Source organism: Shewanella sp. SM73 (genome assembly GCF_025653795.1).
GTDB classification, from domain to species: Bacteria; Pseudomonadota; Gammaproteobacteria; order Enterobacterales; family Shewanellaceae; genus Shewanella; species Shewanella oncorhynchi.
The window spans coordinates 1-115,343 of the sequence record NZ_JAKKRY010000001.1 but is presented as its reverse complement, the minus strand read 5'-3'; the positions used below and the strand labels follow the sequence as shown (position 1 = coordinate 115,343).

At 43.0% G+C, this 115,343-nt stretch carries 101 protein-coding genes, 3 tRNA genes, 1 other RNA gene and 1 pseudogene (1 of these 106 running past the window's edge); 44 read left to right on the top strand and 62 right to left on the bottom strand.

Annotated elements, in window-relative coordinates:
• Both L5M51_RS00530 and L5M51_RS00525 read left to right on the top strand, forming a co-directional pair.
• Nucleotides 1–1,063, top strand: the 3' portion of a protein-coding gene (locus L5M51_RS00530; RefSeq protein ID WP_263171108.1) for a DUF748 domain-containing protein. Its footprint begins 2,333 nt before the window's first position; the window shows 1,063 of its 3,396 coding nt (coding positions 2,334–3,396); its start codon lies beyond the left edge, outside the window; it ends in the stop codon at nucleotides 1,061–1,063.
• 302 nt (nucleotides 1,064–1,365) lie between these two features.
• Nucleotides 1,366–1,722 carry a glutathione S-transferase N-terminal domain-containing protein gene (locus tag L5M51_RS00525; RefSeq protein WP_263171105.1) on the top strand — a complete coding sequence of 119 codons (357 nt, stop codon included), beginning with the start codon at nucleotides 1,366–1,368 and terminating at the stop codon, nucleotides 1,720–1,722.
• 161 nt (nucleotides 1,723–1,883) lie between these two features.
• On the opposite strand, the gene L5M51_RS00520 is transcribed toward L5M51_RS00525, so the two are convergent.
• Complete coding sequence (locus tag L5M51_RS00520) at nucleotides 1,884–2,573, bottom strand: energy-coupling factor ABC transporter permease (RefSeq protein ID WP_219234561.1); 690 nt, start codon at nucleotides 2,571–2,573, stop codon at nucleotides 1,884–1,886.
• Between the two features lie 132 nt (nucleotides 2,574–2,705).
• Here L5M51_RS00520 and L5M51_RS00515 point away from each other — a divergent pair, with 132 nt between their 5' ends.
• Complete coding sequence (locus L5M51_RS00515; RefSeq protein ID WP_028760398.1) at nucleotides 2,706–3,167, top strand: hypothetical protein; 462 nt, start codon at nucleotides 2,706–2,708, stop codon at nucleotides 3,165–3,167.
• A 137-nt stretch (nucleotides 3,168–3,304) separates the two neighbouring features.
• Here the strand turns inward: L5M51_RS00515 and L5M51_RS00510 are convergent, their stop codons facing one another.
• The 4 genes from L5M51_RS00510 to L5M51_RS00495 are packed head-to-tail and all read right to left on the bottom strand — an operon-like array spanning nucleotide 3,305 to nucleotide 8,650.
• Nucleotides 3,305–3,484 (bottom strand): Trm112 family protein, encoded by a 180-nt coding sequence (locus L5M51_RS00510; RefSeq protein ID WP_006081200.1) that lies wholly within the window; start codon nucleotides 3,482–3,484, stop codon nucleotides 3,305–3,307.
• A 10-nt stretch (nucleotides 3,485–3,494) separates the two neighbouring features.
• Entirely contained in the window at nucleotides 3,495–4,490 is a 996-nt protein-coding gene (lpxK, locus tag L5M51_RS00505; protein ID WP_263171100.1) for a tetraacyldisaccharide 4'-kinase, read from the bottom strand.
• A complete protein-coding gene (gene msbA, locus L5M51_RS00500; protein WP_105252892.1) occupies nucleotides 4,491–6,299 on the bottom strand; it encodes a lipid A export permease/ATP-binding protein MsbA in 1,809 nt (602 codons plus the stop codon).
• Between the two features lie 32 nt (nucleotides 6,300–6,331).
• Entirely contained in the window at nucleotides 6,332–8,650 is a 2,319-nt protein-coding gene (locus tag L5M51_RS00495) for a DNA internalization-related competence protein ComEC/Rec2 (RefSeq protein WP_263171098.1), read from the bottom strand.
• A 32-nt stretch (nucleotides 8,651–8,682) separates the two neighbouring features.
• Between L5M51_RS00495 and L5M51_RS00490 the strand changes: the two genes are divergently transcribed.
• From L5M51_RS00490 to L5M51_RS00470, 5 genes are all read left to right on the top strand, one after another.
• Nucleotides 8,683–9,192 carry a DUF2062 domain-containing protein gene (locus L5M51_RS00490; RefSeq protein ID WP_028760402.1) on the top strand — a complete coding sequence of 170 codons (510 nt, stop codon included), beginning with the start codon at nucleotides 8,683–8,685 and terminating at the stop codon, nucleotides 9,190–9,192.
• Between the two features lie 258 nt (nucleotides 9,193–9,450).
• Complete coding sequence (locus L5M51_RS00485) at nucleotides 9,451–9,855, top strand: phosphate-starvation-inducible protein PsiE (RefSeq protein ID WP_028760403.1); 405 nt, start codon at nucleotides 9,451–9,453, stop codon at nucleotides 9,853–9,855.
• A 158-nt stretch (nucleotides 9,856–10,013) separates the two neighbouring features.
• Complete coding sequence (locus tag L5M51_RS00480) at nucleotides 10,014–10,316, top strand: PilZ domain-containing protein (RefSeq protein ID WP_105252894.1); 303 nt, start codon at nucleotides 10,014–10,016, stop codon at nucleotides 10,314–10,316.
• Between the two features lie 76 nt (nucleotides 10,317–10,392).
• On the top strand, nucleotides 10,393–11,061 hold the full coding sequence (locus L5M51_RS00475; RefSeq protein WP_028760405.1) for an AAA family ATPase: 669 nt from the start codon (nucleotides 10,393–10,395) through the stop codon (nucleotides 11,059–11,061).
• Nucleotides 11,048–11,392, top strand: a complete 345-nt coding sequence (locus L5M51_RS00470; protein WP_263171095.1) for a replication protein RepA — start codon at nucleotides 11,048–11,050, stop codon at nucleotides 11,390–11,392. The genes L5M51_RS00475 and L5M51_RS00470 overlap by 14 nt, the downstream gene beginning before the upstream one ends.
• A gap of 356 nt (nucleotides 11,393–11,748) precedes the next feature.
• Here the strand turns inward: L5M51_RS00470 and L5M51_RS00465 are convergent, their stop codons facing one another.
• Nucleotides 11,749–11,991, bottom strand: coding sequence for a YecH family metal-binding protein (locus L5M51_RS00465; RefSeq protein WP_028760407.1), 243 nt, complete (start codon nucleotides 11,989–11,991; stop codon nucleotides 11,749–11,751).
• Between the two features lie 128 nt (nucleotides 11,992–12,119).
• On the opposite strand from L5M51_RS00465, the gene L5M51_RS00460 reads away from it, so the two are divergent.
• The 5 genes from L5M51_RS00460 (at nucleotide 12,120) to L5M51_RS00440 (ending at nucleotide 17,375) form a co-directional block, all read left to right on the top strand.
• Complete coding sequence (locus L5M51_RS00460; protein WP_028760408.1) at nucleotides 12,120–13,817, top strand: sensor histidine kinase; 1,698 nt, start codon at nucleotides 12,120–12,122, stop codon at nucleotides 13,815–13,817.
• Nucleotides 13,814–14,524 (top strand): two-component system response regulator BtsR, encoded by a 711-nt coding sequence (gene btsR / locus L5M51_RS00455; protein WP_263171093.1) that lies wholly within the window; start codon nucleotides 13,814–13,816, stop codon nucleotides 14,522–14,524. The genes L5M51_RS00460 and btsR overlap by 4 nt, the downstream gene beginning before the upstream one ends.
• Nucleotides 14,525–14,723: 199 nt before the next feature.
• A complete protein-coding gene (locus L5M51_RS00450; protein WP_219252149.1) occupies nucleotides 14,724–16,184 on the top strand; it encodes a carbon starvation protein A in 1,461 nt (486 codons plus the stop codon).
• A gap of 182 nt (nucleotides 16,185–16,366) precedes the next feature.
• Entirely contained in the window at nucleotides 16,367–16,750 is a 384-nt protein-coding gene (locus L5M51_RS00445) for a VF530 family DNA-binding protein (protein ID WP_049821727.1), read from the top strand.
• A 169-nt stretch (nucleotides 16,751–16,919) separates the two neighbouring features.
• The gene (locus tag L5M51_RS00440) at nucleotides 16,920–17,375 is read left to right on the top strand and encodes a FlxA-like family protein (protein WP_263171092.1); all 456 of its coding nucleotides are present in this window, start codon (nucleotides 16,920–16,922) and stop codon (nucleotides 17,373–17,375) included.
• Nucleotides 17,376–17,427: 52 nt separating this feature from the next.
• Here L5M51_RS00440 and L5M51_RS00435 read toward each other — a convergent pair whose 3' ends face one another.
• The 7 genes from L5M51_RS00435 to L5M51_RS00405 all read right to left on the bottom strand — a co-directional run bounded on the left by L5M51_RS00435 (nucleotide 17,428) and on the right by L5M51_RS00405 (nucleotide 24,053).
• Complete coding sequence (locus L5M51_RS00435) at nucleotides 17,428–18,375, bottom strand: hypothetical protein (RefSeq protein ID WP_263171090.1); 948 nt, start codon at nucleotides 18,373–18,375, stop codon at nucleotides 17,428–17,430.
• Nucleotides 18,376–18,432: 57 nt separating this feature from the next.
• Entirely contained in the window at nucleotides 18,433–19,047 is a 615-nt protein-coding gene (gene ribA, locus L5M51_RS00430) for a GTP cyclohydrolase II (RefSeq protein ID WP_263171089.1), read from the bottom strand.
• Nucleotides 19,048–19,320: 273 nt separating this feature from the next.
• Nucleotides 19,321–19,677 (bottom strand): YibL family ribosome-associated protein, encoded by a 357-nt coding sequence (locus L5M51_RS00425; RefSeq protein ID WP_028760414.1) that lies wholly within the window; start codon nucleotides 19,675–19,677, stop codon nucleotides 19,321–19,323.
• A 114-nt stretch (nucleotides 19,678–19,791) separates the two neighbouring features.
• Nucleotides 19,792–20,253: an anaerobic ribonucleoside-triphosphate reductase-activating protein gene (gene nrdG, locus L5M51_RS00420; protein ID WP_263144485.1), complete on the bottom strand. Its 462-nt coding sequence runs from the start codon at nucleotides 20,251–20,253 to the stop codon at nucleotides 19,792–19,794.
• 123 nt (nucleotides 20,254–20,376) lie between these two features.
• Nucleotides 20,377–22,494 (bottom strand): anaerobic ribonucleoside-triphosphate reductase, encoded by a 2,118-nt coding sequence (nrdD, locus tag L5M51_RS00415; protein ID WP_212599904.1) that lies wholly within the window; start codon nucleotides 22,492–22,494, stop codon nucleotides 20,377–20,379.
• A gap of 261 nt (nucleotides 22,495–22,755) precedes the next feature.
• Nucleotides 22,756–23,445 (bottom strand): hypothetical protein, encoded by a 690-nt coding sequence (locus L5M51_RS00410; protein ID WP_173245565.1) that lies wholly within the window; start codon nucleotides 23,443–23,445, stop codon nucleotides 22,756–22,758.
• Nucleotides 23,446–23,564: 119 nt separating this feature from the next.
• Nucleotides 23,565–24,053: a MarR family winged helix-turn-helix transcriptional regulator gene (locus tag L5M51_RS00405; protein WP_212599903.1), complete on the bottom strand. Its 489-nt coding sequence runs from the start codon at nucleotides 24,051–24,053 to the stop codon at nucleotides 23,565–23,567.
• Between the two features lie 146 nt (nucleotides 24,054–24,199).
• On the opposite strand from L5M51_RS00405, the gene L5M51_RS00400 reads away from it, so the two are divergent.
• Entirely contained in the window at nucleotides 24,200–25,210 is a 1,011-nt protein-coding gene (locus L5M51_RS00400; RefSeq protein ID WP_263171087.1) for an NADP-dependent oxidoreductase, read from the top strand.
• A 134-nt stretch (nucleotides 25,211–25,344) separates the two neighbouring features.
• Here L5M51_RS00400 and rssA read toward each other — a convergent pair whose 3' ends face one another.
• On the bottom strand, nucleotides 25,345–26,292 hold the full coding sequence (gene rssA / locus L5M51_RS00395) for a patatin-like phospholipase RssA (RefSeq protein WP_028760420.1): 948 nt from the start codon (nucleotides 26,290–26,292) through the stop codon (nucleotides 25,345–25,347).
• Between the two features lie 250 nt (nucleotides 26,293–26,542).
• On the opposite strand from rssA, the gene L5M51_RS00390 reads away from it, so the two are divergent.
• From L5M51_RS00390 to L5M51_RS00375, 4 genes are all read left to right on the top strand, one after another.
• A complete protein-coding gene (locus L5M51_RS00390; protein WP_263171085.1) occupies nucleotides 26,543–27,898 on the top strand; it encodes a DEAD/DEAH box helicase in 1,356 nt (451 codons plus the stop codon).
• A 203-nt stretch (nucleotides 27,899–28,101) separates the two neighbouring features.
• The gene (locus tag L5M51_RS00385; RefSeq protein ID WP_028760422.1) at nucleotides 28,102–28,539 is read left to right on the top strand and encodes a DUF3010 family protein; all 438 of its coding nucleotides are present in this window, start codon (nucleotides 28,102–28,104) and stop codon (nucleotides 28,537–28,539) included.
• Nucleotides 28,540–28,587: 48 nt separating this feature from the next.
• Nucleotides 28,588–29,112, top strand: a complete 525-nt coding sequence (locus L5M51_RS00380) for a M48 family metallopeptidase (RefSeq protein ID WP_105252910.1) — start codon at nucleotides 28,588–28,590, stop codon at nucleotides 29,110–29,112.
• Between the two features lie 90 nt (nucleotides 29,113–29,202).
• The gene (locus L5M51_RS00375; protein WP_113938826.1) at nucleotides 29,203–29,658 is read left to right on the top strand and encodes a hypothetical protein; all 456 of its coding nucleotides are present in this window, start codon (nucleotides 29,203–29,205) and stop codon (nucleotides 29,656–29,658) included.
• A gap of 372 nt (nucleotides 29,659–30,030) precedes the next feature.
• Here L5M51_RS00375 and L5M51_RS00370 read toward each other — a convergent pair whose 3' ends face one another.
• The 4 genes from L5M51_RS00370 to L5M51_RS00355 form a co-directional block, all read right to left on the bottom strand.
• On the bottom strand, nucleotides 30,031–31,332 hold the full coding sequence (locus tag L5M51_RS00370) for a peptidoglycan DD-metalloendopeptidase family protein (protein ID WP_113938827.1): 1,302 nt from the start codon (nucleotides 31,330–31,332) through the stop codon (nucleotides 30,031–30,033).
• Nucleotides 31,333–31,596: 264 nt separating this feature from the next.
• Entirely contained in the window at nucleotides 31,597–34,653 is a 3,057-nt protein-coding gene (locus L5M51_RS00365; protein WP_263171081.1) for an AAA family ATPase, read from the bottom strand.
• Nucleotides 34,650–35,795 (bottom strand): exonuclease SbcCD subunit D, encoded by a 1,146-nt coding sequence (locus tag L5M51_RS00360; protein ID WP_263171078.1) that lies wholly within the window; start codon nucleotides 35,793–35,795, stop codon nucleotides 34,650–34,652. The genes L5M51_RS00365 and L5M51_RS00360 overlap by 4 nt, the downstream gene beginning before the upstream one ends.
• Nucleotides 35,796–36,178: 383 nt before the next feature.
• Entirely contained in the window at nucleotides 36,179–36,952 is a 774-nt protein-coding gene (locus tag L5M51_RS00355) for a TSUP family transporter (RefSeq protein ID WP_028760428.1), read from the bottom strand.
• Between the two features lie 156 nt (nucleotides 36,953–37,108).
• Between L5M51_RS00355 and L5M51_RS00350 the strand changes: the two genes are divergently transcribed.
• Complete coding sequence (locus L5M51_RS00350) at nucleotides 37,109–37,996, top strand: LysR family transcriptional regulator (RefSeq protein ID WP_263138193.1); 888 nt, start codon at nucleotides 37,109–37,111, stop codon at nucleotides 37,994–37,996.
• A gap of 153 nt (nucleotides 37,997–38,149) precedes the next feature.
• On the opposite strand, the gene L5M51_RS00345 is transcribed toward L5M51_RS00350, so the two are convergent.
• The 5 genes from L5M51_RS00345 to L5M51_RS00325 form a co-directional block, all read right to left on the bottom strand.
• Complete coding sequence (locus L5M51_RS00345; RefSeq protein ID WP_105252914.1) at nucleotides 38,150–38,545, bottom strand: ribonuclease E inhibitor RraB; 396 nt, start codon at nucleotides 38,543–38,545, stop codon at nucleotides 38,150–38,152.
• Between the two features lie 22 nt (nucleotides 38,546–38,567).
• Nucleotides 38,568–38,798, bottom strand: a complete 231-nt coding sequence (locus tag L5M51_RS00340; RefSeq protein WP_028760431.1) for an RNA-binding S4 domain-containing protein — start codon at nucleotides 38,796–38,798, stop codon at nucleotides 38,568–38,570.
• A 74-nt stretch (nucleotides 38,799–38,872) separates the two neighbouring features.
• Nucleotides 38,873–39,409, bottom strand: coding sequence for a GNAT family N-acetyltransferase (locus L5M51_RS00335; RefSeq protein WP_028760432.1), 537 nt, complete (start codon nucleotides 39,407–39,409; stop codon nucleotides 38,873–38,875).
• Between the two features lie 83 nt (nucleotides 39,410–39,492).
• Nucleotides 39,493–39,771 (bottom strand): peptidylprolyl isomerase, encoded by a 279-nt coding sequence (locus tag L5M51_RS00330; RefSeq protein ID WP_028760433.1) that lies wholly within the window; start codon nucleotides 39,769–39,771, stop codon nucleotides 39,493–39,495.
• 171 nt (nucleotides 39,772–39,942) lie between these two features.
• Complete coding sequence (locus L5M51_RS00325) at nucleotides 39,943–41,772, bottom strand: DUF885 domain-containing protein (RefSeq protein WP_263171075.1); 1,830 nt, start codon at nucleotides 41,770–41,772, stop codon at nucleotides 39,943–39,945.
• A 79-nt stretch (nucleotides 41,773–41,851) separates the two neighbouring features.
• Between L5M51_RS00325 and L5M51_RS00320 the strand changes: the two genes are divergently transcribed.
• Nucleotides 41,852–42,361, top strand: a complete 510-nt coding sequence (locus L5M51_RS00320) for a diguanylate cyclase domain-containing protein (RefSeq protein ID WP_028760435.1) — start codon at nucleotides 41,852–41,854, stop codon at nucleotides 42,359–42,361.
• A 70-nt stretch (nucleotides 42,362–42,431) separates the two neighbouring features.
• Here L5M51_RS00320 and L5M51_RS00315 read toward each other — a convergent pair whose 3' ends face one another.
• The 10 genes from L5M51_RS00315 to L5M51_RS00270 form a co-directional block, all read right to left on the bottom strand.
• Nucleotides 42,432–43,679 (bottom strand): tetratricopeptide repeat protein, encoded by a 1,248-nt coding sequence (locus L5M51_RS00315; RefSeq protein WP_212599897.1) that lies wholly within the window; start codon nucleotides 43,677–43,679, stop codon nucleotides 42,432–42,434.
• Nucleotides 43,679–44,302, bottom strand: a complete 624-nt coding sequence (locus tag L5M51_RS00310) for an energy transducer TonB (protein WP_131524316.1) — start codon at nucleotides 44,300–44,302, stop codon at nucleotides 43,679–43,681. Before L5M51_RS00310 ends, L5M51_RS00315 begins: the two co-directional genes overlap by 1 nt.
• Nucleotide 44,303: 1 nt before the next feature.
• Nucleotides 44,304–44,708, bottom strand: coding sequence for an ExbD/TolR family protein (locus tag L5M51_RS00305; RefSeq protein ID WP_037428129.1), 405 nt, complete (start codon nucleotides 44,706–44,708; stop codon nucleotides 44,304–44,306).
• Nucleotides 44,709–44,721: 13 nt separating this feature from the next.
• Entirely contained in the window at nucleotides 44,722–45,249 is a 528-nt protein-coding gene (locus L5M51_RS00300; protein ID WP_113938836.1) for a MotA/TolQ/ExbB proton channel family protein, read from the bottom strand.
• A complete protein-coding gene (locus tag L5M51_RS00295; RefSeq protein ID WP_263171072.1) occupies nucleotides 45,249–46,604 on the bottom strand; it encodes a MotA/TolQ/ExbB proton channel family protein in 1,356 nt (451 codons plus the stop codon). The genes L5M51_RS00300 and L5M51_RS00295 overlap by 1 nt, the downstream gene beginning before the upstream one ends.
• Entirely contained in the window at nucleotides 46,604–47,386 is a 783-nt protein-coding gene (locus L5M51_RS00290) for a DUF3450 domain-containing protein (RefSeq protein WP_113938838.1), read from the bottom strand. The genes L5M51_RS00295 and L5M51_RS00290 overlap by 1 nt, the downstream gene beginning before the upstream one ends.
• 1,146 nt (nucleotides 47,387–48,532) lie before the next feature.
• Nucleotides 48,533–51,511, bottom strand: a complete 2,979-nt coding sequence (locus L5M51_RS00285) for a TonB-dependent receptor domain-containing protein (RefSeq protein ID WP_173245588.1) — start codon at nucleotides 51,509–51,511, stop codon at nucleotides 48,533–48,535.
• 821 nt (nucleotides 51,512–52,332) lie between these two features.
• The gene (locus L5M51_RS00280; RefSeq protein WP_028760444.1) at nucleotides 52,333–54,969 is read right to left on the bottom strand and encodes a TonB-dependent receptor; all 2,637 of its coding nucleotides are present in this window, start codon (nucleotides 54,967–54,969) and stop codon (nucleotides 52,333–52,335) included.
• Nucleotides 54,970–55,239: 270 nt separating this feature from the next.
• Nucleotides 55,240–56,451, bottom strand: coding sequence for a porin (locus L5M51_RS00275; RefSeq protein WP_263144452.1), 1,212 nt, complete (start codon nucleotides 56,449–56,451; stop codon nucleotides 55,240–55,242).
• A gap of 222 nt (nucleotides 56,452–56,673) precedes the next feature.
• Entirely contained in the window at nucleotides 56,674–59,103 is a 2,430-nt protein-coding gene (locus L5M51_RS00270) for a DNA polymerase II (protein WP_263171070.1), read from the bottom strand.
• Between the two features lie 137 nt (nucleotides 59,104–59,240).
• Here L5M51_RS00270 and dinG point away from each other — a divergent pair, with 137 nt between their 5' ends.
• From dinG to L5M51_RS00240, 6 genes are read left to right on the top strand one after another with little or no spacing between them, the layout of a single operon-like run.
• Nucleotides 59,241–61,313 carry an ATP-dependent DNA helicase DinG gene (gene dinG, locus L5M51_RS00265; protein ID WP_173496512.1) on the top strand — a complete coding sequence of 691 codons (2,073 nt, stop codon included), beginning with the start codon at nucleotides 59,241–59,243 and terminating at the stop codon, nucleotides 61,311–61,313.
• A 9-nt stretch (nucleotides 61,314–61,322) separates the two neighbouring features.
• Nucleotides 61,323–62,096: a sulfite exporter TauE/SafE family protein gene (locus L5M51_RS00260; RefSeq protein WP_263171069.1), complete on the top strand. Its 774-nt coding sequence runs from the start codon at nucleotides 61,323–61,325 to the stop codon at nucleotides 62,094–62,096.
• The gene (locus tag L5M51_RS00255) at nucleotides 62,087–62,755 is read left to right on the top strand and encodes a primosomal replication protein (RefSeq protein ID WP_217363083.1); all 669 of its coding nucleotides are present in this window, start codon (nucleotides 62,087–62,089) and stop codon (nucleotides 62,753–62,755) included. Before L5M51_RS00260 ends, L5M51_RS00255 begins: the two co-directional genes overlap by 10 nt.
• Before the next feature lie 9 nt (nucleotides 62,756–62,764).
• Nucleotides 62,765–63,454: a DUF2057 domain-containing protein gene (locus tag L5M51_RS00250; RefSeq protein ID WP_028760450.1), complete on the top strand. Its 690-nt coding sequence runs from the start codon at nucleotides 62,765–62,767 to the stop codon at nucleotides 63,452–63,454.
• 29 nt (nucleotides 63,455–63,483) lie between these two features.
• The gene (locus L5M51_RS00245) at nucleotides 63,484–64,392 is read left to right on the top strand and encodes a histone deacetylase (protein WP_263144443.1); all 909 of its coding nucleotides are present in this window, start codon (nucleotides 63,484–63,486) and stop codon (nucleotides 64,390–64,392) included.
• Between the two features lie 33 nt (nucleotides 64,393–64,425).
• Nucleotides 64,426–64,716, top strand: a complete 291-nt coding sequence (locus L5M51_RS00240) for a late competence development ComFB family protein (protein WP_028760452.1) — start codon at nucleotides 64,426–64,428, stop codon at nucleotides 64,714–64,716.
• 218 nt (nucleotides 64,717–64,934) lie between these two features.
• Here L5M51_RS00240 and ffs read toward each other — a convergent pair.
• The 8 genes from ffs to pspA all read right to left on the bottom strand — a co-directional run bounded on the left by ffs (nucleotide 64,935) and on the right by pspA (nucleotide 71,508).
• Nucleotides 64,935–65,032: signal recognition particle sRNA small type (ffs, locus tag L5M51_RS00235), an RNA gene on the bottom strand.
• A 259-nt stretch (nucleotides 65,033–65,291) separates the two neighbouring features.
• Entirely contained in the window at nucleotides 65,292–65,654 is a 363-nt protein-coding gene (locus L5M51_RS00230; protein WP_105252925.1) for a ComEA family DNA-binding protein, read from the bottom strand.
• Between the two features lie 226 nt (nucleotides 65,655–65,880).
• A complete protein-coding gene (gene megL, locus L5M51_RS00225) occupies nucleotides 65,881–67,074 on the bottom strand; it encodes a methionine gamma-lyase (protein WP_263171066.1) in 1,194 nt (397 codons plus the stop codon).
• A 341-nt stretch (nucleotides 67,075–67,415) separates the two neighbouring features.
• Complete coding sequence (locus tag L5M51_RS00220) at nucleotides 67,416–68,624, bottom strand: YcjF family protein (RefSeq protein ID WP_263171064.1); 1,209 nt, start codon at nucleotides 68,622–68,624, stop codon at nucleotides 67,416–67,418.
• Nucleotides 68,621–70,081, bottom strand: coding sequence for a YcjX family protein (locus tag L5M51_RS00215; protein ID WP_263171062.1), 1,461 nt, complete (start codon nucleotides 70,079–70,081; stop codon nucleotides 68,621–68,623). Before L5M51_RS00215 ends, L5M51_RS00220 begins: the two co-directional genes overlap by 4 nt.
• 113 nt (nucleotides 70,082–70,194) lie before the next feature.
• Nucleotides 70,195–70,581, bottom strand: coding sequence for an envelope stress response membrane protein PspC (pspC, locus tag L5M51_RS00210; RefSeq protein WP_263171057.1), 387 nt, complete (start codon nucleotides 70,579–70,581; stop codon nucleotides 70,195–70,197).
• Nucleotides 70,568–70,807 (bottom strand): envelope stress response membrane protein PspB, encoded by a 240-nt coding sequence (gene pspB / locus L5M51_RS00205; RefSeq protein ID WP_006081138.1) that lies wholly within the window; start codon nucleotides 70,805–70,807, stop codon nucleotides 70,568–70,570. Before pspB ends, pspC begins: the two co-directional genes overlap by 14 nt.
• Before the next feature lie 17 nt (nucleotides 70,808–70,824).
• On the bottom strand, nucleotides 70,825–71,508 hold the full coding sequence (pspA, locus tag L5M51_RS00200) for a phage shock protein PspA (RefSeq protein WP_006081137.1): 684 nt from the start codon (nucleotides 71,506–71,508) through the stop codon (nucleotides 70,825–70,827).
• Nucleotides 71,509–71,685: 177 nt separating this feature from the next.
• Here pspA and pspF point away from each other — a divergent pair, with 177 nt between their 5' ends.
• From pspF to L5M51_RS00160, 8 genes are all read left to right on the top strand, one after another.
• Nucleotides 71,686–72,777, top strand: a complete 1,092-nt coding sequence (pspF, locus tag L5M51_RS00195; RefSeq protein WP_263138183.1) for a phage shock protein operon transcriptional activator — start codon at nucleotides 71,686–71,688, stop codon at nucleotides 72,775–72,777.
• 69 nt (nucleotides 72,778–72,846) lie between these two features.
• Nucleotides 72,847–74,472, top strand: coding sequence for an ABC transporter substrate-binding protein SapA (gene sapA, locus L5M51_RS00190; protein WP_263171054.1), 1,626 nt, complete (start codon nucleotides 72,847–72,849; stop codon nucleotides 74,470–74,472).
• A complete protein-coding gene (locus tag L5M51_RS00185; protein WP_263171053.1) occupies nucleotides 74,472–75,503 on the top strand; it encodes an ABC transporter permease in 1,032 nt (343 codons plus the stop codon). The genes sapA and L5M51_RS00185 overlap by 1 nt, the downstream gene beginning before the upstream one ends.
• Entirely contained in the window at nucleotides 75,490–76,380 is an 891-nt protein-coding gene (locus tag L5M51_RS00180) for an ABC transporter permease subunit (RefSeq protein ID WP_263171052.1), read from the top strand. The genes L5M51_RS00185 and L5M51_RS00180 overlap by 14 nt, the downstream gene beginning before the upstream one ends.
• A 3-nt stretch (nucleotides 76,381–76,383) precedes the next feature.
• On the top strand, nucleotides 76,384–77,391 hold the full coding sequence (locus tag L5M51_RS00175) for an oligopeptide/dipeptide ABC transporter ATP-binding protein (RefSeq protein ID WP_028760462.1): 1,008 nt from the start codon (nucleotides 76,384–76,386) through the stop codon (nucleotides 77,389–77,391).
• Complete coding sequence (locus L5M51_RS00170; protein WP_105252932.1) at nucleotides 77,372–78,157, top strand: ATP-binding cassette domain-containing protein; 786 nt, start codon at nucleotides 77,372–77,374, stop codon at nucleotides 78,155–78,157. Before L5M51_RS00175 ends, L5M51_RS00170 begins: the two co-directional genes overlap by 20 nt.
• A gap of 105 nt (nucleotides 78,158–78,262) precedes the next feature.
• Entirely contained in the window at nucleotides 78,263–79,465 is a 1,203-nt protein-coding gene (fabV, locus tag L5M51_RS00165; protein WP_263171051.1) for an enoyl-ACP reductase FabV, read from the top strand.
• A 138-nt stretch (nucleotides 79,466–79,603) separates the two neighbouring features.
• Nucleotides 79,604–79,816, top strand: a complete 213-nt coding sequence (locus L5M51_RS00160; RefSeq protein WP_006085368.1) for a molybdopterin-binding protein — start codon at nucleotides 79,604–79,606, stop codon at nucleotides 79,814–79,816.
• A 186-nt stretch (nucleotides 79,817–80,002) separates the two neighbouring features.
• On the opposite strand, the gene L5M51_RS00155 is transcribed toward L5M51_RS00160, so the two are convergent.
• The 9 genes from L5M51_RS00155 to L5M51_RS00115 all read right to left on the bottom strand — a co-directional run bounded on the left by L5M51_RS00155 (nucleotide 80,003) and on the right by L5M51_RS00115 (nucleotide 89,100).
• The gene (locus L5M51_RS00155; protein WP_028760465.1) at nucleotides 80,003–81,868 is read right to left on the bottom strand and encodes a SurA N-terminal domain-containing protein; all 1,866 of its coding nucleotides are present in this window, start codon (nucleotides 81,866–81,868) and stop codon (nucleotides 80,003–80,005) included.
• A 225-nt stretch (nucleotides 81,869–82,093) separates the two neighbouring features.
• Complete coding sequence (gene hupB, locus L5M51_RS00150) at nucleotides 82,094–82,366, bottom strand: nucleoid-associated protein HU-beta (RefSeq protein ID WP_006081127.1); 273 nt, start codon at nucleotides 82,364–82,366, stop codon at nucleotides 82,094–82,096.
• Between the two features lie 259 nt (nucleotides 82,367–82,625).
• Nucleotides 82,626–84,983, bottom strand: a complete 2,358-nt coding sequence (gene lon / locus L5M51_RS00145; RefSeq protein ID WP_105252934.1) for an endopeptidase La — start codon at nucleotides 84,981–84,983, stop codon at nucleotides 82,626–82,628.
• Nucleotides 84,984–85,115: 132 nt separating this feature from the next.
• Complete coding sequence (clpX, locus tag L5M51_RS00140; RefSeq protein WP_028760467.1) at nucleotides 85,116–86,396, bottom strand: ATP-dependent protease ATP-binding subunit ClpX; 1,281 nt, start codon at nucleotides 86,394–86,396, stop codon at nucleotides 85,116–85,118.
• An 84-nt stretch (nucleotides 86,397–86,480) separates the two neighbouring features.
• Entirely contained in the window at nucleotides 86,481–87,089 is a 609-nt protein-coding gene (gene clpP / locus L5M51_RS00135; protein WP_063883148.1) for an ATP-dependent Clp endopeptidase proteolytic subunit ClpP, read from the bottom strand.
• Between the two features lie 89 nt (nucleotides 87,090–87,178).
• On the bottom strand, nucleotides 87,179–88,483 hold the full coding sequence (gene tig, locus L5M51_RS00130) for a trigger factor (protein ID WP_263144414.1): 1,305 nt from the start codon (nucleotides 88,481–88,483) through the stop codon (nucleotides 87,179–87,181).
• 261 nt (nucleotides 88,484–88,744) lie between these two features.
• Nucleotides 88,745–88,820, bottom strand: a tRNA-His gene (locus tag L5M51_RS00125).
• A 9-nt stretch (nucleotides 88,821–88,829) separates the two neighbouring features.
• A tRNA-Arg gene (locus L5M51_RS00120) sits at nucleotides 88,830–88,906 on the bottom strand.
• A gap of 117 nt (nucleotides 88,907–89,023) precedes the next feature.
• Nucleotides 89,024–89,100 (bottom strand) — tRNA-Pro (locus L5M51_RS00115).
• Nucleotides 89,101–89,464: 364 nt separating this feature from the next.
• On the opposite strand from L5M51_RS00115, the gene folD reads away from it, so the two are divergent.
• On the top strand, nucleotides 89,465–90,319 hold the full coding sequence (gene folD, locus L5M51_RS00110; RefSeq protein WP_198572194.1) for a bifunctional methylenetetrahydrofolate dehydrogenase/methenyltetrahydrofolate cyclohydrolase FolD: 855 nt from the start codon (nucleotides 89,465–89,467) through the stop codon (nucleotides 90,317–90,319).
• Nucleotides 90,320–90,516: 197 nt separating this feature from the next.
• Here the strand turns inward: folD and cysS are convergent, their stop codons facing one another.
• Nucleotides 90,517–91,896, bottom strand: coding sequence for a cysteine--tRNA ligase (cysS, locus tag L5M51_RS00105; protein WP_105252936.1), 1,380 nt, complete (start codon nucleotides 91,894–91,896; stop codon nucleotides 90,517–90,519).
• Between the two features lie 140 nt (nucleotides 91,897–92,036).
• Here cysS and L5M51_RS00100 point away from each other — a divergent pair, with 140 nt between their 5' ends.
• Both L5M51_RS00100 and L5M51_RS00095 read left to right on the top strand, forming a co-directional pair.
• Nucleotides 92,037–92,531: a peptidylprolyl isomerase gene (locus L5M51_RS00100; protein ID WP_198572192.1), complete on the top strand. Its 495-nt coding sequence runs from the start codon at nucleotides 92,037–92,039 to the stop codon at nucleotides 92,529–92,531.
• 8 nt (nucleotides 92,532–92,539) lie between these two features.
• Nucleotides 92,540–93,265, top strand: coding sequence for a UDP-2,3-diacylglucosamine diphosphatase (locus tag L5M51_RS00095; RefSeq protein WP_263138179.1), 726 nt, complete (start codon nucleotides 92,540–92,542; stop codon nucleotides 93,263–93,265).
• Nucleotides 93,266–93,432: 167 nt separating this feature from the next.
• Here the strand turns inward: L5M51_RS00095 and miaE (L5M51_RS00090) are convergent.
• From miaE (L5M51_RS00090) to L5M51_RS00080, 3 genes and pseudogenes are all read right to left on the bottom strand, one after another.
• Nucleotides 93,433–94,083, bottom strand: a pseudogene (gene miaE, locus L5M51_RS00090) (tRNA isopentenyl-2-thiomethyl-A-37 hydroxylase MiaE); the annotation flags it as partial.
• Between the two features lie 63 nt (nucleotides 94,084–94,146).
• Nucleotides 94,147–94,908, bottom strand: a complete 762-nt coding sequence (miaE, locus tag L5M51_RS00085; protein WP_107402168.1) for a tRNA isopentenyl-2-thiomethyl-A-37 hydroxylase MiaE — start codon at nucleotides 94,906–94,908, stop codon at nucleotides 94,147–94,149.
• Between the two features lie 110 nt (nucleotides 94,909–95,018).
• On the bottom strand, nucleotides 95,019–96,002 hold the full coding sequence (locus L5M51_RS00080; protein WP_263171049.1) for a hypothetical protein: 984 nt from the start codon (nucleotides 96,000–96,002) through the stop codon (nucleotides 95,019–95,021).
• 907 nt (nucleotides 96,003–96,909) lie between these two features.
• On the opposite strand from L5M51_RS00080, the gene L5M51_RS00075 reads away from it, so the two are divergent.
• The 4 genes from L5M51_RS00075 to L5M51_RS00060 all read left to right on the top strand — a co-directional run bounded on the left by L5M51_RS00075 (nucleotide 96,910) and on the right by L5M51_RS00060 (nucleotide 99,448).
• A complete protein-coding gene (locus tag L5M51_RS00075; RefSeq protein ID WP_263171048.1) occupies nucleotides 96,910–98,622 on the top strand; it encodes a hypothetical protein in 1,713 nt (570 codons plus the stop codon).
• A gap of 65 nt (nucleotides 98,623–98,687) precedes the next feature.
• Nucleotides 98,688–98,855, top strand: coding sequence for a hypothetical protein (locus tag L5M51_RS00070; RefSeq protein ID WP_263171046.1), 168 nt, complete (start codon nucleotides 98,688–98,690; stop codon nucleotides 98,853–98,855).
• On the top strand, nucleotides 98,845–99,135 hold the full coding sequence (locus L5M51_RS00065; RefSeq protein ID WP_263171044.1) for a hypothetical protein: 291 nt from the start codon (nucleotides 98,845–98,847) through the stop codon (nucleotides 99,133–99,135). Before L5M51_RS00070 ends, L5M51_RS00065 begins: the two co-directional genes overlap by 11 nt.
• A complete protein-coding gene (locus L5M51_RS00060; protein ID WP_263171043.1) occupies nucleotides 99,116–99,448 on the top strand; it encodes a hypothetical protein in 333 nt (110 codons plus the stop codon). The genes L5M51_RS00065 and L5M51_RS00060 overlap by 20 nt, the downstream gene beginning before the upstream one ends.
• Nucleotides 99,449–99,658: 210 nt before the next feature.
• Here the strand turns inward: L5M51_RS00060 and L5M51_RS00055 are convergent, their stop codons facing one another.
• The 3 genes from L5M51_RS00055 to L5M51_RS00045 all read right to left on the bottom strand — a co-directional run bounded on the left by L5M51_RS00055 (nucleotide 99,659) and on the right by L5M51_RS00045 (nucleotide 103,714).
• A complete protein-coding gene (locus L5M51_RS00055; RefSeq protein WP_263171039.1) occupies nucleotides 99,659–100,408 on the bottom strand; it encodes a hypothetical protein in 750 nt (249 codons plus the stop codon).
• A gap of 81 nt (nucleotides 100,409–100,489) precedes the next feature.
• Nucleotides 100,490–101,587 carry a hypothetical protein gene (locus L5M51_RS00050; RefSeq protein ID WP_263171038.1) on the bottom strand — a complete coding sequence of 366 codons (1,098 nt, stop codon included), beginning with the start codon at nucleotides 101,585–101,587 and terminating at the stop codon, nucleotides 100,490–100,492.
• A 258-nt stretch (nucleotides 101,588–101,845) separates the two neighbouring features.
• Nucleotides 101,846–103,714, bottom strand: coding sequence for a zincin-like metallopeptidase domain-containing protein (locus tag L5M51_RS00045; RefSeq protein WP_263171035.1), 1,869 nt, complete (start codon nucleotides 103,712–103,714; stop codon nucleotides 101,846–101,848).
• Between the two features lie 658 nt (nucleotides 103,715–104,372).
• Here L5M51_RS00045 and L5M51_RS00040 point away from each other — a divergent pair.
• Nucleotides 104,373–105,302 (top strand): hypothetical protein, encoded by a 930-nt coding sequence (locus L5M51_RS00040; RefSeq protein WP_263171033.1) that lies wholly within the window; start codon nucleotides 104,373–104,375, stop codon nucleotides 105,300–105,302.
• Between the two features lie 443 nt (nucleotides 105,303–105,745).
• Complete coding sequence (locus L5M51_RS00035; protein ID WP_263171030.1) at nucleotides 105,746–106,147, top strand: hypothetical protein; 402 nt, start codon at nucleotides 105,746–105,748, stop codon at nucleotides 106,145–106,147.
• 169 nt (nucleotides 106,148–106,316) lie between these two features.
• On the opposite strand, the gene L5M51_RS00030 is transcribed toward L5M51_RS00035, so the two are convergent.
• The 5 genes from L5M51_RS00030 to L5M51_RS00010 are packed head-to-tail and all read right to left on the bottom strand — an operon-like array spanning nucleotide 106,317 to nucleotide 114,918.
• Nucleotides 106,317–107,315: a hypothetical protein gene (locus L5M51_RS00030; protein ID WP_263171027.1), complete on the bottom strand. Its 999-nt coding sequence runs from the start codon at nucleotides 107,313–107,315 to the stop codon at nucleotides 106,317–106,319.
• A gap of 3 nt (nucleotides 107,316–107,318) precedes the next feature.
• Complete coding sequence (locus L5M51_RS00025) at nucleotides 107,319–110,573, bottom strand: type I restriction endonuclease subunit R (protein ID WP_263171026.1); 3,255 nt, start codon at nucleotides 110,571–110,573, stop codon at nucleotides 107,319–107,321.
• 3 nt (nucleotides 110,574–110,576) lie between these two features.
• Nucleotides 110,577–111,527, bottom strand: a complete 951-nt coding sequence (locus L5M51_RS00020) for an FRG domain-containing protein (RefSeq protein WP_263171023.1) — start codon at nucleotides 111,525–111,527, stop codon at nucleotides 110,577–110,579.
• 8 nt (nucleotides 111,528–111,535) lie between these two features.
• On the bottom strand, nucleotides 111,536–112,879 hold the full coding sequence (locus tag L5M51_RS00015) for a restriction endonuclease subunit S (protein WP_263171022.1): 1,344 nt from the start codon (nucleotides 112,877–112,879) through the stop codon (nucleotides 111,536–111,538).
• Entirely contained in the window at nucleotides 112,879–114,918 is a 2,040-nt protein-coding gene (locus L5M51_RS00010; RefSeq protein WP_263171019.1) for a class I SAM-dependent DNA methyltransferase, read from the bottom strand. The genes L5M51_RS00015 and L5M51_RS00010 overlap by 1 nt, the downstream gene beginning before the upstream one ends.
• Nucleotides 114,919–115,170: 252 nt before the next feature.
• Between L5M51_RS00010 and L5M51_RS00005 the strand changes: the two genes are divergently transcribed.
• A partial coding sequence (locus tag L5M51_RS00005; protein ID WP_263171552.1) for a transposase occupies nucleotides 115,171–115,343 on the top strand: 173 nt, incomplete at its 3' end.

Below are 115,343 nucleotides of genomic sequence, written 5' to 3'. Positions count from 1 at the left end.
AGGTAAGATAGACAAGTATGCGCCTGTAACTCTAAAAGGCGATATTAACCCTTTGCTAGATATGCCATATTTAGATCTCGATTTAGTCTTTAAGAGCGTTGAGTTAACCTCAGTCAATCCTTACTCAGGCACCTATGCGGGTTACTACATAGATAAAGGGCAGCTATCACTATCGCTGAACTATCAACTCGATAAGAACAAGCTCAAGGGCAGTAACCATCTGGTCATAGACCAACTGAAACTTGGTAAACCCAGTGACAGTGACCTTGCCACTAGCTTACCCATCACGCTCGCGATTGCCCTGCTGCAGGACCGTAACGGCGTGATTGATTTAGGTATGGAGGTCTCAGGCGATTTAGACTCACCCAGCTTTAGTGTCGGCAGCATCATAATGACGGCGATTACCAATGTGATCACTAAAGCCGTCACTGCGCCCTTCACTTTCTTAGCTGGACTCATAGGTTCTGACGAAACCTTAGATAAGATAAGCTTTGCCGCAGGCAAATTCAGCCTAAGTGAAGATGAGCAAAAAAGTTTAGACAAACTCGCTAGCGCCTTACTCGACAGACCTATGCTCAAGCTTAGCGTTGAAGGGGAAGTCGATGCCATCAATGACAGCCAAGCCATTGCTGAGCGCATCATGAAGCGTAAATTGGCTAAATTAGCCAATATTGAATTTAGTGCGTTACCTGATGATTTAAGTCCGAGCCAATTCCCGACCCAAGGGCCGCTTGCCGATGCGCTAGTAAAGCTTTATGAACAAGAAGTTAAAGCCGATCCTGCCCAAATCAAAGACACTGTTATCGCAGAGGCCAAAGACGCGCAGCTTTCAGATGACGAAATCACCACCCGCTGGCATATCGCTTTATATAATCTGTCGGTAAAAGCGCAGAATGTTAACGATGGCATGTTGGGTAATTTGGCCCAAGAAAGAGCCAAAGCCGTTAAAGCTTACCTTGTGGACGTGAAAGAAATAGCCCCAGAGCGGATCTTCTTGCTCGAAAGCCGAGTGAGTTTAACCCAGAATGCAGCCCAAGTGAGCCTTACCATTGATGCTCAATAACTTAGCCAATTAACTGCTTTTTATATAAAACTAAGCCCGCTAAAGTTCGACTTTAGCGGGCTTTTACCTTATGGCTAAGCGTCATAACCAATCAAAAAACCATTCTTCTACAATCAAATCATCTATCTGTTAATTCACTCTAAAATGTTGGCCGTGCTTGGTGCCATAGGTTACACTCTGCGACCTTTATACAACTGAGATCACAGTTTTTAAACGACTGGCTCCCAGACTCGCCGCACACTTTCTGTGGCGCCATAACGCACAAATGTTCTTCCACAAAAATTATCATTAAGGTCAATAACATGTTTATCATTCGCTGGATTTTAGGCAGGATTATTCTGTTTTTAAATTTCGTATTTAGCCCTAAGAAGCGCCAACGTCCACTGGCTGAGCAACAAAAAATTGATGCTCAAACTCAAGCATTAGCCCTGTATCAATATCCTGCATGCCCATTTTGTGTAAAAGTCCGCCGTGCAATGCGTCGCCAAGGACTCAACATAGTGACCCACGACGCTAAAAAAGCGCCGCATAAAGATGAACTCATCGCTCAAGGCGGCAAACAGCAAGTGCCTTGTCTGCGGATTGAAGAAAACGATCAAGTACAGTGGTTATATGAATCAAAAGAAATCATTAACTACTTAGACCAACGCTTCGCCTAAATCACGGCGCAACGGTCAGCGTAAATATACAAATAAGTGCGCCCAGTCACCTTTTCAATCGTCTGTTCAATGGGCTCTTTACAAAGGGCTTTACGTTGGAATGACAAGGTTTCGGGCGCAGTTCTTTTATTGCGTTGTTTTACCACATTCTTTTATCACATTTACTTACGCCACAAATATTCACGGTCAGAATAATCAAATAACCACTGGGGCTGATACACCACCAATAGCGTCACTGCCATGCCATTAAGCAATGCCTCAGGGAATGCCAGCAAAGGGATGAGCATCAGGTAGTCGTCCACTAACACATTCCAATCGTAATCCGCTGCAGACCACAACCACATCGCCCAACTCAATTGATGAAACACAGTTGAGAGGCCAGCATTGATAAAACCACCGACGAAGATGAATACAAAAATATGTTTAGGAAATAAATGGTAACTGCGACTGTATAGGATAAAACACAGAAACAGCGGCACAGCCATAGCGAACAAACTAAAAGCACCAAAATCAGCGGGCTGCTTTAATACAAAAAGACTAAAAAAAGCGCTCGGCAATAGCAACACTAGAGTCGCAAGACGCCAGCCGAACATCAGCATACAAGTGACAATTCCCAGAAAATGCAGATGCAACCCAGTTTGAATACTGGCATTTAGCGACCACAGCGCATTGATCCCCACCAACGTCAGCAACAAACGTAATTGGAGATGTTTATCCCGCCGGAGCTGCACTAACTCTTCTTTTGGCCATATGGCGTAGATCCATAACGCCAAGAACATAAGGCATATACCTTGAGTCAGGCTCATATCCCATTCGATTTGCGCCCATTTATTCGACCAAAACGCCAACATTACTCGCCCATCCTTAATCCATTACACCTATCGGCGCGTACTCACCCTATGAGAATGCCATAAATCCATGAACTTTAGGGCCATATTAAGGTATTCTTCTGTCAGTTAATAACCTAAGAGTTAAATTTGATTATGCCGTTTCGATATCTCAGCCTTGCCATCTTAAGTTGTTTCTCGCTCATCGCCTGCAGCAGTGCGCCAATTGACCCGAGTGAACTCGCCGGAAAATTACGGGATAAGTTGACGACAGATATTAAAAGCGATGGCCTTAAACTCTTCAGCTACAAAGCGCGTCTGGTCGATGAAAAGTCGACAATGAATGATACCGAGCGCCCTTTTCCACACGAGGCACGCATACGTAATATGCAAGATCCCCGTGAGCAACGCCGCGCAATGCAAGATCTACAGGACTCATTAGAAATTTGGGGGAGACAGGTTGATTTAGGTTTAATCAAAACCCTTGAAATGACGGGTTATTGCCGCGAAGGTTATATTGAATTAAGCCGAATTATCGAGCCTGGTCGAGGAGAAATCCGCGGTGAGTGCCAAGAGGGGGCAACCAATGCTGATAAACAAAAATTTATGAGCTATTAACTAAACTCAGAGTAATGAAGAAACGTGCACAGTTACCAATACAAAAAACTGAAATCGGCTAAAAATAGCGAAAACGGTAATAAGCAGAATAAAAAGCAAGCATGCGCGTATGAGACAATACGCGCATTCACATCACACTAGACTGATTCGGTCAGTGGCACAGCACGATTTTCCAATAACACAGGGATACCTTCAGTGATCGGATAAGCAAGTTTATCTGCCTTACAAATCAACTGCTGCGTCGTTTTATCGTACTCAAGTTTTCCCTTACACACAGGGCAAGCCACTATATCTAACAATTTTTTATCGAATGCCATGGAAGTTTCCTTATTTAGCTGCAGCCACTTCACGAAGACGTGCGAGCAGCTGTTCATCAAATTGTGGGGATAGCTTGGCATCGACCGCCAAATACCACCAGTTTTCTTGTGCAAAATCGCGACATTTAACCGCATCTTTTTCTGTCATCAACAGTGGCAAGCCTTGGGCTAAATCACCTAACTGGGTTTTATCGTAGGCCTGATGGTCATCAAAACCATGGCAGAAGGCCAGTTGATAGCCTTGTGCGCGCAACGATTCAAAGAAGCGCGCTGGATTACCTATGCCCGCCATCGCAACGAGCGGCAGAGACTTATCGAAAGTATATTCACTAGACGTCGCATCACATTTAACAGGCTTCACTGCCGTAGGTGTCAGTTGCATTTCGAACTGCCCTTTTGCCGCTGGGCCACCATTACTGACAATAAAATCGACGGTATCGAGACGCCACGCACCTTCACGCAATGGACCTGCTGGCAATAGCAAGCCATTGCCTAAACCGCGCTGACCATCAATTACCACCAGCTCAATATCGCGTGCCAGAGCATAATGCTGTAGGCCATCGTCACAGATGATGACATCAACACCAAACTCAGCAATAAGCGCATTGGCCGCATCGACCCGTTTAGCGCCAACCACCATGGGCACTTGAGTACGCGCCACTATCATGGCAGGTTCATCACCCACCTCTGCCGCACTTGCACCTAAGCAAACCGATTTAACGCCTTGAATATCAACACCGTAGCCACGACTGATCACACCGGGGTGAAATCCATGTTGGCGCAGTAATTCAATCAGATAAATCACAGTTGGCGTCTTACCGCTGCCACCGACGGTAATATTACCGACGACGATGACAGGTACAGGCATTGCAGTTTGTGATTTCATCCCGAGGTGAAACAAAGCGCGGCGCACATAAGTGATAACCGCGAATAAGCCCGATAAAGGTAACAAGAGCCATCGCAGTGGATGGCCCTGATACCAGATTTTATTCACTAAGGCCTGCATCTAACTACCAAATTGCATTTGGTATAATTTGGCGTACATGCCATCTAATTCCAATAGTGATTGGTGCGTCCCGCGCTCGACGATACGCCCCTGATCGACTACTAAAATCTGATCGGCACTCTCGATGGTCGACAACCTGTGGGCGATCACTACAGATGTGCGGTTTTGTCTGAGGTTATCTAACCCTTTTTGAATGGCTTTTTCTGACTCAGTATCCAGTGCTGAGGTCGCTTCATCGAGGATCAACACAGGCGCATCACGCAACATAGCGCGTGCAATCGCAATCCGCTGTCTTTGACCACCGGACAATAACACGCCATTCTCACCCACTTGGGTATCAAGGCCTTGGGGCAGCTGATCAATAAACTCCATCGCATAGGCTAAGGTTGCAGCTTCAATGATCTGCTCACGAGTGGCTTCGCCTGGGTAGGCGTAAGCGATGTTATTGGCTATCGTGTCATTAAACAAGGTCACCTGTTGCGATACCAGTGCCACTTGATTGCGCAGCGATTTTAGCGAGTAATCGTAGATGCTGACGTCATCAAGCAGAATATCGCCGGATTCAAGGCCCGTATAAAAACGGGTCACTAAACTCGCAATAGTCGACTTACCTGAGCCAGAACGTCCAACTAAGGCTAAGGTTTGTCCAGGTTTGACTTCAAAATCGACATTCTCAAGTGCACGACGATCTTGGCTGTCATAGGTAAAACACACATTATCAAAACGTAGATGACCCTTAGCACGCTCAACAGTATAAGTTCCCGTATCTGACTCAGGCAGCGTATCCAGTAATTCAAACACTGTGGTACAAGCCGCAATACCCCGTTGAAATTCGGCATTCACTCGGGTTAAGTTTTTGATGGGTTGTAACATGGCCATCATGGCACCAAGAATCGTCGCGAAGGTACCCGCGGTAAGATCGGCTTTCATGCTGTCTAAGCTTGCCGCATAAAGTACAAAGGCTAAGGCGAATGAGCCAATAATCATGATCAGAGGCTGACTAATGGCTTGTGCCACAGCTAACTTCATATTTTGATGGCGGTTTTGATCGTTTACTTTAGCAAAACGGGTTGCTTCTGTTTCCTGTCCACCAAAGGCCAATACGTTTTTATGGCCTTTAATCATTTGCTCCGTAGTCGCACTCACCCCGCCCATGGCTGTTTGAATTTGCTTAGAGACCTTGCGGAAACGACGACTAACCACCGCAATGACCATGCCCATGATAGGACCAATCACAAGAATACAGAGGGATAGCTTCCAAGAGTTATAGAACATCAGCACCAGCATACCAAACACAGTCACACTATCGCGGACGATGGAAATCAAAGCACTTCCCGATGCTCGAGCGATTTGCTCAGTATCAAAAGTCACTTTTGAGATCAAGTTACCGGTATTTTCCTTATCCATATAACTGACAGGCAGGCTCAGATAATGCTCAAACACTTGCTGACGCATGTCCATGATCAAACGCGCACTCATGTATGAAATGCCGTAGGTCGAGACAAAGTTGGCAAAACCGCGCAGGGAAAACATGACGATAACCACAAGCGGCGCCATCATTAGCACGTCGTTGTTCGCGTGGAAACCTTCACTGGTTGGCAATGCTATGCCGTTGGTGACCGCAGCGGGTGCGCCGCCGGAAAAGCCCTTATCAATAAAGGGGCCGATGAAAGCGATAAAGGCGGCATCGACGAGACCATAAATAATTAATCCCGCAACTGAAAGCATAAACATGCCTTTCATCTGTTTTATATAGCCCAGTAATCGTTTGAAAACTGTCCACATTTCGTCTTTAGGAGATGTTGTCATTGATAACACTAAATTATGGCAAAGTAGGCATTCTACTCTGGATTAATCAAGTCACCAAATCTAAACAGAGAGTTGTACCAAAATGGCGCTAAATCACCACGATAGGTCTTAACCTCTCGCTCAGACTGCTGAAAAATCACACTAATCTGCCCTTCTATACCTGTAGTTAGGCCCATAATCTCCCGTTGCTGATAACGTTCAACCACTGTGGATTTTGGAAACCCCCAGCGATTAGCAAAACCAGCAGGAAACAAGACTAACTTGGGGGCAACAGCATCAATAAAGGCTTCAGTTGACGAGGTTTTACTACCGTGGTGGGGCGCAATGAGCACCTCACTTTGTAACTCATACTCACCACTTAGGGCACGACTTAATAGCGAAGTTTCGATTTGCTTTTCGATATCCCCCGTAAGCAGTAGACTCTGCCTGTCATCATCAATGCGTATAACACAGGAACCATTATTACCCGCTAACGCTTGAGGCGGAGAAAGCAAATTCAAGCTCAGCCCTTGCCATTGAATCTGCTTTGGACGGCAATCTTGGCCGCTAAAGCCAGCCACGTCTGTGATCACTAAAGCCTTAGGGTAAGCCTCAATCAAAACAGGGGCACCACCTGCATGATCGTTATCGCTATGGCTGATAACAATATAATCAATCTCTTGAATGCCTTTAGCTTTTAGGAAAGGTAATATCACCCGCTCCGCATAACTAAAGTCATCACCAAAGGCGGCACCGGTGTCGTAGACCAGCCCTCTACCATTCTTTTCAATAACCACAGCTAAACCTTGGCCCACATCCAGTAAATGCATAGCCCATCGATTATTTTGAAAGGGTGACCACAGCGTAATACAGAAAAGCAAAGCGGGAATAAACAGTAAACTCAGCAGGCTTAACCAAGAAGTATAATTTTTATTTTTAGGCACATAGCGCCATAACACACCACCGATGAGCGCGTATAACCCAAAGGCTAATATCGTATCTGAAAGCGCTAACCAATGGGCTGGCAATTGCTGGCTTATGTCTAGCAACTGCGCATAGGGTGATAAACTCCAATCACTTAGGCGAAGCAGTCCCAACCAAGAGAACCCAAACGCAGTTCCAAACCACCAGCATATAAATCCCGCCATGGCTAATGGGATAACAACAAAACTAAACCATGGCACAGCTAGGATATTCATCCACAAGCTGTGTAAACTCACACCACCAAAGAGTGCTCCTTGCAGTAATCCAAGCCCAAGGCTCAGGCGCCATTGGATAGCCCAAAATTGCAAAAGCCCCGCGCCTACACGCGTCCTTCGAGTCGACACAGCCGTAAACTCTTTGGGCTGGATGACTAAGGTATATAAAATCACCCCTAAAGCACAAAACGACAGCCAAAAGCCCGCACTTAAACAAGCAAGCGGGTCGAGTAACAATACGACAAACAATGCAAACAGCAAGCGCTCCCACGCAGTAGAAAATCGCTTTAATAAACTCAGTAGCATTAACAGTAAAATCATCACGAGTGCACGCTGAGTCGACACACCAAAGCCTGCAAGATAAGCATAAAATGCGGCGCCTATACCTGCCGCGACTAACGCAAAAGTCATATTCCGTCGACTCTGATGTGACACTAAACGACTCAATCCAAACAAAAGGCAAGCGTATACCCATGCCGCGACAACGGAGAGGTGCAAACCGGAAATCGCCACTAAATGGCCAGTGCCAGTCTGCCTTAGTGCTTGCCAACGAGCTTGTGAGATCAAATGCTTATCCCCCAAAAGCAAAGCGAGTAAAATGTCACCTTGAGGTAAAGAGGCTAATTCAGGTGTCAATGCGCTTATGAGGTCATTACGCAATGAAGGCGAAACCGCAAGTAACTGCGCCTCAATCACTCGTCCTTTACCGACAACATGTTGACTGATTAATTGTTTTTGTTCGTTGTAGCCGCCTTGATTTAGCACGCTAGCAATGCTCTTAGGTGTCAACGTAAACAGCCAAACCTGACCCACATCGACTTCTGGCGGATCTTTCCACGTGAGTCGCAATTTTGCGTTTGGCCCTAAGATTAAATTTGGTTTAATGAGCGATATATCCAAACTTAGCCAGTCGCTGTTTCGACTAACTAGTGATATGATTTCGCCCCTTACCTGTATAGGTTGTTGTAACACTGGCAAATCCTGCCTAGATAATCCTAAGCAAAAACCAGTTAGCCATGCTACCGCAAAGAGCCCACCTGCACAGACAGGGATTTTTCGGTGTAAGATTAACGCCCCAACAACAAGGTAGGGTATGTAACTGACTGGCGGCAGCGAAGGCCATAACATCGCTGATAATAAGATGGCACTAAAGCCAAACATGAATCGATTCATAGTGAATTAAGTTAAGACAGCAATTTCAGCATATGCCAAAAAAATTAATTAAAAGATTTATGCCTAAGCCTGAAACCTTGCGTGAGCATAAACACTTACGCATGTTCGGACGCTTGTTACATAATCCCAATCTATGGGCACTTAATCGAAAATCCGCCCCAGGCGCATTTGCCGTAGGGTTATTTGTCGCTTGGATCCCCATGCCATTTCAGATGGTTGTTGCAGCGGCTTTTGCCATTCTATTTAACGTTAATATTCCTGTTTCAGTTGCATTAGTATGGATAACCAATCCCTTAACTATGCCAGTGATGTTTTATGGGGCGTATTTACTCGGTGCTAAAATACTCGGCCATGCTCCGCAAGATTTTGCCTTCGAAGCAAGTTGGCAATGGATTGAAGCATCGCTTGCGACTATAGGTCCGGCATTCTTACTCGGGTGTCTCGTGCTAGGAGTGGTTTTTTCCGCTGTCGGTTATTTGCTGATTAATAATCTGTGGAAATATTCAATTATGTTTAAGTGGCAGAAACGCAAGAATAAATAATCTTTTATATTCAAACCGCTTATGTTGGTACAACGATTGAGTCGAGGTAACAGCATAAGCGGATTAACACATTCGCTCTCGCTTCCCTTTTGTTCATCATATAAATCACCTTCTACAATACAACCACATTAACTCCACTTTGCGCCGAATTTAAGATCGTACATATCTGTGAATTAAATCACACAGCGGCGCCTAGCTTTTCCCTAAAAACAGATTTTTGCTGTTACTATTTATAAAAACATCAAGTAGGGAATATCCATGCCTTTTTATCATCAATATGGTTCTAAAAGCCTTAAAGCCGTTGAACACTTAGTCCTATTTATTATTGCCATTGCCACCGTTGTCGCAATAGGCCAAGAAATTGTGCATATCATCTCTGTACGTATGGTCGCACTGGCCGATTTACTCTTGTTATTTATTTTCTTAGAAGTGTTAGCCATGGTGGCTAACTACTATGAATCCGGTAAGTTACCAGTACGTATGCCGCTTTATATTGCGATTGTCGCCTTGGCCCGTTACCTAATCTTAGATATGAAGAGCATGGAAGACTGGCGTATCGCAGCAATATCATTATCGACGCTAATTTTAGCGGCAACCGTGATTGTGATTCGTTGGGGCCAATTAAAAATGCCTTATCCAAAAAATCAAGAATACGACAATTAATCAAATACCTGAGTTGGTGCTATTGAAACCTAAATCAATGGCACCTGCTGTTCTCGTTTTAAAACTATTATCAAAGACCTAGCTTTCACATTGGTATTCTGCCAAAAAGCAATTATGCTAGTTTTACTGAGATCAATAATTTACGGGGCAATTGAGTTATGGGTGACCATACTACTGGTTTTGAAGAAAAACGCACATCACTGCGAGTCGACATGGAAGCAGAGCGCGTGGTCTTGAATTGGATCGACACTCAAGGCATGAAGCAAACAGATGAAGGTGTGTGTATCGACTTAGCAAGACGCGGCATTTTATTCGATTATAAAAATCCGTTTGCACTCGGGGAACTCATCGAAGTGACCTTTAATCCCAATTCAACCCAACAAAATACCGTTAAAGGACAAGTCTGCCGTTGCGCGAGATGCCATGACCAAAGCTACCATATTGCTATGCAACTGCTTTAATTTAACTTAAATTTCGCAGCTTTAATGGCTCTGTTCTACACTCAATGAATTGAACAATTCATTAAGGGGCGTCAGTATGATCTTGCTGGTAGGTGGTGAAAAAGGTGGTAGCGGAAAAAGTTGTCTCGCTCAAAATCTTGCCGTTTATATTAAGCAAAAATTTCAGGCAAACGTCCTCATGGTCGATTGTGATCCCCAACGCACGACTTCAGATTGGATCCAAGCAAGAAATAATGATCCAAGCCTCCCAAGTATTAATTGCATCCAACTTTACGGCAAGATTCGTAATGATTTACTCAGCCTCAATGAGCGTTTTGACTACGTAATTGTAGATTGTGGTGGCCAAGATAACTTAGCCATGCGCGCAGCTATGTCGGTAGCGACTTATGTTGTGATCCCCCTCAGACCCAAAAGACGCGATCTCAAAACATTACCCCACATGGAAGACATGCTAAGTACGTGTAAGATGGTGAATCCTAAAATGATCGCGACTATAGTGCTAACCCAATGTCCAGCGCTTCCTACACAGTTTAAACGCATTTTAGAAGCCAAAGATGTGGTGCAATCCTTTGGACTAAGAGTGCTAAATTCAGTTACATTTTGCCGAAATATTTATGATGACAGTGAAGAAAGAGGCTCTTCAGTCGTCGAAATAGAACCCGATGGAAAAGCAGCCGATGAGATCCGCGCCATCGCGGATGAGTTATTCGCAATGCCACCAGAAAATAGCTATGAGCTTAACTGATCTTAAACGTAAGAAACCTAAGCAAATCATCAAGCCGGTTTCTGTCGATGATTTCATTGAAGATGCCAATAACTACGCTTTAGGTAAGGCGAGTTTATTAGCTGCGCCCACCACACAAACCATAGTTAAGGGCTTAGATAAAAAATCGACTAAGATTTATCGCCACGCGACCTTTACCCTCACTGAAAACAGTATTTCTCAGCTTGACGCCCTATCGAAATCCACCAATATTGCAAAATCTCGATTACTGCGTATTTTGATCAATGAATTTACCCAACTCACCCCCGCACAGCAGGAGCAAATTGCAAATAAGCGCCATGATGAAGCCTAAGCTTCAACAAAATAATTACACATCTAAGTGACTAAAAACTAACCAGCCAAATAAAATGAGTACGCTATGGTCACTGTGTATTATACCAATCACATTAAATAGTTAGTCAGTTCAGAGCCTCACTGGCATCTCAATCCAAGGCGCATTGATGCAGAAATGGTCATTCCCTTTTAAGTAATGCAACACCGGAGTGGAATGCCTGTGGCTCCCGAAGGGCGGCTGATATTCACTGCATGGCAACACGCTTATACAGCGTTTAATGCTTTGGACAGAGCACCGCTATGCCTTCAAGCCTTTGCCTTGTCTAAAGCGCTTTGAGCTCCCGCTGAATGAACAGATATTTAATACGATGGGTATTAATGCTCACACTTTCGCCCTGCTACAAGTTGTATACCTTGGGACGTTTCGTAAAACTTACCTTTACCTATGAGTAACTCAATTAATGCTTCGGCACTCAAATCAGTTGCACTACAAGTATGGTATCGAGCCGCCGAGCCAAACTTTTGCTCCATCATGGAAATTAATTCAGGCTTTATAATAGCGGCCCCTTGAGCTACCATCAGCGCCATAACATCATGACCGTGAACAGAATTGGACATATGTCCTCCTAAAGATGCAATATTATTGTTCTTTATATCCTAACGGTTAAATTCGAACCCTGATCTCGCGCACAAACTTTCAAATGGGGACGACTGCGCCGACATCTGTGACGATAATGTGAGCCATTATGTCTTTGATCCTATTACTGACCCAACAGATGTCGCTGTACTTAGTGATCGTTTACTTAGTCAGTAAAACACCGCTGTTTAAACTGTTTGCTGAAACGTCTCCTCGTCTGCCACATAAGATTTTTATGTATCTGATTTTTTCGAGTTTCTGCATCATGGCCACTTATTTTGGTGAGCAAACCTCAGGAGCGATTGCCAACACTCGTGCTATGGGCGCCGTTTTAGGCGGATTACTAGGAGGACCGGTTACTGGTTTTCTGGTGGGGCTGACTGGTGGGCTACACCGCTACAGTATGGGCGGCTTTACTGATATAGCCTGCGCCATCTCCACCACCTTAGAAGGCTTATCCGCAGGGATGATAAGCTTCTACTTAAGACGCGCAGATAAAAGTGAGCTCATCTACAATCCATTACTCGTTTGCCTAGTGACTTTTTATGCTGAAATGATGCAAATGAGCATCATACTTTTGGTCGCACGCCCCTTCGATGATGCATGGGAATTGGTACGTCAAATCGCGCCGCCCATGTTGTTAGTGAACTCCGTGGGAGCGGCACTCTTTATGAGCATGATCCGTGACCAAAAAACCATGTTTGATAAACTCTCATCGAGCTTTTCGACTAAGGCATTAAAAATTGCCGAACGCAGTGTCGGATTACTATCCAAAGGATTTAACGAAGAAAGTAGTAGTCACGTCGCCCAAATCGTCATCGAAGAAACCAATGTGGGTGCAGTGGCCATCACGGACAGAGAAAAACTGTTAGCCTTTATTGGCATAGGCGCCGATCACCATCTCCCTGGTACACCGATTTCATCCAAAATCACCTTAGAAGCCATCAATCAAAATAAGGTCATGTTCGCCGATGGCGTTGAAACGCCCTATGCATGCTCTATTTCTTCTCATTGCCGTCTAGGGTCAAGTCTAGTGATCCCGCTGCGCAGTGATACCGAAGTCATTGGCACGATTAAACTCTATGAGCCTAAGAATAAACTTTTTTTGAATATCAACCGTACTTTAGGTGAAGGTATTGCCCGCCTGTTATCGAACCAAATTCTTTATGGGCGTTTTGAGCAACAGCAAAATCTACTGACTCAAGCCGAACTTAAATTGCTGCAGGCTCAGGTCAATCCGCACTTTTTATTTAATGCACTGAATACCATTAGCGCGATTATCAAACGTGATCCTGATATGTCTAAGCAGCTATTGCAGCAGTTATCGCAATTTTTACGGATCAATTTAAAGCGAACGACAGGCTTAGTGACGCTTGGGGATGAGCTAGATCACATAGCGTCCTATCTCACCATTGAAAAAGCGCGTTTTATTGATAAATTACAAGTCAGTATCGCGATACCTGAATCACTCTACCACTGTAAAGTCCCCGCCTTTACCCTGCAGCCAATTATTGAGAATGCCGTAAAGCACGGCACGTCGCACATGATTGAGCAAGGGCAGATCAAAGTGACTGGCAAGCTCGAAAATGATGTACTGGAGCTAGAAGTCACAGACAATGCCGGGTTGTATCAGCCCATTGAGGGCTCAGAAGGCCTAGGGATGAACTTAGTGCATAAGCGAATTCAAAATATTTTTGGCGAACAATACGGCGTGACAGTGGAATGCGAGCCCGATCAATTGACTCGTGTCACCATAAGATTGCCCATAGAAAGCCCTGAAACATCAAATATGGATAACCGCACGTGATCAATTGTTTAATTGTCGATGATGAGCTGTTTGCTCGTGAAGAATTAGCTGACCTTTTGGGGCAAGAACACGACATCCAAATCGTCGGTCAATGCGCCAATGCTATTGAAGCATTACAGAGCATAACCAAAGAAAAACCTCAGTTAATCTTTCTTGATATCCAAATGCCACGCATTTCGGGCATGGAACTTATTGCAATGCTCGACCCCGATGACATGCCGAAAATCGTGTTTGTCACCGCCTACGACGAGTTTGCCGTCAAAGCCTTCGACAATCATGCCTTCGATTATTTACTCAAACCCATAGATGCCGACAGACTCAGTAAAACCCTCACTCGTGTGCGTAAAAATCTAACGCCTCAAGCTATGGACTCCATTACCCCAAAGAGTCTTGAACATATTCCCTGCTACAGCGGCAATAAACTCAAAGTCATTGCAATCCAAGATGTGGAATATGTGTTCAGTGACTTAAGCGGCATCCATGTGGCCAGCACGAAAGGCAAAGTCCATACCCAGTTGACCTTGAAAGTGTTCGAAGAAAAAACCCCACTGGTGCGCTGCCATAGGCAGTATTTGATTTCACCTAAGGCGATTGCTGAAATTGAGCTGTTAGATACAGGGGCTGAAGTCACCACTCATTTAGGCGATAAAGTACCCGTATCACGCCGCTATCTTAAAAGCCTTAAACAGCTATTTGGCTTTCAATAAACACAATACCAAAGTTATCTTAGCGACGTATTTTTAGCCATAAGATGGCCAACAACACTCACCGTTAACATACAATGGTAACCACTTAAGCTCACCAATTGCCGCTCACACTGCATTTTCGACCACTCATTGAAATTACAAAGTTTTATATCAACAACTTGTTTACACTCGCCAGAACTCAAATGGGGAGATAACAAAAATGATGTGGTTCCTACTCTGTGTCGGTCTACTGATCGGCGGCTACTTTATCTACGGCGCCTTTGTCGAGAAAGTCTTCGGCATTAACGCTAATCGTCAAACACCCGCTTTCAGTCAAACTGATGGCGTCGACTTTGTGCCTATGTCTAAAGGCAAAGTCTATCTAATTCAATTATTAAACATTGCAGGCGTAGGCCCAATTTTTGGTCCTATCTTAGGTGCACTCTATGGTCCTGCAGCCATGTTGTGGATTGTGGTTGGCTGTATCTTTGCAGGTGCAGTACATGACTACTTCTCCGGTATGTTGTCAGTGCGCAATGGCGGTCAATCCGTGCCAAACCTTGCGGGTAAGTATTTAGGTAAGAGCGCCAAACACTTCATGAACGTGTTTGCTATTGTGCTGTTACTGCTTGTCGGTGTGGTCTTTATCTCTGCGCCTGCAGGCTTACTTGGCAAGCTTACTGGTTGGGATGTCAGTATCTTCGTTGGTATAATCTTCGTCTATTACCTGATTGCAACTGTGGTACCTGTCGATAAAATTATCGGTCGTCTGTACCCCTTCTTTGGCGCTTTATTGTTCTTCATGTCGTTTGGTTTAGCTTTCGCAATTATGCTATCAAGCGAGCATACCTTACTGCCTAACGTACAAGCGGGCGATTTCTTCCAAAACTTAAATCCGAACGACATGCCACTTTGGCCTGCCCTATTTATCACTATTGCCTGTGGCGCAGTATCGGGTTTCCATGCTACTCAATCACCGTTAATGGCCCGCTGCGTTGAAAACGAGACTAATGGTCGCTTCGTCTTCTTTGGTGCCATGATTGGCGAAGGCATTATCGCATTGCTTTGGTGTGCCATCGCGTTGTCTTACTTTGGCGGAGTTGAAGGGTTAAGTGCGGGTATGTCAGGTAACCCTGCCAACGTCGTCTATGAGGCCTCTACCGGTCTGTTAGGCGCTATCGGTGGCTTTATGGCTATCCTAGGGGTGATTATTCTGCCGATTACCTCAGGCGATACGGCTTTCCGCTCTGCGCGTTTGATTTTGGCTGAATTTTTCAATATGCCACAAATCTCACTACCAAAGCGCTTAGTGTTAGCTCTCCCACTGTTTGTTATCGGCGGCATATTGACCCAAGTGGACTTTGGTGTGATTTGGCGCTACTTCGGTGTAGCAAATCAAGCCACTGCAGTATTAATGCTGTGGACGGCTTCGGCTTACCTGCTACGACATAACAAACTGCATTGGATTGCGACAATTCCAGCGATGTTTATGACCACTGTGGTTATCACCTTCCTACTGAACTCGTCAACCTTAGGTGCCGGTTTACCTATGACGGTATCAACCATAGCGGGCATAGTCACAACCTTAGTGATTACAGCACTCTTGATTGTGAAAACCAAAGGTAAAGGCGAAATTGATTTACCGGTTGAAACTGAGCTTAAAGAGACAGTCAAAGACTAGTCAAACAATTCAAATGACCAACCTAAAACAGGCGCTTTATTGCGCCTGTTTTGATCATACTGCTCCACCAATAGCAGCTATCACAGGTTTAAGCTAGCAAGGTATTCAAGCTTGACTCGATACCATTCCACACTGTATCAGGCATACAAAACTGCTATACTCCCGCCATAGCACATTGCAACATGCATAATATGAATCAATCGAATAACCCGCTCCACGGCATTAAACTGGAAACGATCATCACTTATTTAGTCGAGAAATACGGCTGGGAAGAATTAGGTGAAAGAATTAATATCCGCTGTTTTACCCACGATCCCAGCATCAAATCCAGTTTACGTTTTTTGAGAAAAACAGAGTGGGCGCGGGATAAAGTCGAATATCTTTATTTAAGAGCCAATAAATTACCCTTGCCGCCACCCAAAGCAGACTCTAGTCAAACGGCTAAGAAGCCTGCGGCAAAAATTGCGACGAAGAAAACCAATCAAACTCCCCCTGACAAGTCAGCTAAAAGCGATAAACCTAACACAGATGACAAAGTAAATAGCCATATTTGGGGTAACAGTTAATCTTCGCCCTCTGCAGCCATAAAACGTGAACAGCCCTCACTTAAGGGCTGTATTGTCATCAGCAATATCACGCTCTTTGCCAAATAAGCCAAAAATTAGCTTCAGTTTTCCAATTAATGGCCGATAGCAATTTGAGTATCAACACAGTTTGCATCTAATGGAGTATGGAATGAGCATTAATGGAATAAACAGTGCCACAATCGGCTCAGCTTTCACTCCGGTATCGGGCGCATATATCGCAGCAACTCCTGCCACAACAAAAACGGCGACTAATGAATCGACTGCAGATACGCAGGATACTCAAGACACAGTCTCCATTTCTTCAGCTGGCCGCGCCGCATTGTCCGCAGATGTAGGTGCCCCTTTAAGAGACAATGCTGCAGCCAAAAAAGATGGAATAGAAAACGATGCGTCAGAAGAGCCCATGGCGTTAATCGACCAACAGATCCAGAAAATAAAGGAGCAGATCAAAGCACTACAAAAAATGCTGGCCAAACTTAAAGGAGATGACTCTGAGGTTGCGGAGCAACAGCGTAAGTTAATCCAAGAACAAATAATGCAGCTAAGTAGTCAAATAGCGACCTTGACTGATAAGAAGATGCGCGACGCGCAAAAGTCAGCTTAGACAAAATAACTGACCAATAGTCTTTGTAATACAGCCCGTAATGGATGATAACCTAGATAGGAAAGCTAAACATTAAACGCCAAACATTGAGCCCATCGCCACGACGATAACTGAATCCGATGCGATCAACACTCAATAATTCACCGCCTAACGGCTTAGAAAAGGCAAGGGAGAAGCCTGCCTCATAGCTGCCAGAAACAATAGTATCTTGCTCTATCTCGCTAATAAATCTAAGTTCATTGAAATACCAATAGCCTACGGCAAAGATCCTTGGTTGCACCTGCAGATCCCACCATTGCCAGCGTGGTGCTAACCCTAAATCAACACCTGTTTGTAGTACTGCAAATTGATCAGAAAACTTACCATAGTGCTCGCTGTACCCAGCAAAGCGTAATCTCGATACCCACACAGCATCCTGCCCTGCTAAGGTAAAGTCATACAAGCTACTGATCCCTGAGGCGATAATAGCAACGTTATCGTTTTTATCGAAATTAGTACCAAAACCGATATCTAAATACCCTTCCATTCGAGTATTTTCGCTCGCCTGCCAATGATGCTCAAAACCTGGGGTAACTGTCATAGTACCTATCGACGACGGCAACTCACCTTCAGTGATATCTTTGGCTAAATAATCAAAAAAGCCAAAGGAGATAGGTAACCGTAACCAAGTTTGGCTACCGCTATCTTTCTTCAAATCAAAGCTTAACGGAATGCTAACGACGGTGGCATTTTGGTTTGCAGCGCGGTAAACGCCAGTGCCAAGATAACTACCAAAGGCGTAAACAGAATTTGGATTAGTGCTAGTTTCTATCGGATTACTACCATTAGCATTACTATTCGGTGCATGATTGATAGAAAAGCCGGGATCATCCGCTTGAGATGCAGATATGAATGTATTTGTAGCGGAAATACTATCGGCAAAGGTGGTAGGAATAACGCTCAGTAATGCCAAGCACATTAGCGACAAGCTTAATAGCAACCGACTGAAACAATGGCTCAATTGACTTAAACCTTCCTCATTTTTAACTCAATCGGTCGACTCATCATGATGACAAAACTACTTCTTTTCATCCATAAAATGATATTCAGACATCATGTGTCCAAGCTCAGTGGATTTAGTTTTTAAGTACGCTTCGTTATAACGATTTTTACCAACTTGCAGTGGTACGCGCTCAACCACTTCGATGCCAAACTCCTTCATCGCTTTCACTTTACGCGGATTATTGGTCATCAAACGCACATGCTTCACCCCTATCTGTTCCAGCATAGGCTTGATCATGTCGTATTTACGCATATCCGCTTCGAAACCGAGTTGCTCGTTGGCTTCAACCGTGTTAGCGCCTTTATCTTGCAGCTCATAGGCGCGAATTTTATTCAGCAAACCAATGCCACGGCCTTCTTGGCGTAAATAGAGGATAAAGCCACTGCCCGTTTCCGCAATATTTTGCATGGCTGCTTGTAACTGAAAACCACAGTCACAACGCAAGCTAAATAAAGCATCGCCGGTTAAACACTCGGAATGAATACGGCCCAACACAGGTTCATCCGCACTGAGCGTACCGAATGTGAGCGCAACATGCTCTTTACCTGATTCGGTATCTTCAAAACCATGCATGGCAAACACGCCCCAAGGAGTGGGTAACTTTGACGTCGCGACATATTTTATCGACATACTTAACCTTAACGACAACTCTCATTCCATGAGACGAATAAGATCCCTAGAAACAAAACGAGGATTAGGCACTTAGCCAACTAAGCGCATTATTCTAAAGTGTTTTCGAACAATCCAGAAATACTTTAGTGTTTTAATCAACTAAACCAAACATGAATGTCTTTTCGATGGGCAGCACGAAGGAATGGATTAAAACGAAGCAGTGCATAAAATACAAGGAGCACAAACACGCGATCGACACTCGATCCCGTGCCAGTGACATCCTATCCCACATTAAAATTTTGCGGGAGCGTATCCAGTAACTTCCGTTAGCCCCATTTCACGGCCAATAGCAGTCATAGGGTGGATTACCACAAGCCCTTTGACAGACTTTTTCAGTTTGCCCATGTCTGCTTGTTCCGCTTTTGTCAAAGCACGATGGAAAGGCAAACCTTTGATATCTGACCCTTGCTTATTCAATAAGCGGGTTTGTTGCCCTTTCACACTGCCGATTTGCTTAGTGACCGCAGCGATTTCGCGTTTGAACTGGGCAATAATGACGTCATCGCCTCTTTGTTCAGCCGCAGCAAGTTTACGACGAAATTTATCTAATTTATCGTTAAGCTGCTGCAGTTCTTGCTTTAAATTCATTCTGTTACCTTAAATTACCTAAGTTAGCCACAGTAAAATCTTAGCCTGATTATGCTAGCGTCTGTGTCAAGGCCTGAGATTATAGCAGCAAGTTACAGATCCTCGTTACCGCTTTTATAACAAACGAATGATCTGATTGCTGCTACCGCGAAAGACAAGACTCGGATCGGCAAGACTTTGTTCAAATTTTCCGTCCACCAGCACATCAATATAGGCCAACACGGCGCGCTGTTCATCACTCAACTCATCGAGCACATAACCTGTCCACAGCCAAATATCTTTACCCGAACACTCAGTCTTGACTCGTTTGACGAGCGTCAAAATGGCACTGAGATTGACAGGCAATAAAGGATCGCCGCCCGAAAGCGATAAACCACGGCGCACAATCCGCTTATCATTAAGATCGGCAATAATCCTATCTTCTATCGTCCTATCAAACACATGCCCAGAACGGGGATCCCACGTGCTTTGGTTGTAACAACCCCGGCACTGGTGCTCACAACCAGAAACAAACAAGGTCGCACGCGTACCAGGACCATTGACCACATCGATAGGGAAATACTGATGGTAATTCATTGATGGTCACTCACAGTGCATTTCATCTTTTAACATTGGTACTTACCCCATGGCACCATTGATGCCACGTGATGCCACGTGATGCCACGGAATAAGTCTAACAGGCAGAATAAGGTAATAGTGTTACAAGTGTTTGATCCTGCGTTTTACTTCTTCTTGCTTGCCATAATTAAAGGGCCGCGCATCTGGGCTGCCTAAGTAACCGCACACACGGCGCGTCACAGAGACTCGACTAGGTTCATGATTGCCACACTTAGGGCAAGTGAACCCTTTACTGGTACAACTAAATTCGCCGGTAAAGCCACAGTCGTAGCATTCATCAATTGGCGTGTTAGTGCCATAGTAAGGCACGCGGCTGTAGCTATAATCCCAGACGTTTTCCAGCGCTTCGAGGTTATGCTGCATATTGGGATATTCACCGTAACAAATAAAGCCGCCGTTGGCGATAGCGGGATATGGCTGTTCAAAATCAATTTTATCGTAAGGATTTACGCTTTTTTCCACATCGAGGTGGAAACTATTCGTGTAATAGCCCTTGTCCGTCACCCCTGTGACTAGCCCAAATTGCTTCGCATCCAGTTTACAAAAACGGCTGCAGAGACTCTCACTTGGCGTGCTATACAGACTAAAGCCATAACCTGTTTCGGCCTTCCACGCATCGGTAGCCGCTTTAAGATAAGCTACAATAGCAACGGCTTTTTCCCTTAATTGTGCATCATCAAATACATGGGTTTGGGTGCCATAGAGTGCATTCATGGTTTCATGCAAGCCAATGTAACCGAGTGAAATTGATGCGCGGCCATTTTTAAAGATTTGCGCCACATCATCATCAGCGCGCAAGCGTACACCACAGGCGCCTTCCATATAGAGGATAGGTGCCACGCGAGCTTTAACACCGTTCAGTCGCTCAATACGAGTATCCAGTGCTTTACGGGCTAATACTAATCTGTCATCTAAAATGCGATAAAATTCAGCTTCATCGCCATTGGCTTCTAAAGCAATCCGCGGCAGGTTTAAACTGACCACTCCCAAATTATTGCGCCCTTCATGCACAAGCTCGCCATTTTCTTCATAGGTGCCTAAAAAGCTACGGCAGCCCATTGGGGTTTTAAATGAACCAGTCACTTTCTCGACTTGCTCGTAGTTGAGAATGTCGGGATACATGCGCATTGTTGCGCATTTGAGCGCCATCTGTTTTACATCGTAATTGCAATCGCCCGCTTTATGATTAATACCATCGCGAATCGCAAACACTAGCTTAGGGAATACTGCCGTCTTGCGATTTTTACCCAATCCCGCCATCCGCACTTTGAGCATAGATTGCTGAATTAAGCGTGATTCCCACGACGTACCTAAACCAAACCCAAAGGTCACGAACGGTGTTTGACCATTGGCAGTGTGTAAGGTATTGACCTCATATTCCAAAGACTGGAATGCATCGTGACATTCTTTTTCAGTTTGTGCCGTAGCAAAGGCTTTGGCATCGGTGATCTTCCAATTCAGGGCAATTTGGTAATGCTTGTCGTAGCTCTTAGCGACAAATGGCGCTAACACTTCATCGATACGGTTGATAGTTGTGCCGCCATAGATATGACTCGCCACTTGGGCAATGATCTGCGCGGTCACTGCTGTCGCTGTTGAAATAGACTTAGGGGTTTCAATTTCGGCATTACCCATTTTAAAGCCGTGGGTCAACATGCCAGCTAAATCAATCAACATGCAGTTAAACATCGGGAAAAACGGCGAGTAATCTAGGTCGTGGTAATGGATCTCGCCCGCCTCATGGGCAGCGACCACATCCTTTGGCAAAATATGACTCTTGGCATAATGTTTAGCAACTATGCCCGCGAGTAAATCCCGCTGAGTAGGAATGACTTTTGAATCTTTATTAGCATTTTCATTGAGCAAAGCCGCATTGCTTTGCTCAACTAAACCACGGATTTCGAGGTTGAGTTTACTGGTCGCTTCACGGCACACATCTCTGTCGTGGCGGTATTCGATATACACGCGCGCAAGGGACTTGTACGGCCCTTCCATCAGTAAATTCTCAACCGCATCTTGTAGATGGTGGATATCAACTTCAGCTAATGGCGCGACGCTTTGACTGATACATGCTGCCACTGTCGCTGCATAGTCGCCATCCTCTATTCCAACTGAGTTTGCAGCGGCATTCACTGCATCCCTTATCCTTGTTTCATCAAAAGGTGTGCGGCAACCATCACGCTTAATTACGACTGGCATTGTTCAGTTCCTCTCCATCTCGCCTAAAAATTAACACTACATCTAGTGATTTTAAAAGCATAAAACACAATATGTAGAGTATTAGGCTACAATGACGGTAAGGAGTCCATGATCCAGATCATAGTTTTTAGGATGAAATAAAAGAACAAACAAGAACTGCAGCTAGGCCCAATTATCTGAAAATTGCGCCTTGACCTGCTGATTAAACCCAGCTAGTTGAATGCGTGACAATTTGTGTTTATCACGCACTATGGATGTGAATTAACGTTTAGCAAGCGCAAGATAACTACTGAGTTGGCCCGATGCAGATTGATGTGCCCCCATAGATGAAGCAAGTTGCATCATAGATTTTAGCCCCTGCCACTGCTGCTTTTGAGCATCCGTAAGCGGAGGTTCAGAATTCAAATAATCCGTCAATTGGCTAAGGACTTTCGTGGCCTTCTGGGCTAGCACCGGCGACTGAGCATCATCCATATTGGTTAAGACGTTTTTAGCATCAACTAAGGTATTGATAAGAGGATTATTAGGTGATTTTTTAGCTAATGACTTGATTTCATCATCTAAAAAATCTTGCAACGATTGTTTAGTCGGCGTTGTTGTGCTCGGCACTGTAATACCGTTTTTCGATAAACGCTCGAGTTGCACATCCGATAAAATGCCATCTTTTTGTAAGCGCGACACCAATGCGGGAATATCGGCGACGCCAAATTGACCATCAGCAAAAAAATCCTTCGCCATCGATTGAATTTTCTGTGCGCGTTGCGCCCGTGGCGACAGCGCTATCTCATCGGTTTTACCTTTATCGGGTTTGGTAGCATCCGTCTGCGTTTTATTTGTTTCTGTCGTAGTATCGGTTTTAGCCGTGCTCGTCTTTTGGCTATTGGCACCATAGGCATCGGCGATACTGGCACTGCTGCGATTAAGATTAAAGGCATTTAAAATAGAATTCATCGTCAAAAATTCGGCGTCTAAGACTCAATAACGGTTTTAAAGCAAAAACTAAGCCAATCAAGTATTAATCAGTGCAACCCCTGAGTTAATAGCATCACTATGCATAAACCAACTTGTATCTAGGACTGTATATCTTCGATCAAGGCAAGACATTGCCGCCTTAGTAAATCGAGTGCCTCAGCGTCCATCTGCACTTTATCAAGCAAGGTTTGCTTCAAGGCAAGAGCTTCGTGCCTGATACCCTCTCCTTGACTTGTCAGAGTGATCAGCTTTTTCCGCTCATCTTCAACGCAGGCTAATCGCGTAATCAACCCCTTCAACTCTAACCGCTTGACGATGGGCGTTAAGGTTCCCATATCGAGTTTAGTCGCCATTGATAGCTGGGTTTGGCTACAGCCGTTTTGACGCCACAGGGTTTGCATCACTAAATATTGAGGGAAAGTTAACTCGTATGCCTCGAGTAGAGGCCGATAAGCACGCACTAATGCATTGCTCGCAGAATATAACGCGAAACAAACATTATCGGATAAACAGAGTGGATCGCTAGAAGCTTGGCTATGAGTCTGTTTTGTAGCGTCTAGCTCATGTTGAGGTAAGCAATTCTGCACGTTTAAGCGCCTGTCATTTAAACATAACGCTATCTTATCCGATCTGTCCCACCCCATCTAGTTTGCGCGCAAACTATTTGCATTCAATCTTAAAGCCACGTAGAGTTAACATCATTAGTTTGCGCACAAACAAAAGGTGAGTTTTTATGAAGAGTATGACTGAAACCCGTGAGATCCATCTAGCTAGTCGCCCAGAAGGCATGCCTACAGCACAGAACTTTACTTTAGTAAATAAAGCGTTAGCACCACTCGCTGATGGACAAGTGCTGATTAAAAATCTATGGATGTCGGTTGACCCTTACATGCGCGGGCGCATGGTTGATCGCAAGAGTTATGTTCCGCCCTTCGCCTTAAATCAAGTCTTAGAAGGCGGTGCGATTGGTGAAGTTATCGCGTCAAAAAACACCGAGTTCCCGGTTGGTACTAAAGTCAGCAGCATGCTAGGTTGGCGTGAACACGCAGTCACAGATACCGCAGGACTAACAGCTTTACCACTAACTACGCTTGATAGTTCACATTTCCTCGGCGTACTCGGCATGCCAGGCATGACAGCTTGGACAGGACTGGCTCGCATTACAGATTTAAAAGCGGGTGAGACATTGTTTGTTTCCGCCGCCTCTGGCGCAGTAGGTAGTGTGGCTTGCCAAATTGGTAAACTAATAGGTGCCCGTGTTATAGCCTCTGTCGGTTCAGATGAAAAAGCTGAATTATTAAAAAGTTATGGTGTTGATGCGGTCATCAATTACAAGACTTGTGGCAATCTTACCCAAGCGTTGACAAAAGCTGCGCCAGAAGGGGTTGACGTGTATTTTGAGAACGTCGGTGGCGAGCATTTAGCCGCAGCGCTGAGCAATATGAAAGATCATGGACGTATCGCTGTTTGCGGTATGATTTCGCAATATAACAACACAACTCCAACACCTGGCCCTGACAACTTAGCCCTAATTGTAATGCAAAAACTCAAGTTAGAAGGTTTTATCGTATCCGAACATTGGGCGCATTATCCTGAGTTCACCGCAAAAATGGCTCAATGGTTAGCGGAAGGCAAAGTAAAAGCAGAACAAACAATTTATCAAGGGCTTGAACAAGCACCTGATGCTTTTATCGGTCTATTTGAAGGTAAGAATCGCGGTAAAATGTTGGTCAAACTAGCCTAAGTCACCAACAAAGCGGTATAAACATCTCAATATGAGATAGCAAATAGTCGGTATCGCAAAAGTGATACCGACTTTTGTTTATCTGGCAATCAAACGCTATCTATATAAAGCTTTTGACTCTACATTTTGCATCATCAGCCTTTCCAGAGCGCAGCTTCAATCAAGTGGGCGACTTTCTCCACCGCAGCTTCGCCGGCGGCAATCGCCTCATCAGCACGGTGAAACTCCATAGTGCCGATATTTCCCACCTCTGGCACAATACAAATATCTGGTGGATCGCCCATCAACCGCGCCCGCTTATGTCTTTGCTCTAAAATACCCATAGATTGCGACATCACAGCAATCATCCCCGGATTCGATTTAGTGCCGAGTGAAAACTTATCGGTTAGGTTGCTGACATAATCTCGGCCACGGGCGAATAAATCCATAAAGCCCGTTTCTTGTCGCGCTGGCATATCCATTTCAGCTTGGACAGTCCTTTGGCTGGTCATATTCACGGGTAACACTTGGATACGCCCAGAATGATAGCCATATAAATCCACTGCAATCACTACATCAACGCCCATGGCACGGCTGACCGAAACAGGAACAGGATTCACCACAGCACCATCGACTAACCAGCGATCTCCTTGTCTGACAGGGGCTAAAATCCCCGGCATGGAGCAAGAGGCCCGTACCGCTTGCCGTAAATCCCCTTCAGTAAACCAAATTTCCTGACCAGAGTATAAGTCAGTCGCGACGGCTGCAAAGGGACGATTGAGATTTTCAATATTCACATCTCCTATACGTGCATGCAGCACATCGAACACTTTGTCTCCGCCGATAAGCCCGCCCTTACGCCATCGAATATCCATCAAGCCAAGCACGTCCCAACTAGAAAAACCGCGCACCCATTTTTCTAACTCGGGTAAATGATCATGGGCGTAAGCGGCCCCCACTAAAGCCCCTACCGAACATCCAGCCACTTTATCGGGCTTAATACCCATGGCAGCTAAACCATTCAATACACCTATATGTGCCCAACCTTTCGCCGCCCCACTACCCAAGGCAATACCTACCGAAGGGGTTGTTCCGTTAGCCATAAATCATTTCTCCTGTAACTCAATGCAGTACACGATAACGTAAAATCCTGCCATATCCACTGTCAATCGGTAAAAACGACACAATTAAGAGGTTGTAATACCAATGTAAATAAATACAATCAACAGAGCATAAATGGCACTCTTTCTACATCAATCCGTGCATGAAGCAGAGATAATCACCGATGTGGATAGCTGAGCAAGGATGATTAAGGCTATAATCTGCCCTTACTAAGATTTAGGGGATATACCTTTGCAATTTACCGATTTTTCTCTGGACCAGCGTCTGCTTCAAAGCATAAAACATATGGGGATCACAGAACCCACCGCCATCCAGGAACAAGCACTGCCTATCGCATTGGCAGGTAAAGATTTAATGGCGTCATCAAAAACGGGCTCAGGTAAAACCTTAGCGTTTTTGTTACCCGCATTGCAAAGAGTCATTTCTACCCGCTCACTGTCGAAACGTGATCCTAGAGTCTTGATTTTATTACCGACCCGCGAACTAGCGCATCAGGTTTATAGTCAGCTTCGCCTCCTTGTCGCCAACACCCAATACAAGGCCATCAGCGTACTGGGCGGGGAAAACTTTAATGACCAAGCCAAAGCTCTAGCGAAAGAACCGCATTTCATTGTCGCGACTCCAGGCCGTATCGCCGATCATTTAGAACAGAAGCATCTTTTTCTCAATGGCTTAGAGTTATTAGTCCTCGATGAAGCCGACCGCATGTTGGATTTAGGCTTTGCACCGCAGCTAAAAGCGATCAACGATGCAGCCGATCATAAACGTCGTCAAACTCTGATGTTTTCGGCCACGTTAGGTCACGATGAAATCAATGATATCGCAACAACATTACTAAAAAATCCAGCGCACGTGGCGATTGGCGCGGCTCACTCTGAGCATAACGATATTCATCAACGTATCTTTTTATGTGACCACTTAGACCATAAAGAAGCGTTATTAGCCCGTTTGCTCAAAGATGAAACCCATAAACAAGTGATTATTTTTACCGCGACGCGTCCAGATACTGAGCGCTTAGCCGCTAAATTAACCACGCAAGGTTTTGCAACCGCCGCACTCAGCGGTGATTTAAAGCAGGCCGCACGAAACCAAATCATGGACCAATTTGCCCGTGGCCAACAACAAGTACTAGTGACAACCGATGTCGCCTCTCGCGGCCTGGATTTGCTCAATGTGTCCTTGGTCGTTAACTTCGACATGCCTAAATTTGCCGAAGAATACGTGCATCGTATCGGCCGTACTGGTCGTGCAGGCGCAAAAGGTGATGCGATATCGCTCGTCGGGCCAAAAGATTGGGACAACTTTAAGAAAGTCCAAGTCTTCCTCAGAAAAACCTTTGAGATCAGCACAATTCCAGGCCTAGAAGCTAAATTTAGTGGTCTAAAAAGCAAAGCTAAACAAACGCCAGTAAAACGTGTTGCTAAAGCGGAGCTTGCTAAAGGTAAGAGCAAAAGAACCAAAGCAACCACACCAGCACCGTCGCGGGATAAGCGTTTCATCACGGGCGTGGATGTCGGCGATGCTCCTATGCGTAGAAAACCTGCTGCGGCACAATTACTGCAAGATAATGATACTGAAGAAGTTTAAAACTAATTTATGCATAAAGGCCGGTGGATTTAACATCAGATATTATCTCTGATACAAATCACATAGGCATGATCTAATACTGGAAATTGACATACTAAAATTATCAGTCTGTCGCCAAGCGAATCAAAAGCGCATGGTAAACACTGATCCTCATGTCATTTCCAGCTACAATAGCGCTATTATCGATATTTTGAAGGTGTAACATGAGAGTTTGTGGTGTTGAATTAAAAGGTGGCGAAGCCATTATCAGTTTATTGAGCTATGAAGGTGAAACCTTCAATGTGCCAGAATGCCGTAAGGTGTCTTTCACCGTTTCCCAATCTGCTACCACAGAAGCTATTCGTGAGTTTCACTTCGCTTTTCATAAGCTTATGCAAGATTATCGCGTTGATGAAGTTGTCATCATAGAACGTGAGCAAAAAGGTAAACTCGCGGGTTCAGCGACAAGCTTTAAACTTGAAGCAGCCATTCAATTAGGGGAATTACCTGTCAGTCTATTGTCTCCTGTCACTATCAAAGAGCAAAACAAGCGCAATCCACCCCAAGTTGATTTCGATAGTTTAGATCTTAAAAAAGTACAGCAGTTAGCTTTCGAAGCCGCTTATGCCCATCAAAATCGCCGAATTTTTGGCAAAGTATAAGTAATGTGATGAACTCAGGCTCCGAAGTCATTCGGAGCTAAATCCTCTATGAATCCATTAAAGTACTTAAACGGTTACAGCCTTGATATTCAACAGCAGGTACAGCAACATCTCGATGCTGGCACATTACCCAAGCTATTGCTGAAACGTCATCCTGTCATACATAGCGTTCGTAGCGATAAAGCGCTGTACGACTATACTCAGACGATTAAAAATCAATTTTTACGCCAGTCCTCCCCGCTCTCAAAAGTGATATTTGATGACAAAATTAATATTAGCCATCATGCACTTGGCTTGCATTCTTACGTAGCACGAGTTCAAGGCAATAAAATCAAAGCGAAGAACGAAATTCGCATTTCTTCGCGTTTAAAGCGTGTGCCAGAACCTTTGTTGCGTATGGTCGTAGTACATGAATTAGCCCATTTAAAAGAAAAAGATCACAACAAAGCTTTCTATAATTTGTGTACCCACATGGAGCCGGATTATCACCAGTTTGAATTTGATTTGCGCTTATTATTGACTTGCATCGACGCTAACATATCCCCTTATTCTACAGATAAAGTCGACACCTGACCTTCGTATATTTTTCGCCCAAAACTTGACTGATAATAGTTTTCATTTAGAATGTTGTAGTATCTAGTGCTGCAGAATACTGTAATGACAATGACGAAACAGAATATCGACAAACTCTTAAGCAAGTGGTGTAAAAAGCAAGCTAAAAAGCTACTCAAAACACAGGTTAAATCTGTTTCAAACACAGGGAACGCTATTACATCCTCATCACATCTACGCGCGCAGACTGATAAATCTTTGACGAATAAAAAGGCTCAACGAAAGCACCTCACCCAATTACTCTCTAAGCATATTGCTCAGCAAGAATTTGCCCATAGCAATAAATCAACACTCAAAAAACAATTAAAACTCGCGAAAGCTAATTTTATTGCCGCAAATGATGCGACATTTTCATCGACTATTATTACTCGACTTTCTCCTTTACCCACAGAACACAGCTTTGCATTACGCCCCTTTAAAAAATCCCCCTGCGGTGGCTGTCCCGCATTAAAAGGTAAATTGTGCAAGTGCGCATTAAAAGTGATGCAAAGGCGCCACGCAAGCTGATAGGCACGATTTAGCACTGCATATTGGGTTCTCTGTTCAGTCCTTAATAAAAAACGTTATAAGCTCTTCAGCCGCACAATTTTCCTCTTCACAACCTTTTGAATGACTCGCTATACCACTTCTAACTGAAGATCCTATCTATTTTATCCCCTTATGTTTTATCGCCACGACTTAGAATCGAATAAATTTTAAGCTTTCATACAACTCGAACAGTACTCGTGATAGCAAAAAAATGCCTACCACAATAAGCATTTTGGAAACAAAAATGCCGATGAAATTTTCATTTCATCGGCATTGATAAACTCTTCTAGAAAGTCAGTGCTATTGTTTATTCAAACTTTGATACTATAAATTCTATTAGCTTAGGTTTAGCTAACCTAAGTTCATTATAGCTTCACGACTCTTCACCATATTAGTGAATGTGCGTAAATCTTGATTTGCTAACTTGCTCGACATAGGAATATCGGCTTTCAACGGATCAACAGGTTTACCATTGATATGGAATTCATAATGCAAATGTGGACCAGTCGAACGACCTGTATTACCAGATAAAGCAATCACTTGACCGCGAGTTACACGTTGACCTTTACGCACTAACGCCTTAGACAAATGTAGGTAACGGGTACGGTACTTACCACCATGTTCAATCACAATATACTTACCGGCAAACTGATGGTCCGTCACTAAACTGACAATTCCATCACCAGGTGCAATAACTTTAGTCCCGATTGGCACGGAAAAATCTGTTCCATTATGGGGAGAAATACGCCCTGTGATTGGGTGTTTGCGATGGCTGTTAAAACGTGAACTCATACGCGGTTGCTTAGCTAACGGATAACGTTGGAATGCCCGAACTAAACTCTGGCCTTTAGCATCATAATAACTACCATCAGAATATTGATATGCACTAATTTCAGAACGACCACTTTTAATACTGACGCCTAAAATTTGGCTACTTCCCGTCGGTTCACCTTCAACATATTGATCATTTACCAAAACTGAGAATTTGTCACCAGCTCGTAAATCACGGGCAAAATTCAATTTTTCTTTGAGTAAATCTTCAATTCGCTGAATATCTGCAGCGGCTAAGCCCATTTTTTGGGCTGAAACGTAGAAAGAACCTTTAATATCGCCAGTCAAAATTCGATTTTGCCAAACACCTTCAACGTTCACTTCTTCAACATTAAAACTACCGTCTTCATAACGCGTAAAAACCACTTGGCGGGCAGCGTTAAAATAAAGTTCTAATTTTTGTAACTGACCTTCACTATCAAGCCAAAATTGCATTCTGTTACCAGGTAACAAGGTATCAAGTGCCAAAATGTTTAAATCAGCTTCTAAAACCTTATACATAGTCTGCTGATCAACACCCGCCTTGGAAAATAACCCACTTAAGGTATCACCGGAAACGATAATTCGCTCAAACTGGGGAGCATTATTAATGAGTGCAGCTTGATCTAGGACTTCAGGTTCAGAAACTTGAGGGAGAATATTTTCAATATCGAGAACAACAGGGATACGCTGAGCAGTTGGCGTAACATGGTTATTATTCGGCATCAACATCGCAGCACCCATCAACAAACTACCCATTAATAGAATGTTCTTTTGGGTCGATGATAAGTTCTGCAAACGGGTTTGCGATAAGTTGATAAAGTTGGGTTTGCCTGTTTGCAACGCTTTTCACCTTTCGTTAACTTTGCGTTCTATTTTTGACCAGTCCCTTTGAGGGAAGCCCGAATTTTTTCCAACTTATATCAAAAAACCGATTATGACAAACGCTATTTCACTCTTTTGTTGCACCATTAATGAAAAACATGCGCTAGTTGGCATTTCCAACTCACTTTGTGTGTATTATCCGAATGTTAAACACGCAGGAGATACAATAAATAACACTTATAAAACAATTTGTTATTTATCGTACTCTGTGAGAATGAGCAACTAAGGCAAAACTATCGTCATTTCGCTCCCATGTGAGGTTTTATTGATGTCGATGCGGGTATTTATCTGCTCTTTCATTTCCGACACGTGCGAGATCACCCCTATCATGCGGCCAGAGGATTGCAAATCCATCAGGGTCCGAATGGCCAGTTCTAAAGAATCTTGATCTAAACTGCCAAAGCCTTCATCGATAAATAAAGTATCGAGTTTAATACCACCTGCATAGGCTTGCACTACATCAGATAGGCCTAGCGCCATAGATAATGCTGCCATAAAACTTTCACCACCGCTTAAGGTGGCCACAGGACGCACTTTGGAGGTATAAGCATCTTCTACTTCCAATTCGAGCCCAGAAGCTTTGTTACCCTTTGCCCTATCTTCCTTACGTAGTAAACGATAACGCCCTTTGCTCATTAGGTGTAGCCTGTGGCTTGCCTCTAACAACACATCGTCAAGCAGTACGCTTAACACAAACCGTTGCAGACTGATCTTATTACCTGTATTTCCATTAGCGACATCTGCAAGGGTGCCAATAACCGCATATTCATCTTCCAAAACCTTAGCTTTTGCATCGGCAATACTCAGCTGGGTTTGGGTTTGCATCAGTAATACTGTGCGAGTGTGAAGCAACTGCCATGCCTGCTCGGCAGCGTGTAATGCTTGCTGCGCGAACTCAAGCTCAGCAGCCAGCTTAATGCTATCGGGTAGTACTTTATCCTTAAGCTTAAGCGCTAACTGCTCGCACTGTGCCTTGGTCAAAGCACTGCGCTGCTGGTAAGCCTCAATTTCGCTGGCTAATGCACGCTGTTGTTCTTCATCCAGCATGGACTCAAATAAGGCCTGTTGATCGGCAAAACCTGCTGCGACTAATTGCTGATTGAGTTGCTGCTGTGCACGCGTTTGCTGGGCTAATGCCGCCTCAGCAGCATTTTCAGCACCATTAAGTGCCGCTTTAGCCGCAACAAAAGATTGGCCAGTCTGTTGTTGGAGATCCCTAACACTAGCAATCTGTTGCTTAATTTGGCTGATACTTTGCTGATTTTGCGCGATTGCTGCAGTTAAGGCCTCAAGCGTTGCAAGCGCAGATGGAACACTTTGCTGCATGTGCGCTAACTGCCCCTGCAATAGATCCACTTTAGATTGCAGTGCACTGTCGTGTGTTTGTCCTTGCTCTAGCTTTTGTTGTAGATGCGTTTCCTGTGCGTGCAACAATGCAATCTCTTGCTGTAACAGCTGTAACTGCTGATGGGCTTGCTCCGCTTGAATGAGTGAGAAAGCGTATTGCGACAAGGTATGTGTATGTTCGTCTAAAGGAATATCAACCGCAGTGCCCAATTGGACCGCGAGATCTTGTGCTTGCTGTTGCAAGGTTTCTAACTGCGTTTGTAGCCCACGATATTCCGCTCTGGCTTTGCTCAGGATTTCTTGAGCATTCGTTTCAGCCTCAAGTGCTAATTGCAGCGCTTCATCACTTGGGAGTGGATCTTGGCTTTGTGCTGGCTGTGGATGTGTTTGGCTGCCACAAACAGGGCAAGGTTCATCTTGCTGTAATTGCCGCGCTAAAATAGCGGCCTGTCCTTGATGCCAAGTCAACAATAAGGCTTTATATGTAACCTGTGCTTGCTGATGCTGAGCACTGAGTTGTCGCCCTTTGACTTTAGCCTCAACAAGTTTTGCCTGTGTCGACGATACCCTTGCCGCCACTTGTTGCCATTGCTGATAGGTAGACAATAACTGCTGTTGCTGCTGATGCGCTTGTTGCAATGAGAGGCGAGTTTCGCTGTTGGCCTGTAGTTGCGGCAGAGCGGATTCCAATTCACGGCGTTTTTGGACTGCGGTGGTTAACTCATTTTTGCTGTTCTGAAGTTGTATTTTCGCGCTAATGAGCTGCGCTTGCTCTTGTTCAAGGGTTTTATTAAGCCTATCCAATTCCCTGAGCTGCGGCCCTAAGGCATTCAGTTGCTGTTTGACCTGTTCCTGTTCGAGTAACGACGCTTCCAACACGGGCAAATCAGCGGCCTTAAGCTCTGCGTTATCGAAGGCTTGTTTAGCATTGATTAATGCTGTTTTCGCATGATCAAGTGCGATACTTGCCGCCTTGGCTTCCTGCTCACGGGCCACAAACACCTCAAGCATGGGTGCCAAGTGCTGCGCCTGTTTAGCCAAATTCAGTTTATAGGTTTGCGCAGCCATGTCTTCTTGCTGTGCATCAAGCGCAGCAACCGTTTGAGTTAAGGCATCAAACTGCGCAAATTCGGCCAATAAATGCTGGGCGGCATCGCTGGTTTTTATCACCCATTGTTGCTGCTGTAATGCCTGTTCTTTCGCACTTTGGGCTGTTTCAAGTTCTGGCGTAAGCTTGGCTAATTCACAGCGAAGCTCGTCATCGGATGCTAAACCCGCACTTTGTAAGATGCCATCACGGCGGCTGCGTTGATCTTTCACTAAGGCGCGGATATCTGCAGCCTTACTTTTTAAGGAATCTTCAATACGTCGGTATATATGCGTTTGAAATAGCTGACTAAATATCAGTTCTCTGGCTTTAGAGTCTGCCATTAACAATTCGCGAAATTTTCCCTGCGGCAACACCATCACTTGGCGAAACTGCTCCACATCGAGGCCAGTTAAGGCTTCAATCTCAGCGGTTGCCTCTGAGACTTTGCTCGCTACAAGCAGACTTTCATTACCCTCGGCGTCTATCTTATATAACTGTGCTTCGCTCTTCTGCACCGTTGAGCCGTCACCGCTTTTTTTAACTCTGTCTTGCTCTGGCACACGGCGAATACGATAACTGCTATTACCCAACTGAAAACTAAAAGTGACTTCTGTTAGCAGACTATCATCGGCCATATCGCAGCGCATCTGGCTGCCTTCACGCTCATTACCTGTGGTTTTGCCATAGAGGGCAAAGCAAATACCATCGAGCAAGGTCGTCTTACCCGCACCAGTGGGCCCATTAATCAAAAATAACGGATTAGTCCCTAAGGCCGTAAAATCAAGTTGTTGCGTCGATGCAAAGGGGCCAAAGGCTGACATGGAAAGGCTAAGTGGTCTCATGCTTGGCGCTCCTCATTGTGTAGCTTAGTCAGGAGTTCATCCATCACAGCTTGCTGTGCTTGTGTTAATGACTCGCCGGACACTTGAGAGAAAAAGTCACGGAACATGTCCATCTCGCCTTTTTTGATATGATCTCGGCTCAAGGTGACTTGTTGCAGCCCCGCCATCAGACCAGTCCGCTCTAAATGCAGCACATTAGGGTAAACGGCTCTCAATTTTCCCATAGCATCTAAAATGGCATGTTTATCAAGGAGTCTGACCGTAAGGTAGTCCTCACGCTTGATATCCGTTTTACCTTGGGCGAGTAATGTGGCTAACTCCCCTTCTAAGATACGGACATCGCGTATCGACGTTAATGGCAATAAACTAATTTTAATCGGCGTTTGCGCGCTAAGTTCGACTAAGGTCACCGACTTATGTTGATGTTGTTCGCTAAAGGAATACTTCAAAATCGATCCTGAGTAGCGCACATGCTCTGCACCTTTGTATTGCGGTCCGTGCAAATGCCCAAGGGCGACATAATCAAACTCAGTAAATAGCGTTGGCGATATTTTATCGGCGCCACCAATGCTTAGTGGTCGCTCAGATTCTGACTCACTGCCACCATCCAAAAAACAATGGCTTATCACCACTTTCGGCAAACCTTGGCTATCATGCTGGCGTACTTGTTCAAGCAATAGCGTCATTGCGGCCTCATGGCTTGTAGCCTCACACTCAAAAACTTGGCGCACTGTGGCAGGTTCGGCATAGGGCAAGGGATAAAACACCACATCACCGCTTGAACTCAATAAAGTAATGGGATGAATGTCAGCACTCAAAGGCCCAATAATATGTAACCCACTTGCCGCCATTTGTTTTGCTGCAAAACCTAAGCGCTCGTGACCATCGTGGTTACCCGCAATCATAATGACTTGCAGGCCTAAATCATGTACTAAGCGGTTAAGCACATCATCTAACAGCGCGACCGCATTCGCAGGCGGAATCGATCTGTCATAAATATCCCCCGCCACAATCACGGCATCCACCTTGTGTTCATCCGCTAGAGCAATAATTTGCTCGAGCACAAAGGCTTGATCATCCAGTAGTGATTGATTGTGTAATTGACGACCTATGTGCCAGTCCGAGGTGTGGATAAATTTCATAATCGCTCTTTTAAAGAAGTGGTGGCGCTAAACCCGAGCGCACATGCCGCCCGTCGATGCAAAATAAGACTGGCAAGATAGACACTGCACTTAAATCAATCGGATTAAATATGTACACAATATTTAAAATACACACCAAAACAATAAGAAGCCTAAAAAGTGTATTAAAAATGACAGGTAATACTATTCAAAAAACTTGAAAGAGTACACCTAACTCAAAGTAGGATGAGACGTTTTAAGTCGTCATTTGGCGGATCTTTTGGATGATATCCACCTCAGCTTAACTTTTGAGCCAAGATGGACGCCACTAAGATACACTCATGCGCAGCTTAAAGAGCTTCTATTGATGAGTGAGTTTTATAAAATGCTTAATATCAAAGAGTTTACGAAAATAAATTATATTGGCTCGCCAAAAGTTTAAAACTCATAGCAAGGGACATAGTCACCACCAATGGCTTGATAATCTTTGTACCTTTAGTGACCACGAGACGAGAACCCAAGGTTGCACCAATCGCTTGCCCTGCCAGCATGACTAATCCTAATAACCAAATCACTTTTCCGCCCAAGGCAAAGAAGATCAGCGAAGCAATGTTAGTGGAGAAATTAAGTAGTTTTGCGTGGGCAGTTGCCTTCGCCAAACCAAACCCCGCTAGCGATACAAAGGCCAGCGCAAAAAAGCTCCCAGTACCAGGGCCAAAAAAGCCATCGTATAATCCCACGCCCAATGCTGCAGTAAAGGCAAATGCGGTAGGTGTCAGCACTTGATGTTTATCATCTTCAGAAATCTTTTTCGAAAATAAAAAGTAACAACCAATAGCCAAAATCAAAAAAGGTAACATCAACTCCAGCACTTCAGTATCGACGAGTTGAACTAGAATCGTACCTAATGCCGCACCGATAAATGCACAAATCAAGGCTAACTTAACGGATTTAAGATCAACCAGCCCTTTACGGACAAAGTACAAACTCGCAAAAAAACTGCCGCCACAGGCCTGCAGCTTATTTGTCCCTAAGGCAACCGCAGGCGGCAAGCCTGCCCACATAAGTGCAGGAATGGTCAGCAAGCCTCCGCCACCGGCGATTGAGTCAATAAAACCAGCCACCATAGCTACGGCAAAAAGTATCGCTGCGATTTGTAGAGTCAGTTCAAATTCCATGATGATTTATTATTCTTCTGATAAAAAAGAGAGTGATTGCGGAATATTAGACTGCGTTTGCCAAATAAACGCAAAGGAGTTATTGTCGGCACAGCGTGAGATAAACTCACACAAAACCCCGAGTCCTGTTCTGATTTTCTAGCAGTAGGAAATAAAATGTTTGCCGAACTACCGCCCCTCAATTCTCTCCGTGCCTTCGAAGCCGCAGCACGTTTACAGAGCATGACATTAGCCAGCAAGGAGTTGCATGTCACCCATGGCGCAGTCAGCAAACAAATCAGAGTATTGGAGGATTATTTAGGTTTTGCGCTCTTTGTACGTTTACACAAAAAAGTTGGTTTAACCGATGAAGCCAAACGCTATTTACCCCATGTTCAAGCCGCTCTGCAAACATTATCTAGTGCTACCAGTGACTTGCGCCGTCAGCCCACTAAGCCGCAAACCTTAGCCATCAATGTGCTGCCAAGCTTAACCATCAATTGGCTGATTCCAAGAATGGAGCAGTTTAAATCCCGCCATCCACACTTGTATGTCGACTTATCCATTGGCGACTTTGCCGTGGATTTTAGCCAAGGTCGTTATGATATTGCGATCCGTAGTAGCACAGTCATCCCTAAGGGCGCGAATTATATCAAGCTAATGGATGAGGATTTATGCTTAGTTTGCGCGCCTTCGTTAGCCCCGAAACTCCAGCGTATCGAAGATATTAATCATGTCACTTTACTGAAACACACCACAAGACCAGAACTTTGGGAGTATTGGGCGGAAAAGGTGGATTTAACACTCACCCAAGCACAAACCTTTGGTGTCGAGCATTTTTATATGTTGAGTCAAGCGGCTGCGAGTGGTATGGGCGCAGCACTTATTCCGCGATTCTTCATCGAAGAACAACTGGCAAACGGCAGCTTAGTCATCCCCTTCGACGCCCCCTTTACCAGTCCCTATCGATATTATTTACTCACCCCAAAATCCCCAAGCCTGCCGTTAAAAGCTCAAGCTTTTATCGAATGGTTATTAGAGATTTTTGCGCCCTATCGTCATTAATCTGCATTAAACGTATCTCAGTTCAAGCGAGGCACAATAACGCTATAAATGCCAAACGAGGCTATTGAGATCACTAACTGAGCGCAGAAAAACACCAATAAAAAACCACCCAAAAGGTGGTTTATTAGATTCAAGGCTTAAAGCGCATCAAAATTAGTGATTGCAATGCTCACCGTGAACATGGTCATGGTCATCATCGTCCATAAACTCATCGTCACCGTCTTGATGTTGCATTACGCCCCAACCGTCGGTCATGCCGCCGAATTCGGCAGCAAAATCATTTAGCATGACTTCTTGTTCAACCAATGTATCGTACTCAGGCACCATATTGAGACAAACAATGATTTCCCACTTACCAAGCTCATCATTCAGATTCAGCTCAAGCTCGCCTTCCAAGTCAGAATTTGTTAATTCTTCTAACGCAGTTTCAGCATCGCGTTGGTCATCAAAAACCAAAAAGAAATCAACATCTAACTCTTTAGTTAAATCGATTCCCGCTTCAGCCATTGCGGCCAGCATTTTACCATTGTCATCATCTGGAAATTGCATTTCTTGCTCCACTGTTTCAGGCTTATTCTGCCGCAATGATTTGAACTGATTCACCATTAAAGCTGACGATGTCGCCCGCGATAATTTTTTTACGTTTACGAGTTTCAACTTCACCATTCACAGTGACTTGACCTTCGTCGATAAAATGTTTGGCTTCACCACCCGCATTGCTCATGCCTTGCACTTTTAATACTTTGTACAATTCAATGAAATCTTCGCCAGAATGCAAAGCCAATTGATTAATTTGCGCCACTTAATACACGCCTTCTAAAAATAAACCTGCGGCATTATACCAGCACAGTACAAAATTCGCTGAAGATAATTTGGCTAGAGACGTCTTTCATCGGCGAGTAGGCCAAAGGCTGATTCATCGAGCCAGTTTTCACCTATTTTGAATTGCTGCCTGAGTAAACCTTCAAGCCGAAAGCCACACTTTTCGAGTACTCGTGCCGATGCGTGATTATCTTTAGCACAATGCCCAACAAATTTATGTACATTAAAACTTAAACAGGCCCAATCAATGACCGCCATTAAACTCTCAGTCGCATAACCTTTACCGTGCCCCTCGGCCGCCAGTAAATAACCCACTTCGGCACGCTGTTCCTCGAAACTTTGACAATAGAGGCCCGTTAAACCGATAAACTGCCCAGTATCAACGGTCTCAATCACTAAGGTCAGCCAATCGCCAGAACCGTAGAACCAAGTATCGGAACGCTGCTGAAACTTACTGCGGATCACCTCTTGCGACTCTGGAACGCGTACAAAACGATTAATCTCAGGATCGTTATGCAGTGCATAAAAATGTTCCCAATCACTATCTTGTAAGCTCCTGAGTTTCAATCTATCAGTGTAGAGTTCCAGCATAGTGACTCCGTGATGAGCATATAAAACAAAACGGCAGCAAACGCTGCCGTATCAAACAAGCTGTATTAGATAAGCGGCAAAACTTACGCGCGGCTGGTCACTTCAAGTAAATGAAAGCCAAATTGCGTTTTCACGGGGCCTTGTACTTCGTTTAATGGTGCACTAAAAACAACTTCATCAAACTCTCTGACCATCATGCCAGGACCAAATGACCCCAATTCGCCGCCTTGGGCACCTGATGGGCAAGAAGAGTGTGCGCGAGCAATTTGAGCAAAATCTGCGCCTTCCATTATTTGCTGTTTCAGCGCTTGACACTGCTCTTCACTGCTAACTAACAAATGTCTTGCTGTTGCCTGGACCATAGTAAAACTCCTGTAAGGATCATGAGACATTTGCCCCAAATATCATTGAGTTCCCACTAAAACATTCGTTTTAACAGGTTTTGAATCAACAGTATAAAAACTTTCTGTTGAATAAAAAAGTCTTAAAATGCCGTCACTGACAACAAAGTCAAGTAACGGCACCTTACACAGCTAAGCTTGTTTCGACGCAATCCAACGATCGATCTTGTTTTCCATGACCGCCATGGGTAATGAACCTGAGGTGAGGATTTGATCGTGGAATGCTTTTAAATCAAATTTATCACCCAAGGCTTTTTCTGCGCGGGCACGCAGTGCCAAAATCTTCAACTGACCGACCTTGTAAGACAAAGCTTGACCAGGGATCGCCATATAGCGCTCCACTTCAGCGACTATGTCACTCTCAGCCATAGGCGAGTTGTCTTTCATGTACTGAATCGCCTGTTCACGACTCCAACCTTTAGAATGAAGGCCAGTATCAACCACTAAGCGCATTGCACGCAGCATTTCATCGGAAAGCTTACCAAAATACTGGTAAGGATCGGTAAATAGCCCCATCTCAATACCTAAGTATTCAGCATAAAGTGCCCAACCTTCCTCGAAAGCGGTATAACCGCTAAAACGCTGAAACTCAGGCACACCGGTCAGCTCTTGTTTGATCGCGATTTGGAAGTGATGCCCAGGAGCGGCCTCGTGCAAAGATAAAGTCGTCATCCCCCACTTAGGCTGTGCTTTGAGGTTATAAGTGTTGATATAAAACACCCCTGGACGGCTGCCATCCACCGCTGGCGCTTCATAAGAGGCTCCCGCTGCTGATTGTTCTCTAAAACTTTCAACCGGCTTAACCACGTAATCAGCCTTTGGCATCACATTAAAGTAGTTAGGTAAGACATGATTGATTTTATCTTTCAACACCATATAACCATCAATCAAACCTTGGCGATCGCTATAGAAATACTGCGGCTCTGAAGATAAAGACGCAAAAAACGCCTTCAAATCGCCCTTAAAACCGACCTGCTCACGCACCTTATCCATCTCAGATAAAATTCGCGCCACTTCACTTAAACCAATTTGATGAATTTCATCCACAGACATAGTGGTGGTCGTATGTGAGTTCGCCAGATGCTGATACCAAGCTTTACCGTTAGGCAAACCTGACCAACCATCAGTCGCCCGCGATTTAGGTAAATAGGTTTGCTTAAAATAATCGCGTAAGTTCGTTAACGCTGGCACGATACGTTCGGCTATCATGGCTTGATAACGGGTGGTCAATTCCGCTTTATCTTGCTCTGAAAAACTCTCGGGGAAATGCTGGATTGGCGAGTAAAAAATACTCTGAGTCGCATCCGTCGTTAACATAGCATCTAACTGAGGAATAATGCGCTCTACCAACACTCGAGGTAGTACCACTTTACTTTCAATACCTTGATTCATACGATTTTCAGCAAGTGCGACCCACTTGATGAAACCATCGACTCTCTGTTCCCAATTACGATAATCTTGGACAGTCTTAAAAGGTTGTGCACTTTCGCCACTTCCCAGCTGCACCATAGTAATGACAGTGCTATAGAACTGGCTTATCGGCATAAAGCGTGAAGGGAAAGTTTCGTCTACTAACGCCATATCACGGTCATAGACGAACAGGTCATAACTCAACTGTAGATCCGCAGGCAGTTGCTTTGGATCTATCGCACGCACCTGAGCTAAATAGTGAGTGTTAAGATCATGACGAGCCTTAAGGTAATCCTCAGTTAAATCTCCGCCGAAATCGGCGTTATAGTCATTAACGCCGACAAAAGTGGCGTAGATGGGCTCAAGCTTTAGGTAATCTTTAAAATAAGCATCCACAAGCGCTAAGTAACGCTGCTCTGCCGTTTGTGTTTCGCCCTGCACTGCTGGCGTATTGGCCGAGCTATTTTCTTGAACTGCAGTGACTTCAGGTTTAGAACAACCTTGAAGGGTGAAGATTAACGCTATCGAACCTGCCAATAAACCCAATTTCATTTTAATATTTCTCCTTTTTGGCCCGCTATTGCAGAACTGTTTCTATACTTAGTTCAAGGTCTGCTATCGGAGTTAATCTATGATCTACTCGTTCCGCAACTCAGGTTTCAGGGATCCAGAAACTGGAGTCTATAACCAAACCTATTTCATGGAAGTATTCAACCGAGAATGGCATCGTCACATGAGAGACCACCAAAGCTTGGCACTATTGTATCTGTGCCCTCACATTCATGAAACCGTCAAACAACCCCATTTACTCGAATTCTTTACCAAACAAGTGCAAGAAGCGCTATTAAGAGCAACAGATATGATAGCTAGGCTAGATCACAATCACTTTGCACTGGGTTTATTCAACATAGATGAAGTGGGGACGGAAGTAGTGTTAAAGCGAATAGAACAGCAAATATCTGACTTTAACCAAGATTTTGGTAAACATCATAAACTGACAATCGACTATAAACTGGCTGCCTGTATTTGCCTACCTACACAGGAAAGTAAAATAGAGTCACTCTTCAGTAATGTCAGCCAACTTTCACAACAACTTGAAAAAAATCATGATCAATCCCAAGCCTTAATCCGCTTACAGTAAATAGGCTTATTGATACCAAAGAAAAAGCCCCTTGCGGGGCTTTCGATTCAAACACTAAACTGCGAAGTAATTACAGCGTGATATTATGCATACGTGCTTTCTCTTTAATATAAGAGATATAGCTATTTGCACTCTTCTGTGTCTTCTTATCATTCGCAGCTAATACTGCACGGTTATAAGCCGACTTATACTGTTTCAAACTTAAATGAGCCAAAGCTAATTCAAAGTTTGCTTCACCAGGATGATCAATACCCATTGATATGGCTTTTTCAAGCACAGGGATCGCAGCTGTATATTGTTCATTCAAGTTTAATAAGCGACCTTGTTTCAAGTAAGTCTTGCCATCATTGGTGATGGCTGCAGCTTTACCGTAATACTCAGCAGCTTGCTTAAACTCTTTCGCATTTTGATAGAAACCCGCCAAAATCTCTAAAGACTTAGCGTCCTCAGCGATCATGCCTGATTTCATATGTTTCTGATAAATTTTAGCGGCTTGATAAGGAGCACCTTTTTGTGCCATTAACTGCGCTAAACGCGTAATGTTGCCCGCGCTATCTAAGAAACCATTTCTATAAGCCAAATCGTAAGTTGCAAGAGACTTGTCATAGTCTTCAACCATCAAATAAAACTGTGCTAATTGAACCCACAATCTGCCATCATCCGGGAATAAAGGCACCATGACTTCTAACACGCCAACAGCTTTCTTGTACTTCTTCTGATTGAAGTAAGCAGTCAGTTTCATTTGATACAGACCTTTATCAGGAGCTTCAGCTAATGAAAGACCTTTGTCGGCCACTTCAATCACTTTATCCCACTGCTTAAGTTCTGAATGCGCAATACCAATACGGCGATACATTTGAGAATCGGATTTACAAGTAAATTCCATCCACTTGTAATAATAAGGAATCGCTTCCTTAAACTTTTTCTCTTGTAATAGCAAATCAGCATAAAGACGCATAGTTGCAGCATGATCTGTACCACCTAAAATATCAGCTTCAACAGCTTGTTTTAGGTACTTGATCGCGGTATCCATTTTGCCTTTCTCGGCATAAAAGTTACCCAACATACGTGCAACATAGGCTTTATCGAAGTCGTTCTTGGCATTTGCCTCTAGCAAAATAGCAATAGCTTCATCGACCTGACCATTGGTATAAGCTTCAAATGACTTCTGAACTTTCTTCGCCGCACCTTCGCCCACGGCTTTAGATTGACGTTTGTCGATAGCACACTTTTCTTCTGCGACTGCAGATGAAAGAGTTAATGAACCTCCACAAACAGAAAGCAATAATAGAACTGCGATTTTATTAACATTACGCATTATTGGTTGCCTCCTTTATCTAAGGTGAAGTCTAGTTGTACTGTCATACCAGGTTGTTTCAATGGCTTGCCATCAACAATCTTAGGCTTGTACTTCCACTTCTTCAGTGCACGAATAGCTTCTTTATCAAATAAGCGTTTTGGTTCTGCTTGAATAACTTCAACGTCGTCGATACCACCGAGTTCGTTAATGGTAAAACGAAGTTGTACCCAACCTTCTTTACCATCACGCGCCGCAGCAATTGGATACTGAGGTTCGATACGAACGATAGGTGTAGCATCACCATCGCGAGTCATCATATTGCCTAATTTAAAACCGGTACTTGGACCTCCAGCTTCTACACCACCCATATTGAACGACATTGCTGTGTCAATATTGCTCGAAGATTCTGGCGGCGTTGCCTCAGGCTTCTGTGGCTGTTCTGGCGGTGGTGGCGGCTTAGGCACTACCCTTGGCTTATTCTGTGCTTTTGAATCCTGTCTATCCATAGTGATTTCAATTACAGGGGTCTCGGCCGATGTTTCGCCGCGCTGTGCGCCGCCACCGACCAAGAACGCCATAAAAGCGAACAGACCAAAAGTCACAGCAGCACCAATAATGATCGATACTAGTGCTCTTAGCATATTAATCGTTCCCCGCAGATACCGAAATTTTATCTATACCAGCCGCTTTGACTTGGTCTAGAACTTTAACAACTAAGCCGTGCATTGCGTCTTTATCAGCCTGAATCAATACCGCAGCTTCAGGAGCTTCAGCCAGCATGCGCTCAACGTTTGCCGTTACACGTTCGATATCAACCTGACGGTTTTCCATCATGATCACGCCTGTTTTACTGACGCCGATAAAGATGTTAGCCGAAGGCTTTGAAGTCGCTTGCGAAGCTTTTGGTTTGTTATAATCCAAACCAGAAGGTTTCACAAATGACGTTGTTACAATGAAGAAGATCAACATGATAAACACGATGTCGAGCATCGGTGTCATATCAATTTGCGCTTCCTCGTCTACACTGGAATGCTTTTTACGTGCCATGTTCAATCTCTCTCTAGTGGTGCGGCATGCTGTCTTTTAGCTTTTCTAAACTGATTTTCATTTTTACATCCAGACGAGTACTAAAGAATACTCCCGATAATGCTGCAACCATCCCCGCCATCGTGGGCATAGTCGCCATTGAAATACCAGCCGCCATTAAACGAGCATTACTCGTCCCCTGAACTGCCATCACATCAAACACTGAAATCATACCGGTTACGGTACCTAACAAACCTATCATAGGACAAATAGCTACTAAGGTTTTAATCATCAGCATACGTGCATTCAAATCTTGCTTCGCTTGGGACAGCCAAGCTTCACGGATACGGTGTGCGTACCAAGAGGTTGTTTCCTCTCTAGCATCCCACGCAGATATGATAGCTTTATGTTGCTTTGGTGATATCCAATTAAGATACCAATAACGCTCAAGCATCAATACCCACATGAAGAACAATACAAACGCAACCAACCAAAGGACGTTTCCTCCAGCGGCCATGAAGCCCCTGACGGAATCCCATATGTCCATCAGGTATAGCATCATTAGTTAGCCCTCTTCTCAGCATGTGCTGCGATAATGCCCGCACTTTGCTCTTCCAAAATTTGGGTGATTGATTTGCTACGCGCAACGAGTATTGCATGTAGTAACATCAGTGGCAGAGCTGCAACCAGACCTTGTACTGTAGTAACCAGAGCCATAGAGATACCACCCGCCATCAGTTTAGGATCGCCAGTACCGAACAGTTGGATACTTTGGAAGGTCGCAATCATACCAGTTACTGTACCTAGCAGACCTAACATTGGGCCGATAGCTGCAATGACTTTCAAAATTGAAATTCGAGCTTCTAATGCAGGCGTTTCTTTCAGAATAGCTTCATCCAGCTTCAACTCTAATGTTTCAACATCAACATCTTTGTTTTCATGGTAAACCTTCAAGATACGACCAAGGGCATTGTTACCTGGGTTATCAACATTCTTAGCTTGGCGTTTAACTTTTGCACCGATAGCTGCCAGCACAATGAAACGCTCAACCGCAATTAATAAACCAATAGCAAGTAATATCAGAATAATATAACCAATGGTACCGCCTGACTCGATACGATCTTCCATGCTAGCTTTGTTCGTAAAGATGTTTAACAGTACGCCACGTGCAGGGTCGATATAGAAAGGTGATGTACCAGAAGCCGTTTCTTCCCATTTTGCAACAGCGCTAACTTGATAGCCTTCAGGTTGTTGAGATAACTGCTGAATTAAACCTAATTCAGGGTTATATACAACGTATTTACCGTCAGCCGTTAAGTTATAAGCACCAATACGATGAATAGTCGTCGTTTTCACGTTACCATCAATTTCGGTAACAGAACCTTCAAACTTAACCACTTTGCCAGATTGCGCCATTTCAAATAGCTGCTCTTGCCAAAATTGTTCTAACTCTTCAATTTTTGGCAATTGCTTACGGGCACCTAAATCAGCGATGAATTTATCGCGATTTGGGAATTGAGCACTGATGTTTGAGCTTGCCAGTTTACCAGCGAAATCACCGGCTTCACCTTTAACTACACCAAACATTTCACCCAAGTCACCTTGAGCCGTTTTTAGATCCTCTTCTAACTGAGCAATTTTACGCTCGTTATCTAAGAACGCTTGGTTTAAATCTTTACCACGTTGCTTTTCAGCAGCTAAAGCATCTTTTTCACGCTTTAATAATGCAGCTTTGTCGCCACGTTCTGCTTGGAATTCTTGCTCACGCTTACTGTTGACTTTACCTTCTGCAGCGCGTTCAACTTTAACTTGTTGCAATAATTGGTCAATTGACTTAGGCGCATCAGCAGCGCTCGCCATACCAGCAGTTAAAGAGAAACTTGCAGCCAACACAGCTGTAGTAATTAACTTCTTCATTATTGTGCAGTCTCCGCAGCAGGAATTGGTAACGCGAATAGATCTAGAGCGCCTTGTTTACGGGCAATGCGGATACCTTTGGTCAGTTCACGCAAATAGCTGTCATCTAACTTATCCCAACCCTTAGATTCTGGGTTGTACATCCAGCCAGTCTTTTGATCTAAACTCTGTGCATAAAGAGCAACACGACCTAAGTTAAAGAAGTCAACCAACACTTCTTTACCATCTAGGTTTAACTTACCTTGGTTAACAGCAACAGCACTACCGTATTCACGCTCAATACTATAAGCATCAAGAATTAGACGGTATTTTTCTGCTAGTGTGACTTCGGCAGTATTAAGAAGTTTTTTCAGTTCATTAACACGATTAGTGCGTATTTCAGAATTAAAAGGTAAATCTAATTGAACAAACTGTTCTAATGACTCAACCATTTTAAACATTAATGGCACAACACCTTGGCGAAGTTTATCAACACCATTGATGTCACCCTGCACTGAATCCATTGTCTTTTGTTGATCAGCGACTAAGCTTGCAACGTAATCGTTATATGATTTTAGTGATTCGCGCTCATCTGCGACAGAACCATACTCAAAAAGCATGTCTTGTGCTTGATCGAAATACTTATCAACGTTCTTTTGCGACGCAGCAGCATCAGCATGGATCATACTATCCGCTTTCTGCACGTCGGTAAGAGGATCTGCAACTACTAAGTTGCTGCTCGCTAATGCCAGCACGCCAACAAGTGCAGTAGCGATTTTTGTTCTATTGCTTACCTTGGACATAGTTCCCAACCAATTTGAAGTGAATAAAAAGGTTTAACTTACCAGCAACATAACGACAAGGGATAAATACTTGCCGAAAAAATTTCTGTAAGTTCGTCTTTCTCTTGTGATTCTTAGTTTTTTCTTCCCTTTCCTACGCCCTTACAGGCATAGACCCGCTGGCATCATTTCACAAAATGTTGACCTGTGTCAACATTTCAGACGACTAAAAACTAGTGTAAAGAAGCGCTAATAATGAAATTTTTTACGAAAGGTGTTTTTTTAGACAAAAATGAATCTTTAGGGTTATTACTTTTTGTTCCAAAAAATAATAAATTAATTTAAAACCTATAAAATCATAACGATAGCTAACGACCAACTTTGTGTATCCTGTTTATTAAAATTAACATTTTTTAACATAATGGCGACTCAAGTAGATGTTCTTTACTCATATCCTACTCCTCTCAATAAAAATTTACTTAAGGATTAGGAATGAAACAATATTAAAGAAATCGAAGACCCCGTTTTTTCGAGGAATGTTAATAGTAGAAGAATTTAGAATGGATAATTTAGAGGAAGCTTTCATTAATTTGACTCATCCGAACTGCGGATAAAAGCGAACAAAATCCAATTGCAATAAAGTCATCACTCCCTAGCTGTGGCCTTACATCAGTCTGAATATAGCAATTTCAAAACCTATTTAACTGAATTTATCTGCCCGAAGCACTTCCTTAATTCACCAGCGATACCGGCATTCTTAAACTGTTATGAACAACCTTAGCGCCATAAGTCTCTGTTTAACAGCTAATTCAAACAACTGTCATCGCTTTTAATAACTTAACTAAATTAAACTCAGGATAAGAATGCTTGGACTTGATGTTGCGTAACCGATTTATGATCAATAAAGTTTTTGATTAACTGAAAAATATTTCTCAGATAGTACATCTAAGGCGACGTAGTTGCCTGAGTTTTAGTGAATTTCATCAAAGGTCCAGTTTCTTATGCCTTCCAGGCTAAAAAGATGAGCATAAAAATCAATCAACTAGAAAAGACAATACTCATTTATAACTGATGTTAACTAACCCGCTAGCAGACAAAACCAAATTAGATACCGTAAATATGAAAAAAGCCCTCTAAACATCCAGAGGGCTTTATACCAACTAAAACTTAAAACTTAAATCTTACACCCGCATAGTAACGACGACCAATTGGATCATAAGTACTCGCTGCAGTTTCTACACCAGTGCTACTACCTGGCAATCCACTGATAATTGGTGGGGGATCTTGGTCGAATAAGTTATTAATACCAACATAAAACTCGGCCATATCAAATGGGCGATATGCTACATTTAAGTCATGGTAAGTAACAGAACCAACACCAACAGACTCAGGAGCTAAGTCATAGCCAGATAAGAAACCATCATCTAAGAATGACTCACCGATATAAGTTGTATTCCAAGCGATGTTGAAATCACCAATTTCATAGCCCAATGATAAGTAGAACTTATCTTGAGGGGCATCAATTTCCCCATTAAAGTTATCAGGCTCAGCACCTGGCAACGGTATTTCATAACCTTTAATCACATGGGTATATGCTAAACGCGCATTTGTTTGGCCGACTAAACCATAATCTTCTAAATCTTTTGCATAAGTTATGACATAGTCAATACCAGATGTAACGTAACCACCACTGTTGGTTACAGCAGAGTCAATATACTCTAAAGAACCAGCACTGTTTGGGCCTTCAGGTGCTTGTCGACGGGTAATAAAACTACATAATGCAGCATTACCTCCGTAACATTGGTCCAAAATATACTGGCGGCCAGTACTAACTATAGCGTCTTCGATTTCAATGTCGAAATAATCGATATTAAAATCAAAGTCCTCTAACACTGCAATACCATCTGGTGAATAGGTTACACCAAAGGTCCATGACTTACCTTTTTCAGCGTCTAAATCTGGATTACCACGATTATAACCACTCACACCTTGAATATCTGACTGATTTAAAGTAAATGCTCCATTTGCTGCGATATTCGCCATCACACCAGCATCAGTGCGACATGCTTCAGCTTGCGCACCTGTTGTCGTTGCAGTAACACCCTGACATGGATCTGTCAAGCCAGTTGGAAAAGTTTGGCTTGGTGGTGAATACAACTCACCAATATTTGGAGCCCTCGTTGATAAAGCACGAATAGCCCTAAAACGAAGTTCATCAATAGGTGCCCAGTCAAGAGCAACGTTCCAGCTTTCAGTATTACCAACGGTAGAATAATCTGAGAAACGTACTGCACCACGTAAATTTAACTGCTTAGCCATAAATGCATCAGCAATCAATGGCACATTCACCTCAGTGAAATATTCCATCACATCAAACTCGCCCTCAGTGCTTGGTATAGCATTACCCGCATTTAAGCCAGCTTGTTGTAACGCATCAAATTCACTACGAGCATATTCCTCACGATACTCGGCACCCACCGCAACACCGACGAAACCAGCTGGTAATTCAAAGACATCACCAGAAACACTCATACCTGCAACAGTTTGTGTTGCAAGTGTGTTTAATGAGCTAGGTGCATTCACATAATTAGCCGCTTCTGGTGACACAGTACCAGCACCAAATATATTAATCGGCACACAACCTTGAGCGCGAGCTGTAGCATCACGGCATACTTTATTACCAAACTCATCAGTAACAGCTTCTAGCGCTGATTTAAAATTCAGAACGTTAACTTGGCCTGTACCAGTTTGTCCTTCTTTACTTTGACCGTATGAGAAATAAGTATCTAAAAACCATCCGTCAGTTAATTCGCCATCAATACCTGTCATAATACGGAAAGTATCACGGTCAGCTCTGCTACCACGGTTAGCTATATCAGACATACGGCGAGTAAAAGAGATATCCTTTAAACCATCACCATTTGTATCTGTAGCTAAGTTATAAAGCTCATCAGGTATCACAGAGTTACGTACTAAAGTACGTTCATATTCACCGGGATTAGTCGCACTTTCAATAAATTGTTCAAACTCAACAGGAAGCTGTCCACCAGAGCCTTTAAAAACATCAACCGAAGACAGTGCAAAGGGTTCTAACTGGCTCTGTGTTTGAGTTGATGCATAGGTTCCTTCAAGTGTAGCGTTCCATCCATCTGCAAACTCATACTTACCTGTCGCTGCAAAAAGGTAGCGCTCCGTCGGTACCGCAATTGTACGGATAGCGTTGCGGTTATAGCCATCAGCTTCACGGGTATCTGTTCCATTGGTTGAGAAACCAGAGATAAAGTTACCGTTCTTATCATAAGTATATGGCTTACCACCTGCAACAAAACGGCCTTGTGGTGCAAAACTTGAGTAAAATGGTTGCATCGGCGTAAACATATCTTCAGGCAGACCCGTTACTGCAGCACCTAAAGATATTTGATCGATTGCCGAGCGATCACGATCGCGTGAGTAGACGGCACCTTGGTTAGTGTAAGCACCATGCACCATGATGTTACCTTTACCGTTAGCAGATGATGTACCCATAGTAAATTGAATTTGATCATCTTCGCTATCACCTTCGGCGCTTTGACCTTTTTGAACATCAAATTCAATACCTTCAAATTCTTTTTTATAGATGATGTTAACTACGCCAGCCACAGCGTCTGAACCATAAACGGCTGAAGCGCCGCCCGTCATAATCTCAACACGCTCAATAAATTGAGTTGGAATTGTATTTAAGTCAACAGCAGTATCACCTGGTACACCTGAAACAAAACGACGTCCATTAACTAGAACTAAAGTTCGCTCACTCCCAAGATTACGTAAATCAACAGTGGAAACACCAGAACCTGAGGTTAAAAAGTTAGAGTTAGTACGGCTAAGCGCGGGGGCACCAAATGCTGGATTTTTAAGCAGCAATTCTTGAACGTTAGCAACACTCGAAGTGTCAATCTCATCTGCGCCAATAACCTGCACAGGTGAGAAACCTTGCAAGTCTGTTGAACGAATGCGAGATCCTGTTACTTCAATTTTCTCAATTGTTTTTTCCGCAACAACTGCATCACCTTCTGCTGCAGCAACAGAAAATGTGCTTAGAGCAGCAACAGCTGCACTACCAACTAATGCGTACTTTATTGAATGGCTTAAAAAGCTGTTCTTATACATTGTCAATCTCCCTATATAAGTATGTCTTTATTATAATATTCCCATCGTCATCACACGACGGGTCACACGAAAACGCAACACAACAATCTAAATCAGCCCAATAAAATCACATTTAAAACACTTAATCAACAATTGAAACGGAAATAACACAGCAATCGGCGTTTGTGAATAGTTTAAAGCTGATGATTAGCCATAAGCTTTGTCTAGTGTCAAATTGAATAAAAATCATAATGAATTGAAATTTAAGCATTTATTTTATAGTGATGGAGAGTTACCCATTATCAAATTGAAAAACAACTCAAACACAAATACTTGCAAAAAATTAACACTTAAAACCACTTTTAAGTATAAGTGCTCAAAAAAACCTGACATTTTATGGCTAAATTTTGTTCAGCAAAAAAATGGGGAGATCATTACAACATGGGAATAATTTTCAACAAACAACCTCAATTCTGCTTAAACATGCACTTTTAACCAAAGTGATTTTAATACCGATATTTGACTGGATTTGACTTGTCCTTGATTGCCAATAAGAACAATGACCAAAGACGTCTGTAATATTTAACGTGCACGGGCAGAACTGACGAGTTCTGAAAATGTGTCGAACAGATAACAATAAAAAATTTAATTACCTTCCATTTGAGAAGAACTCGTTATTTAAGGTGACCAAATCATTGAAATAAATGACTTAATCTAAATGACCATTACGCTATTACCAGTTAGTTTTCCATTTTTTCATTCTGATGATAAAAAACCCCAAGTTGCCTCAGGGTTTTTATTATTAAAGCTGGAACAGAATAATGACTCCCGCTAACGAGGATTTAGAACTTCATACTCGCACGAACAAAGAAATAACGACCTAACATTTCATAAGTATATGGATCTGTGTTTGAGTCATTATTACCTGTGTAATAGGGAGGCTCTTTATCGAACAGGTTATTGATACCACCTGATAGGCGAATATTTTGAGTTAAATCATAAGATCCTGATAGATCATGGTATATAACACTCCCTACCGTTGGCGCATAACAACTAGATTCTTTGCCTTTACAAGCAAATGAGTCCATCCCATCAATATAACGAGCTTCATAAGTAAAGCTCCAGTCATCTGCACTAGCAGTGATGTTCATATTACTCTTGAATTTAGCATATGCTCCCGTACCGCCGGTAATGTAACCACGATAATCCACAGCAACACCATCAGGATCGAATTCTTCATATTCGGTCAGAATTGATGTATCCCAACCTGCTTTCCAATCCAATCCCAGAGCTGAAAATGCATAAGCAACATTAATGTCATAACCCGCAGTGTTCGTCGCACCGATATTTTGTAGACCATTGTCAAACTTAATACGACCACTGTTATCAATCTGAATATTAGAAGATTGACACAATACAGTATCAGTATTGATCTTATTACCTGCAGCATCTAAACATTGGTTAGCAATATAATTGTTGTCAACAGAAGTTATAGTGTTTGTTAATTCAATATCGTAGTAATCAACAGTCATAGACAGACCATCTACGAAGCTTGGTGAATAAACTAAACCTATCGTCGTAATGTCGGCTTCTTCTGGGGTTAATAACCCATTACCGCCAACAGTGACTTCAGCTTGGTCTTGTTCTGTTGCAGGATGAACAATTTGTTCGAAGGATGGTGACTTACCACCATATAACTCATCAACAGTTGGAGCACGGAATGCAGTAGACAACCCCCCACGGAACATAAGGTCATCATATACTCGCCAAGTTAAGCCTAGTTTCCATGTAGTGTCATCACCAAACGTGCTGTAATCAAAATAACGCATTGCAGCACTTAGATCGAGTTGTTCCACTAGTGGTAACCCACTTAACAATGGGATAGCCAATTCAGCATAAATTTCATTAACGCTAAAATCACCACCGGTAGGTTCTACCCTAGGATCATTAGCTAACCCCTGTGCTGTTAATGAATCTGGTGTAAACTTTGCAGCTTCTTTACGATTCTCGTATCCAGCAGCAAAGCCCATCATACCCGCTGGTAACTCAACAATATCACCCGATAAGGTTGCAGCAATAATATCTAACTCACTTCCACCACTATTTACTTCGGTATAAATGAATGGAGTGATGCTCTCACCTTCCCATGAAGACTGTAAAAAAGGATCAAACTCCCCCTTTAAAACTGCTGCATTAATTGAACCTAAATTATGTAGATTTGCCAGAGTATCGACAGAGTCGTTGCGACCTTTATTATAAGAGGCATCCCAACTCCAGCCATTATCAAATTCACCTTCTACGCCTAAAACAATACGAATAGTGTCTACAACTTGACTAAAGTCACGGGTACCGGACTCAACCATGCGACGACCATAAGAGAGTTCCTCTCCAGGCTTAACCCATGGCAGCAGGTCATCGGTCATCCAACCACCAGCTGAAATAGGATTATAAACCCATGCATCGCTGTTCCAAATTGGTTGAGGAGCCATTTGTTGATTTGACCAACGCTTTGAATACATAGCCTCAGTAAAGAAACGAGTTGTATCTGTCAGCTCATAGGTTCCAGCAGCCGTGAGATTCAAGCGTTCCATTGGCGTCGATAGATAACTATCTTTCGCATAGTTATATGCATCATTTGCAGTAACATAATCATGGTAAGTACCACCTCTACCACTTAGATCTGCAGTATCGCCCCAAATATGACCACCTTGAGAATAACCACTACCACCGCAAAACAAGCTAATTTTACCACTTGCATCAGGCTTAGTTTCTGTTACAGGGCAATCAGAAAAATCACGATCAGCTTGGCTTGCCTCGCCACGCTTTGTATACTGTGCGCCTATAACGACATTGCCTTTATCAAAGGTGTTACCCAAAGTCATATCAATCGTAGACTCGTCAGCATCACCTTCTCCAGAAATGCCGGTTTGGGCGTTGACTTCAAAACCTTCAAAGTCTCTTTTCAAAATTACGTTAACCACACCAGCAATAGCATCTGTACCATAAACCGCAGAAGCACCATCTTTAAGTACTTCAACTCTTTGGATCATAGAAACTGGAATCGTATTAAGGTCAACAGTAGAAGCAGCTCCTGTACCAGAAGCAATCATTCGACGACCATTAACCAAAACTAGAGTACGGTTAGTGCCTAATCCTCTGAGGTTTATGCGAGAATTACCACCAGAACCATTATTTATGCCAGCGTTAGTCATAGCACCGCCAGCCGAAGTCATTTTCTGCAAAACATCATCAATCGATATTGCACCAGAGGAAATAATGGCTGAAGCATCAATCACGCTAACAGGGCTAGCCGTTTCCATATCTGCGCGTTTAATTCGCGAACCAGTTACAGCTATACGCTCAACTTTTGCTCCATCTTTATCATCTGCAAATGTAAAAGGTACATTTAATACCGTAGCAGTCACACCGCTAATCAGTGCAAAGCGCACAGATTTTGCTATCAAGTTTTTTTTATGCATTGTCAATCTCCCGGGAAAATCATGTTTTTATTATAATTTGCTTATTTAATAAGCAGTTTTAAACAAGAGCACCTTAAACATTCCGAAGTGCTGCGGGAGCATAAAATCATATGAGAGACATTTAATCAACAAAAAGATAACCAAATACAAACAAAAAATACACAATGTCATTTTGTTACAAATTGACTTATCGTTAAAAACAAAAAAGCCAGTCATTACTGACTGGCTTTTTGTTAAAACAGTGGTTTCTACTATATAGAAACTGGAAACTTAAAGTGTGTAACGGATACCAATGGCAACACCGTCAGATTCTGAAAGCGCCATTCTAGCTTCTTGTTCTTTATCTGCACTGGTAAAATCGCTGTAATCTTTACGTGCTTCTACGTAAAGCACTGTGTTTGGATCCCATACAAAGTGCAAACCAACCACGACAAACTGACGTTTGAACTCATCGTTAGGATCGGCATTAAAGTTAGGTTGAATGACATAGTCTTTACCGGCATCAAGCACGTTGTAAGAAATGAATGGGCGTAATCCATTGTCAAACTTGTAAGAAACTAAACTTTCAATACCATAGGCGTCTTTAATCAAACGACCAATATTGTCTGTGTCATGATTTTCTTGTCTGTTAACGTTTGCAGCAGCGTATAAGCCATTGCTATCGAAGTTACCCCAAGTGATACCCGCACCGTAGATAAGATCAACCGCAGTGGTTTGTTCGCCGTTACCAAAACTCACATCAAACTCACCGCGGTTAACACCCGCAGTTAAGGTCAGCATATCAGTGGCTTTATAGGTCACCGCGCCACCATAAGTATAATTGTATTCTACTTGTTGAGCCGCTTTATCACCGCTTTCCCAGTTCGCTTGACACTGAGCTTGTGAAATATCATCCGTTGTATCACAGGTATAGAAGCTGCTGTTTTTCAACTGTGCTTGAACTGCAAAGCTTACATCGCCAAATGCATTGCGATATTGAACTGTTTTATCACCACGGCCAACACCGTTTACCGCGCCATCATCTTTATTATAAGTGTAAACACCTGCAGTGTTACCGTCCCACACAAAACCATAGTTAGTGTTGTAAACGACATCGTACCAAGCGCCCCACTGCTTACCAATAGTCAGTGTTCCATAAGTGTCATGGGACAGACCAGCGTAACCTAAACGGTTATAAAAGAACTCTTCTTGAACAGATTCGAAGCGATTGTTATAGACTATGTCGCTACTACCTACAGGGTTCACACCCCATTCCAATTTAGCAAATGCTTTCCAACCGTCAGTCAACTCACGATTAAAACCAAAATTAATGCGAGATGCGCCGTTAACAACCTCTGTTTCCCCTTGAGTGTTGATCACGCGTGCATCAATAAAACCACCGATTTCTACGGCATTTTTATTATCTTTATAGATCTCGATAGCTGAGACTGATGGAACTAAAAAAATTGCTGCAAGCGCAGTTGCTACTAACGTCTTGTTCATTTGGTGCTTAACCTTTTTTGTTTATGTTCTGTCAACGTCATTCCGTTGTTATATTTCCTTACAATTTCCTCTTAAAGGGTAGCAAACTTTCAATATTCCCTCAAAGCTAAACCTAAAGAATATGTCGATTAACATCACAAAAACAAACCAGTTAACCTCTACAAAACAGGTTAAAACGCTACATTCGCCACCCTACGCAACACATAAAGAACATTAAAAACACTATATTAACAGTAACTGCTTTGACGCAATATCCATGTAGTTTAGTTTCATTATCGAAAAAACAGGCTCGGCAATAGGGCCAATTTGCTTATCAATGTAGTATTGGTAATCAATTAGTGACGTTCTGTACAGTAAGGATTCCGGTCCATTTACAGTAATCAGATAATCAATCTGCGCCCCACGCTTGCCAAAAGAGGCATCTCCTGTTAAGTCGCATAATTGTTGAGCGACTTTAACATGGGGAGAAGATTTAGCCGTGTAATCTTCAATATTGCGTCGCATACGTTTGCGAAATACCAAATCATCATCCAACTCACCATCAAGCAGCTTTTCAAACACACTGGCCAAATAAACACTGATATCCCTTTGGTTAAACATCCGTTCATAGAGTGACTCTTGAACTTTGCGCGCTAAAGGGCTCCAATCACTGCGCACTTGCTCCATACCTTTAAAAGTAAGCTCAAGTTCATCGCTCGCATTACGCCACGCGCCAACATAACGTTTTTTACTGCCTTCTAACGACCCTCTTAAGGTCGGCATAAAAAACTGCTCATAGTGGCGTTCAAACTGTAACTCGAGAAAACTCTCAACTTGATGATCTTCAGCGATCTTAGCCTGCCACTTAGCATTAATTTCCCGCGCCAGAGTGTTACCTAAGGCGTTAATGTCTGAGAGATCAGGCTCGCTGCCAAGCCAGACAAAGGTCGAATCCGTATCGCCGTAAATCACTTGATAGCCCATCTCTTCTATCCATGCGCGGGTTTGTTTCATGATTTGATGGCCACGCATAGTGATCGAACTTGCTAACTTTGCATCGTGGAAAACACAACCTTGAGAACCTAAAACCCCATACAACGAGTTCATGATAATTTTTATCGCTTGGGATAAAGGCGCATTGTGCTCACTTTTGGCCTTTTCGCGCTGCTCAGATAATGTTTGGATAAGCTTAGGTAAAATGGGCTGTTGCCGACTGAAACGGCCACCGAGAAACCCCGCAACACAGTCAGACTCGGGCAATTGCAAACCTTCAATTAATCCCTTAGGGTCAATCAAAAAAGTACGAATAATGGAGGGATATAGACTTTTAAAATCGAACACTAAAATATGCTTATAAAGTCCCGGTACAGAATCCATCACATAGCCACCGGGGCTTTCGATCCCATCACTCGCAGGAGCATCGGGAGCGACGTAACCTGCTCGATGTAGATGCGGTAAATACAAATGATTAAATGCCGCCACCGAAGCCCCAACCCGCCCCAACTCTAAACCTGTTAATTCAGCTCGCGCGAGGGCGAACTCCCATAATTGAGTATGATTAAAAATATCCCACACCAGACGGCTGTCAGTAAGATTGTAATGCGCTAATGCTTGTTTGTGGGCCTTAAACAGCTGATCAATTTCTTCAACGCGATTATCCACGTTATGAATGGCCTTGCCTTCACCTAATAATTTCCGCGAAACAAATTCCAACGAAAACCGCTCAAAATGATAGAAAGCGGCTTTAAGCCAATCGATACCATCGAGTACCACACGGCCCGGTAAAACTAAGGTTTCTGGCCGAAATTTATTATCGACTTTCCACTCAAGCTTTGCCCCGCCGCGGCCAATGGTGAGCGGAATACGATGTAATAATGCACGGCGTGACAATAGCGCGAGATCGAAACTCACCACTGACCAACCGATAATAAAGTCAGGATCAAACTCATGGAACCACGCGATTAATCGATGAATGAGTGCAGCCTCATCGGCCACCCATTCAATATATTCGGGAGAGTTTGATTCAGCCTCACCCACCATAATCACTTTTTCATAAGTCTGCTTGAGACTGTCTTGCTCTTCGTCTCGGCCACTGTATTGACCATATAGTGCAACTGAATAGAGTAAACCTTCAAAACTACATTCAAAATCCAGTGAAATACAGCGCAAATGTACAGCCGTTAAAGGGGCAATACTCTTAGCCCGCTCGGCGATAAACACGGGCAGCGAGTTAGCCTCAAGACTGTCGCTAGTCGGCGCAGAGAAATGCCCTAAAAACGCCACATCAAGTGCCACAAACCGCTCGATTAAATAACGCTGTTCAGGGCGAATGTCGGCTTCAAATAAAGGGATGTCGGCATCTTTAGCGATGCGCTGTAAGGTACGTAAACTATTGCTAGATTTAGCATAAACACCACTAACCGCGCCGCCTTTAAAGCTTTTGAGTGCTAACGGTACAAACCGCAATGCTTGACCCGGCGTTTGCAACTGCAAAGCCGTGACATCAGTTTGATGACAAAAACAAATGTGTTCAGTGCCTTGCACTTCCACCAGCACAGGGCCTTGGGCGGTAGCCAGATAATACTGCAACACTAAACTCCCATGACGATGAATCGCATGGCGTGTTAAGACTCGACCTTGTACACTAACGGCCGCGGTAGCCTCTGACTTCATCACATGGGTTCCCAAATCGCATAGCTAGTCAATTTAGATGGTTCCTCAATTTAAATGCCGCCAAATGGCAGAAAAGTTTCTTAGGCTATGCAATCACTGTTATTATGTACAGCATTAATTCGATAAAGTAGTGACGCATGTTACCTGACAATGTAAAAACCCAGATCCGCGCCATCTATAAGGATATCGCTACCGCCTTGCCTAATTTTAGGCCGCGCCGCGAACAAAACTATATGGTGGCGGAAATCTCTAAGACCCTCGCCGGCGACTATGATAAAGATAGGCGCATCATTGTGGTCGAAGCAGGCACTGGGATCGGTAAATCATTGTCTTACATCCTCGGTACCATTCCACTGGCATTAGCGAGCAAGAAAAAGGTCTGCATCGCTACCGCAACCGTCGCCTTGCAAGAACAATTACTGCATAAAGATTTACCCTTTTTTCTTGAGCAATCCGGCTTAAATTTCCGTTTTGGCTTAGTTAAAGGTCGACAACGTTATGTATGTCTATCGAAACTGGCGATGCTCATCGGTGACGACAACAGTACACAAATGGCCATGTGGCAAACTAAACCTGACAATAGCCAAGTGGCTATGATGCATGGCCTGTTAAAAGACTATAACGAAGGTCGCTGGAACGGCGAAATCGATACCTTAGCCGTGCCGCTGCCCGATCACCTGTGGCAACAAATCGCCTGCGACAAACACAGCTGTCATCGTCAAGTCGCCAGCCACAGAAATTGCCCGTTCCATAAAGCCCGCGAAGATGTTGATACCTGGGACGTGCTCATCGCCAACCACAGCTTGTTATTTGCCGATTTAGAATTAGGTGGCGGCGTGATTTTGCCCGATCCCGAAGACGTGTTTTATGTTATCGACGAGGCACATCACTTACCGATTGTGGCGAGGGATTTCTCCAGTGCGCAGGCCACGCTGAGGGGTGCCTGCGACTGGCTCGAAAAAATTGGTAAAACCTGCGCAAAGTTACAAAACCAAATAAAGAGCAACAATATCATTGCCCCCGCGCAGGCGATGCAAGATCATTTAGGCGATCTTATCGCCCAGCTCAATCAAGTGGCCCACTACTGCGATACCCAGACAAAGCACTTTGCCAATCCTGAAAACCGTCTGCGTTTTGAGCACGGCAAACTGCCGGACTCATTACTCATTCTCGCCGAAAACCTCGCTGTTACCTCTAATCTAGCCCTCAAACAGTTTAATAAAATGCTGTCACTGCTGGCCGAAGCGATTAAAGATGGCGACATTCCTAAACATCAATCCGAAGCGCTATTGGCCGAAACTGGATTTATGCTGCAAAGGCTCGAGAATCTACAAAAATTGTGGAAGATGATGGCCAAGGAAGATAAACATAAAGGTGCACCTATGGCGCGCTGGGTTGAGCTCATCACAGGTAAACAAGTGGATTATCTGTTTAGCGCCTCACCTATCGAAGTCGGCTTTATGCTGGAATCCATGCTGTGGCAAAAGGCCGCAGGCGTAGTCTTATGTAGCGCCACGCTGCGCGCACTCAATAACTTTGACCATTTCGTGCATCAAGTAGGTTTGTCACTCAACGATGGCAGTCGTTATTTAGCCTTACAATCGCCCTTCGATTACCCCAATAATGCGACACTTTATTTACCCAAAATGCGCACTGAGCCGACGGATGATGCCTATACGGCTGAACTTGCCGAACAAATCATCACCCTTATTGAAGGCGAAATGGCAACCTTAGTGCTATTCGCCTCCTACTGGCAGATGGAAAAAGTGGTTGAATTACTTGAAGGTAAACTCACCACTGAGCTACTTATCCAAGGCAATGCGCCACGGCAACAATTGTTAGAGAATCATAAAGCTAAATGCGATAAGGGCGAACCAAGTATCTTGTTCGGCACAGGCAGTTTCTCTGAAGGTCTCGACTTACCCGGCGATTATCTGACTAACTTGATCGTCACTAAACTGCCCTTTGCCGTGCCAACTTCGCCCGTTGAGCAAGCGCATGCAGAATATGTCAAAGTCAAAGGCGGTAATCCCTTCTTACAACTGACAATCCCAGATGCTTCACGTAAGCTTATTCAAAGTTGTGGTAGATTACTGCGTAAAGAGCAAGATTATGGCCGAGTGACCATTTTAGATAGGCGGTTAGTTACTAAACGCTATGGCAAGTCCTTACTGGACGCCTTACCGCCCTTTAGACGTGTTATAGAGTAGGATTAAAATTTGGAGTTGTTACTCGAGCCCAGTCATTGGGCCCTGTTGGCAGTTATAGGTCTTATCGCTGGATTCATTGATGCCGTCGTGGGTGGCGGTGGCCTATTGTCGATCCCCGCACTGTTAACCTTAGGCATTGCGCCGCATACCGTATTAGGCACCAATAAGTTAGCCGCAAGCTTTGGCTCTTTTATGGCGGCTTGGACCTATTATCGCAAGCACCTCTTTAAACCCTCGTTTTGGTACATGGCTTTTATCGCCACCTTTATCGGCGCAGTATTGGGCAGTTTCTTAGTCTATTTAGTCGATACTCAATGGCTCGGAAAAGTCCTGCCGCTGCTGATCATTGGCATCGCCATTTACAGTTTAGTCAGCCCCAATGCGATGTCAGACGTTAACTGCCAAGTACCAACCAGCAAGCCGCCAGCCAAGCAACAATGGCTACAGGGACTGGCTTTAGGCACTTATGATGGTTTTGCAGGCCCAGGCATTGGCGCATTTTGGACCGTCACATCTGGCTCTTTGTATAAACTGCCTTTACTGCACAGTTGTGGCCTTGCCCGTGCAATGACTTTTACCAGCAACTTGACCGCACTGACTATCTTTGGTTGGCTTGGACAGGTACAGTGGCAAATAGGTCTGTGGATGGGATTGTGCATGATGTTAGGCTCATTTATCGGTGCCCGCTGTGCGATTAAATTTGGCATGCCCTTTATCCGCCCACTGTTTATTTTGATCGTGCTAATGATTGCAGCGAATTTGGCATGGAGCGCATGGTTGTGAACACCCAACAATTAATGGTGATGCTGAAGAATCAGCTTAAAGCCTTAGAACAAGAAGTACTGCAACACGATAATCGACTCGCGCCGCCACAGCGCAAACTCCTGCAAGAAACAGAGCGTTTTAATCACTCGCTGTTTGTCCAACACGGCGCCCAACTCGGCCCCTGTATTGAACAAATTCGTAGCAGTATTATGCAGCTCGAAAAACAAATTAAGCTTAAACTCGCCCCCCAGACTATTGCCCTGAGCTGTGAGCGGATCCAAGATAGATTCACCGCAGTCAAACGAGCCTTGCTGACCACTTCTATCGACATTAAGTCTAAAACTCAGCAGCGTGCCAGTAGCCGTGCCCGTTTTACACAGCGCCAGAATCAGTCTCACCAAGCCAGTGGTTTCGATTGGATCGCCAATAACGTGATGCAAAATAGTCATGAGATCTACGAAGAATTGAACAAACATCTTAATTGGGCGAAAAAATTTGAACAAAAAATTGAAGAAATGGAATCAAAACTTGAAAACTGTCATAGTGCTGACAAAATAAAATTGCAAAATGACATCCTTTTGATGCATCGTCGTCTAGGAAAATGCAGGCAAGCTATTAGTTATATAGAAGATCGCATTCAAATATTCGAACGCCCGTATCAGAGTAATAACCGTTAAGGAGTAACAATGAAATCACTTTTGCCAATTAGCAGCCTGCTAGTATTACTCGGATCTGCCTCAGCCTTCGCTGCAGATCTGAACATTCCTATGTCATTTGAGTACCTTGCTCTTGATGGTAAAAAAGTCGAGTCGAGCGTATTTAACCATAAAAGCAGCTTAGAATTGGCCCCCGGCACTCACAAAATCGCCATTCGTTATCATGAAATGGTAGAGGATGATTTTAGTGACAGCCAAACCTTTGTTAAGTCAGCACCTTTCATCGTTACTTTAGATGTTGATGGCGACCATCAATATTACCTGCAAGCGGCCGAAGGTGAAGTCGTTAAAAAGCCTAAAGTTTACGCGCAAAACCCACAAGTCAAATTAACCCGTAGTGACAAAGGCAGCGTCAATTACCAAGTGGTGAATACCAATTTAGAAGAAGAAAGCTTCGTCTCTCGCCTTTTCAGTGGTAATCAAGCCGTTGACGTATCCGGTACTGCCGCAGCAGCAACCGGTGCCGCTGGAGCAGTAGTAGCTGTTGCACCTGCCCCCGTGACAACATCGGCGACCGTTAACGCAACATCACTCACCGCCCCCGTAGACACCTCTAAAGCAGCAGGAGCCAACCCACAACAAATGTTGCAATACTGGTGGCTACAAGCGGATGAAAAAACCCGTAAAGAATTTATGAGCTGGGCAATTTCACAGCTATAACAACTTGCGATAACGAGGTTTAGTCAATATTGACTCTGATCCCACTGGTTTATCACGCCAGCTATTCCAAGCTGGCGCTTCCTCCCCATCACAGATTTCCCACCACTAAATACGCACATTTACGGCAGTACTTACTCGATAACCACATTGCCACGACTGCACAGTTCCACGCACCAACGGCCATGAATGCAGAAGATGTAATACAAGTGCATCAACGCGAATATGTAGAGCAATTTATCGCGGGTACCTTGCCAACAGCGGCGCTAAGACGGATTGGTTTCCCGTGGAGTGAAGCCTTAGTTGAGCGTACCTTGCATTCAGTAGCAGGCACCACACTCACAGCTTCATTAGCCATAAATCAGGGTATTGCCCTGCACCTCACGGGGGGCTACCATCACGCCCATTACAATTTTGGCAGCGGCTATTGTATTTTCAACGACCTTATCCTCGCGGCCAGAAATGCCATCGCAAGCCATCAAGTACACAAGGTACTGATTTTTGATTGCGATGTGCATCAAGGTGACGGCAGTGCAACCCTCAGCCACCAACATCAAGGGATCATCAGTTGCTCGATTCACTGCAAAGAGAATTTCCCGAGTCGTAAGCAGTATTCCCACCATGATATTGAACTAACCAAAGGCAGCGATGACAATCTGTATCTCGAAACCGTGGAGCAGACACTCGCCCTCCTTATCCGAATCCATCAACCAGATCTGATTCTTTATGATGCTGGGGTCGATATTCATCAAAATGACGATCTTGGCTTGCTCAATATCAGCCAAGAAGGACTGTTCAGACGGGATTTAACTGTGTTATCAATGGCAAAATCGGAAAATATTCCAATTGCAGCCGTGATAGGCGGCGGCTACAGCAGAGACGCACTACAATTAAGCCAAAGACACAGCCAACTTTTTATTGCGGCAAATCATTTGTGGTAGCAAACTCAATGAAAACCGTCATGGAGCATAACAATGCAACTCGAAATCCGTAATTACTACGAAGTTCTTTTAATGGAAATATTGTCAGATGAAGGACTTATGGACGAACTTCCTGAGGACTATCTCGCCGACTTATGTTGCGTGACCTTAAATCAACTGCCAGTGCGCTACATACGCCACCTCGTCGATACTTACTTCTTTGAAGACTATAACGAGCTACAGGAATTAAAGCGTGAGATCCAAACCGCACTCGAAAAGTCCCGCGCTTTTCTTAAACAAAATCTGCAAAAAAGATTACAAGAAGAAGCCGAAGCCAATCGTTGATTTCGTTAAAGGTTACTGTTGAGAGCATTTTTAGCCGTTGTAGTGGCAAGAAAAGAGGCAGGCAATGGATTATCTCATTGTGCAGAAATATTAACGCTATAAATGATTAACAGCAGAAAACGGAAATAGTCTGTAAGCTAAAATATTGAATGATATAAATTGAGTAGATATAAAGAGGTACAACGGAAATAAACAGAGGAACTGTTGAATTGGAGGTTCCCCTAGAGCCGACACCCCGGCACACGAGTCGCTTGCTGCGGTTGCTCCCTTCCGGGCCTGGCCGAGTTCACAAGTTATCATTGCGGGGGGACCCTAGGGTCACCATAACTTCGAACATTACTTTGAATGACATAAACCAAAGCATTGCTTGAACGCGGAGGATTATCCCCCATGGACCCTATGGGATCAAGCGCTAATCGATAAGATCTCTTAATATCCCACCTAACTGCACAATCTATAAGCAAATGGAGTGATTGAAATGATAAAAGCCTGCAAATGCAGACTTTTATATATGTTTTACTGAATCTCTTATCATAAAAATCAGCAGGCTACACCGCAATCATCGCCAAAGGTGGTTACAACTTGATCAAATGGCGATTTTGCTCAATTATCTTAGCCCCAACACCAGAGACATTCGCTAAGTCATCTATGGCATTGAACTTACCATTTTTAGTGCGATAGTCGACAATCGCTTGAGCCTTTGCGGCACCAATCCCTTTGAGTACGAGTAACTGCTCGGCTGAAGCGGTATTGATGTTGACTTGAGCGGCATCTGGCATAGATTTTTTCGCATCAGATGCCATTTCACCCGCTTCAGTTTTAGCCTGTACTTTCACGGCGGCCTTGGTTGGGGTTTCTGTTGCGATTGCTGGGCTTGCCAAAAAAGCCGTTAATGCTATGGCACTCATAAAAGCAGGTATACGATTTGTGGTTTTCATAACAATTCCTCTATTCCATGATTTGCGGCCTTTCGTCCTACTTCCGTGGCCTCAAATCAAAAATAGTCTAAGCTGTCCCGAAATACCAAATCGGCGTCATAAATATTCACTATCGCTAAACTTCTGTCTTCGGCTCAATGAGCCAGTGCTTGACTATGATAAAAAGATGCAAAAAGCATCCTTTTATCATTCAAATAACTAGCGGTCTTTAAAATAACAACATTCATTAAGCTAATCGAGCTAGCGCTTGGTTCAAGTCGCCGATGATGTCGTCACAATCCTCTAAACCAATAGAGATCCGCAGCAAATTATCACCAATCCCAGCGGCAGCCCTCGCCTCTGACGTATAAGGTGAATGCGTCATCGATGCAGGATGTTGGATCAGGGATTCAGCATCACCTAGACTCACCGCAATTGAGAACAACTTTAGATATCCGACAAAGGCCATGGCTTCTTCTAAATTTGCCGCCAGTTCAAACGCGATAACACCACCAGCACGTTTCATCTGCTGGCCAATGAATTTATGCCCTTGATGAGATTTAAGCCCGGGGTAATACACACGTGTAATGCTTGGATGTTCCGCCAAAAACTCTGCCACGCGCTGGGCACTATCGCAATGGCGCTGCAAACGCACATCTAAGGTTTTAAGGCCGCGTAAGATCAGCCAAGCATCATGTGGCGATATCACAGCGCCAATATCCTTTAAAATTTCATACTTCACTTTATGGAGCTGTTCTTCACTGCCACACACTATCCCCGCAATCACATCGCCATGGCCATTCAGATATTTAGTCGCACTGTGGACCACCAAATCAATGCCAAAATCCAGCGGTCTCTGCAGTAATGGCGTCATGAAGGTATTGTCGACAATACTGACCAACTGATGACGTTTGGCAATATTCGCAATTGCAGCTAAATCAAATACCTGCAAATGCGGATTGACAGGGGTTTCACAGAAAATGACCTTAGTATTGGATTTGATCGCCGCTTCTATTTCTGTTACCGATGAAAAGTCCACTAGGGACACTTCAATACCAAAGCGAGCAAACTGAGTCGTCATTAGCGCATAAGTACAACCGTATACGGCATTCGACGCCACTAAGTGATCGCCCATCTGCAAATTAGCCAGCAATGCGGCGGATACTGCGCCCATACCAGAAGCAGTTGCGGCTGCGGCCTCTGCCCCTTCTAAAATCGCCATTTTACGTTCAAGCTCGGCAGTTGTCGGATTACCTAAACGCGTGTAAATATACCCCGACTCATTACCCGCAAATCGCTCACCACCTTGCTGTGCAGACTCAAACACAAAAGTCGCACTTTGGTAAAGCGGCGTCACTAAGGCACCAAAGGCCTCTCGCTCATGGCCGCCATGAATAACCTGTGTTGCCGCCTTCCACATCTTGCCTGACTCATCTTGCATACCTAGCTCCTTGTCATTGGCATTGAGCAGTTCCCGTTCTTGATTGATTGTTGGTGTGGAGCGCTCAATGCCCGCATTATGGATAATCTAATAGATAAGTTAATGAAACATTAGCCCTATCGAATAAGCCCTACCATAACGCGGCCAAGCACTTAAGCCAGTAGCATGACAAAAATAGCAGCGATCAAAGGTGTAATTAACTTGTTACATAGCACTTTTACGTCGCACTTCGTCATTCTCTTTATCTGCAAGAATCATAAAAAATGCGCCAAGGAACAAGTCCATTAGCGCATCTACTTTCGGCTATTTGAATCGTTTAATCATATGATATTCAATAGCATCTACTCTTTAGACTTATCTTTAGATGACCGCGATACCCTATCATCAACATCGGCGAACTGGCCTTTTAATGCGTCGCGGCCTTCCTTGGTAAACAGCTTGCCTGAAAACTGCTTAAGTTCGATCAACAATTCCTGATGCACTTTAGACAATTTAGGCCTTTGCTCCTCCCTAAACACAATCGGCCGACACAGCGCCATGGCTTGATATCCAAGGCGCGCCGTTAACATGCCGCCCCCTAAACCTTGGGCCAAGCGAGCAGATAATTTACCTGTCATTTCAACCGATAACAGCTGTGTCCCTAAATCAGTGACTAACTCACTAGTGCCCGCATAAATAATATTAATGATGATACTGCGGATAAGTTTAATCCGGCTCCAATAACCTAACTCAATGCCATAACAACGGGCCACATCGCGCAGCATACGTTGATTACGCCAGAGGATAATCGCCATATCGAGCACTGCTAACGGACTGGCCGCCAGTAGCACTGCCGACTCAGCCGCATAGCGTCGCACGACTTTTTTGGCCAGTTCATCTCGCTCCGTCAGCACTAAGTCCTCGAATAACAAGACTTTCTCGGCATCATTATGTTCATCTTTTAATGAACGGCGAAGTTGCTGCAAACCTTGGCTGTCTTCATAGTGACAAACGATATTATCGATAAAGCTGTCTGCTTCACCCATTTGCATGCTCTGCGCTAGCCTTGCACCCGTTTCTTGAGTATCGGCGACCTGTTTGAGTCGCTTGAGCTTACGGTATTCACTGACTGCACCCGCTAATGCCCACGCACTGACCACCCCAAGCACCACACCATAAAAACTAAACAACCAAGGGCTCTCAAGCCAAGCATCCCTCAATCCTAATCCTGTTTGAACGACTACAAGCAGCAATAAACTCACAGCTGCTAGACGAGCGAGCCAAGACCAACGCCGTGACTTGACGAGTTTAGGCGATACCGATTTAGCATCAATCATTTGGGGATGGGCTGACAGCGTTTCATCCATCAATTCCTCAATATCAGCAGCCACTTCTTGCACTGGCGTATGGGGATCAAAGGCTTTCGCCCCTTTGAGATCCTCTTTGCTGGGTTTAAGCTCCACTATTTGTGGGTCAAATAGCTGCTGCTTTTTCAGCGCCTTATACTCAAATGAGTGTACAGAGGAATTAGAGGCCTGCTCATTTGGATTATCAGATAGCTTTAACGTCATTCCAACTTATCTCCCAGTAAGTACTGCAGCAGATGATCGAGACGAATATGGTCAAAATGCACTTGAGAAGGGTCAACATTAACATTGCTCGGCGGCGCGAACCCAACAAAATTAAACCCTTGGTCACGCCAAAAATGCGCTTCAGGTAAGCGAGTGGGCACTTCGCCGGGAAACAAGGTCAGGGCTTTACCATTGAGTCCCATCCCCTGCACGACTTCCACCTCGCCCTCTTGGGTCGTTACCATGCCATGGCGAGTCGCTTTAATGGCGCTAATCGCCATAGTCTCCACTTTACAACCATCGAAACTGGCAAAATGCTGGCTGTGTTTCAACATATCGGTCAGCAGGGACAAAACATGGCTCTGCTGATCGCGAGTCACATGGTCAACCTTGCTCGCGGCAAACAACAAACGGTCGATGCGGGGGGCAAATAAACGCCGTAAATAACTCGATTGGCCAAACTGAAAACTTTCCATAATGGCATTGAGCGCCGCGCCCATATCCTCAAATTGCTTTTTACCGCGATTCAACGCACTAAAACAGTCAACGAGTACTAGCTGCCGATCAAAACCGGCAAAGTGGTTTTTATAGAAAGGCCTAACCACTTTAGCCACGTATTCTTGATAGCGTTTTTCCAGTACATGGAATCCACTGTGTTTATCGCTTTGCGAAAGCGCAGCAAACTTTTCATCATTAACCAATAACAGGGGGAAAAAAGCCAATAAGGGAGCGCCCTGCCATTCACCCGGCAATAACATGCGTCCAGGTTGCGCTTGGTAATAACCTTGCACGTGCACTAAATCATTGAGTAATAGCTGATATTGATCGGCAATCTGCTTTAATTGCTGTTCATCGGCGCTCGCGGCTAAATCCAATGATGTCAAAGATTGCTCAAACTCGGCATACAAGGGAGAGCTTTTAAGATTCTCGATGCGAACTTGTTGAGCGCGACACCAAGTTACAAAGTCTTGGCGCAGCATAGGTAAATCGAGTAACCATTCGCCAGGATAATCGACTATATCCAAATACAAGGTGGCGGTATCAGAAAACTTGGCCAGTAAGCCCTTCTTAGGTTGGTATTTAATAGCCAATCGTAATTCAGAAATAGTACGGGTAGAGGCTGGCCAAGTCGCAGGTTCGGAAGTGAGCGCTAACATGGCGCCTTGATAATCAAAACTAGCGATTTCAAGATCCGGCTGCATGGCACGCTTAACACCGAGTAAACGCTGATCGCGGCTCACCTGCCACAGTGGCAAAGCGCTGTTGTTACGGGCGTGAGGTAAGGTTGAGACAGGTCCAGAATTGAGTAACTGATTGACTAACCCCGTGATAAACGCCGTTTTTCCCGCACCAGAAAGCCCAGTCACGGCCAAACGTAAATGCCGGTCCGCGGTGCGATGTAACAGGGATTGGCCCTTTTGGGTTAATTTATGGAGCGAGGCATCAAGCATTCCCATAGAGACTTCCCTTATGTCGAATGATGTTAACTTATGTCAAGTGATGTTGACTATACACTGGAATGGAGCAGAGATTAAGCAACAAGGGCGGACATGGCCGCCCTTTAGAAGGGTTACAAACTATTGATTTGTCTTTTTAAATCAAAGTTGTCAGAGGTGACATGGCGTTCTAAATTTTGTAGCCTGACTTCCAGACTTCGAAATTGACGACTCACGTCGCTTAGCGCTTGCTTTGCGGGTTCTCCCGACTGCCACGGCTTCTTCTTCACCTCGATATCGTCTCTATCGTAATGCTTTTGCGGCTTGATGTCTAAAATCACCCACAAAGCGACATAGATGATAAATACCACACCTGAGCCGCCGAGTAAGAAGATAGACACCGTCAGCACTCGCACTAACCAAGTTTCAATCGCAAAGTACTCGGCAATCCCTGCACATACACCTGCTATTTTGCCTGACTGGGGAATGCGGTACAAAGAACGGCCATTAGATCCTCTCATGTTTCCCCCTCCATTCGGGCGATTCTGTATCCAGAATGGCCTCTAAGGTCTCGATACGCGCCGCCATTTTATCGGCCTTGGATATCAAATCATTGAGTTGTGAAAACTCTTCCTCAGTGAGTCCCTGGCTCACTTGTCGCTTACTGCGATAATGAAGAACTAACCATATTGGCGCGACTATCACCATGAAAATAATAATCGGCGCCATTAGCACGTCCATATCCATAACTCACCTCTGAATTGTTATTCTTTTGACTTAGTTGGCGCTTTACCTTTTACCTTGGCTTTGAGCGCTGCCAGTTCTGCATTCACAGAATCTTCCGCTTCTAGCGCAGCAAACTCATCGGCTAAGGTCTTCTTGCTGCCAAGATCGTAAGATTCAACTTGGGCTTCTAAGCCTTCGACACGGCGCTCATATTGCTCAAACTTAAGCATAGCATTGTCGATCTTGCTTGAATCTAGCTGCTTTTTCACTTCTAAGCGTGATGACGCTGTTTGAGTGCGCAAAATAATGGTCTTTTGACGCGCTTTTGCATCGAGCAGCTTTTCTTGCAACATGCCCACTTCATCTTTCAAGCGTGCGATATGTTCATCGATGACGGCTAACTCTTGGTTCAGCGTATCTGCTAAACCGGTCGCTTTTTGTTTTTCAACTAAAGCGGCTTTCGCTAAGTCTTCACGGTCTTTGGACAGTGCCAGTTCAGCCTTATCTTGCCAATCTTGCACTTGCTCTAACACGCGGTTGATACGACGTTGCAGCTCTTTCTTTTCAGCTAACACTTTAGCTGAGGTAGAACGCACTTCAACGAGTGTGTCTTCCATTTCTTGGATAATCAGTCGAACCATTTTTTCTGGGTCTTCGGCTTTATCCAGCAATGCGCTGATATTAGAGTTAATGATATCGGCGAAACGAGAGAAAATTCCCATAATCCTATCCTCAAATTGATGTTGGTCTCGTACAAGGTAATACACTAACCGTGCCAACTTTTACTTCTTATTTAAATACAGTAGCTTAAACAAAATATTAACTTTTACTTCCTTTTACGCTTCAAGCCACTTATTATCATTTTCACCAAATTTTAGCGCGAAAGACTAAAAAATATCGTGGATAATAAATTTCAGCAAGACAACCTCATCGGTCAATCCAACGCCCTACTCGAAGTGTTAGAACATGTGTCGCAAATAGCGCCTCTGTCTAAACCCGTACTGATTATTGGTGAACGTGGTACAGGTAAAGAGCTTATTGCCGAACGCTTACATTATCTGTCTAAGCGCTGGGATCAAAGTTTTATTAAGCTAAACTGTTCATCTTTGAGTGAAAATTTACTCGAGAGTGAATTATTTGGCCATGAGTCAGGAGCCTTTACTGGCGCCAAAGGCAAACACGAAGGCCGCTTTGAGCGCGCCGACGGCGGCACCTTATTCCTCGACGAATTAGCCAACACCTCAGGACTTATCCAAGAAAAGCTCCTGCGTGTCATTGAATATGGCGAATTTGAGCGGGTCGGCGGTAGCAAAACCGTGCAGGCTGATGTTCGTTTAATCTGCGCCGCCAACGAAGATTTACCATCACTTGCTGACGCAGGCGAATTTCGTGCCGATTTGCTCGATAGACTCGCCTTCGATGTAATTACTCTGCCACCGCTGCGTTGCCGCCCAGAAGACATCATGACGCTGGCGGAGTATTTCGCCGTTGGCATGGCACGCCAATTAAAGCTGCAGCTGTTCAGCGGTTTCAGCGCACATGCGGTCGAGCAATTAATGACCCACGACTGGCCGGGTAATATCCGTGAACTTAAAAACGTTGTAGAGCGCAGCGTTTACCGTAATGGCGGTGAAAATAGGCCCATCGATCATATTACCCTCGATCCCTTTGCTTCACCGTATCGGCCTAAAACGCGGATCAAGACCCGCGAACGTCAAATCACCTCAGTCGCGCCAACAACTATTGCCAGTACGCCACAATCTGCGCCGACATTTGAGGCTGAAGTGCAAGTCAATACTGAGTATTCAACGAATTGCTTTAATTTTCCGCTGGATTTTAAAGAGCAAACGGAGCAGTACGAAATGGATCTGATCCAGCAGGCACTTTCAAACAGCCAATATAACCAAAAGAAAACCGCCGACATGCTCGGATTAAGTTACCACCAACTGCGTGGCATCCTTAAAAAGTACAATTTACTTGATAAAGCATAAGCAGATTGCCCACGGGGGAGATGCACTGCTAAAATAGCCGTTCATAGTCGATAAAATAATGATTTATAAATGAGTGTGCTAATTAGACGCCTGTGCCTAACAACTGCAGTTTCTTGCATGAGTTGGTTGTTGGTCGCGTGTGGGCCCCAACGACTCCCTTCTGGTTTGGTGTATTGCTCCGAAGGGAACCCTGAGTCTTTTAATCCACAATTGGTGACATCTGGCACGACAATCGATGCCACCTCACATCAAATTTATAGTCGCCTAGTGGATTATGACACCCAGTCAGGCAAGCTTGTCCCTGCCTTGGCGACGAGTTGGGCTATGTCCGATGATGGCTTAAGCTATCGCTTCACCCTCAGGGAAAACGTGCAGTTCCAGCATTCGAAGCGGTTTACCCCAACACGCCCCTTTAATGCCGACGATGTGTTGTTCTCCTTTAAGCGTATTATCGATACCCAGCATCCTTATCATTTTGTCTCCCGCACGGGTTATCCCTTCTTCCAAAGTATTGGCTTTTCTGAACAAGTTAAAGGGATAGAAAAGATAAACGATCATGAAGTGGTCTTTTATTTGACCCGCAAAGACGCTTCTTTTCTGTCAAATCTGGCCACCGACTTTGCGGTGATCTTATCCGATGAATACGCGCAGCAGCAGTTAACATTGGGCCATCCTGAAAACGTCGACCACTTTGCCATTGGCACTGGGCCGTTCACTTTAGTTCAGTACGCGAAAAACGAATATATTCGCTATCGCCGTCATCCTGACTTTTGGGGCGAACCAGCAAAAATCGATATGCTCGTATTTGATATCACGCCAAAAAGTACTGTCAGACTCGCGAAACTGATCGCGGGGGATTGCAGTGTATCTGCGCTGCCCAAAGCGGGTGAGCTGCCCGTTATCAAGCAACATGAAGAATTAAATATTGAGTCACAACCTGGACTCAACGTAGCATTTTGGGCCTTTAATACGCAAAAGCCGCCACTGAATGATGTCCGAGTACGCCGCGCACTGGCCTATGCGGTCGATAAACAAAATATCCTGCGAGCGGTTTATCAAAATACCGCCATTGAAGCCACAGGCGTTCTGCCGCCAGCGTCTTGGGCCTACGACAATAACAAAGGGCTTGTGGATTACAATCCGCAAAAAGCGCGCGACCTATTAAAAGAAGCAGGCATTAAAAATCTCAGTATCGATATTTGGGCTATGCCAGTTGCCCGCGCCTATAACCCCAATGCGTTAAAAACGGCTGAATTAATTCAATCGGATCTGGCCAACATAGGCGTCAAAGTGAACATCGTCAGTTACGACTGGAGCGTGTTTAGTCAGCGGCTCAGCCGCGACGACTATGATTCAGTGTTAATTGGCTGGAATGCCGATAACAGCGACCCCGATAACTTCTTTACTCCACTGCTGAGCTGCGCCGCAATGCAGTCTAACAACAATCGTTCGCGCTGGTGTAACCCTGAGTTTGATGCCATCTTAGATAGCGCAAGGGAAGTATCAGATCAGGGCGAACGTAAAGTAATTTATCAGCAAGCAGAAGCCTTTTTGGCCGAACAAGTACCTATGCTGAGTCTGGCCCATGCCAAACGTGTAGCGTTGACTCGCCATGATGTTAAAGACATGCAACTCACGCCTTTTGGTGGCATTTCCTTCGCCCACACTAGCCAAGCACAAGAGGAGGCGAATTAATGTTTAAATACCTACTGCGCCGCCTCAATTTGTTTCTTGCCACCTCGTTAGTCATGGTGGGTGTCTTATTTTACGCCACCGGCTTATTTCCGGTGGATCGCACCCACGCACTCACTGGCATACATACACCGACGGCGAGTCAACTGGTTCAAACCGAGCAGGACTACAAATTAGATAAAAACCAAGCGTGGCAATTTATCGCTTATCTACAACAAAGGCTTAGCGGTAATTTAGGCATTTCAGTCACCTCACATCAAGAAGTGGCCGAAGAACTCAGCGCTGTCCTACCCGCCTCCTTCGAACTTGCTGTGATGGCGGCCATTATCGCGATTTGCTTCGGTGTGCCCTTAGGCGTGCTTGCTTCCCAGAGCCAACATAAGCTCACCCAAAATACCATTATGGCGATCACGCTAACCGGCTACTCTGTGCCCGTGTTCTGGTTAGGTCTTTATCTTTCACTCTGGTTTGGCGTCGATCTCGGTTGGTTACCGATTTCGGGACAAATCAATTTGTTATATGAAATCAAACCTGTCACTGGCTTTATGTTGGTAGATACCCTGTTGTCAGAGTCTGAATACGGCATGTCGGCATTTAAAGATGCGCTGCTGCACATCATTTTGCCTGCCACGACACTGGCCGTGTTACCTTTTACTGTGGTGGTTCGCAGCACTCGTTCGGCGATGATGAATGTGATGAATCAAACTTTCATCCGCGCAGCCGAAGCCAGAGGCATGCATACCGGGACTATTATACTGCGCCACGCCCTGCCTAACGCCTTGATCCCAGTGCTGAAACATTTAGGGTTGATGCTTGGTTCCTTTGCCAGTTATGCCATAGTGGTCGAAATGATTTTCTCTTGGCCTGGCGTGGGTTCTTGGCTGGTTTCAGGGATTTACCAACGGGACTACACTGTCATCCAAGGTGGTATTTTGGCCGTAGCCCTATTAATTATCTTCCTAAGTATCTTGATTGAAGTGCTACATACAGTCTTTAATCCACTGAGCAGAAAAGACCTTTATGCCACCAGTTAAAATTTATCAAGAAGATCAGATTGCCTCCCCGACTATGCGGGTTTGGCTTAACTTTTCAGCTAACCCTTTCGCCTTGGCAGGTCTGTGGACGATTGCATTTCTACTCTTGCTAACGCTATTTGGCCCTATGATTGCGCCCTTCCCACCAGAGGCACAAGATCCCAGAGCCTTGCTATTGCCCCCCTCGTGGGATCCCTCAGGCACTGTGGCACACTTTTTAGGCACAGACGATTTAGGCCGCGATATCTTCAGCCGATTATTACACGGCGCACACTTGACCTTTGGTATGGCGCTGCTGATCGTCGTCACCGCATTATTCACAGGCTTTATCATAGGGTCACTGTCCGGCATGATGCGGGGCTTAAAATCCAGTATCCTCGGGCACTTACTCGATGCGCTGTTATCCATTCCCTCATTATTGATGGCCATTTTAGTGGTGGCCGTAATGGGGCCAGGGCTTGAAAATGTGTTCTGGGCCGTCGGGATAGCGTTAACCCCGCAATTTGTGCGCTCGATACACCAGTCTGTGCATGAAGAGTTGCAAAAAGAATACGTCACAGCGGCGCGTTTAGATGGCGCGAACTCAATGCAAATTTTTTGGCATGTCATCATGCCAAACGTGTGGGAAGTAGTGATCATTCAAACCACACTTGCCATTTCGGCCGCCATTTTAGATATCGCCGCCCTCGGTTTTTTAAGCTTAGGCGCGCAGGCGCCGAGTCCAGAATGGGGCGCTATGGTCGCCCAAGGAATGGATAATTTACTAACTGCGCCTTGGGCCGTAACTATCCCAGGCTTAGCGATTCTTTTCAGTGTGCTTTCCATTAACTTGGTTGGCGATGGCCTACGGTCGGCGCTTGCGCCCATCAGAAACTAACTTATGCCTTTACTCGACGTACGAAATCTAACGATTGAACTCGATACGCCCCACGGTAGAGTGCGGGCGCTAGAAAAAGTCAGCTTAACGCTCAATGCGGGCGAAATTCATGGGCTAGTCGGTGAATCTGGCTCAGGACGAAGTTTGTTAGCCAGAGCAATTTTAGGCATCCCCGGCCCTAACTGGACTATCACAGCAGACCGCATGATGTGGGATGGCAATAACTTGATGGCCATGAGCTCAAAAGAGCGCCGTAATCTGATGGGTTCAGACATGGCGATGATCTTCCAAGATCCGTCTGGCAGCTTAGATCCAGCACAAACCGTCGGCAGTCAGTTAATGCAAGCTATGCCTAAAAATCCTAGCGCCTATTTTTGGCAACGGCGCAGGCATGCAAGACTTACAGCACAGAAATGGCTGCATAAAGTCGGGATCAAGAATCCGCGGCAGGTGATGTCTAGCTACGCATGGGAATTATCCGAAGGCGAATGCCAAAAGGTGATGATTGCGATGGCGGTTGCTAACCAGCCTCGCCTATTGATTGCAGACGAACCCACAAGCTCGATGGAGCTCAGCACTCAGGCGCAAATTTTCAGATTATTATCCCAATTAAATCAATTACAAAACGTATCGATTCTATTGATCAGCCACGAGTTGGAAACCTTAGCCCAATGGTGCGATCACTTATCCGTGCTCTATTGCGGTCAAGTCATGGAATCTGGGCCAACGGACGAAGTGATTAAGCAGCCTTATCATCCTTACACTAAGGCGTTACTCGAAAATATGCCCGACTATTCAGGCTCAGGTGGTCACAAGGCGATTATGCCTACCCTACCGGGTTCTGCGCCCGCCTTACAGCATTTGCCAATTGGTTGTCGTTTAGGGCCACGCTGCCCTGAAGCACAAAAAAAATGCGTTAATCAGCCAAATTTGAGTCATATCAAAGACCGCTATTTTGCCTGTCATTTCCCTTATCACGGCGAAACCCATAATGACGACCCCACTGCTTAAAGTTAATGACCTTTATAAAAGATATGATACTGGTTATAAGGGCTTTTCCCGCCAATATAACGATGCATTAGCGCCCGTATCCTTTGAACTCGAACGCGGTGAAACCTTAGCGATAGTGGGTGAGGCGGGTTCAGGTAAAAGTACCCTCGCCCGCATTTTAGTCGGTGCAGAGCCCCGCAGCGGTGGTGAGATATTTTTCGAAGGTGAAGCCTTAGACAGTCGCAATGTGAAGCAAAGATGCCGCTTAATTCGGATGATTTTCCAAGATCCGAATACTTCACTGAACCCGCGCCTAACGATTGGTCAATTACTCGATGAGCCGCTGCGTTTCAACACCCAAATGTCAGCGCAATCGCGGCACACCCAAGTGGTCGATACCTTACGAAAAGTAGGTTTATTACCTGAGCATGCGGAGTTTTATCCGCACATGATTTCCGAAGGGCAAAAACAACGAGTCGCAGTAGCACGAGCCTTAATGCTCAATCCTAAAATTATCATTGCCGATGAAGCCTTAACCGCTCTGGACCTTTCGGTGCGTTCGCAAATTCTTAATTTGCTGTTAAAACTGCAAAAAGATCTCGGCTTGTCTTATATCTTCGTGTCCCATAATCTCAATATTATTCGCCATGTCAGCGATAAAATTATGGTACTGCACAAAGGTGTAATGGTTGAAAAAGCTGATACAGAACAAATATTTAACTCACCAAAACATGAATACACCCAGAGGTTGGTCCAAGAGCAGAGTCTGTTTGTTCATAAACGCTAAACTGCTCCAACCACTTAAATAATCAGGTGAATTGGCTAAAAATAGGTGCCATTTACCCGCCGAAATATTTATCCTATTGGTCATTTTGATAGAAGAAGCTTAAATATGATTATCAAACCAAAAATTCGTGGATTCATTTGTACCACTACACACCCTGTCGGTTGTGAAGTAAACGTTCAAGAACAAATCACCTTAACTAAAGCAAAAGGTAAGATCGCTAACGGCCCGAAAAAGGTATTAGTGGTCGGTTCATCAAGTGGTTATGGTCTATCTTCACGTATCGCAGCCGCTTTTGGTAGCGATGCTGCAACGATTGGTGTGTTCTTCGAAAAGCCAGGTACTGAAGCGAAACCGGGTACTGCAGGTTGGTACAACTCTGCCGCTTTCGACAAATTTGCTAAAGCGGAAGGTTTATATTCTAAAAGCATTAACGGCGATGCCTTTAGCCATGAAGCTAAACAAAAAGTCATCGAGCTTATCAAGCAAGATCTTGGTGAAATTGACATGGTTGTTTACTCACTGGCATCACCAGTGCGCAAACTCCCTGATTCAGGTGAGCTTATCCGATCAGCTTTAAAACCCATTGGCGAAACTTACACAGCAACTGCCGTTGATACCAATAAAGACTGCATCATTGAAGCCACCGTTGAGCCAGCAACTGAGCAAGAAATTGCTGATACTGTAACCGTTATGGGCGGCGAAGATTGGGAACTGTGGATCAAAGCCTTATCTGAAGCCGGTGTATTAACCAATAACTGCAAAACCGTAGCCTATAGCTATATAGGTACAGAACTGACGTGGCCAATTTACTGGCACGGCGCCCTTGGCAAGGCCAAGATGGATCTGGACCGCGCAGCAAAAGCGTTAAATGAACAACTGTCAGCCACTGGCGGCAGCGCAAATGTTGCAGTGCTAAAGAGCGTTGTGACTCAAGCGAGTTCGGCCATTCCTGTCATGCCTTTATATATCGCTATGGTATTCAAGAAAATGCGTCAGGAAGGTCTCCATGAAGGTTGTATGGAGCAAATCTATCGCTTATTCAGTGAGCGTCTATTCCGTGCCGATGGTGCAAAACCTGAGACCGACAGTGATAATCGCTTACGTTTAGATGACTGGGAACTGCGTGAAGATATTCAGCAACACTGCCGTAATTTGTGGCCACAAGTGACCACAGAAAACTTATCAGAATTGACTGATTACCGTGAATATAAAGCTGAATTTATTAAGTTATTTGGTTTTGGTATCGAAGGCATTAATTACGATGTCGACGTTAACCCATACGTTGAATTTGACGTTATCGAACTCTAATCAACTCGATAGCGAATCACTGCTTATCACAAACGTTAAACGCCACTTTTTAGTGGCGTTTTTATTTATAACTCCCAGATTAAGATGCGCTACACTAGCTGCAGTTGACCCCTAATAATCCCTCAATAAGGAAAATCAATGAAAATTAGCGCAAGAAACACCCTCAGCGGTACAATCAAATCCATAGAAATGGGCGCTGTAAACAATGAAGTAACAATCGAACTTGCACCCGGTGTCGTACTGACCTCTGTGGTGACTAAAGCTTCCTGTGAGCGCCTAGGGCTCAAAGTGGGTGATTCGGCTTATGCCCTCATCAAAGCCAGCAGCGTAATGATTGGCGTTGATGATTAACCATTCAATTCAGTAACGTGGCGATTGAAGTAATGGAATATGGAGTCTGACAGTGTTGCTATAGCGGATATCCTTCGAACTTCATTGGTAAACTTTATCGAATTAAAAAAAAGGCCAAGTGAACTCACTTGGCCTTTTCTATTTAATCAGTCGGATAGTAAATTTAACTCGCTATCCTCACTGAAATTATTCTTCTACAGGATAAAGCACCTTGGCATTGGCTTTAAGCGAATCGATCAAGCCACGGTAGTCTGCTTCACTGTATTGTGCGTTCAGACGTTGTTTAAGTGCATTAACTAGCTCATCACTCACACCTTCTGCAGCGTTGACTTTATCCAGTGCAACCACAGCATAACCGTTTGCTAAACCCACGGTATCGACAACAGGAGTTGTACTTGGTGTTGGCATTTGGAACGCTTTGCCTACAATCGCAGCATCAACGTCTTGCGCGCCACGGCCTAGTTTCGCTTTAGACACTAAACCAAGATCAGTTGCACCCGCTTTAACTTGTGCCATCAGTTCCTGTGCTTTTGCACGGGCGGCTTCGTTTGCTTGATCTTGCTTCAAGCGCTCAGTGATGTTGGCTTTCACTTCAGCTAAGGCCAAAGTACCCGCATCATGATGTTCTTTCACTCGGATAACAACCACATGGTTAGGTTCAAGCTCAATCACTTCACTGTTTAAACCTTTCAGCATCACAGTTTCAGAGAAGGCAGCTTTAACTAAGTCAGGCTTGTTTAGCTCAGCAGGTGCGTTATCGCGAGAAAACAGTGCTGTAGTCTTAACATCAACGCCAACAGCTTTTGCGGTTTCAGATAGTGTATCTGGCACTTCATAGCTGGTATCCGCTAATTTACTTTGTAAGCTATAGAACTGGTCAACCGCTTTCTTATCTTGCAATTGAGCCACTATCTTAGCTTTCACATCAGCAAACGGTACAGTCGCGCCAGATTGCACATCTAATAGCTTGATAATGTGGAAACCAAAGTCTGTTTTAACCACCGCAGAATGTTGGCCTTTATTTAATGCAAATAAAGCGGCATCAAATGCGGGGTCCATTACACCAGGTTCAAACCAATCCAGTTTACCGCCCTGCTCTGCACTCAAAGTATCATCAGAGTTAGCTTTAGCCAGATCAGCAAAATCGGCACCGCTATCTAATTGCTTAGCGAGATCTTCAGCCTTTGCTTTTGCTGCAGCTTCATCGTTACCTGGCATAACCAAAATATGCGCGGCAAGACGCTTCTCGTTAGAAACATATTGTGCTTTATGTTCTTCGTAATACGTTTGTGCTTCTTCATCAGAAACTGGATTATTTTTAGCAAAATCAGCAGCATTCAGTTCAACATATTCTAAGCTCACCATCTCTGGGCTCATAAACTGCCCTTGGTTTGCGTCGTAATAGTTTTTCACTTGCTCGTCAGTCACAACCGCTGTCGCTAAGAATGGTGCAGAATCGACAATAACATAGCGCACATCACGGGTTTGGCCTTGTAACTCAGCCAATTGCTTAGCTTCGCCAGGTAACACGAATTCAGTACCCACAAGGGCTGCAGTTAACTGACGACGGGTCATATCGACACGCATCATGTCTCTGAAAGTCTGTGGCTGATAACCTAACTGACGCAGAATCGCCTGATAACGATCGTTATCAAATTTGCCATCAGTTTGAAATGCCGGTTCAGCTCTCATTGCAGCAACAATTTGCTCGTCAGATACACGTAGCCCCATAGCCTTAGCAGCTTGATCTATCAACTTGTCAGCCACTAAGCGTTCTAATACGCTCTGCTTAATGCTTTGTAAGTATTTTTCGTCAGCAGATAACGCAGCAAACATTTCACCTAGCTGTTGCTCCATGCGAGAGCGCTCGCTCTGGTACGCCTGCTCTAGCTCGGCTTTAGTGATCTTGTCACCGTTCACTTCTGCCGCAGGCACATCAGTTGTTGAACCTAAGTAACTACTGACTCCTGCAAATGCAAAAGATAAAATCACAAGTACGAGAATGCCTTTAGCAATCACGCCTTGCGAACCATCGCGGATCTTTTCTAACATCAGATTTCTCGCTTGTTGCGATTAACAAAATAAAAAGGCGCATCAGGTTGAGATGCGCCTTTCTGTAATTTATGGGGAATATTCAGACGCTACCACTGGTAAATTCTAAAACCCCGAGTAATGGTAGAAATTAAGCTTCATATTCCATTACTTTCAATTCGTAAAAAGCACTGATAAACAGTGCTTGTCATTACGAACGCCTTACAAAGGCTACGATATTAATGATTAATTAACAGCGTCTTTCAGTGCTTTACCAGCTTTGAATGCAGGAATTTTAGCTGCTGCGATTTTGATTTCTTCACCCGTTTGTGGGTTGCGACCAGTACGCTCAGCGCGTTCACGCACTTCAAAAGTACCAAAACCAACAAGAGAAATTTTATCACCTTCTTTCAGACCTTCGGTCACAGCAGCGATAAAAGAATCCAGTGCTCGGCCAGCAGCGGCTTTAGAAATGTCAGCACCAGATGCGATTTTCTCGATTAGTTCAGATTTGTTCATGTCATCCCCTTGAATGTAATTTTTTTGCGCCGCAACCAAATCCGTCTCTAGAGCGGTCTGCGGAGGCTTTTATAACAAGCTTGAATTCAAAGTTCAAGCTGAGTTCGAAAACCAAAGAATTAAAACTGGATACAGCTCAAAGCCAGTTGCGCCAAGGGCTTGGAGCAGCTGGCTCTCCACAGACCTAGGCTACCACAGGTCTGCGCTTTGTTAAGCCCCTTTTTTCATTTTTTTTAACGTGATAGCGCAATTTCTTGCGTTATGCCAAGTTTTTAACCACTTCGAAGCCTTCTACCGGCCTTTCTAGTGCCAGTTTTAACACTTCATCGACCCAACGCACGGGACGAATTTCTAAATCGGCAATCACATTGGCAGGAATTTCTTCCAAATCGCGCTCATTTTCTTTTGGAATAAGCACCAATTTTATGCCGCCGCGGTGTGCTGCTAGCAGTTTTTCTTTCAAACCACCGATAGGTAACACTTCACCACGTAAGGTTATTTCACCTGTCATGGCCACATCAGCACGCACGGGGTTACCCGTTAAGCTTGATACTAACGCGGTACACATTGCCGCACCTGCAGATGGACCATCTTTGGGTGTCGCACCTTCTGGCACATGCACGTGGATATCACGCTTCTCGTAGAAATCAGCATTGATACCTAATTGTTCCGCACGGGCGCGAACAACTGTCATCGCTGCTTGAATCGACTCTTGCATCACGTCGCCAAGGGAACCGGTATAGGTTAACTTCCCTTTACCTGGCACTGAGGTTGCTTCAATCGTCAGTAAGTCACCGCCCACTTGAGTCCACGCTAAGCCAGTCACTTGACCGATTTGGTTCTTAGACTCGGCTTTGCCGTAATCAAAGCGCTGCACACCAAGGAAAGACTTAAGATTCTCTTGGTTGACAGTCACAGACTTGACAGACTTATCGAGCAAAATCATTTTCACGACTTTACGGCAAATCTTAGACAATTCACGCTCGAGTGAACGCACACCCGCTTCACGGGTGTAATAACGGATAATGCCAACGATAGCACTATCATCTACTTTAATTTCAGTGGCTTTTAAACCATTGCGCTCAATTTGCTTATTCAGCAAATGTTGCTTAGCAATATTCAGCTTCTCGTCTTCGGTGTAACCCGACAAACGAATGACTTCCATACGGTCAAGAAGTGGCCCAGGAATATCCATAGAGTTTGACGTTGCAACAAACATCACATCGGATAGGTCGTAATCGACTTCGAGGTAATGATCGTTAAAGGTCGCATTTTGCTCAGGATCTAACACTTCTAATAAAGCAGAAGCCGGATCGCCGCGCATATCTGAACTCATCTTGTCGATTTCATCGAGCAAGAATAACGGGTTTTTCACGCCGACTTTAGCCATCTTTTGAATGACTTTACCCGGCATAGACCCAATGTAAGTACGGCGATGACCACGGATTTCCGCTTCATCACGCACGCCACCGAGGGCAACACGCACATACTTACGACCGGTCGCCTTAGCGATCGATTGACCTAGCGAGGTTTTACCCACACCTGGTGGCCCCACTAAACACAGGATTGGCCCTTTAAGCTGACGCACTCGGCTTTGGACTGCCAAATATTCCAAGATACGTTCTTTGACTTTTTCAAGGCCAAAATGATCGGTGTCGAGTACTTCTTGGGCTTTGGCTAAATCACGTTTGATTTTAGAGCGTTGGCTCCAAGGCACAGCCGTCATCCAATCGACATAACTGCGAACAACCGTCGCTTCAGCCGACATTGGTGACATCATGCGTAACTTGTTAAGCTCGGCGAGGGCTTTCTCTTTCGCCTCAGCGGGCATATTAGCCTCTTCAATCTTACGATTTAAGGCTTCAAATTCGTCATGGCCTTCATCTAAGTCACCCAGTTCTTTCTGGATGGCTTTCATCTGTTCGTTCAGATAGTACTCACGCTGACTCTTTTCCATCTGTTTTTTAACGCGAGTCCGGATACGTTTCTCAACCTGTAATAGGTCGATCTCCGATTCCATCATCGCCATTAGATATTCCAGACGTTCGCCGACGTTGACCATCTCAAGCACAGATTGCTTATCTTCAAGCTTAAGTGGCATGTGTGCGGCCATAGTATCGGCCAGACGCGCCGCTTCATCGATACCCGATAAAGAGGTCAAGACTTCTGGCGGGATCTTTTTGTTCAGCTTGATATAACCTTCAAACTGACCAATAGCACTGCGCACTAACACTTCTTCTTCTTTGTCTTCCAGCGGTTCTGATTCCAGATACTCAGCCTTAGCCACAAAGAATTCTGTTTCTTGGGTATAACGGGTAATACGGGCGCGACGACCGCCTTCAACCAGCACTTTGACTGTACCGTCTGGCAGCTTAAGTAACTGTAAAATAGAGGCAACCGTACCCACTTCGAAGATGTCATCTTTTGATGGTTCATCGAGCTCGGCATCACGCTGCGCCACTAAAATAATTTGCTTATCCTGCGCCATTGCCGTTTCGAGACATCGAATAGATTTTTCTCGTCCGACAAATAACGGAATTACCATATGGGGATAGACCACCACATCTCGCAGTGGCAGCACGGGGAGTTCGATATGCGCTTCACGCTCTTGGGTCATAGTTCGATTCCGTTTTGGTGAAATGGATTAATACTGGAGTATATTGGGACGCTTTATGGAGTTTCAATGGCTAATACGAAAAAAGGAGTCCATTGGACTCCTTGTTTTTCAGTTTATTAGCGATCAGTACAATTATTGTTCGCCTGATGCCACTTGGGCCTCATTGTGCTCATAAATCAAGATTGGGGCAGATTCCCCTTTCACGACTGATTCATCCACAACGGCCTTCACCACACCGTCAACGGATGGGATATCGTACATAGTATCCAGCAGAATACTTTCAACGATGGAGCGTAGACCACGGGCACCTGTCTTGCGAGACATGGCTTTGTGAGCAATCGCTTTAAGCGCATCTTCGCGGAACTCAAGCTCAACCCCTTCCATCTCAAATAACGCACTGTATTGCTTAGTTAGGGCATTTTTAGGTTGAGATAGAATTTGTACTAAAGCTTCTTCATCCAGCTCAGTCAGAGTCGCAACCACTGGCAGACGACCAATAAACTCAGGGATTAAACCGTATTTGACTAAATCGCCAGGTTCTACTTGTGATAACGTTTCAGAGATCGTCGCTTTCTCTTTCTCGCCTTTCACCTGTGCACCAAAACCGATACCCGAGCCAACGTGCGCACGTTGCTCAATCACTTTCTCAAGCCCTGCAAACGCACCACCACAGATAAAGAGGATCTTAGAAGTATCGACTTGTAAGAATTCTTGCTGTGGATGCTTACGGCCACCTTGTGGTGGAACCGCGGCAACAGTACCTTCAATCAGCTTAAGCAGCGCTTGCTGTACACCCTCACCCGATACGTCACGGGTGATTGATGGATTGTCTGACTTACGACTAATTTTATCGATTTCATCGATATAAACGATACCACGCTGCGCCTTCTCAACATCGTAGTCGCACTTTTGCAGCAACTTTTGAATGATGTTTTCAACGTCTTCACCCACATAACCCGCTTCAGTCAGCGTAGTAGCATCTGCCATAGTGAAAGGCACATTGAGTGAGCGCGCAAGGGTTTCAGCCAGTAGGGTTTTACCGCTACCCGTTGGACCGATAAGCAAAATATTACTCTTACCCAGCTCGATACCATCTTTAGGCGATGCATTTTTTAAACGCTTATAGTGGTTATACACTGCCACAGAAAGCACTTTTTTCGCTCTGTCTTGGCCAATAACATAATCGTCTAAATGTGCACGCAACTCATGTGGTGTCGGTAATTTATCGCTATCACGCTTTGGAGAGATTTCTTTAATCTCTTCACGAATGATGTCGTTACATAACTCAACACATTCGTCGCATACATACACTGATGGGCCAGCAATGAGTTTTCTGACTTCATGCTGGCTCTTTCCGCAAAAAGAGCAGTACAGCAATTTACCGCTGTCACCATTATTTTTGTTGTCGCCCATTAATTACCTCATTTGCAGTCTGCTCTACTGCCTGTCTTAAATTTGCTTAACTTTTACAAAGCATAGCTCAGTCAAAAGCAAAAATCAGCCGCGTTTCGTCATCACAGAGTCAACTAAGCCATATTCGACGGCTTGAGTTGCACTCATGAAGTTGTCACGATCGGTATCGCGTTCAATCACTTCGAGCGGTTGACCTGTGTGTTCAGCGAGCATTAGGTTAAGCTTATTTTTAATGCCTAAGATTTCTTTGGCATGAATAGCAATATCTGATGCTTGACCTTGGAAACCACCCAGCGGTTGATGGATCATCACGCGAGAGTTTGGTAAACAGTGACGCTTACCCTTCTCACCACCAGCTAACAAGAAAGCGCCCATACTAGCGGCTTGGCCGATACAGACAGTGCTAACATTCGGTTTGATAAACTGCATGGTATCATAAATCGCCATGCCTGCGGTGACAGAGCCACCAGGAGAGTTAATGTATAAAAAGATATCTTTATCTGGGCTTTCTGATTCTAAGAATAATAGTTGCGCCACGATAAGGTTTGCCATGTGTTCTTCAACTTGACCTACCAAAAAGATAATCCGCTCTTTCAACAAACGAGAATAAATATCGTATGAGCGTTCACCCTTAGCAGTCTGTTCGATCACCATAGGCACTAAAGCACTTTGTATGTCTGACGCATTATGCATTATTCACTTCCCTAAATAAAAATGGCTCGCATGAGGAGCCTCATACGAGCCATTATAAATGGCGAACAGCTAATCAAGTCAAGCTTAGCTTATGCGCGACCGGTAGCCTTGTTCATAAATTCTTCAAAAGCGACTTGTTTTTCGGTCACTTTGGCAGATTTCAACAGTGCTTCAACCGCTTGCTCTTCTAAAGCAACGTTGCGCATGTTTTGCATCAGCTCTTTGTTGCTGTTGTAATAAGCAACCACTTCACTTGGATCTTCGTAGGCTGAAGCCATAGAAGCGATCAAGCCTTGTACGCGTTCATCTTCCGCTTTCAGTTCGTTAGTCTTGATGACTTCGCCTAATAGCAGACCGATTTTAACACGACGTGCAGCTTGTTCAGTGAACAATTCAGCTGGCAGTTCTGGCATGTTAGCCGATTGGCCACCAAAACGTTGCATGGCTTGTTGACGCAAAACGTTAACTTCGCCATCGATCAATGCTTTTGGCAAAGTGATATCGTTGTTAGCTAACAGACCATTGATCACTTGCTCTTTCACGTTAGCTTTTAACGCTTGCTCAAGTTCACGGTTCATGTTTTTACGGATTTCAGTTTTAAGGGCTTCTAAGCCACCTTCGCTGATACCAAACAGAGCAGCAAACTCATCGTTTACTTCTGGCAGGTTAGCCGCTTGCACTTCTGTCAGCGTAATCGCAAACTTAGCCGCTTTACCTTTCAGGTTTTCAGCGTGATATTCTTCAGGGAAGTTCACGTCGATAACAAATTCTTCGCCCGCTTTGTGACCTAAGATACCTGCTTCAAAACCAGGGATCATACGGCCGCTACCTAGTTGCAGTTCAAAATCATCAGCTTTGCCGCCTTCAAATTCTTCACCGTCAACTGAGCCAACAAAGTTCATTTTCACTTTGTCGCCATCAGCAGCTTCACGCTCAACAGCAGCGAAAGTCGCGTGTTGTTTACGTAAGGTTTCAATCATAGTGTCAACGTCAGAGTCAGTCACTTCAGCTTTTGGCTGTTCTACTTCGATTGCATCTAAGCCTTTCAGCTCAACTTCTGGATAGATTTCAAAGGTAGCGATAAATTCGAATTTTTCGCCATCAGTAGAACCAGGAACAAAAGTCGGTGCACCCGCTGGGTTTAACTTCTCAGCAATAATTGCTTCGATGAAGTTACGTTGCATCACTTCACCCATGATGTCTTGACGAATCGCTGCGCCGTAACGTTTGTTTATAACAGTAACAGGCACTTTACCAGGACGGAAACCTGGGATACGAGCACGCTTAGCTTCACGTTGTAAACTGTCTTTAACCAGCTTTTCAATTTGTTCAGCAGGAACAGAAATGGTCAGGCGACGCTCTAGGCCTTGGGTTGCTTCAACAGAAACTTGCATTGTTTTACCTCGAAATTTGTCTAACGTCCTTTGTAATAGCCGATTCATCAACTATTCAGGTATTCGTTTCTTGATCATTAAATTTGACTACAATGCCCACCACAACTGGCTTTAGGCACAGGTCGCTCATAGTTGATATCTATCAAGACGCGACATTATAGCCACCGTTTTCTGCAGAGTCGAGCCTCAACAGCCGAATCTGGGGTATAAAAAAAGCGACACAAGGTCGCTTTTTTTAATTTGTACTCAAAGTACTAAAAATGGGGTGACTGATGGGGCTCGAACCCACGACAACCGGAATCACAATCCGGGACTCTACCAACTGAGCTACAATCACCACTGAAACTGGTACGCCCGGCAGGATTCGAACCTGCGACCACCCGCTTAGAAGGCGGGTGCTCTATCCAACTGAGCTACGGGCGCATGGTTTACAGAATTTTCTGTATCCTAACCGATTTGGAAAGCATTTATGCTAACCCTATCACTCGCCTATTTGAGTCCAAATTATCTTTGAATTCATTGAAGCAAACGATAATAAAGTGGTCGGTGATAGAGGATTCGAACCTCTGACCCTCTGGTCCCAAACCAGATGCGCTACCGGACTGCGCTAATCACCGAAGGTCTTACATTTTACTTGGTATCAACTCAGAGGGTTTCCTCTGGTCCACTCTCATCCAAAATCTGGATGCACTATCGGACTGCGCTAATTACCTAAGGTCTTACATGACAGTTTCAGCGCAAGATGAACACATCTGCCTGAGAACGGAGCGCATCTTATCCCCTCACTTTACACCCGTCAACGATTTTTTTATCGTTCGACTCTAGGTGCTGAATTATCAGGCTAATCTGGTTTTTTTTATCCACTTGGCAACGGCTTTAACCATGACACAGTAGCTGTGCCCTGTTAAAATAGCCACGATTGCCAATCTCTGTGTTAACTACTGTTTTCACCATCGCCCATATAAAGGATATCCTACACCCATGACAGCCCAAATAATCGACGGCAAGGCGATTGCTCAATCCATCCGCACTAAGCTCAGCGAAAAAGTCACCGCCCGCAAAGAGGCTGGACAACGCGTACCGGGTTTAGCCGTAATATTAGTGGGAGCCGATCCGGCATCACAAGTTTATGTTGGCAGTAAACGTAAGGCTTGTGAAGAAGTTGGATTTCTTTCTCGTTCATACGATTTAGAAACAAACTGCACTGAAGATGAATTACTCAACCTGATTGATAGTCTTAATGATGATCCGACAATTGATGGCATCTTAGTGCAACTGCCATTACCCGCGCATATCGAAGACTCAAAAGTCATCGAGCGTATCCGCCCAGATAAAGACGTCGATGGATTTCACCCGTACAACGTCGGCCGTTTAGCCCAGCGTATTCCGGTGCTGCGCTCTTGTACCCCAATGGGCATAATGACACTCATCAAATCCACCGGCGTTGATACCTATGGTTTAGATGCTGTTGTGGTTGGCGCATCGAATATTGTCGGCCGCCCAATGACCTTAGAGTTGCTGCTTGCTGGCTGCACCACCACTACTTGCCACCGCTTCACTAAGAATCTCGAACAAAAAATCCGTCAGGCAGATCTCGTGGTCGTTGCAGTGGGTAAACCCGGCTTTATTCCTGGCGAGTGGATCAAGCCTGGCGCGATTGTAATAGATGTGGGTATTAACCGTTTAGATAACGGCACCTTAGTCGGCGATGTGCAATATGACATTGCTGCGCAAAATGCCAGCTTTATCACTCCAGTCCCCGGCGGTGTCGGCCCGATGACGATTGCAAGCCTATTAGAAAACACCTTATATGCCGCCGAGCAGTATCATGACTAGGTTCTAGGTTCTAGGTTCTAGGTTCTAGGTTCTAGGTTCTAGGTTCTAGGTTCTAGGTTCTAGGTTCTAGGTTCTAGGTTCTAGGTTCTAGGTTCTAGGTTCTAGGTTCTAGGTTCTAGCAAGCATAAAAAAACCTGCATGATGCAGGTTTTTTATTTACTGAAGATTTTCTTGAATTAAAAATATAGCGAATAAGCTTATTTCTTACGCCAAGTGGTGCCACTTGGACCATCTTCAAGCACAACGCCCAAAATATCTAAACGATTACGCGCCACATCCGCAGCAGCCCAATCCTTTTCGGTACGAGCACGGTTACGCTCAACGATTAAGGCTTCGATTTCAGCCACTTCATCGTCACTACCGCCACCTTGAAAGAAGGCCTCTGGCTCTTGGCTTAATAGACCTAACACATCCGCTAATTGCTTCAAGGTGACTGCTAACGCAGATGCCTGTGCCATATCGGTCAGTTTTAAACGATTGATCTCACGCACCATATCAAATAGCACTGAGTAGGCTTCAGGTGTATTAAAGTCATCATCCATCGCCGCTTTAAACTTAGCAATAAACTCTTCTGCAGGCGCCGCAACGACAGTTAAGTCGACATCTTTAATAGCGGTATACAAACGCTCTAAGGCTGAACGCGCTTGTTTCAAGTTATCTTCTGAATAGTTCAGTTGGCTACGATAATGACCAGATAATAAGAAATAACGCACAGTTTCAGCATCATAGTGACCAAGTACATCGCGAATTGTGAAGAAGTTGCCTAAGGACTTAGACATCTTTTCACGGTCAACCATCACCATGCCAGTGTGCATCCAATAGTTGACGTATGGCGTGTCATGGGCACAGCAAGACTGGGCGATTTCATTCTCATGATGTGGGAACTGTAAGTCAGAGCCGCCGCCATGAATATCAAAATGCAGACCTAAATGTTTGCTGTTCATGGCCGAACATTCGATATGCCAGCCAGGACGACCCGGTCCCCATGGGGATTCCCACGTTGGTTCGCCAGGTTTCGACATTTTCCACAACACAAAATCCATTGGATTTTGCTTGGTTTCGTCCACTTCAACCCGAGCACCGGCTTGCAGTTGATCTAAATTCTGGCCCGATAAACGGCCATAATCAGGATATGAGGCCACGCTGAAAAGCACATCACCATCGCTCGCCACATAGGCATGGCCACGGGCGAGTAATAACTCAACCATGTCGATGATTTCAGCAATATGAAGGGTCGCGCGCGGTTCAAAATCGGGACGCAACATATTTAAGGCATCGAAGTCTTGGTGCATTTCACCAATAAGACGCTCGGTTAAGGCTTCACAGCTTTCGTTATTCTCGTTAGCACGCTTGATGATTTTGTCATCAACATCGGTAATATTGCGCTGAAAATTCACTTCATAACCCGCGTAACGCAGGTAGCGCACTATCATGTCGAAAGAAACAAAAGTACGGCCATGACCAATATGACAGAGATCGTATATGGTCACACCACACACGTACATCCCAATTTTCCCGGGATTAATTGGCTTAAATTCCTGTTTTTGGCGGGTAATACTGTTGTAAATCTTCAACATCGATATTCTCTTCAATGATACATTCAGGTGTAAAATCAAGGAGTCAGTCTATCACGGCCTGACAGGTTTTGAATACTGCACTTTGCGCGCAATCCGAGATAAGTTAGAATCGCGCCACTATTTACACTGAGTATGAAAACATGATCACATTACACACTAATTTGGGCGACATTAAACTGCAACTGAACGCTGAAAAAGCACCGCTAACAGTAGCAAACTTCATGAAATATGTTGACGAAGGTTTCTTCGACGGCACTATCTTCCACCGTGTGATAGACGGTTTCATGATCCAAGGTGGTGGCTTCAACGAAGACATGAGCCAAAAGCGTTGTAACGAGCCAGTGAAGAACGAAGCCAATAACGGTTTATCAAACCGTACTGGTACTGTCGCTATGGCGCGTACTTCAGATCCACATTCAGCTACTGCGCAGTTCTTCATTAACGTGAACGACAACACTTTCCTCGATTTTAAATCAGAAACCTCACAGGGCTGGGGCTACTGCGTATTCGGCGAAATCGTTGAAGGCATGGACATTATCGAAAAAATCAAGGCCGTTAGCACTGGCAACCGTGGTATGCATCAAGATGTGCCATTAGAAGCCATTGTGATTGAAAAAGTCAGCGTCGCGGCATAATACGGCGAATGCGAACTCTATTTATAGGCGATCTGCACCTGAGTGCAGATCGCCTTGATATCACCCAAGCGTTCACTCACTTTCTCGACACTGAACTCGATGATGCTGACGCCCTTTATATCCTAGGCGATTTGTTTGAAGTCTGGGTTGGTGATGATATTGCCTTGCCTTTTGCCCTAGACATCGCCGAAAAACTCAAGCAAGTATCACAAAAGTTGCCCGTGTATTTTATCCATGGCAACCGTGACTTCATGCTAGGCAAACAATTTGCGCGCACCGCAGGCATGCAAATTTTACCCGAAGTCACTCGCCTCAATTTATACGGTGTCGACACTGTAATTTTGCACGGCGACAGCTTATGTACTTTAGATAAGGCCTACCAACGCTTTCGAAAACTACGCAGTTTATCGCTGTCTCGTTGGTTGTATGGTTGTTTATCCAAGAAAACCCGTCAGGGCATTGCTGATAAAATTCGCAGCAAGAGCAAGAACAGCAATAAGCAAAAGAGTTACACTATCATGGATGTAGAGCCCAATGCGGTCGATGTGTTATTTGCCAAGACACACACTAAGCATATGATCCACGGACATACCCACAGACCGGCCATTCATCAACTTGCCAATGGCTGTAAGCGTATAGTGGTTGGCGATTGGTATGAACAAGGCAGTGTGCTCAGTGTGAGCGCTGAAGGGATTAATTTACAGTCCTTACCCTTCGACCCGACGATGACCTAAAGGCATTGGCTTAAGTAAGCCTCATTTAGCGTTACTTAAGCTTAAATGGCTTAAATTTTTAGCTTTAATAGCTTGAAAATACTGTGATTAACGGTTTGTTAGAACCGTTAATCTTTTCAGCTGTATGAACTTAACTCTACTCGTTTGGGGAAGCAAAGCCGTTCAAATTAATTTAATAGAGGCGACCCACTGTGGAAACGAAACTCATCATCCTGCGCTAAAATCAACTCAGCTTCTAACTCGCCAAAGTACTTCACTCGCTCGCTAATATCCTCAGGTGAAACCAACTGAGCTAACGCAAGATAATCTTGATAATGTCGAGCTTCAGAACGCAGCAGTGACACATAAAACTTACTCAACTCACCATCTAAATAAGGCGCGAGTTTAGCGAAGCGCTCGCACGAGCGAGCCTCAATATATGCCCCTACAATCAACTTATCCCGCAAAATATCTTTCTCATGGGTTGTCACATGACTCATCATGCCCTTGGCATAACGCCCCGCGCGAATATTGCGGTAATCAATACTGCGCTTGTGCATTAAATCCAATACTTGTTCAAAATGATGAAACTCTTCTTTAATCAAGCGGATTAAAGGTGAAACTAAATTCGCAGCAAACTTAAAGTTGGGCTTAGGTATAAGGTCAGTTACCAACTCATTCTTTTTCACATCACGGGCTAAAAAACTTTCCACATCATGTTCTTGCGAATAAATAAACTCTTCATAGGGTTTAGCCCACGCCAACAGAGCTCGACCACTGTCTTTATCTAACGCATATTTTCGTAGCAAAAAAATCGCTGTCTGAGCGGCTTTTAACTCACTTTAAGCATAGGTGTGCATACATTAACAAGTGACTGATTAACAGGTAAATAATAATTAAATTTAATTTATTGGCTTCCCGCTATGAAATTTGAAGTCTTGGTCTGGTGACAGAATAAGCTCCGCTTCAATATCTGCAAAAAATGATACCCTTGCGCAAATATCTTTGTCTGAAATCATTTCAGCGAGGTCAAGATAATCCTGATAATGACGGGCTTCTGAACGTAATAGAGAAACATAAAACTTCCCTAGTTCTGCATCTAAATGTGGAGCAAGCTTAGCAAAACGTTCACATGATCGAGCTTCAATAAATGCCCCTATAATCAATTTATCCACTAATGCATCAGGTTCGAATGGCTTAACATGCTTAAGCAAGCCTTTAGCGTATCGACCTGCATCAATCAATTCGTATTGAATATCTTTTTGCTCCATTTGCTCAATCACTTGATAAAAGTGATGTAACTCTTCCTTTATAAGTAACATCATTCTATCAACTAATTCTTGCCCATAATCTGAATCCTCACGAACAGTTACCTGCTTGATTACATTATTTTTTACCCTAAGTGACTCAATCCCTCCAATTTTTTTATAAGCATAGTCAGCATATGGTCTAACCCAGTCAGATAAGCGAATAGCACTTTCTTTATCAACGGCATATTTTCTCATGAGAGTTACTGCACTCTGAGCTGCTTTTAACTCGCAAACTAGATGATCACGTAAAATCGTAGATAAATTTTCAGGTTTAATTGCCTCTGTAACCCACTCATCGGGTGTTTTACATTTCAAAAAAGAAAGGATTGGTTCTAATAGGGCTTGTTCATACATCGCGGACATCCATTAAATCAAAAATTTGCATGTACTGTATTGTATAAGAACTAGCATCGCTATTCGACAACCATCTTCTTTGTTCTATTTAGATACACTCAATCCAAATGCTAGTAAGCCTTTGTTATTGAACGAATTATTTTAATTTTCCCATCAATTTCACAGCTATGATCAATATGTTCAAAACTGTGGATCATACCTAGTTCCTGAAGCTCTTTCAGTCCTCGCTTAAACAACTTTATATTATTACGGTTGTAAGTTAACTCTGCCTTTTCATTACTGCAATTGACTACTTTTGAGCCTTTCTTACTTAGCTTCTCATCAAGGTCTTTCAACTCTTTATCAGTAAGCAACAATTCTTTACCAAAAGATTTCAAAATCGTAGCAACGCTGAGGGTAAACTCATTCACTGATGCTTTTTTATTGTTCGTTTTCCAATTGTTAGAAACGTAAGTTAAGTAAGCGAACCGTCCTGCTTGTGAGTTAATAGATAAAAAAGTTGTCAAACTAGACTTTTGCTTTTTAGCAAGTTGCGCAAGAACTTGTAATTTTGGCGATACATGTATGGTGCAATTATCACTCTGAGAGTCATAGTGAAAATCAGAAATGAGAGTCATTGCTCCCCAACTATCGTCATTTAGTCTATAGCTAATTTGGCATTTATTGAGCTTTAGAAGTACATCTCTAAGCTCATTCCTGAATGTCTGGCGCATCTTGACAGGTGTGTCGTTAACTTTATGCCTTGGCCAGCAGGCTTTGATGAGTTTAGATGCAGAAAAACTTAACTTACCGCTATGCTCACTAAAACTGTCAATTTGAGAAAATATGTAATGAAAAACAGGGTAATCTCGTAACAGATTCAACTGTGGACCACTAATTGTCATCGTTTCTAAGCCGTTAGAAAGGGAAACATCATGCTCAACATCTTGATATCTCCTTTCATCATCACTATAGCCAATCCCAATTTGATCCTTTTTCTTTCTACTTTCGGGTAAGAAAAGCGGTGTCTCCAAAAATAGCTGCGGGATCTCAAACTCACCAGCGTCAATATTCACATAGTATTCTTTGCCATTTCTAGTTCTAATTTTTTGCATATTTTCCTCGCTAACGTGCTCATATTTATACTGTCGCATAAAAAAATAATGTTTCAATAGCCCCTTGAACTTTTTTTCAGGAAGGCGTTTAAGAGAATACAAAAGGCGTTTAAGAGAACGGAATAGGCGTTTAAGAGAATATTTTGGGCGTTTAAGAAAACACAAAAGGCGTTTAGCAGAACATACACAGAAATGCAAGCAATTGATTTAAAACTAAAAAATAGTTGAAAACCATGCCTGATAAGTTATGAAAAAACACATATAAGTTATAAAAATAATAAAATATAAAATCATCGCCCTGAATTTTTAAAATGTTAGATCAATTTATTTAATTAATAGTAACGAGAAACAATAAACATTAACCATATCTAATACAATAAGAGCAAAAGCCTTATCTGTGGTAAAAGCAAAAGCACTTTAAAAGCTCAACATTAAAACATCTCTGATTTATATTCATGAGAGCTGATGGTACACAATAAAAATAATTCCATCATTTCACCATTTCACCATTTCACCAAATAGTTTTATCAATCCATCATTAACATTTTTTAACAAAAAAATATATCAATTATGAATTTTTCACTTTGCGCCTTTGTTATACCAAGTAAACACATTTTTATTTTAAACACATTCTTCAACTAAGCTAAAAAAGTTTACAAACAATAAATAAACCAATACCTAATGACTTTATTCCAAAATTCATTTCTCACTCTTTTAATCTATCGGACTTATGTTACAACTTAAGTAAGCAATGATTAGAGATTAACAAAGGAAACCCGATATAACTACTTCTCTCAAAACAAGTTTTCGATTATACGCACAAGTTTGTATAAGTAGTTTCGGTTTACTTTCACAAAAGTAACAAAGGTTGCTCTGATTGATATTTGCCAATTAAGTAGGAGTAATAATGAAAAATGACAGTGAGAAAAAAACTAAAAATGAGGTAGATTATGAACGTGGTATACGTGAAATTGCCAAACTTAAATCACGAGCCTCAATAAAAGCGGCAGAAGACCAACAAGTAAAACTTCTAGCAGAAAAAGAGCAATTAGAGTTTGATAAACTTATCAAACATGCAGCAAGTAGGTCTGCATCAACATCCAAATCAAAGAATAGAGTTCTCAACAACTTCGCTTATCGCAAAGATCTCGCTAAGATTTTTAGACATAACAACCAGACAAATGGGATACATTACAAACGAAATATCACCGTGCGCTACTCAAGTATGAATTATAACCATAGAAACAACGGGGAACTGAGCTTAAATGCCCTTAATACTTCATTGACACACAGTGCTCGCAAAGAAAAAAATCGTTGTGAAGAATGGCTAGATAATCAATCACATAAAAACATCTACTATGCAGATGGTATTTACTTAACTCATCAGGATTTTGTAAAAAACAGAGAGCAATATTTATCATTTTTTGACGAAGTTAAGCTGATATCTAACAACAAGTCTGATGATAAACACAAAAAGGAATTAGCTAAGTATTCACGCTATCGAAGCAGTTATTTTTGTAAATTGAAAAAGCTATTACCAGCAAGCCATCATAATCATGCTAAGTTTGTTGAGCAGATATCCAAGCTTGAATTACATCAGAATAAATCTTTAGATCTCGGTGAAAAAGCACATAGTGCTTCTGTTTCTAAATTGAAAGCTTACCTTTTGAGGCAATACGAACTACTAGGATTAAGCCAAAAACATCAAGAAAACAAGCTAAGAGTATTTGACAATTACCTATCTCATCGACAAAAGCACCAAGCGTTGCTTGAATCAAGAGAATGCCGAACAGTAAAGAATATCAATTCCACTACTATCTCAGAACAAGTATTCAAGATCCCTCATCGACACGGAGAGTTTAAGGAAATTGGTAAGAAAGAGATGCTTGAAGCTTGTGTTAGCTTTTTTGAAAACAACTTTGATGGTGCGAAGATTGAGCTAGCAGCGTTGCACGCTGATGAAGGGATGAGTGATGATCTGGAAACTGGTCTAAACGCCCATGTATTTATATCGCCAAACGCTAATACTCCTTGGTCGCAACAGTACATCTCTTTTGCTCAACAACAGGCTAAAGCCCATTACTCTGATCAATTTCCAGAGTTGTTGTCCATAGAACCGTCTAAAAAATTACCGCCACAAATATTAGTAGCTTGCGGCCAGATCCTCCAGCTCATGTTCATACAACATTTACAAACACAAGTCTTTGACTTACATGGCATAGGCATCAGGTTTCTTGAGGGAAGTGAGCGAAAAGAGTTCAAAAATATTGTTGGTATGATCGAAGAGAACTTGCCCATACACATGCGTACCCAATCTCGATTTAACATGCTACAAGACAAATCAAATGAACTATCGCAAAGCATAGCCCTTCTATCTGAACAGCTTGATGCAATCAATAATGCTACAGAAGAAAAACAGAAGAAGATGCTCGAAGCGATAGATATTTGGCAACTCCATCCAAGTCAAGAAACAGCCTCTCTGACTCTATTTCAGCTTGAGATGATAAATGAACTCCCTGAAGGCGTAAAAACGGCTCTATTAGATGAAATAAAGTCATTTGAGCAGAAAAATAACATCGATTCAAATGCAAAAATATCGAACAGAATCGGAAAACCATAATTTTCATTACGCTATTGCATAAATGATTTTTTGTGTAACGATGATATAAAAGAGGACAGAATAAAATGAATAAAAATAATATAAATAATATAAAAAAGGCTCTAACTTGTTTATCTAATGCTTATGAGCTTAGTACTAATCAGAAGATTATTTTAGGCTTAGATCCTGAATTAAACATGCTATCAAAAGTCATCAAGAAAAATTTATTTAAGAGAATAAATAATGAGAATTAAACATGAAAATCCAACCACTGATATCCATTTTATTGAAAACGGGATCTTCCATCTTGCTCAGATAGAAGGCCTAATAGAAAAGCCATCTGTGATCATGATGATTCAGCGATTAGAAAAGCTCATAAGCACTGATGATAACTCTGATTCATCTGAAATAAGTAGTTTACTTGAATATCCTCATTCAGAAGAAGTTGAACGAAATCTAGCTTTATTAAAGTTAGAAAACCGTAGCAAAAGCTCTAGCTCAGGAGGTAGTTACAGTGGCAAACCTAAACGTTAGTTTTCAGCGAAGCATTAATTTAATTGAAAGACACTATAAGAGCCATTCAAAGAAGATAAATGAACGAGGCAAAGAGCAAACCTTTAGTCTTGAGTATTTCATTCATTTTTATAAGATATTACTGATTGAAGAGATTAGGCTAATTTTTGATATGGATGTTGATGAGTTTTCCTCACTCACTCAGACAGGAAAATTCCAATCTGAGATCATCAACCTGCTAGATAAAGTGATAATGCTTTTAGCAAATAAAGCTCTAGATGCGAGACTTTACCCTCCTTTACGCACTTATCATAAACCAAAATTAGATCTATAATGGACATTGAAAATCAGGGTTTCATGGTAAATAATTAAATAAGATTGTTACAAATCTAATTACTATCAAAGGTTTTTCCTAAAATAGCGTTCAATAATAACATCAACCTGACTCGACTAACACAACATCTTCAAGCATGAAATATCAGTAAGAATTCTCGATCTAGATAATCTCAATCTGTCAATAACCTTCCGTATTTCAATTTTAGAGTTACTCAGCGATAAGATAGACACTACGATTAAATTCCTCTTCAGGAATAATTCTTATTTCATTTATTTTTAATAACAAATCTGCCAATTGAGATAGCTTATCTTCATTGCTAGAAGTCCAAGAGCTCCTTGGAATCCAAGTTTTAATAACAGGGTTTCCATTGCCATTATGTGTTAAAGGACAATAGGCATTTCCAGTGACAATGACATAATCATTACATTTAAGGCTATTTATTTGATTTGAAAATAATTTCGGGTCTAGATTCTCTCTTATCAGTTCAACTAAAGCACTAATACTATACTGGCTATGCCTACGCATCATTCTCACTAAAGAGTGCTCCGTAAAATAAAACAGCACTCTAATATTGCAATTATTCTCTGCTAAAATAGCAAAAGGATCCGTTGAGTCAATTGATTGACAACAGACTGGGTATAAACGTTCTCCTTTTAAATATGAAACCCCATAATCGTCAACACTAACCCAACCCAATGAAATATAATCTGACACCTCTTTTTTTGATGAGTGCTTTGTAACAATTTTATCGAAAATTGTATCACTAAGTCCATGGTCATTAACCAAACATTGCAGTTCATAAAAATTTTTATTACTTTTCTTCTTTTTCCTAAATTTAATCATGAATTGTTTATTAATCAGGATATAGTTCTCTCTAGCCTTTTTCATTTCCCCCTTTAATATCGCTCTAGCATGACTATCATCATGGACTTTTAGTTTTTCGTTACTAGTATTCATCCTTAACCCTTTTTATTTTTCATGCCAACAAATATCATGACTTATCACTAAGTGTACTCATCAGGTTAAATTACTTAATGACTATAATCCTTGCCATTTTATGTCTATAATTTCCCCATGCTTTTGCCGCAGTTCATCAATACATACCTTTAACCTCGGATCATCATCAGTTATTATCATTATATAGTGAGGCTGAGTGTTAATTTTTAAACTCAAAGAGGCGGCTTCAACAATAGGTTTAATCTGATATGATAGTTTTTCGACATCTGAAATGATAGCTTCTTGACGAGATTTAATCCCTTTCGATTTAAATGTTCTCCCTCCTTTGAATTCCATTATTGAAACCAATTCAGGTAACTTATACTTATCATTTTCAATCGTTCTTTTGTTATTTCCAAAAAGTTGAAATTGTCCGATGAATTTATCACCAAACACTGCAATATCTGGAATATAATATTGGCGTGTTCCATATTTATTACAATTAAAAAAAACTTCTGAAGCTAGCTGAGTATGTTTTAGACCTTTACGTCTAAGTATATGATAAAGCAAACCTACATGAGCACACTCTGGACTATCCTCCTCTGTGGCGACTTCATAAAAAAACTCTGTCCAAGTGGATTTCATATTAAGAAGAGCAAGAGCAGAAATATTTGATGTACAATCTGGAATGCAAAGTTTATGCTCTTTTCGTTTTTCATTCTCCCATATTTCACAATTATCATTTAACTGAGCAAGGTAAGCAAAGTGAACGCCTTGCTTATTGGATACACTAGAGTATTTATCTACATCTTTTTTAGAAAAAGCTATTCCTAGTACTAAAAGGTCTACGCATACTAGCCAAGATTCAACATGCTTACCTGTTTGCTTTTGAAGACTTAGCAGCTTATCAATGTCATGCTGTAAACCTTTCCCTGTATTCTCAACCTCTTTCATATTAGCTAGTGAGTTTCTATGCCCATTTGCACCAGCTTTAAGCTCTATAGAGATTAATCGATCCGTCTCCTCAATGACAAAATCAACTCTTCCACCGTCAACAGCTTCTTCTCTTCGAATCTGATCTTGCTTGTAATTTAATCTACACTGATGGTAAAAAATTGATTGAAAAAGTCCTTCAGAGCCACATACATCTTTTGCCTCAGAAAAAAAACCAATTATTGTTTTCTCAATTTTAGTAGTCATAAAGTGTTTCCTTACACCTGATAATCTTAACTTATTGAGTTATGTCATAAGAGTCAATAGCCTCCTCAGGGCGAGAGCACACTTTGTTAAATCAAGTAACAAGCCCGATTTTTGCTCATTAAGCACACAACCCAAGAGTAAATAGCACTTGGTTTTACACCGTGGAGTGAGCAATATTTATACCTATTGATGTTGTTTTGCTCTGCCTGCTCATTTTTTAGGTTAGTGTGCTCTCACCCTGATTTGAATGGGAAGTATTTATCTCGTAATTTTTCTTCTACAGTTTGGCTTATCACTCACATCGAATAGATATTGCTTGTCCGTCAGTTCCCTTATCGTGTCGACAGCTTCAGCATCCCCCTTCAGTTGAACACCATCAATTTCTAGCTGATAGAGATAATCAGTGATCTTATCTTTGCCATAGGATGCATGAAACTGCTTGATTAATGCATAATCATCAAACCTAACATCCACATCAGTATTGAAAATATCATTTAACGAATATTCTGAGACAATCCTTCCCGCTTGGGTAGCATCAAAAATTAAAATACTATGCTCTTTTTTCAAAAAGTCTCTAAAGTCATAATCCAACAGAAACTGCTCTTTTGAGCTTGAAAGTAGCTTACCTGTAGCCAGAAGTCGCTCAACCTCATTTAACGCATCAAATCGCTGATTTAAGAATTTATTAATCGCTTTCATAGCTGTCTTATTAAGATAATCAGCAATAAACAGCGTATCAGTATCAACATTGCTATAGCCTTTGCTCAAACAGCTTATTCTGAATTGCTCAATATCCAAGTTTTCTACAAGCTTCGCTTGATACTCTTTGGCTTTAGTTAATATAAAATCAGCAGCATTACTGCCCTGATGACAGGCAATGCTAAGAAAATCTTTAGAACCACTATCTTGCTGAGTTTTTAGCCAGTTAGCGATGTATGCGGCACTTTGTTTATCTGTGACACTTGGCAAGTTAAAGCGCTTTAAAAGTTGTAATGATGAACTTTCAGCACAAAGCTCTTCCATACCATAATTTGACGAACCGAAGTTTCCTGTAAGATTACGTTTTAGTCGTTTTTCATGACCAGTTGAATGCGATAACTCATGACAATAAGCCCCTGTGTATACTAACTCAGGATGATCAGTTATAAAGTTCTGCTCAGAAACCATCGCTATTTGATCTTTAGCTGGGCTGTAATGGCAACTTGTTGGATGTTCGATTAAATCAATCCCCATAGCCTTTCGACTTGCGTCAATCACGCATTTGGCCGCATAAATTTTTGGATCAAACAATCTTTGACGTTCCTCATCTGTTGAGCACTGTTCGAGCTTCTTAAGCAGTTTTGTTTCTTTATAACTTTCAATCCAGCTTTTATAAATCTCATTGTCGCGTAATCCATTAGTAAATTGCGAATGATGAAAAATTTCGAACTGCTTGATAATTTTTTGTTGGCGATAACTTTCCTGTCCTTGTTGTTGTGTTAACAACTTATACTTCTTTGTCGATATCCATTTCTCTGGATCATTACTATCTAAAGTTTCATGAACGTAAAGCTCAACTACTTTCTGACACACTGCTATACACTCACTAGGTACATCAAGATTAAGCTGTTCAATATTTGATCGATTCAGGAAAAAAGGTAAATCTAAGCCTAATTCGTCTTGCAAGAGACTTAAAAGTAGATCATTACCACCTAAATAAACTTCTCCTGATTTGGCATTTTTGGGTAAACCCAACACCTGATGATCTACCCAAGGTTTTTTGAACTTAAACTCCTCACCACTTTCGATAAAACTTCGGTAAATCTTTAGTACCTGCTCCAACACCACCTGATCATTTTTCTTCTTTTTCGGCTGTTCGATTTCAATAGACTCAAGCAGTGCTTTAACTTCAGTCAAGCTTTTAGAATTTTCATCCTCTGTATCATCAGATCCAGCTTTTTTCAAAATTTGAGTGAGTTGATGCTGTTTTAGAAATTGCGTAAATTTTTTTGCAGTCAGTTTATCGTTAGCTGTTCGCCCTCGTGATATATAAAAATCAAGTTGCTTTACTGACTTAATTGCAGATTGTGATGCTAAAAACTTCTGTTTGATGAGTGTCAACACACTGGTATTTTCGTTGTTCTCCATAAATTGATTCCGATGACACTAGTGAAAAAGCACACTAGTTAATTTCAATAAACCATAAAAAAATTAAAAGTCAAAAAAATGAATCACAATTATTTTAAAAAAGCAAAAAATATTGATTTTTATAACACATTGTTTTTAATTGACTTGCTGAAGAATTTAAAAAATAAAAAAATATATTTTTAACTTGACTTTTAAATACACTTGACTATTCGGTTTCAGTTGATAACATGTGCAACGTTGTCAAACGTGTATTTAAAAAAACACAAGTAAATTATGAATAAGCTAATACAAATAGATAAATCATTATTGGAGGTGTGGAACTAGAATCAGATTCTGGTCGCCTACTCTTCAGCCAGAATAAAAAAACAGGAGAGAAATGATGAAACACGCCAACTCAAGCTAAATTAGAACAAACCTCGCACGTGAGTTATCGAAAGTCATTTTCTAAATGATTTACGGCTTCTTGCACCCAAAATTTAAGATAAAAAATTAATGCTGGACTCACCAGACAGGATTCTTGCGCTTCGAATTTGGTGAAACTAGAAAAATGGAGGTAACAATGAACAAAAAACATCGATGAGGCGGATCACTGATGGCTTCGAAAGTTTATTTAACCAGCAAAATCAAAATTTAACACACTAATAATTAAGGGAAAATAATGAACTACTCTATATACAAAACTCAATTAGATAGCTTTAAAAGTAACAGTCAAGGTAAAGCAGCTTTGAGAAAGATCTTTGGAAAAAAGCCCGTCAATCTTCAAGATTTATTATCTATCGTCAGGCAGAGACTCATTGAAACTGAAGGTGAAAGTGAATTTAACCTTGGTATGGGAAAAATACTTAGTGAAGAAATGTTATGGAGTGAATGCGGCTCTCCTGTCATCTTTATCGAAAACGAAGCATTGGCTAACAACCTTTTTACTGCTGAGTTCGATTTTAAAAACAACTTTACTGTTCAGCCTCCTTTTAAATCTTTTGCCTTATCATTTCCGAAAGGAACGCTAGTTAACGGTGTAAAACTAACTAGTTGCCTTGTGACCATTATGACAGAACAAGAGTTTGTTGATTTATACAAAGACAAATGTCAACCAATTTGGGGAGAGTTCGCAACCACATATCCTAACCAGTTATGTGTCCATGTCCATTACAGAAGCGAGGAATTTAGAACGGATTCATGTTTCAGTCCTATCCCAATACTTACAGAAACACTAACAAAGAATGCTAAAAAACCTTTACCGAATCGAAGCACAGATGTTTTAGATGCTTTAACTAGAATAGCGTTGTCTTTATGCGTTTATCACTCAGCGACTGATGGTAAGAAGCTTGTTGACGGCTATCCAAAGTCAGCAGTATCACTACCAATAGGAAAGAATAGATCAGCTTTCAAAGGGTTAATACTACGCGCTCCAGTACAAAATAAATCTGCGGGTGAAGCTCGAAAAATTAAGTATCGAATCCCGTTTTACAGGAATCTTAGAGCAAAAAGATACTATCAAGGTAAGTACAAGGATCTTAAACCAGGGACACGCTGGGTTCTTGTTAAGGAGGTGGATGCAACAAACAGCATGAATACCATGCTTCAGTAACAGCACAAGAAAAGTACCTGCCGAGTTAAAGGCAGCATTTAAAGTCACGATACGTATTCGAGCCAACAAACAAATCAAAGGAGAATATCTATGGATCTATCATATGAAGAACTTGCAAAAATAATAGAACAACAGCCCCGACTATATGAGTTCGTCAGGTGCTTGTATGAAGGGAAGAACTATAGACTTAATAAGTTAAAGTCTATGGATAGTATTAACTTCAGTATTGCAATCGAAATAGTGCAGTTTTACTACCCAAGTGAGTACTTCTATCGGCTTGTAATAGCAGGTAAAAAACCAATCTAAACACGTAAAAACATCCAAATAGGATACCAAATGTTTGACCAAATCTTAGTGAATTTATTACTGAGTGGGAGGTGTCACAAAACCTGATTTTGTGCCGTTAAGCCTCCTTTTGCCTAAAAAATATAAAGGAGACAAAAATGGGCTTATCAATCACCACTAAACAATCTTCAGCAGTTATCGTACCAAGTCGAATCATCAACATTTTAAAAGAATGGCATGCCGATTGGGTTTCACTTCAAAGTATCACATCAGGAAGTTCAAGGGAGGACGTCGCGATAACATATGCAAATATGTTGCGAGACATCATTAAACAACGAAAAATAAACTTAAATTCCTGTAGTAACCTACTACTGCTTGCGCTAAAAAACATTGAAGATAGTAATCTTGAGACAACGACTAATTACTTTGCATCTTCAAGCTATCTCAGCTTGGAACAATACCTCATCGATGCAAACCGTCATCAAACTAATATTGAGTTAGAAGCTGTGAAAATCATCAGTTTTCTAGTGGATCGTTTCGATATCAGATTGATGGATTAACAGAAAGAATTAAGCACAACCAAAAACGGTTAGTTTCTGGTTGTGTTTTTAGCATCTATCTATACACAAACATGCCCCATGCTCAATTAATTGGTTTGGTGATATATTTCCATTAAAAATACTGGTTTCAGCTTACACACTAAAATATATATTGGTTTTACATTAGCGTTCAGTTCATTCGTTCTAGTTTGTCAGAAATTCTAATGTTGTAAGGGTTCATCTCATCAGCTAAAAAACCATCAAACCAAACCTCTAAATCTGCTACCAGCTTATTACCAGAAATAGCGATGCCCTTTGCTTTAGTATTGAATTCTGATGGTGATACCTGCTTATCGATAGGTGAACTTCTGACAAGATTGTGAAGCGCAAAGTTTCTAAGCTGACGCCATTCATCTATTCTATGGGATAATGTATCAGGCAAGATCGCTGAAGATAAAACAACAAGTTTATTTAAGGTTTTTGATTTCGCTTTTTCGCCCCGAAGATACAACACCATCGACAACCGATCAGAGATAATACTCTCAGTAAGAGTAATCGCTTCAAGGTAAAACTCTTGCTCAATTGCCATGTTGATCCGATTGTGGGCGTACTTATGAAGTTCATCCTTTTCTTTTAAGCTTGCGGATAAACTGCCAAACTCTACACCAAAGTTCTTTGATAGATGCAGTTCCATCAGCATTGCACGCAATGAAGTAACCTGTTTCATTAGACCACGTAGCTGCGAAAAAAATGTATGCAAGTAAGTAAAAGTAAAAATATCTTCTCTTTTTAGCCAATAAGCGAAGTTAGGCACTTCAATATCGTGTGCAACCTTTAAGTACCTATCACCTATCTCGTAAATAAAATCATGAATAAAGCTAGATATTGGTGCGATATGTAGCAAAATGGTTTTCCCCTCTGGATAAAACCACTTTTTATCTTCATTCATATCCAGTATTGGAGCTTCAAAAATATGACCTTTTTCTGTTGCACAAGGAACTGCAAGCTCAAGAAGCAGATCCATAATCTCATTTGGGCGAATATTTTCATAGCCATCACGAGTCAAGCAATCATAAAGCCAATAGCTAAAGCCATACACATCAAGGTTCGGACCATGAAAGAAAGGAAAAGATTTTAGCCCCTCAATCTGTTGCAGTTGCTCCTCTTGGGTTAAGACGTCTTTCTTCATTAACTATCCCTCAGCATTCATACCAGCTTTATCAACTGACTTTCCCAAGCCCTTCATCAGCATGTCAAACATCAAGCCTGCAAAGCCTCTCGCAACAGCTTCATTGGACAATACCTTCATTGCCATTTGCTCATGAATACCCATACTTTCAATCACTGCGGTATTAATTGACTCTGGAAACTGGCCTAACATGGCTTGTTCTTTAGTATTATTGCGCAACTGATCCATGACGATTTCATTTTCAGATACTTTACCCGCTATGGTATTTGCATAGTTGATCATATCGGTTTCAGATAAACCATCTTCAACAAACAAATCGTTCATTCGAGCGATAATTTCATTCAATAGCTCAGTTTTCGGATCTTTAGGTGCCGCGCCAGCGCCTTCCTTACTCGGCGCTAAATAAGACTTAGGCTCTTCACCTATTTTTGTTCCTAACTGCAAGTTCGCTTCACGCTGTTCATGCAAACGGTAATGTGTCATCACAACATCAGAAAGATCGACATCGTCCTCCAGCATATCAAAGCGTAACAATGGATGTAGATGCTTAGCAAAGATGCTCAGTTTTTCTAGGTCGTAGTCATTAAAATCAACTATCTGAGAGCTAAACTCGTAATAGCGATAGAATGAAATTAAATCTTTCTTAAACACCTCTAAAATATCTCGGGCTTCTTTTGCATGTTTCACGCTGTTTTCAGCAAACTTAATCGCTTTATCATTCTGTACCATTTTCGCTTTTGAAAGCTCGGCCTGTGCAGTCTGCAACACAAGCGTAGCCTCTTTGTAGCGCACAGCAAAGCGTTCAACAGGTGCTTTACAGAGGTTAGCCAGTTTTGCTTGGCTGGCATGTTTACTGTTATAGGCAGTGACAAATGCTTCCACTTCAAACCACTGGTAAATGCCAACCTTTGCAAGTTTATCCATGATTTCATAAACAATATTAGGATCTGACACGCCTGAAAGTTCAGCCGTTTCAAAATACACTTTAAATTCTTTTAATACATCCTCGGGATTGTTCACAAAATCGAGCACAAAGGTCATATCCTTGCCTTTATATGTGCGGTTTAACCTTGATAACGTTTGAATACACTCAACACCTTTTAAGGGCTTATCAACGTACATAGCGACTAATTTGGGTTGATCAAAACCTGTTTGAAATTTATTTGCTACTAACATGACCTGATAATCCGTAGTATCAAATGCTTTGCGCATATCCCTACCACGCAAGTTTGGGTTCATGTTATTTTCAGTAAATGGTTGATCAGGCAAATCAGGATCATTCACCTCCCCCGAAAACGCCACCATTGCATTGATATTCTTGTAGCCTTTAGTTTGTACATACTTTTCAAACGCTAATTTATAACGCACCGCTTCTAAACGGCTACTGGTTACAACCATCGCCTTTGCTTCACCACCTAGTAAGTGTTTAATTTTACTATTGAAGTGCTCAATGATGGTTTCCACTTTCTGGCTGATATTGTAAGGATGTAACCTTATCCATTTAGCCATTTTGGAAGCGGCTTTTTTACTATCTACTTCATGGTCGGTTTCAGGATTGTCATGAGCTAATTGGTAAGCCACTCGATAACTGGTGTAATTCTGTAACACATCCAGAATAAAGCCTTCTTCAATGGCTTGGCGCATTGAATAAACATGGAATGCCAACGGTTTATTGGTATCACTTGCAGGGGAGTCCAGATCAGGTCTGCGGCCAAATAGCTCTAACGTCTTAGCCTTAGGCGTAGCCGTAAATGCAAAATAGCTGATGTTGTTTGAGCCTTTACGCGCTTCAAGCGATAAACGCAGCATATCTTCACTGTCTAGCTCTTCATCCCCTTCAAGTTGCTCTGACATTAACACTTCACGGAGTTTTCGAGCTGTAGTTCCCGTTTGGCTTGAGTGCGCTTCATCAGCAATAACCGCAAAACTTCGACCAGCAAGCGTAGAGTCTTGACGAATGGCTTCTAAAACATGTGGGAAAGTTTGAATTGTTACAATAATGATTGATGTGCTGGCTTTTAATTCTCCAGCTAATTGGCTTGATTTACTGCCTTGTGATTCTTCACGATTAACACGTGCAATCATGCCTTCATTATGGTCAAACTGATAAATCGTATCTTGTAACTGGCTATCAAGTACCGTTCTGTCAGTAATCACAATTACAGAGTCAAACACCTTATCACCAACTTTTTTACCCAGTTCAGGGTGATCGCTTTCTATCGCAGGCGAAGTATAGTGTTTTGACGCAAGTTGATGTGCTAGCCACGCAATCGAATTAGATTTTCCGCTACCTGCACTGTGCTGAATAAGGTATTTTTGTCCAGTACCTTCAATATCAAGGGTGTTCAGTAGTTTAGATACTACCGCCCATTGGTGGTAACGAGGAAAAATCAGGGTTTCTTTAGTTTGGATCGACCCGTCTAATTGCTCTTCATCTTTCACTTCAAGATGAATATAACGGCTTAAAATCAACAACAAATTATCTTTCTGGAAGATTTCATTCCAAAGATAAGCGGTTGCATATTCACTTTCATTTGCAGGGATATCGTTACCTTGACCACCATCAGCGGTGCCTTGGTCAAACGGTAAAAAGTAGGTCTTTTTACCCGCCAAGCGTGTAGTCATAGCAACGTTATATTGGCTTATCGCAAAGTGAACCAATGCACCCCGTTTAAAGGTTAATAGTGGCTCTGGTTTTTTAGTTATAGGATCTTTAGGTTGCCTATCCTTCATGTACTGGACTTTGGCGTTGTTAATCGACTGCTTAAACTCTGATTTAAGCTCACAAGTCGCAACGGGAATTCCATTCACAAACAAGGTTAAATCTAACCGACCGTCATAGCCATTAGGTGAGTAAACTAGCTCAGGCACAACCCGCAGAATGTTTTGCTGATAACTAATCAACGCATCAGGGTTTAAATCATGATCTGGCTTAAAACTACAAAGAGTAAACTTAGCGCCCCGATCTTTTATCTGGTTACGCAATACCCATAACGTACCTTTCGCTTTTAAATCACGTTCTAATGATTTAAGTAACGCATCAGCGGTAGCTGTAGGATTACGGTCAGTGTCTGGATAGTGCTTTGATAGTTTATCCCATTGCTCAGGTTGTGTTGCCTTGGCAAAAGCAATCACATCTTCAGGATAAAGTGCTAATTGTCTGTTGTATTTTTTCGACTCACCTAGCAGCCAACCGTGAGATTGCATCTGGTCAAGGATGTCATTTTGAAATATTTTTTCTTGTACTGCGTCAGCCATCTTCTAATCCTTTAGGTATTCAGCCGTTTGAGACTTAATGTGTTGAGCAACTTCATCAATCTCAGGGAACAATGTTGCCTTTGAAATCCCTAGCCCTTCTAAGTCTAGAATGATCTTATTCTTTGCTTCGGAGTTAATCTTCAGTACACAACCTCGATCTTGAGTCTCTGAAAAATATGTTGTTTTGCTACCCTTACTTTTTAAGCTTTCAACATCAATTTTCTTATAGAGATTATCCAGTTCTTCAGATGGAAGCACCTTGTTTACTCCCATCCCAAAAAGCAAAAAAGCACCACTCTGACGAATAACTCTAGGATTATCAAGCTTAGGCCTAACAGACTGAATTGAATACAAATGTTCTGGTACTATTACATCTTTGAAGTAAGGTTTTTCTGCATATATTGAGTGCAACAACTTACCGACCATCTTCCGTTCAGCTTCGGACTGTTCATCCTTTTTTATTAAAGGATAAACAAAATTCTCATCCATCCTTGCTAAGTTACTAATCACAGTGACGGTATCACTGCCGTGAAACTTAATTGCCTCATCTTTGATTTCGTAGATGATAACCTCACCATCAGACCCTCCCTTACCTCCACCTGCGTGAGAGTTACTCGCAAAGTACAAGGCTACCAATGGGTTGCTGGTGATATCAAGCAACCGAGTGGGAAGTCCATAATGTTGCATTTTTACAAGGTGATCAAATGCCGATTGACAGCTTAAAAAGTCATTAGGACAAGAAGCTATCAACTGCTCGAACATAATATGCTCTCGCTCAGAGAATAAAGAGCTTTTGTCATTATTTAGATCGGTATGACGAAACACAGAAGGAAAAGGCTTATAACTTTCTTTGGTTTGACCTCGGAAAAACAATGAATAACCCTTTCTCGGCTTGATTTTAGCTATTTCAGTCACAAACGTAGAAACAGCCCCGATTTTTCTTGGTTCTTCCATAATTATCCTTAAACCTCACCTGACGCAGTCCAATCTCGAACATCAATATTTCCCGTTACTGCTGCGGAAATAAGAGCCGTTTTTCGTTCTTGCATGAGCTGAATAGCATTGATTACTCTAGTTTCTAAAGTTGATACTATTTCTAAGAACTTATATAAATGCACTGCAATATGTTTTTGCTCATTAAGTGGCGGGGTAAAGCATTTAAAATTGAGCATATCTGCAACATTCAGACTTGCTTGGTTTGCTGTTCCATGAGCGTGTAAATCTAAATGGTCTCGGTAGGCTGTTGTTTGTAATAAAAAGAATAAATAATCTCTATCAATTTTTTTATCAATAGGTTCAAAAACAACCGTATTTTGGTTCAGTAAAGTGTTATCTAACTCTTTTGGCACCATTGCAATCTGGCCTACAGCACTATTTTTCACATCGGGACTGCTACCTACAGTACTCAGTATGATATTACCTTGAGTTAAATATGCTTTCGGGTATTTTTTAATAAAGTTTATCGGAAGAAATACATCCGACTGTCTTAGAGAAAGAAGCTTTATATCGCTAGCTTTTACAACTCGAACACCATTATCGCAGAAATCAGATGTGCTAAAGGCGACACCTTTCCTCGTTTTGATTACTTTTTTAAAAGCTATTTTCACCCAATGCTCAGGCACTTCACCTAACCATTCCACACCAGAGTCTTTCATTGGTGCGTTTGGCTGCCCTTTATAAGAGATGCCTTTGGTCACTGCGTGAGAGATAACCGCTTGGCGCTTTTCTTTTAACAGCTCAATCAACTTTTCTTGTTTGTCGATTAAGGTGTCGATCTTGGCGGTTTCGTGATCGAGGAAGTGGGCGATTTTTTGTTGCTCAATATCAGTTGCTAAATATACAAAACTATTAGCAATATCTGTAAAGTTGATCGTTTGCCTAACACCTGCGCCTAATGTTTTCATATGTGCAACATCAAACTGGTGCATAACCCAGCGAATATAATTTTTATCTAAACTTTCAGAAACATGTATTACGATATAACCAGTACTTACAACAACATTAATTTTTGAAAGCCCTGTACGTAAGCTTTTAAGATCAAAGTTTAAGTTTAAAGGGTTAATTAATAATTCATCCTTTAAAACCTCTTGATAAGAGAATTTGGTTTCTGGGGATAAATTATCTTCATTTTTATAAACAACCTCTCCAAAACTAATTGAACCAGCAGGCAATAATGGGTTAGATGTTTTAGTTTTTTCTTTTAATATCCATTTAAATTTGATTTTATTCCAGTGACGAGGAACTTCACCCAACCAATCAACACCAGACTCTTTATACTCAGGATATGCTTTATAACGACCTATCATTATGAATGCACCTCATTAAGTAACTGCATAATTTCAGCCGATACAGCATCTAAATCAGCATCAATTTCTTCTAATGCTCTTGGTGGCTGATAGACATAGAAATGGCGGTTGAATGGGATTTCATAGCCGACAATACCGACTTCACCATCTTTAGGATCTGTCTTGTTTTCATCAATCCATGCATCTGGAACGTGTGGTAATACTTCACGGGCAAAATATTCATCAACTGACTCAGTTAGTGGCACGTTTTCGTTATCACGTAAATCTGGGTTGGCTTCGACTTTACCTTTTGATTTGCAAACTAGTGCGACATCATCATGCTCACTAAGATATTTAATAATCATCTTTTGCTGCACGGCAGATAATTTAATTCCAGCTAGTTTTTTGATTAACTCTTTAAGGAACACATCACGAGAGAGGTATTTTTCTTGTTCAAAGGAAGCAAGCGCATCAAGAATGGCTTGTTGGGTAGTTTCATCCATTTTTAACCATGCGTTATCGGCTTGCAGGGCTTCAAGGCGCAATGTATCTTTCGGGTAAATCGCTAATTGAAGTGGACGCTCTACAGTAATTCTGCGATAGCCAAACGCTTTATAGTCAAAAATCTTACTAAAATCATTTTCAACAAATTGACCATAGGTTTTAACGATAATATCAATACTTTCTTCGGTAAGTTCTTTGCGTTTACTGCCTAACGATTTACGCATCGCTTGATAAAATACATTTTCAACTTCTTCAGCAGATTCACCGCCACCACTGCGCCCACGACCGCCTGTTTTAGCTCGTTCTTTTGAGGCGTTGATAAGCTGAACTTTACCTTTACGATTAGCTGGCTTATGGCTGGATAACACCCAAACATAAGTGGCAATGCCCGTGTTGTAGAACATATCGGTAGGTAGAGCTACAATGGCTTCAAGTAGGTCATTTTCAAGAATGTAGCGTCTAATTTCACTTTCACCACTACCTGCGCCACCTGTAAACAGTGGTGAGCCATTTAAGATAATACCGATACGTGAACCACCTTCATGCTGCGGACGCATTTTACTGACGAGGTGCATTAAGAATAATAGCGAACCGTCAGATACTCGTGGTAAACCTGCACCAAAACGACCTTCAAAGCCTTTTTCGTTCCGCTCATCATTGATGAACTTTTCGATTTTCTTCCAATCTACACCAAATGGAGGGTTTGATAGCATATAGTCAAATTTATCAGCACGTAGTTGATCATTAGATAGGGTATTACCTAATTTAATATTATCGACCTTTTGCCCTTTAATCAGCATATCGGCTTTACAGATGGCGTATGATTCTGGGTTAAGCTCTTGACCAAAGGCTGACAATGAAGCCTTTTCATTTAGCTCATGAACATATTCCATACCTGACGATAAGAACCCCCCTGTTCCTGCTGTTGGGTCATAAATAGAGCGCACTACCCCCGCTTGAGTCAGCACATCATCATCGTTACTGAAAACTAATGACGTGGTTAAACGTACAATATCCCTTGGGGTAAAGTGCTCACCTGCGGTTTCATTCGAGCTTTCAGCAAAACGTCTAATTAACTCTTCAAACACTAAACCCATGCCATAGTTACTAATATTGTCAGGGTGTAAGTCTGTTGTGGCAAAGCGTTTGGCTACTTTATACAGTAAATCTGCTTCTGCTAATTTATCGATGGTATTAAAAAAGTCAAAATGCTCAAAAATCTCGCGCGCATTTGGGCTGAATGATTGAATATAACTTTCTAAGTTACTGGCCACGCCTGTTTCACCAAGGCGGTTTAAATCCATCTTAGAAGTATTGTAAAAACTGTGTTTGGCGGCGTGAGTGAGTAGTTTATCTTGCGCCTCAAAGGGCATGGCTTTTACGGCTTCATATTTGGCTAACACATCGGATTTACTTGACTCAAGCACACATTCTAAGCGTCTTAGCAGGGTGAACGGTAAAATGATCCGTCCATATTGTGATTGCTTGAAGTCTCCACGCAGAAGATCGGCCACCGACCAGAGAAACGCTGCGGTAGAAGAGAAGTTATCAGCCATAAATATCGTCCAGTAATGAAAAGTGCTGCAATGCCTGTACACGGCAACTTAATCCAAAGACGATATCACAATTTACCTATTTCTCATCAAAAAACTGATGCTTTTAATCACAAATTAGGTATCGAATACAATAAAATACAACAAAAAACGCCTACTTGATAAGCAGGCGTTCACAGACCCCCTGTGTCAGGATAGTTGTCACCCCTAAATAATCATTATTTTTAAAGACAGGGCGCGGCAAATGAGAACGATATGGCTCGGTATTCACCAGAACGTAAAGAGGCGATCCTTAAAAAATTATTACCGCCTCACAATTTAACGGTCGCAGAGGTCGCTCGGGAAGAAGGCATCGCGGTGCAAACCTTGTATCATTGGCGAGATAAAGCCAGAAAAGAAGGTCGTCCCGTGCCAGGTAAAACTCTTAC

What these genes read in the sequence shown, in the direction of transcription:
- L5M51_RS00445 (WP_049821727.1), top strand. Translation starts at nt 16,367, where the DNA reads ATGCATAATATGAATCAATCGAATAACCCGCTCCACGGCATTAAACTG.
- L5M51_RS00470 (WP_263171095.1), top strand. Translation starts at nt 11,048, where the DNA reads ATGAGCTTAACTGATCTTAAACGTAAGAAACCTAAGCAAATCATCAAG.
- L5M51_RS00030 (WP_263171027.1), bottom strand. Translation starts at nt 107,315, where the DNA reads ATGAAGAAAGACGTCTTAACCCAAGAGGAGCAACTGCAACAGATTGAG.
- L5M51_RS00335 (WP_028760432.1), bottom strand. Translation starts at nt 39,409, where the DNA reads ATGCTGGAACTCTACACTGATAGATTGAAACTCAGGAGCTTACAAGAT.
- L5M51_RS00350 (WP_263138193.1), top strand. Translation starts at nt 37,109, where the DNA reads ATGTTTGCCGAACTACCGCCCCTCAATTCTCTCCGTGCCTTCGAAGCC.
- L5M51_RS00050 (WP_263171038.1), bottom strand. Translation starts at nt 101,587, where the DNA reads ATGACTACTAAAATTGAGAAAACAATAATTGGTTTTTTTTCTGAGGCA.
- L5M51_RS00515 (WP_028760398.1), top strand. Translation starts at nt 2,706, where the DNA reads ATGCCGTTTCGATATCTCAGCCTTGCCATCTTAAGTTGTTTCTCGCTC.
- L5M51_RS00285 (WP_173245588.1), bottom strand. Translation starts at nt 51,511, where the DNA reads ATGTATAAGAACAGCTTTTTAAGCCATTCAATAAAGTACGCATTAGTT.
- L5M51_RS00170 (WP_105252932.1), top strand. Translation starts at nt 77,372, where the DNA reads ATGACGACCCCACTGCTTAAAGTTAATGACCTTTATAAAAGATATGAT.
- L5M51_RS00495 (WP_263171098.1), bottom strand. Translation starts at nt 8,650, where the DNA reads ATGAATCGATTCATGTTTGGCTTTAGTGCCATCTTATTATCAGCGATG.
- L5M51_RS00345 (WP_105252914.1), bottom strand. Translation starts at nt 38,545, where the DNA reads ATGCAATTTCCAGATGATGACAATGGTAAAATGCTGGCCGCAATGGCT.
- L5M51_RS00250 (WP_028760450.1), top strand. Translation starts at nt 62,765, where the DNA reads ATGAAATCACTTTTGCCAATTAGCAGCCTGCTAGTATTACTCGGATCT.
- L5M51_RS00475 (WP_028760405.1), top strand. Translation starts at nt 10,393, where the DNA reads ATGATCTTGCTGGTAGGTGGTGAAAAAGGTGGTAGCGGAAAAAGTTGT.
- L5M51_RS00095 (WP_263138179.1), top strand. Translation starts at nt 92,540, where the DNA reads ATGCGAACTCTATTTATAGGCGATCTGCACCTGAGTGCAGATCGCCTT.
- L5M51_RS00015 (WP_263171022.1), bottom strand. Translation starts at nt 112,879, where the DNA reads ATGATAGGTCGTTATAAAGCATATCCTGAGTATAAAGAGTCTGGTGTT.
- L5M51_RS00055 (WP_263171039.1), bottom strand. Translation starts at nt 100,408, where the DNA reads ATGAATACTAGTAACGAAAAACTAAAAGTCCATGATGATAGTCATGCT.
- L5M51_RS00220 (WP_263171064.1), bottom strand. Translation starts at nt 68,624, where the DNA reads ATGACGTTAAAGCTATCTGATAATCCAAATGAGCAGGCCTCTAATTCC.
- L5M51_RS00295 (WP_263171072.1), bottom strand. Translation starts at nt 46,604, where the DNA reads ATGAAGAAGTTAATTACTACAGCTGTGTTGGCTGCAAGTTTCTCTTTA.
- L5M51_RS00480 (WP_105252894.1), top strand. Translation starts at nt 10,014, where the DNA reads ATGGGTGACCATACTACTGGTTTTGAAGAAAAACGCACATCACTGCGA.
- clpX (WP_028760467.1), bottom strand. Translation starts at nt 86,396, where the DNA reads ATGGGCGACAACAAAAATAATGGTGACAGCGGTAAATTGCTGTACTGC.
- L5M51_RS00380 (WP_105252910.1), top strand. Translation starts at nt 28,588, where the DNA reads ATGAATCCATTAAAGTACTTAAACGGTTACAGCCTTGATATTCAACAG.
- L5M51_RS00400 (WP_263171087.1), top strand. Translation starts at nt 24,200, where the DNA reads ATGAAGAGTATGACTGAAACCCGTGAGATCCATCTAGCTAGTCGCCCA.
- L5M51_RS00440 (WP_263171092.1), top strand. Translation starts at nt 16,920, where the DNA reads ATGAGCATTAATGGAATAAACAGTGCCACAATCGGCTCAGCTTTCACT.
- pspB (WP_006081138.1), bottom strand. Translation starts at nt 70,807, where the DNA reads ATGGATATGGACGTGCTAATGGCGCCGATTATTATTTTCATGGTGATA.
- L5M51_RS00155 (WP_028760465.1), bottom strand. Translation starts at nt 81,868, where the DNA reads ATGTTAGAAAAGATCCGCGATGGTTCGCAAGGCGTGATTGCTAAAGGC.
- L5M51_RS00490 (WP_028760402.1), top strand. Translation starts at nt 8,683, where the DNA reads ATGCCAAAAAAATTAATTAAAAGATTTATGCCTAAGCCTGAAACCTTG.
- L5M51_RS00230 (WP_105252925.1), bottom strand. Translation starts at nt 65,654, where the DNA reads ATGAAAACCACAAATCGTATACCTGCTTTTATGAGTGCCATAGCATTA.
- clpP (WP_063883148.1), bottom strand. Translation starts at nt 87,089, where the DNA reads ATGCATAATGCGTCAGACATACAAAGTGCTTTAGTGCCTATGGTGATC.
- L5M51_RS00460 (WP_028760408.1), top strand. Translation starts at nt 12,120, where the DNA reads ATGTCTTTGATCCTATTACTGACCCAACAGATGTCGCTGTACTTAGTG.
- pspC (WP_263171057.1), bottom strand. Translation starts at nt 70,581, where the DNA reads ATGAGAGGATCTAATGGCCGTTCTTTGTACCGCATTCCCCAGTCAGGC.
- msbA (WP_105252892.1), bottom strand. Translation starts at nt 6,299, where the DNA reads ATGACAACATCTCCTAAAGACGAAATGTGGACAGTTTTCAAACGATTA.
- L5M51_RS00180 (WP_263171052.1), top strand. Translation starts at nt 75,490, where the DNA reads ATGCCACCAGTTAAAATTTATCAAGAAGATCAGATTGCCTCCCCGACT.
- L5M51_RS00255 (WP_217363083.1), top strand. Translation starts at nt 62,087, where the DNA reads ATGGTTGTGAACACCCAACAATTAATGGTGATGCTGAAGAATCAGCTT.
- L5M51_RS00375 (WP_113938826.1), top strand. Translation starts at nt 29,203, where the DNA reads ATGACGAAACAGAATATCGACAAACTCTTAAGCAAGTGGTGTAAAAAG.
- L5M51_RS00360 (WP_263171078.1), bottom strand. Translation starts at nt 35,795, where the DNA reads ATGAAATTTATCCACACCTCGGACTGGCACATAGGTCGTCAATTACAC.
- ribA (WP_263171089.1), bottom strand. Translation starts at nt 19,047, where the DNA reads ATGTCGATAAAATATGTCGCGACGTCAAAGTTACCCACTCCTTGGGGC.
- L5M51_RS00215 (WP_263171062.1), bottom strand. Translation starts at nt 70,081, where the DNA reads ATGGGAATGCTTGATGCCTCGCTCCATAAATTAACCCAAAAGGGCCAA.
- L5M51_RS00010 (WP_263171019.1), bottom strand. Translation starts at nt 114,918, where the DNA reads ATGGCTGATAACTTCTCTTCTACCGCAGCGTTTCTCTGGTCGGTGGCC.
- L5M51_RS00465 (WP_028760407.1), bottom strand. Translation starts at nt 11,991, where the DNA reads ATGTCCAATTCTGTTCACGGTCATGATGTTATGGCGCTGATGGTAGCT.
- L5M51_RS00510 (WP_006081200.1), bottom strand. Translation starts at nt 3,484, where the DNA reads ATGGCATTCGATAAAAAATTGTTAGATATAGTGGCTTGCCCTGTGTGT.
- nrdG (WP_263144485.1), bottom strand. Translation starts at nt 20,253, where the DNA reads ATGAATTACCATCAGTATTTCCCTATCGATGTGGTCAATGGTCCTGGT.
- dinG (WP_173496512.1), top strand. Translation starts at nt 59,241, where the DNA reads ATGTTACCTGACAATGTAAAAACCCAGATCCGCGCCATCTATAAGGAT.
- L5M51_RS00385 (WP_028760422.1), top strand. Translation starts at nt 28,102, where the DNA reads ATGAGAGTTTGTGGTGTTGAATTAAAAGGTGGCGAAGCCATTATCAGT.
- L5M51_RS00365 (WP_263171081.1), bottom strand. Translation starts at nt 34,653, where the DNA reads ATGAGACCACTTAGCCTTTCCATGTCAGCCTTTGGCCCCTTTGCATCG.
- L5M51_RS00300 (WP_113938836.1), bottom strand. Translation starts at nt 45,249, where the DNA reads ATGATGCTATACCTGATGGACATATGGGATTCCGTCAGGGGCTTCATG.
- L5M51_RS00185 (WP_263171053.1), top strand. Translation starts at nt 74,472, where the DNA reads ATGTTTAAATACCTACTGCGCCGCCTCAATTTGTTTCTTGCCACCTCG.
- megL (WP_263171066.1), bottom strand. Translation starts at nt 67,074, where the DNA reads ATGCAAGATGAGTCAGGCAAGATGTGGAAGGCGGCAACACAGGTTATT.
- L5M51_RS00065 (WP_263171044.1), top strand. Translation starts at nt 98,845, where the DNA reads ATGAGAATTAAACATGAAAATCCAACCACTGATATCCATTTTATTGAA.
- L5M51_RS00070 (WP_263171046.1), top strand. Translation starts at nt 98,688, where the DNA reads ATGAATAAAAATAATATAAATAATATAAAAAAGGCTCTAACTTGTTTA.
- L5M51_RS00160 (WP_006085368.1), top strand. Translation starts at nt 79,604, where the DNA reads ATGAAAATTAGCGCAAGAAACACCCTCAGCGGTACAATCAAATCCATA.
- L5M51_RS00525 (WP_263171105.1), top strand. Translation starts at nt 1,366, where the DNA reads ATGTTTATCATTCGCTGGATTTTAGGCAGGATTATTCTGTTTTTAAAT.
- tig (WP_263144414.1), bottom strand. Translation starts at nt 88,483, where the DNA reads ATGCAAGTTTCTGTTGAAGCAACCCAAGGCCTAGAGCGTCGCCTGACC.
- folD (WP_198572194.1), top strand. Translation starts at nt 89,465, where the DNA reads ATGACAGCCCAAATAATCGACGGCAAGGCGATTGCTCAATCCATCCGC.
- L5M51_RS00240 (WP_028760452.1), top strand. Translation starts at nt 64,426, where the DNA reads ATGCAACTCGAAATCCGTAATTACTACGAAGTTCTTTTAATGGAAATA.
- L5M51_RS00040 (WP_263171033.1), top strand. Translation starts at nt 104,373, where the DNA reads ATGAACTACTCTATATACAAAACTCAATTAGATAGCTTTAAAAGTAAC.
- L5M51_RS00035 (WP_263171030.1), top strand. Translation starts at nt 105,746, where the DNA reads ATGGGCTTATCAATCACCACTAAACAATCTTCAGCAGTTATCGTACCA.
- L5M51_RS00330 (WP_028760433.1), bottom strand. Translation starts at nt 39,771, where the DNA reads ATGGTCCAGGCAACAGCAAGACATTTGTTAGTTAGCAGTGAAGAGCAG.
- L5M51_RS00275 (WP_263144452.1), bottom strand. Translation starts at nt 56,451, where the DNA reads ATGAACAAGACGTTAGTAGCAACTGCGCTTGCAGCAATTTTTTTAGTT.
- sapA (WP_263171054.1), top strand. Translation starts at nt 72,847, where the DNA reads ATGAGTGTGCTAATTAGACGCCTGTGCCTAACAACTGCAGTTTCTTGC.
- L5M51_RS00485 (WP_028760403.1), top strand. Translation starts at nt 9,451, where the DNA reads ATGCCTTTTTATCATCAATATGGTTCTAAAAGCCTTAAAGCCGTTGAA.
- L5M51_RS00075 (WP_263171048.1), top strand. Translation starts at nt 96,910, where the DNA reads ATGAAAAATGACAGTGAGAAAAAAACTAAAAATGAGGTAGATTATGAA.
- L5M51_RS00080 (WP_263171049.1), bottom strand. Translation starts at nt 96,002, where the DNA reads ATGCAAAAAATTAGAACTAGAAATGGCAAAGAATACTATGTGAATATT.
- miaE (WP_107402168.1), bottom strand. Translation starts at nt 94,908, where the DNA reads ATGTATGAACAAGCCCTATTAGAACCAATCCTTTCTTTTTTGAAATGT.
- L5M51_RS00280 (WP_028760444.1), bottom strand. Translation starts at nt 54,969, where the DNA reads ATGCATAAAAAAAACTTGATAGCAAAATCTGTGCGCTTTGCACTGATT.
- L5M51_RS00520 (WP_219234561.1), bottom strand. Translation starts at nt 2,573, where the DNA reads ATGTTGGCGTTTTGGTCGAATAAATGGGCGCAAATCGAATGGGATATG.
- cysS (WP_105252936.1), bottom strand. Translation starts at nt 91,896, where the DNA reads ATGTTGAAGATTTACAACAGTATTACCCGCCAAAAACAGGAATTTAAG.
- L5M51_RS00425 (WP_028760414.1), bottom strand. Translation starts at nt 19,677, where the DNA reads ATGAATTTAAAGCAAGAACTGCAGCAGCTTAACGATAAATTAGATAAA.
- L5M51_RS00315 (WP_212599897.1), bottom strand. Translation starts at nt 43,679, where the DNA reads ATGCGTAATGTTAATAAAATCGCAGTTCTATTATTGCTTTCTGTTTGT.
- L5M51_RS00320 (WP_028760435.1), top strand. Translation starts at nt 41,852, where the DNA reads ATGATCTACTCGTTCCGCAACTCAGGTTTCAGGGATCCAGAAACTGGA.
- L5M51_RS00100 (WP_198572192.1), top strand. Translation starts at nt 92,037, where the DNA reads ATGATCACATTACACACTAATTTGGGCGACATTAAACTGCAACTGAAC.
- L5M51_RS00020 (WP_263171023.1), bottom strand. Translation starts at nt 111,527, where the DNA reads ATGGAAGAACCAAGAAAAATCGGGGCTGTTTCTACGTTTGTGACTGAA.
- L5M51_RS00410 (WP_173245565.1), bottom strand. Translation starts at nt 23,445, where the DNA reads ATGAATTCTATTTTAAATGCCTTTAATCTTAATCGCAGCAGTGCCAGT.
- nrdD (WP_212599904.1), bottom strand. Translation starts at nt 22,494, where the DNA reads ATGCCAGTCGTAATTAAGCGTGATGGTTGCCGCACACCTTTTGATGAA.
- L5M51_RS00045 (WP_263171035.1), bottom strand. Translation starts at nt 103,714, where the DNA reads ATGGAGAACAACGAAAATACCAGTGTGTTGACACTCATCAAACAGAAG.
- L5M51_RS00175 (WP_028760462.1), top strand. Translation starts at nt 76,384, where the DNA reads ATGCCTTTACTCGACGTACGAAATCTAACGATTGAACTCGATACGCCC.
- fabV (WP_263171051.1), top strand. Translation starts at nt 78,263, where the DNA reads ATGATTATCAAACCAAAAATTCGTGGATTCATTTGTACCACTACACAC.
- L5M51_RS00325 (WP_263171075.1), bottom strand. Translation starts at nt 41,772, where the DNA reads ATGAAATTGGGTTTATTGGCAGGTTCGATAGCGTTAATCTTCACCCTT.
- L5M51_RS00450 (WP_219252149.1), top strand. Translation starts at nt 14,724, where the DNA reads ATGATGTGGTTCCTACTCTGTGTCGGTCTACTGATCGGCGGCTACTTT.
- lpxK (WP_263171100.1), bottom strand. Translation starts at nt 4,490, where the DNA reads ATGCAGGCCTTAGTGAATAAAATCTGGTATCAGGGCCATCCACTGCGA.
- L5M51_RS00290 (WP_113938838.1), bottom strand. Translation starts at nt 47,386, where the DNA reads ATGTCCAAGGTAAGCAATAGAACAAAAATCGCTACTGCACTTGTTGGC.
- pspA (WP_006081137.1), bottom strand. Translation starts at nt 71,508, where the DNA reads ATGGGAATTTTCTCTCGTTTCGCCGATATCATTAACTCTAATATCAGC.
- lon (WP_105252934.1), bottom strand. Translation starts at nt 84,983, where the DNA reads ATGACCCAAGAGCGTGAAGCGCATATCGAACTCCCCGTGCTGCCACTG.
- L5M51_RS00025 (WP_263171026.1), bottom strand. Translation starts at nt 110,573, where the DNA reads ATGGCTGACGCAGTACAAGAAAAAATATTTCAAAATGACATCCTTGAC.
- hupB (WP_006081127.1), bottom strand. Translation starts at nt 82,366, where the DNA reads ATGAACAAATCTGAACTAATCGAGAAAATCGCATCTGGTGCTGACATT.
- L5M51_RS00270 (WP_263171070.1), bottom strand. Translation starts at nt 59,103, where the DNA reads ATGAAGTCAGAGGCTACCGCGGCCGTTAGTGTACAAGGTCGAGTCTTA.
- L5M51_RS00355 (WP_028760428.1), bottom strand. Translation starts at nt 36,952, where the DNA reads ATGGAATTTGAACTGACTCTACAAATCGCAGCGATACTTTTTGCCGTA.
- rssA (WP_028760420.1), bottom strand. Translation starts at nt 26,292, where the DNA reads ATGGCTAACGGAACAACCCCTTCGGTAGGTATTGCCTTGGGTAGTGGG.
- L5M51_RS00305 (WP_037428129.1), bottom strand. Translation starts at nt 44,708, where the DNA reads ATGGCACGTAAAAAGCATTCCAGTGTAGACGAGGAAGCGCAAATTGAT.
- L5M51_RS00310 (WP_131524316.1), bottom strand. Translation starts at nt 44,302, where the DNA reads ATGCTAAGAGCACTAGTATCGATCATTATTGGTGCTGCTGTGACTTTT.